The 114,093-nt window shown below is 70.6% G+C and carries 105 protein-coding genes (1 of these 105 only partly in view); 65 read left to right on the top strand and 40 right to left on the bottom strand.

All coding sequences use genetic code 11. The annotated features are described in order from the left end of the window. From IG99_RS21510 to IG99_RS21495, 4 genes are all read left to right on the top strand, one after another. On the top strand, positions 1 to 1,289 hold the 3' portion of the coding sequence (locus IG99_RS21510) for a thiamine pyrophosphate-binding protein (RefSeq protein ID WP_037676392.1). The gene continues 397 nt to the left of window position 1, outside the view; only the last 1,289 of its 1,686 coding nucleotides appear in the window; its start codon lies off the left edge, out of view; the stop codon is at positions 1,287 to 1,289. Positions 1,290 to 1,383: 94 nt separating this feature from the next. Further along, positions 1,384 to 1,860, top strand: a complete 477-nt coding sequence (locus tag IG99_RS21505; protein WP_037676391.1) for an SUKH-3 domain-containing protein — start codon at positions 1,384 to 1,386, stop codon at positions 1,858 to 1,860. Between the two features lie 93 nt (positions 1,861 to 1,953). Further along, on the top strand, positions 1,954 to 2,427 hold the full coding sequence (locus IG99_RS21500; RefSeq protein ID WP_037676390.1) for a hypothetical protein: 474 nt from the start codon (positions 1,954 to 1,956) through the stop codon (positions 2,425 to 2,427). A gap of 19 nt (positions 2,428 to 2,446) precedes the next feature. Then, positions 2,447 to 2,827 (top strand): hypothetical protein, encoded by a 381-nt coding sequence (locus IG99_RS21495; RefSeq protein ID WP_037676389.1) that lies wholly within the window; start codon positions 2,447 to 2,449, stop codon positions 2,825 to 2,827. A gap of 199 nt (positions 2,828 to 3,026) precedes the next feature. Here IG99_RS21495 and IG99_RS21490 read toward each other — a convergent pair whose 3' ends face one another. The 3 genes from IG99_RS21490 to IG99_RS21480 form a co-directional block, all read right to left on the bottom strand. Beyond that, entirely contained in the window at positions 3,027 to 3,830 is an 804-nt protein-coding gene (locus IG99_RS21490) for an endonuclease I family protein (RefSeq protein WP_037676388.1), read from the bottom strand. Positions 3,831 to 4,017: 187 nt separating this feature from the next. Beyond that, entirely contained in the window at positions 4,018 to 6,183 is a 2,166-nt protein-coding gene (locus IG99_RS21485) for a glycosyltransferase family 39 protein (RefSeq protein WP_037676387.1), read from the bottom strand. A gap of 97 nt (positions 6,184 to 6,280) precedes the next feature. Beyond that, positions 6,281 to 6,502 (bottom strand): DUF397 domain-containing protein, encoded by a 222-nt coding sequence (locus IG99_RS21480; protein WP_037676386.1) that lies wholly within the window; start codon positions 6,500 to 6,502, stop codon positions 6,281 to 6,283. Here IG99_RS21480 and coaD point away from each other — a divergent pair. Beyond that, positions 6,501 to 7,016 (top strand): pantetheine-phosphate adenylyltransferase, encoded by a 516-nt coding sequence (coaD, locus tag IG99_RS21475; RefSeq protein WP_234311913.1) that lies wholly within the window; start codon positions 6,501 to 6,503, stop codon positions 7,014 to 7,016. The two genes, IG99_RS21480 and coaD, sit on opposite strands and share 2 nt — an antisense overlap. Here the strand turns inward: coaD and IG99_RS21470 are convergent. Further along, positions 6,980 to 7,237: a hypothetical protein gene (locus tag IG99_RS21470; RefSeq protein ID WP_037676385.1), complete on the bottom strand. Its 258-nt coding sequence runs from the start codon at positions 7,235 to 7,237 to the stop codon at positions 6,980 to 6,982. The genes coaD and IG99_RS21470 overlap by 37 nt on opposite strands. 97 nt (positions 7,238 to 7,334) lie before the next feature. On the opposite strand from IG99_RS21470, the gene IG99_RS21465 reads away from it, so the two are divergent. The 5 genes from IG99_RS21465 to IG99_RS21445 all read left to right on the top strand — a co-directional run bounded on the left by IG99_RS21465 (position 7,335) and on the right by IG99_RS21445 (position 15,393). Then, the gene (locus IG99_RS21465; RefSeq protein WP_037676384.1) at positions 7,335 to 8,261 is read left to right on the top strand and encodes a serine hydrolase; all 927 of its coding nucleotides are present in this window, start codon (positions 7,335 to 7,337) and stop codon (positions 8,259 to 8,261) included. A gap of 53 nt (positions 8,262 to 8,314) precedes the next feature. After that, positions 8,315 to 9,337 carry an esterase-like activity of phytase family protein gene (locus IG99_RS21460; protein WP_037676380.1) on the top strand — a complete coding sequence of 341 codons (1,023 nt, stop codon included), beginning with the start codon at positions 8,315 to 8,317 and terminating at the stop codon, positions 9,335 to 9,337. 140 nt (positions 9,338 to 9,477) lie between these two features. Further along, positions 9,478 to 13,182: an ABC transporter ATP-binding protein gene (locus IG99_RS21455; RefSeq protein WP_037676379.1), complete on the top strand. Its 3,705-nt coding sequence runs from the start codon at positions 9,478 to 9,480 to the stop codon at positions 13,180 to 13,182. Positions 13,183 to 13,508: 326 nt separating this feature from the next. Further along, on the top strand, positions 13,509 to 13,898 hold the full coding sequence (locus IG99_RS21450) for a hypothetical protein (RefSeq protein WP_037676378.1): 390 nt from the start codon (positions 13,509 to 13,511) through the stop codon (positions 13,896 to 13,898). An 82-nt stretch (positions 13,899 to 13,980) separates the two neighbouring features. Beyond that, a complete protein-coding gene (locus tag IG99_RS21445) occupies positions 13,981 to 15,393 on the top strand; it encodes a S28 family serine protease (RefSeq protein WP_037676377.1) in 1,413 nt (470 codons plus the stop codon). 18 nt (positions 15,394 to 15,411) lie between these two features. On the opposite strand, the gene IG99_RS21440 is transcribed toward IG99_RS21445, so the two are convergent. From IG99_RS21440 to IG99_RS21430, 3 genes are all read right to left on the bottom strand, one after another. Continuing rightward, positions 15,412 to 16,038, bottom strand: coding sequence for a hypothetical protein (locus tag IG99_RS21440; protein WP_037676376.1), 627 nt, complete (start codon positions 16,036 to 16,038; stop codon positions 15,412 to 15,414). Between the two features lie 121 nt (positions 16,039 to 16,159). Continuing rightward, positions 16,160 to 17,953 (bottom strand): glycoside hydrolase family 3 protein, encoded by a 1,794-nt coding sequence (locus tag IG99_RS21435; RefSeq protein WP_037676374.1) that lies wholly within the window; start codon positions 17,951 to 17,953, stop codon positions 16,160 to 16,162. A 98-nt stretch (positions 17,954 to 18,051) separates the two neighbouring features. Continuing rightward, positions 18,052 to 18,975 carry a LysR family transcriptional regulator gene (locus tag IG99_RS21430; RefSeq protein WP_037676373.1) on the bottom strand — a complete coding sequence of 308 codons (924 nt, stop codon included), beginning with the start codon at positions 18,973 to 18,975 and terminating at the stop codon, positions 18,052 to 18,054. A gap of 103 nt (positions 18,976 to 19,078) precedes the next feature. Between IG99_RS21430 and IG99_RS21425 the strand changes: the two genes are divergently transcribed. Genes IG99_RS21425 through IG99_RS21415 form a run of 3 tightly spaced genes read left to right on the top strand, consistent with a single transcriptional unit; the run spans position 19,079 to position 21,886 of the window. Next, a complete protein-coding gene (locus IG99_RS21425; protein ID WP_037676370.1) occupies positions 19,079 to 20,011 on the top strand; it encodes an EamA family transporter in 933 nt (310 codons plus the stop codon). Between the two features lie 4 nt (positions 20,012 to 20,015). Beyond that, positions 20,016 to 21,260 carry a 3-phosphoshikimate 1-carboxyvinyltransferase gene (gene aroA / locus IG99_RS21420; protein ID WP_037676367.1) on the top strand — a complete coding sequence of 415 codons (1,245 nt, stop codon included), beginning with the start codon at positions 20,016 to 20,018 and terminating at the stop codon, positions 21,258 to 21,260. Further along, on the top strand, positions 21,257 to 21,886 hold the full coding sequence (locus tag IG99_RS21415) for a GNAT family N-acetyltransferase (RefSeq protein ID WP_037676365.1): 630 nt from the start codon (positions 21,257 to 21,259) through the stop codon (positions 21,884 to 21,886). Before aroA ends, IG99_RS21415 begins: the two co-directional genes overlap by 4 nt. 25 nt (positions 21,887 to 21,911) lie before the next feature. Here the strand turns inward: IG99_RS21415 and IG99_RS21410 are convergent, their stop codons facing one another. Continuing rightward, positions 21,912 to 22,364 (bottom strand): pyridoxamine 5'-phosphate oxidase family protein, encoded by a 453-nt coding sequence (locus tag IG99_RS21410; protein WP_037676362.1) that lies wholly within the window; start codon positions 22,362 to 22,364, stop codon positions 21,912 to 21,914. A 143-nt stretch (positions 22,365 to 22,507) separates the two neighbouring features. Between IG99_RS21410 and IG99_RS21405 the strand changes: the two genes are divergently transcribed. Beyond that, positions 22,508 to 25,318, top strand: a complete 2,811-nt coding sequence (locus IG99_RS21405; protein ID WP_037676361.1) for an ATP-binding protein — start codon at positions 22,508 to 22,510, stop codon at positions 25,316 to 25,318. Positions 25,319 to 25,327: 9 nt separating this feature from the next. On the opposite strand, the gene IG99_RS21400 is transcribed toward IG99_RS21405, so the two are convergent. From IG99_RS21400 to IG99_RS21375, 6 genes are all read right to left on the bottom strand, one after another. Next, positions 25,328 to 25,780 (bottom strand): iron chaperone, encoded by a 453-nt coding sequence (locus IG99_RS21400; protein WP_037676359.1) that lies wholly within the window; start codon positions 25,778 to 25,780, stop codon positions 25,328 to 25,330. A 255-nt stretch (positions 25,781 to 26,035) separates the two neighbouring features. After that, positions 26,036 to 26,836, bottom strand: coding sequence for a sugar phosphate isomerase/epimerase family protein (locus IG99_RS21395; RefSeq protein ID WP_037676358.1), 801 nt, complete (start codon positions 26,834 to 26,836; stop codon positions 26,036 to 26,038). A gap of 11 nt (positions 26,837 to 26,847) precedes the next feature. Next, complete coding sequence (locus IG99_RS21390) at positions 26,848 to 27,789, bottom strand: bifunctional helix-turn-helix transcriptional regulator/GNAT family N-acetyltransferase (protein WP_037676357.1); 942 nt, start codon at positions 27,787 to 27,789, stop codon at positions 26,848 to 26,850. A 79-nt stretch (positions 27,790 to 27,868) separates the two neighbouring features. Next, entirely contained in the window at positions 27,869 to 28,321 is a 453-nt protein-coding gene (locus IG99_RS21385) for a nuclear transport factor 2 family protein (protein WP_037676354.1), read from the bottom strand. Between the two features lie 60 nt (positions 28,322 to 28,381). Next, complete coding sequence (locus IG99_RS21380; protein WP_107055993.1) at positions 28,382 to 29,185, bottom strand: MerR family transcriptional regulator; 804 nt, start codon at positions 29,183 to 29,185, stop codon at positions 28,382 to 28,384. Beyond that, a complete protein-coding gene (locus IG99_RS21375) occupies positions 29,178 to 29,714 on the bottom strand; it encodes a VOC family protein (protein WP_037676352.1) in 537 nt (178 codons plus the stop codon). Before IG99_RS21375 ends, IG99_RS21380 begins: the two co-directional genes overlap by 8 nt. A gap of 299 nt (positions 29,715 to 30,013) precedes the next feature. On the opposite strand from IG99_RS21375, the gene IG99_RS21370 reads away from it, so the two are divergent. Next, complete coding sequence (locus IG99_RS21370) at positions 30,014 to 32,077, top strand: alpha-L-fucosidase (protein ID WP_037676349.1); 2,064 nt, start codon at positions 30,014 to 30,016, stop codon at positions 32,075 to 32,077. Positions 32,078 to 32,180: 103 nt separating this feature from the next. Here IG99_RS21370 and IG99_RS21365 read toward each other — a convergent pair whose 3' ends face one another. Continuing rightward, a complete protein-coding gene (locus IG99_RS21365) occupies positions 32,181 to 33,092 on the bottom strand; it encodes a LysR family transcriptional regulator (RefSeq protein ID WP_078947818.1) in 912 nt (303 codons plus the stop codon). A gap of 89 nt (positions 33,093 to 33,181) precedes the next feature. Here IG99_RS21365 and IG99_RS21360 point away from each other — a divergent pair, with 89 nt between their 5' ends. The 8 genes from IG99_RS21360 to IG99_RS21325 all read left to right on the top strand — a co-directional run bounded on the left by IG99_RS21360 (position 33,182) and on the right by IG99_RS21325 (position 43,113). After that, positions 33,182 to 34,012: an oxidoreductase gene (locus IG99_RS21360; RefSeq protein ID WP_037676344.1), complete on the top strand. Its 831-nt coding sequence runs from the start codon at positions 33,182 to 33,184 to the stop codon at positions 34,010 to 34,012. A 198-nt stretch (positions 34,013 to 34,210) separates the two neighbouring features. Beyond that, positions 34,211 to 36,421, top strand: coding sequence for a DEAD/DEAH box helicase (locus IG99_RS21355; protein WP_037676343.1), 2,211 nt, complete (start codon positions 34,211 to 34,213; stop codon positions 36,419 to 36,421). 223 nt (positions 36,422 to 36,644) lie between these two features. Beyond that, positions 36,645 to 37,826 (top strand): DUF4190 domain-containing protein, encoded by a 1,182-nt coding sequence (locus IG99_RS21350; RefSeq protein WP_037676342.1) that lies wholly within the window; start codon positions 36,645 to 36,647, stop codon positions 37,824 to 37,826. A 146-nt stretch (positions 37,827 to 37,972) separates the two neighbouring features. Next, entirely contained in the window at positions 37,973 to 38,725 is a 753-nt protein-coding gene (locus IG99_RS21345) for a GntR family transcriptional regulator (protein ID WP_037676341.1), read from the top strand. A 318-nt stretch (positions 38,726 to 39,043) separates the two neighbouring features. Beyond that, positions 39,044 to 39,235: an SPOR domain-containing protein gene (locus tag IG99_RS21340; protein WP_037676340.1), complete on the top strand. Its 192-nt coding sequence runs from the start codon at positions 39,044 to 39,046 to the stop codon at positions 39,233 to 39,235. A gap of 31 nt (positions 39,236 to 39,266) precedes the next feature. Further along, positions 39,267 to 39,665: a (deoxy)nucleoside triphosphate pyrophosphohydrolase gene (locus tag IG99_RS21335; RefSeq protein ID WP_037676338.1), complete on the top strand. Its 399-nt coding sequence runs from the start codon at positions 39,267 to 39,269 to the stop codon at positions 39,663 to 39,665. A 96-nt stretch (positions 39,666 to 39,761) separates the two neighbouring features. Further along, positions 39,762 to 40,172, top strand: coding sequence for an ATP-binding protein (locus tag IG99_RS21330; protein ID WP_037676337.1), 411 nt, complete (start codon positions 39,762 to 39,764; stop codon positions 40,170 to 40,172). Positions 40,173 to 40,467: 295 nt separating this feature from the next. Next, on the top strand, positions 40,468 to 43,113 hold the full coding sequence (locus IG99_RS21325) for a SpoIIE family protein phosphatase (protein WP_037676333.1): 2,646 nt from the start codon (positions 40,468 to 40,470) through the stop codon (positions 43,111 to 43,113). A 67-nt stretch (positions 43,114 to 43,180) separates the two neighbouring features. Here the strand turns inward: IG99_RS21325 and IG99_RS21320 are convergent, their stop codons facing one another. After that, a complete protein-coding gene (locus IG99_RS21320; protein ID WP_037676331.1) occupies positions 43,181 to 44,725 on the bottom strand; it encodes a hypothetical protein in 1,545 nt (514 codons plus the stop codon). 95 nt (positions 44,726 to 44,820) lie between these two features. Between IG99_RS21320 and IG99_RS21315 the strand changes: the two genes are divergently transcribed. The 3 genes from IG99_RS21315 to IG99_RS21305 all read left to right on the top strand — a co-directional run bounded on the left by IG99_RS21315 (position 44,821) and on the right by IG99_RS21305 (position 47,415). Next, positions 44,821 to 46,050: a glycoside hydrolase family 18 protein gene (locus IG99_RS21315; RefSeq protein ID WP_037676329.1), complete on the top strand. Its 1,230-nt coding sequence runs from the start codon at positions 44,821 to 44,823 to the stop codon at positions 46,048 to 46,050. Between the two features lie 64 nt (positions 46,051 to 46,114). Further along, complete coding sequence (locus IG99_RS21310; protein WP_199815571.1) at positions 46,115 to 47,104, top strand: phosphotransferase family protein; 990 nt, start codon at positions 46,115 to 46,117, stop codon at positions 47,102 to 47,104. Between the two features lie 5 nt (positions 47,105 to 47,109). Continuing rightward, complete coding sequence (locus IG99_RS21305) at positions 47,110 to 47,415, top strand: hypothetical protein (RefSeq protein WP_158973215.1); 306 nt, start codon at positions 47,110 to 47,112, stop codon at positions 47,413 to 47,415. Here the strand turns inward: IG99_RS21305 and IG99_RS21300 are convergent. From IG99_RS21300 to IG99_RS21285, 4 genes are read right to left on the bottom strand one after another with little or no spacing between them, the layout of a single operon-like run. Further along, a complete protein-coding gene (locus tag IG99_RS21300) occupies positions 47,396 to 48,166 on the bottom strand; it encodes a succinate dehydrogenase/fumarate reductase iron-sulfur subunit (RefSeq protein ID WP_037676325.1) in 771 nt (256 codons plus the stop codon). The genes IG99_RS21305 and IG99_RS21300 overlap by 20 nt on opposite strands. Beyond that, on the bottom strand, positions 48,163 to 50,094 hold the full coding sequence (locus IG99_RS21295) for a fumarate reductase/succinate dehydrogenase flavoprotein subunit (protein ID WP_037676323.1): 1,932 nt from the start codon (positions 50,092 to 50,094) through the stop codon (positions 48,163 to 48,165). The genes IG99_RS21300 and IG99_RS21295 overlap by 4 nt, the downstream gene beginning before the upstream one ends. A 17-nt stretch (positions 50,095 to 50,111) precedes the next feature. Next, on the bottom strand, positions 50,112 to 50,933 hold the full coding sequence (locus tag IG99_RS21290; protein WP_037676321.1) for a hypothetical protein: 822 nt from the start codon (positions 50,931 to 50,933) through the stop codon (positions 50,112 to 50,114). Positions 50,934 to 50,951: 18 nt separating this feature from the next. Further along, positions 50,952 to 51,242: a hypothetical protein gene (locus IG99_RS21285; protein ID WP_037676319.1), complete on the bottom strand. Its 291-nt coding sequence runs from the start codon at positions 51,240 to 51,242 to the stop codon at positions 50,952 to 50,954. Positions 51,243 to 51,587: 345 nt separating this feature from the next. On the opposite strand from IG99_RS21285, the gene IG99_RS21280 reads away from it, so the two are divergent. The 8 genes from IG99_RS21280 to IG99_RS21245 all read left to right on the top strand — a co-directional run bounded on the left by IG99_RS21280 (position 51,588) and on the right by IG99_RS21245 (position 62,494). Further along, positions 51,588 to 53,636 (top strand): ABC transporter family substrate-binding protein, encoded by a 2,049-nt coding sequence (locus IG99_RS21280; protein WP_037676317.1) that lies wholly within the window; start codon positions 51,588 to 51,590, stop codon positions 53,634 to 53,636. 148 nt (positions 53,637 to 53,784) lie between these two features. Further along, on the top strand, positions 53,785 to 55,692 hold the full coding sequence (gene typA, locus IG99_RS21275) for a translational GTPase TypA (protein WP_037676315.1): 1,908 nt from the start codon (positions 53,785 to 53,787) through the stop codon (positions 55,690 to 55,692). 187 nt (positions 55,693 to 55,879) lie between these two features. After that, a complete protein-coding gene (locus tag IG99_RS21270; RefSeq protein ID WP_051865705.1) occupies positions 55,880 to 56,857 on the top strand; it encodes an ABC transporter permease in 978 nt (325 codons plus the stop codon). Between the two features lie 56 nt (positions 56,858 to 56,913). Next, the gene (locus IG99_RS21265; protein ID WP_037676309.1) at positions 56,914 to 58,725 is read left to right on the top strand and encodes an ABC transporter substrate-binding protein; all 1,812 of its coding nucleotides are present in this window, start codon (positions 56,914 to 56,916) and stop codon (positions 58,723 to 58,725) included. Positions 58,726 to 58,802: 77 nt separating this feature from the next. Further along, positions 58,803 to 59,783: an ABC transporter permease gene (locus IG99_RS21260; RefSeq protein WP_037676307.1), complete on the top strand. Its 981-nt coding sequence runs from the start codon at positions 58,803 to 58,805 to the stop codon at positions 59,781 to 59,783. Positions 59,784 to 59,793: 10 nt separating this feature from the next. Then, positions 59,794 to 60,834 (top strand): ABC transporter ATP-binding protein, encoded by a 1,041-nt coding sequence (locus IG99_RS21255; RefSeq protein ID WP_037676305.1) that lies wholly within the window; start codon positions 59,794 to 59,796, stop codon positions 60,832 to 60,834. After that, the gene (locus IG99_RS21250) at positions 60,831 to 61,946 is read left to right on the top strand and encodes an ABC transporter ATP-binding protein (RefSeq protein WP_037676302.1); all 1,116 of its coding nucleotides are present in this window, start codon (positions 60,831 to 60,833) and stop codon (positions 61,944 to 61,946) included. The genes IG99_RS21255 and IG99_RS21250 overlap by 4 nt, the downstream gene beginning before the upstream one ends. Positions 61,947 to 61,987: 41 nt before the next feature. Beyond that, positions 61,988 to 62,494, top strand: a complete 507-nt coding sequence (locus IG99_RS21245; protein WP_037676549.1) for a DinB family protein — start codon at positions 61,988 to 61,990, stop codon at positions 62,492 to 62,494. 74 nt (positions 62,495 to 62,568) lie between these two features. Here the strand turns inward: IG99_RS21245 and IG99_RS21240 are convergent, their stop codons facing one another. The 5 genes from IG99_RS21240 to IG99_RS21220 form a co-directional block, all read right to left on the bottom strand. Further along, positions 62,569 to 63,615 carry an ABC transporter ATP-binding protein gene (locus tag IG99_RS21240; RefSeq protein WP_037676300.1) on the bottom strand — a complete coding sequence of 349 codons (1,047 nt, stop codon included), beginning with the start codon at positions 63,613 to 63,615 and terminating at the stop codon, positions 62,569 to 62,571. A 25-nt stretch (positions 63,616 to 63,640) separates the two neighbouring features. Next, the gene (locus tag IG99_RS21235; protein ID WP_037676298.1) at positions 63,641 to 64,666 is read right to left on the bottom strand and encodes an ABC transporter ATP-binding protein; all 1,026 of its coding nucleotides are present in this window, start codon (positions 64,664 to 64,666) and stop codon (positions 63,641 to 63,643) included. 9 nt (positions 64,667 to 64,675) lie between these two features. Next, positions 64,676 to 65,656, bottom strand: a complete 981-nt coding sequence (locus IG99_RS21230; protein WP_037676296.1) for an ABC transporter permease — start codon at positions 65,654 to 65,656, stop codon at positions 64,676 to 64,678. Positions 65,657 to 65,738: 82 nt separating this feature from the next. Beyond that, entirely contained in the window at positions 65,739 to 67,526 is a 1,788-nt protein-coding gene (locus IG99_RS21225; RefSeq protein ID WP_037676295.1) for an ABC transporter substrate-binding protein, read from the bottom strand. An 82-nt stretch (positions 67,527 to 67,608) separates the two neighbouring features. Further along, on the bottom strand, positions 67,609 to 68,637 hold the full coding sequence (locus IG99_RS21220) for an ABC transporter permease (protein ID WP_051865702.1): 1,029 nt from the start codon (positions 68,635 to 68,637) through the stop codon (positions 67,609 to 67,611). A gap of 485 nt (positions 68,638 to 69,122) precedes the next feature. Between IG99_RS21220 and IG99_RS21215 the strand changes: the two genes are divergently transcribed. From IG99_RS21215 to IG99_RS21195, 5 genes are read left to right on the top strand one after another with little or no spacing between them, the layout of a single operon-like run. Beyond that, entirely contained in the window at positions 69,123 to 70,751 is a 1,629-nt protein-coding gene (locus IG99_RS21215; RefSeq protein ID WP_037676294.1) for a peptide ABC transporter substrate-binding protein, read from the top strand. Positions 70,752 to 70,757: 6 nt separating this feature from the next. Further along, positions 70,758 to 71,681: an ABC transporter permease gene (locus IG99_RS21210; protein ID WP_037676293.1), complete on the top strand. Its 924-nt coding sequence runs from the start codon at positions 70,758 to 70,760 to the stop codon at positions 71,679 to 71,681. Next, the gene (locus IG99_RS21205; protein ID WP_051865698.1) at positions 71,674 to 72,582 is read left to right on the top strand and encodes an ABC transporter permease; all 909 of its coding nucleotides are present in this window, start codon (positions 71,674 to 71,676) and stop codon (positions 72,580 to 72,582) included. Before IG99_RS21210 ends, IG99_RS21205 begins: the two co-directional genes overlap by 8 nt. A gap of 7 nt (positions 72,583 to 72,589) precedes the next feature. After that, entirely contained in the window at positions 72,590 to 73,564 is a 975-nt protein-coding gene (locus tag IG99_RS21200) for an ABC transporter ATP-binding protein (RefSeq protein ID WP_037676292.1), read from the top strand. Continuing rightward, positions 73,557 to 74,558 (top strand): ABC transporter ATP-binding protein, encoded by a 1,002-nt coding sequence (locus tag IG99_RS21195; protein WP_037676291.1) that lies wholly within the window; start codon positions 73,557 to 73,559, stop codon positions 74,556 to 74,558. The genes IG99_RS21200 and IG99_RS21195 overlap by 8 nt, the downstream gene beginning before the upstream one ends. Positions 74,559 to 74,705: 147 nt before the next feature. Here IG99_RS21195 and IG99_RS21190 read toward each other — a convergent pair whose 3' ends face one another. After that, positions 74,706 to 76,823: a S9 family peptidase gene (locus IG99_RS21190; protein WP_037676289.1), complete on the bottom strand. Its 2,118-nt coding sequence runs from the start codon at positions 76,821 to 76,823 to the stop codon at positions 74,706 to 74,708. 156 nt (positions 76,824 to 76,979) lie between these two features. Between IG99_RS21190 and IG99_RS21185 the strand changes: the two genes are divergently transcribed. The 8 genes from IG99_RS21185 (at position 76,980) to IG99_RS21150 (ending at position 84,823) form a co-directional block, all read left to right on the top strand. Continuing rightward, the gene (locus IG99_RS21185; protein WP_030783885.1) at positions 76,980 to 77,174 is read left to right on the top strand and encodes a hypothetical protein; all 195 of its coding nucleotides are present in this window, start codon (positions 76,980 to 76,982) and stop codon (positions 77,172 to 77,174) included. Between the two features lie 36 nt (positions 77,175 to 77,210). Then, positions 77,211 to 78,098 carry an N-acetyl-1-D-myo-inositol-2-amino-2-deoxy-alpha-D-glucopyranoside deacetylase gene (gene mshB / locus IG99_RS21180; RefSeq protein ID WP_037676287.1) on the top strand — a complete coding sequence of 296 codons (888 nt, stop codon included), beginning with the start codon at positions 77,211 to 77,213 and terminating at the stop codon, positions 78,096 to 78,098. Continuing rightward, complete coding sequence (locus tag IG99_RS21175; RefSeq protein WP_037676286.1) at positions 78,095 to 78,511, top strand: DUF6113 family protein; 417 nt, start codon at positions 78,095 to 78,097, stop codon at positions 78,509 to 78,511. Before mshB ends, IG99_RS21175 begins: the two co-directional genes overlap by 4 nt. A gap of 156 nt (positions 78,512 to 78,667) precedes the next feature. Next, positions 78,668 to 81,160, top strand: a complete 2,493-nt coding sequence (locus tag IG99_RS21170) for a hypothetical protein (RefSeq protein WP_037676284.1) — start codon at positions 78,668 to 78,670, stop codon at positions 81,158 to 81,160. 153 nt (positions 81,161 to 81,313) lie between these two features. Next, positions 81,314 to 82,270, top strand: coding sequence for an ABC transporter ATP-binding protein (locus tag IG99_RS21165; protein WP_234311911.1), 957 nt, complete (start codon positions 81,314 to 81,316; stop codon positions 82,268 to 82,270). Beyond that, complete coding sequence (locus tag IG99_RS21160) at positions 82,267 to 83,007, top strand: ABC transporter permease (RefSeq protein ID WP_037676281.1); 741 nt, start codon at positions 82,267 to 82,269, stop codon at positions 83,005 to 83,007. The genes IG99_RS21165 and IG99_RS21160 overlap by 4 nt, the downstream gene beginning before the upstream one ends. Further along, positions 83,004 to 84,212 (top strand): sensor histidine kinase, encoded by a 1,209-nt coding sequence (locus IG99_RS21155; RefSeq protein ID WP_037676279.1) that lies wholly within the window; start codon positions 83,004 to 83,006, stop codon positions 84,210 to 84,212. The genes IG99_RS21160 and IG99_RS21155 overlap by 4 nt, the downstream gene beginning before the upstream one ends. Continuing rightward, entirely contained in the window at positions 84,209 to 84,823 is a 615-nt protein-coding gene (locus IG99_RS21150) for a response regulator transcription factor (RefSeq protein ID WP_037676278.1), read from the top strand. Before IG99_RS21155 ends, IG99_RS21150 begins: the two co-directional genes overlap by 4 nt. A 27-nt stretch (positions 84,824 to 84,850) precedes the next feature. Here the strand turns inward: IG99_RS21150 and IG99_RS21145 are convergent, their stop codons facing one another. Both IG99_RS21145 and IG99_RS21140 read right to left on the bottom strand, forming a co-directional pair. Continuing rightward, positions 84,851 to 85,717: a transglutaminase family protein gene (locus tag IG99_RS21145; protein ID WP_037676276.1), complete on the bottom strand. Its 867-nt coding sequence runs from the start codon at positions 85,715 to 85,717 to the stop codon at positions 84,851 to 84,853. 16 nt (positions 85,718 to 85,733) lie between these two features. Beyond that, on the bottom strand, positions 85,734 to 86,759 hold the full coding sequence (locus IG99_RS21140) for a GNAT family N-acetyltransferase (protein ID WP_078947817.1): 1,026 nt from the start codon (positions 86,757 to 86,759) through the stop codon (positions 85,734 to 85,736). Between the two features lie 140 nt (positions 86,760 to 86,899). On the opposite strand from IG99_RS21140, the gene fdxA reads away from it, so the two are divergent. Together fdxA and IG99_RS21130 are read left to right on the top strand one after the other, a co-directional pair. Continuing rightward, entirely contained in the window at positions 86,900 to 87,220 is a 321-nt protein-coding gene (gene fdxA / locus IG99_RS21135) for a ferredoxin (protein ID WP_030929316.1), read from the top strand. A 134-nt stretch (positions 87,221 to 87,354) separates the two neighbouring features. After that, positions 87,355 to 88,449 (top strand): bifunctional succinyldiaminopimelate transaminase/glutamate-prephenate aminotransferase, encoded by a 1,095-nt coding sequence (locus tag IG99_RS21130; protein ID WP_037676543.1) that lies wholly within the window; start codon positions 87,355 to 87,357, stop codon positions 88,447 to 88,449. Positions 88,450 to 88,569: 120 nt separating this feature from the next. Here the strand turns inward: IG99_RS21130 and IG99_RS21125 are convergent, their stop codons facing one another. Both IG99_RS21125 and IG99_RS21120 read right to left on the bottom strand, forming a co-directional pair. Beyond that, positions 88,570 to 88,965, bottom strand: coding sequence for a hypothetical protein (locus tag IG99_RS21125; protein ID WP_037676274.1), 396 nt, complete (start codon positions 88,963 to 88,965; stop codon positions 88,570 to 88,572). 330 nt (positions 88,966 to 89,295) lie between these two features. Continuing rightward, the gene (locus IG99_RS21120) at positions 89,296 to 90,291 is read right to left on the bottom strand and encodes a heavy metal transporter (RefSeq protein ID WP_199815570.1); all 996 of its coding nucleotides are present in this window, start codon (positions 90,289 to 90,291) and stop codon (positions 89,296 to 89,298) included. 83 nt (positions 90,292 to 90,374) lie between these two features. Here IG99_RS21120 and dapE point away from each other — a divergent pair, with 83 nt between their 5' ends. After that, entirely contained in the window at positions 90,375 to 91,454 is a 1,080-nt protein-coding gene (dapE, locus tag IG99_RS21115) for a succinyl-diaminopimelate desuccinylase (RefSeq protein ID WP_037676273.1), read from the top strand. 91 nt (positions 91,455 to 91,545) lie between these two features. Beyond that, on the top strand, positions 91,546 to 92,304 hold the full coding sequence (locus IG99_RS21110; protein WP_037676271.1) for an LOG family protein: 759 nt from the start codon (positions 91,546 to 91,548) through the stop codon (positions 92,302 to 92,304). Between the two features lie 7 nt (positions 92,305 to 92,311). Here IG99_RS21110 and folP read toward each other — a convergent pair whose 3' ends face one another. Continuing rightward, entirely contained in the window at positions 92,312 to 93,172 is an 861-nt protein-coding gene (gene folP / locus IG99_RS21105) for a dihydropteroate synthase (RefSeq protein WP_037676269.1), read from the bottom strand. Positions 93,173 to 93,316: 144 nt separating this feature from the next. Between folP and IG99_RS51410 the strand changes: the two genes are divergently transcribed. Both IG99_RS51410 and IG99_RS21095 read left to right on the top strand, forming a co-directional pair. After that, on the top strand, positions 93,317 to 93,667 hold the full coding sequence (locus tag IG99_RS51410; protein ID WP_037676268.1) for a DivIVA domain-containing protein: 351 nt from the start codon (positions 93,317 to 93,319) through the stop codon (positions 93,665 to 93,667). After that, positions 93,664 to 94,242, top strand: coding sequence for a DNA-3-methyladenine glycosylase I (locus IG99_RS21095; RefSeq protein ID WP_037676266.1), 579 nt, complete (start codon positions 93,664 to 93,666; stop codon positions 94,240 to 94,242). Before IG99_RS51410 ends, IG99_RS21095 begins: the two co-directional genes overlap by 4 nt. Before the next feature lie 95 nt (positions 94,243 to 94,337). Here the strand turns inward: IG99_RS21095 and chcB are convergent, their stop codons facing one another. Beyond that, positions 94,338 to 95,129: a 2-cyclohexenylcarbonyl CoA isomerase gene (chcB, locus tag IG99_RS21090; protein WP_037676265.1), complete on the bottom strand. Its 792-nt coding sequence runs from the start codon at positions 95,127 to 95,129 to the stop codon at positions 94,338 to 94,340. Between the two features lie 377 nt (positions 95,130 to 95,506). Here chcB and IG99_RS45665 point away from each other — a divergent pair, with 377 nt between their 5' ends. Beyond that, positions 95,507 to 95,674, top strand: coding sequence for a DUF3117 domain-containing protein (locus IG99_RS45665; RefSeq protein WP_003966491.1), 168 nt, complete (start codon positions 95,507 to 95,509; stop codon positions 95,672 to 95,674). Between the two features lie 146 nt (positions 95,675 to 95,820). Here the strand turns inward: IG99_RS45665 and IG99_RS21085 are convergent, their stop codons facing one another. Next, positions 95,821 to 96,519 (bottom strand): O-methyltransferase, encoded by a 699-nt coding sequence (locus IG99_RS21085; protein WP_078947815.1) that lies wholly within the window; start codon positions 96,517 to 96,519, stop codon positions 95,821 to 95,823. Between the two features lie 164 nt (positions 96,520 to 96,683). Between IG99_RS21085 and sigE the strand changes: the two genes are divergently transcribed. The 5 genes from sigE (at position 96,684) to IG99_RS21060 (ending at position 102,051) form a co-directional block, all read left to right on the top strand. Beyond that, entirely contained in the window at positions 96,684 to 97,457 is a 774-nt protein-coding gene (gene sigE / locus IG99_RS21080) for an RNA polymerase sigma factor SigE (RefSeq protein WP_199815574.1), read from the top strand. Further along, the gene (locus IG99_RS21075; protein ID WP_037676259.1) at positions 97,454 to 98,443 is read left to right on the top strand and encodes an anti-sigma factor family protein; all 990 of its coding nucleotides are present in this window, start codon (positions 97,454 to 97,456) and stop codon (positions 98,441 to 98,443) included. The genes sigE and IG99_RS21075 overlap by 4 nt, the downstream gene beginning before the upstream one ends. Before the next feature lie 139 nt (positions 98,444 to 98,582). Beyond that, entirely contained in the window at positions 98,583 to 100,496 is a 1,914-nt protein-coding gene (locus IG99_RS21070; RefSeq protein WP_078947825.1) for a S1C family serine protease, read from the top strand. Between the two features lie 167 nt (positions 100,497 to 100,663). After that, positions 100,664 to 101,119, top strand: a complete 456-nt coding sequence (locus IG99_RS21065) for a sec-independent translocase (protein WP_037676257.1) — start codon at positions 100,664 to 100,666, stop codon at positions 101,117 to 101,119. Positions 101,120 to 101,391: 272 nt separating this feature from the next. After that, the gene (locus tag IG99_RS21060; RefSeq protein WP_037676255.1) at positions 101,392 to 102,051 is read left to right on the top strand and encodes a hypothetical protein; all 660 of its coding nucleotides are present in this window, start codon (positions 101,392 to 101,394) and stop codon (positions 102,049 to 102,051) included. 64 nt (positions 102,052 to 102,115) lie between these two features. Here IG99_RS21060 and IG99_RS21055 read toward each other — a convergent pair whose 3' ends face one another. Genes IG99_RS21055 through IG99_RS21045 form a run of 3 tightly spaced genes read right to left on the bottom strand, consistent with a single transcriptional unit; the run spans position 102,116 to position 105,158 of the window. Then, a complete protein-coding gene (locus IG99_RS21055; protein ID WP_037676253.1) occupies positions 102,116 to 103,249 on the bottom strand; it encodes an Mrp/NBP35 family ATP-binding protein in 1,134 nt (377 codons plus the stop codon). A 42-nt stretch (positions 103,250 to 103,291) separates the two neighbouring features. Then, entirely contained in the window at positions 103,292 to 103,885 is a 594-nt protein-coding gene (locus tag IG99_RS21050; protein ID WP_037676251.1) for a DUF1003 domain-containing protein, read from the bottom strand. Next, positions 103,869 to 105,158 (bottom strand): magnesium transporter MgtE N-terminal domain-containing protein, encoded by a 1,290-nt coding sequence (locus IG99_RS21045; RefSeq protein ID WP_037676250.1) that lies wholly within the window; start codon positions 105,156 to 105,158, stop codon positions 103,869 to 103,871. The genes IG99_RS21050 and IG99_RS21045 overlap by 17 nt, the downstream gene beginning before the upstream one ends. A gap of 202 nt (positions 105,159 to 105,360) precedes the next feature. Here IG99_RS21045 and IG99_RS21040 point away from each other — a divergent pair, with 202 nt between their 5' ends. Further along, positions 105,361 to 106,134 (top strand): hypothetical protein, encoded by a 774-nt coding sequence (locus IG99_RS21040; protein WP_037676249.1) that lies wholly within the window; start codon positions 105,361 to 105,363, stop codon positions 106,132 to 106,134. Positions 106,135 to 106,138: 4 nt separating this feature from the next. Here IG99_RS21040 and IG99_RS21035 read toward each other — a convergent pair whose 3' ends face one another. Both IG99_RS21035 and IG99_RS21030 read right to left on the bottom strand, forming a co-directional pair. Next, entirely contained in the window at positions 106,139 to 106,654 is a 516-nt protein-coding gene (locus IG99_RS21035) for a hypothetical protein (RefSeq protein ID WP_037676246.1), read from the bottom strand. 23 nt (positions 106,655 to 106,677) lie between these two features. Beyond that, entirely contained in the window at positions 106,678 to 107,793 is a 1,116-nt protein-coding gene (locus IG99_RS21030; protein WP_037676245.1) for a magnesium and cobalt transport protein CorA, read from the bottom strand. A gap of 459 nt (positions 107,794 to 108,252) precedes the next feature. Between IG99_RS21030 and IG99_RS21025 the strand changes: the two genes are divergently transcribed. Then, positions 108,253 to 108,849, top strand: a complete 597-nt coding sequence (locus IG99_RS21025) for a suppressor of fused domain protein (RefSeq protein ID WP_037676244.1) — start codon at positions 108,253 to 108,255, stop codon at positions 108,847 to 108,849. 51 nt (positions 108,850 to 108,900) lie between these two features. Here the strand turns inward: IG99_RS21025 and IG99_RS21020 are convergent, their stop codons facing one another. Beyond that, positions 108,901 to 110,172, bottom strand: a complete 1,272-nt coding sequence (locus IG99_RS21020) for an MFS transporter (protein ID WP_037676241.1) — start codon at positions 110,170 to 110,172, stop codon at positions 108,901 to 108,903. 156 nt (positions 110,173 to 110,328) lie between these two features. Here IG99_RS21020 and IG99_RS21015 point away from each other — a divergent pair, with 156 nt between their 5' ends. The 3 genes from IG99_RS21015 (at position 110,329) to IG99_RS21005 (ending at position 112,669) form a co-directional block, all read left to right on the top strand. Next, positions 110,329 to 110,970, top strand: coding sequence for a DUF6758 family protein (locus tag IG99_RS21015; RefSeq protein WP_037676239.1), 642 nt, complete (start codon positions 110,329 to 110,331; stop codon positions 110,968 to 110,970). Positions 110,971 to 111,151: 181 nt separating this feature from the next. After that, complete coding sequence (locus IG99_RS21010; protein ID WP_037676237.1) at positions 111,152 to 112,009, top strand: PHP domain-containing protein; 858 nt, start codon at positions 111,152 to 111,154, stop codon at positions 112,007 to 112,009. Positions 112,010 to 112,063: 54 nt separating this feature from the next. After that, complete coding sequence (locus tag IG99_RS21005; RefSeq protein ID WP_037676234.1) at positions 112,064 to 112,669, top strand: MarC family protein; 606 nt, start codon at positions 112,064 to 112,066, stop codon at positions 112,667 to 112,669. A 67-nt stretch (positions 112,670 to 112,736) separates the two neighbouring features. Here the strand turns inward: IG99_RS21005 and IG99_RS47720 are convergent, their stop codons facing one another. Beyond that, complete coding sequence (locus IG99_RS47720) at positions 112,737 to 112,889, bottom strand: hypothetical protein (RefSeq protein WP_107055985.1); 153 nt, start codon at positions 112,887 to 112,889, stop codon at positions 112,737 to 112,739. 213 nt (positions 112,890 to 113,102) lie between these two features. Between IG99_RS47720 and IG99_RS21000 the strand changes: the two genes are divergently transcribed. Next, positions 113,103 to 113,999, top strand: a complete 897-nt coding sequence (locus tag IG99_RS21000; RefSeq protein ID WP_037676232.1) for an NYN domain-containing protein — start codon at positions 113,103 to 113,105, stop codon at positions 113,997 to 113,999. The last annotated feature ends 94 nt before the right edge of the window (positions 114,000 to 114,093 follow it).

Here is a 114,093-nt window from a genome sequence, read left to right as displayed (position 1 = left end):
GCCACGGCTACCTGCATGAACTCCCCGACCAGGCGGCCTCGTTCCGGGGTGTGGTGAAGTCGGTCCACACGGTCCGTACGCAGTCCCAGATCCCGTCCGCGATCGAGGCGGCCTGGAAGTCGGCGCTGTCGGCCCCGCACGGTCCGGTGTGGGTGGAGATTCCGCAGGACGTCCTGCTCGCCGAGACGATCGTCCCGGTCGTGACCGGCGGCGACGCCTTCCCCGACGAGCTGCCGCCGCGCCCCGAACTGACCGCCGTGGCAGCCGACCTGCTGTCCCGCGCGTCCCGCCCGGCGATCATCGCGGGCGGGGGAGTGGTACGGGCGGACGCGTCGAAGAAGCTGAGGCAGCTCGCCGAACTGCTCCAGGCGCCGGTCGTCACCACGCCCGGCGGCAAGGGCGCGTTCCCCTGGACGCACCCCCTCTCGCTCCAGTCCTGGCTGGAGGACCGCCACACCACCGACTTCCTGGAGGACGCCGACGTCCTGCTGGTGGTCGGCTCGGGCCTCGGTGAACTCTCCTCGAACTACCACACGTTCACGCCACGCGGCCGAGTCGTCCAGATCGAGGCCGACCTCGGCAAGCTGGAGTCCAACCACCCCGCGCTCGGCATCCACGCGGACGCCCGCCTCGCGTTGCAGGCCCTGCTGGAGACGGCCTCCGAGCGGCGGGACCCGACGGCACCCGAGCGCGTACGGGAACTCCTCGCCAAGGTCGCCGACCGCATCGCCGCCCAGGAACTCACCCTGGAACAGCGGGTGCTGGCGTCGGTGCGCAGGGCGCTCCCGGCCAACTCCCCGTCCTTCTGGGACATGACGATCCTCGCCTACTGGGCGTGGTCGGCATTCGACCCGAAGGGCCCCAACCGCATGCACTCCGCCCAGGGAGCGGGCGGCCTCGGCTACGGCTTCCCCGCGGCCCTGGGCGCGGCCGTCGCCGACCCGACCCGCCCGGTGCTCGCGGTGTCCGGCGACGGAGGCGCCCTGTACTCGATCGCCGAGCTCGCGACCGCGAAGCAGTACGAGCTGAACGTCACCTGGCTGATCGTGGACGACGGCGGTTACGGCATCCTGCGCGAGTACATGACCGACGCCTTCGGCCAGACCGCGGGGACCGAGCTGACCCGCCCCGACTTCGTGGCGCTGGCCGAGTCGTTCGGCGTGCCCGGCGTCCGGACGTCCCCGGAGACCCTGGAGGCGGACCTGGCGACGGCGCTGGCCGCCCCCGGCCCCTCGGTGGTCGTCCTCCCGGCCGTCCTGCGGATGTTCGCGCCGACGCACCTGGGCTGAACCGGCGACGGGGGTTGCGGGGCCCCGCCGCGGTGGCCGAAAGCCAGTTGTCCTGGGCGGTGACGGGGGAGAATTCCGGGAGGAGGCGGCGCGAGTGACGGATCGGCCGGGTAGCCCTCGCGAGGCAGGACTGCCGGAAAGGCTGTCGGACATCCTGACGGAGGACGCCCGGTGGGTGGCCTCCGAAGCGGACATTCGGCATGTCAGGGATGTATGGAATGAGCTGGGAATTCACTGCTCGCCGACGGCACTGCGTTTCGTCGAGGAATTCAACGGGACTGGCTTCGGTTACCCGCGCCATCCGCTCGATCCGGGGACGCACAGCTGCGAACTGAACGCCGAGCGTGCGAGTCGCATCGTCAACGGCGAGAAGCTGAGGGGATACGAGCAGCGAACGGGAGAGAAGCTGACGCCCGTGGGCACCGCGGCTTCCGGTCCTCTCGTGCTCCTCGTCGCCGAGGGGGGCCGGACGTACGGCGCCTACGATGCGTTTCTCGCCCTCTATGGCGGGAGCCCGGAGGAAGCATTGGTGCATCTGGTCGACAGAGTTCGTCCTGAGCGGCTGGACTGACGGCGACCATGACTTCTCTCCTCCTGACCTGCCGGACAGCGGCGATCGCCGTACCAGGGGGATCTCGAATACGACGAGGAGGGCGGACTCCGATTGGCCGAGCAGCAGTTCACTCAGTTCCTGCTGTCACTGGACCGGTTCCAGAAGCAGCTCGACGCGTTCATGCTCGGCCGCTACCTGGCATGCGACTTCGGCGGCGACCTCGGGGATGACGGCGATTCGACACTCAGCCCGCAGGTACGGCTCGATGTCGTGGAGGGTGCGCCGCGGGTGACGCTCGACCATGCCATCACCTGGATGGACCTGACCCGGGACCAGGAGCCGAACGAGTACCGCCTCGCCGTGACCCTCGCCTTCACCGAGGCGGGGACCACGGCGGAGGCGCTCGTCCGGCTCGACCTGGAGCGGGACATGGGCGAGTGGCCGGCCGGGGTCCACACACCGTACCGGCGGCACGTCGAAGGACTGGACCTCGACGAGGCCCTGGCCTTCGTCGAGGCCCGGGTCGCCGAACTGTGCGAGCGATACGACGACGCGGCCCGCCTGGGCCTGGCGCGGCGGTCCTGATGCCCGAGCCGAGGCCCACGTGAAGCCCACCCTCGTCCTGCTGGTGCCGGGCTCGGACCGTGAGCGGTTGCTCGCGGATCTCCGGGCACTCGGTCTGACGGACCGACCGGACCCGTTCTTCGACCTGCTCGAACTCGGCGAGCACGCCTACGGTTTCGTGCTCTCCGGGCGCGTGATCGAGGACTTCGAGCCGGAGGAGCTCGAAGAGGTCGCGCGGGTGGCGCCGGATCCGTACGCGGTCCTCGTGGAGTACGAGAACGCCGAGTCGGCGAAGGCCCTGCTCGACTTCCTCATCCGCGACCGGACGGGCGTGGTGGACACGAATTACGGGGAGCTCATCGAGTTCTCCGAGTTCGTGCGGCGCATGGAGAGTGCACCGGACTGGGACTGGCGGTCGTGAACCTGGTCTCGGAGCTCCTGTCGGAACGTAACCTCGGCGTGGCGGCCGAGGCTCGTCTTCGCCTCCGACGTGTTGACCGGGGAGCACCGGTACGCGTTGCCCGAGAATCTCGCGCGTCTCGGGTGACCGGGATATCGGGATGGCGGAGAGGCCCTGTCGGATTCGTCCGGCAGGGCCCCTCCTTTTGTCGTCTCGTGCGCTACCAGATCGCCTCGACCCACTCCGGGTGGTCGATGAACGGGTTGCGGTTGTGCTGGTAGGTGTCGTAGATGACCTGGTTGCGCTTCTCCTCGAAGGCGCTCGGCGGGTCCTCGTCGTTCCACTGCTTGAGAACGGAGAGCTTGCCGATGTACGGGTTGCTGCCGTTGTTGACCTTCTCGTTGGGCTCCAGGTCGGCGAAGCCGTCGCCGCCGTCGTACCGCACGGCCATGTAGAGGATCATGCGGGCCACGTCGCCCTTGTCGGCGTCGCGCGGTTCGAAGGAGTCGGAGTCGACGAGGCTGCCGCCACCGCCCGAGACCGCGCTGCCGCCGTTGTCGAAGTCCAGGTTGCCGCGGATGCTGTTGACCTTGACGTCCGCGGGGCGCAGGTGGTGCAGGTCGGAGCCCGGTCCGGTGACCTCGCCGAAGTCGCCGTGGGACTTGGCCCACACGTGCTCGCGGTTCCAGTCCCCGACGTCGCCGCCGTTGAGGGACTTGCTGCGCGAGACACCGCTGTACAGCAGGATCACGTTGTTGCTGTTGTTCGGGTCCTGGTCGGTGACCTTGAGGGCGTTCCAGACCGCGGAGTACGAGATCTTCGTCTGGCTGCTGATGATGGTGTGCAGGGAGGACTTGAGGCTCGTGCCCGTCTTGCCGACCGCGTTCTTGTAATACGTGGAGTCGTACGCCGTCGTGGTGGCCGCGGCAGGGGTCGCGGTGAGGGCGGGCGCGGAGAGGCCGGCCAGGACGGCGGCGGTGGCAAGGGCCACCGACTTCCATCGGCGTATGCGTGTCGCCAGCATGTGGGGTCCGATCTACGCGGGTTGATTGGAGGCGGCAATCGGGAGAGTGACATGGACATGAGGCTGTGTAAATGGACTGCGCGTGTCCATTGGGTGACCGGAAGCGGCAAATCCCCTCTTGTCCACGCGAGTTGACATGGCAGGAAAGCCCCTGACCGGAAGGCCAGGGGCTGTTGGGGCCGGATCGTCAGCTGACGTCCGACGGGTCCAGGCGGTAGATCGTCGACTGGTCGCTCTGCGAGGAGGTGTCCGAGCCGGAGTCCGTCGCGGTCTTGCCGTAGTCGCTCTCCTTCACCGCCGTACCGTTCTTCCGCACCCACTCCGTGACCTCGGAGCTGACGTCGGACCCGCCCCCCGGGCCACCGCCCATGCCGCCGCCACCGATCTGGATGTAATGCAGCTCGCCCGCCCTCACCAGCTCCTTGAGCCTGGTCGGGGTCATCGCCTTGTCGCTGCCGGACCAGCCCCACATGGAGATCACCGGCTCACCGCTGCTGAGGACGAGCTGCGCCGCGCTCTGCGAACTGGACACCGCGAGCAGCCACTTGGCACCGTCCTGGTGCTTCTTCAGGTAGGCGATCAGCTCACTGCTCGCGCCGCCCATACCGCCGCCGAGGCCACCGCGCATGCCGTCGGCGCCTTCACCGGGCTGGGCGTTGGGCGCCGTACCACCCGCTTCGGCCGTACCGCCGGGCAGCTCACCGTTGCCGCCCCCCGCCTGCCGTCCACCGGGGAACCCGCCCTGCTGGCCGCCAGGCCCTCCGTCGTTCCCACCGTCGGGGAATCCACCCCGGCCGCCGCCGCCGCCTCCTCCTCCGTCGCCGGGGCCGCCCATCCCGCCGCCCGTCGAAGGCCCGGCCGTCGGGTTCGTACCCCCCATGCCGCCGCCGCCCGATCCCGCACCGGACGGCACCGACCAGGCGTACGCGGCCGGTCCCGCGACGGCCGCGACGATGGCCGCGGCCACCGAAGCCGTCAGCAGACGGAGGCGGTTGCCGGAGCGTCCCGAGCGGAAGACGAACAGCCCCACGATCGCCAGCGCCATCACGACCCCGACGGCCGGCCACAGCCAGGTGTTCCAGCCGGAGGCCCGGCGCAGCAGCACGATCGCCCACACGGCGGTGACGCCGAGGGCGAGCGGCAACACCCACGCCCACCGCTTGTCCGCGCGGAAGGCACGCAGCAGCATCAGGCCGCCGCCCCCGCACAGCGCCGCGATGCCGGGGGCGAGCGCGGTCGTGTAGTACGGGTGCATGGTGCCCTCGGCCATCGCGAAGGTCAGGTAGTGCAGGACGGTCCAGCCGCCCCACATCAGCAGCGCGGCGCGTGTGAGGTCGGTACGCGGGGCGCGCACGCACAGCACCAGGCCACCGAGCAGTGCGATCGCAGAGAAGGGGATGAGCCAGGAGATCTGGCCGCCGAGGATCTCGTTGAACATACGGCCGATGCCCCCGGCCCCGGAGAAGCCGCCTCCTCCGCCTCCGCCGCCGCCTCCGCCCCCGCCGTTGCCCTCGCCGCCGAAGATCCGCCCGAGGCCGTTGTAGCCCATGATCAGGTTCCAGGCGGTGCCGTCGGTCGAGCCGCCGATGTACGGCCGCTCCGACGCCGGCACCAGCGACACGGCCGCCGCCCACCAGAAGCTGGAGACGGCCAGGACCACACCGGCGAGGAGGAGGTTGACGATCCGCTTCACCAACGTCGGCCTGGCCGCGTACAGGTAGACCGCGAAGACGGCGGGCAGCGCGATGTAGCCCTGGAGCATCTTCGTGTTGAAGGCGAGGCCGTAGCAGGCGGCGGAGCCCAGCAGCGGCAGCAGCCTGCCGTCGTACGTGGCCCGCAGCGCGAGGGCCGCGCCCGCCACCATCAGGAACACCAGCAGCGTGTCAGGGTTGTTGTCGCGGTTGATGGCGACGGTGATCGGGGTGAGCGCCAGTACCAGCGCGGCGACCGTCGCCGCGCCGTGCCCCCACACCCGCTTCACGGACGCGTGCAGGATCCAGATCGTCGCGACGGCGACCAGGACCATCGGCAGCATCATCTGCCAGGTGCCGAAGCCGAATATCCGGCAGGACAGGCCCATGACCATCAGCGCGAACGGTGGTTTGTCGACCGTCATGAAGTTGCCCGCGTCCAGCGAGCCGAAGAACCAGGCCTTCCAGCTCTCGGTACCGCTCATCACGGCGGCACTGTAAAAGCTGTTGAGGCTGGACCCGGACAGGTTCCAGGAGTACAGCGCCGCCGCCAGGATCAGGATCGCGATCAGCGCGGGCAGGGACCAGCGGGGTGCCTTGTCAGGCGGAGGCGGTTCGGGGGTCACGGTCGGGCGGGGGAGTGTGTCGGTGGCAGATGTCACGCCCCGCATCCTGAACGGCCGGGGTGGGTGAGCGCTGTGCCGTACCTGGCCGGTGCCTGTGAATCGGCACAAGCTCCTCGGTCGGGGTTGCGCAGGTTCAGATGGAGACGCTTCCGACCTTGACGGCTGAGACGAACGATGACCAGCTGGTCGACTCGAAGACCAGCGCGGGCCCGCCCTGGATCTTGGAATCTCGGACGGGGACGCCCGATGGGTGCCCGTCGAGGACTTCGACACAGCTGCCGGCTTCGGGGCCGCTGTAGGACGACTTCCTCCAGCCGCTCATTGCGGACGAGTTCGCCAATGTTCGGTCATTCATGGTGCTCGTAGTCATATTCTTTCCGATCATGCGCGCTCTGTTCCCAGGATCCTTCGACCCGGTCACTCAAGGGCACCAGGACGTTCTCCGCCGCGCCGCCCTCCTGTTCGACGAGGTCGTCGTCTGCGTGATGTTCAATTCGAGCAAGACCGGCCGCTTCTCCATCACCGAACGGCTGGACCGGCTCCGCGCGGCAGCGACTGACCTGAGCAACGTCACGGTCGACTCCCACACCGGCGGCCTGCTGGTCGACTACTGCCGCCGTGTCGGAATCGACGTCGTTGTCCGCGGAGTCCGCGGCGTTCGCGACTTGGACTACGAAATGCCGATGGCCCGCATGAACCGCGAACTGGCCGGAGTCGAAACGTTCTTCATCGCTGCAGACCCCGCCCTGACCCACATCTCCTCCACCCTCGTCACCGAGATGAGTCGACAGGACCGTGTTGCGAATGATGCCGCGGCGGGCGAAACGCTCACTCAGGCGGGACCCGGCACGAAGCGGCTCAGCCGGTAGGTCGTCGGCTGCGTGAGGCGTCCGCAGAGGGTGTCCAGCCGCACCGCCGTCCAGTCGATCCGCTGGTCCGACGCTCGCAGACGGCGTATGTGGGCACGCCATTCCGACTCGTCCTGGGTCTCGAAGAGCACTTCCCAGTGACCCGCTTCAGGGACGAAGCGAGCGGCGGCCCGCTGCCACTCGTCGTGGCGCTGCCGTTTCCTCTCGCGTTGCCCTGGCATCAGCCCAGCATCGCCGGACCGGGCAACCGCAGCAAGACGATTACCTGCATTGCGAACAGCCGTACAACTTTCGGTCACTTGGGCGAGTCAAACCCGCATGACTCGCCGTAGCCCTCACCGCACCCGCCTCATCGGCACCGCGCTCACCGCCGGAGCGTTCATATCCTGCGTGGCGGTCGCCGCGCCCGCCACCGCCGCCCCCACACCCACCGTCGCCTGTACGTCCGCGAAGGCCGGCCTCGCCGCCAAGCTGAAGACGGACATCACCGCGGCGCTCGCGGGCCGCCGGGGCACCGTCGCCGTGGGCCTGTACGACCGTACGACCAACACCACCTGCACCCTGCGCGCCACCACCGCCTACGACTCGGCCAGCACCGTCAAGGTCACCGTCCTGGCCACGCTGTTGTGGGACGCGAAGAAGCACAACCGCTACCTCACCGACCGTGAGACCACCCTCGCCAAGGCCATGATCACCCAGTCGGACAACGACTCGACCTCCACCCTGTGGCGGCAGTTGGGCCTGACGAAGATCAAGGGCTTCCTCACCGCTGCCGGGATGACCCAGACCAAGCCGGGCGCCGACGGCTACTGGGGCCTGACCCAGATCACCGTCAACGACGAGCAGAAGCTGCTCAAGCTCATCACCGCCAAGAACACCGTCCTCAGCGACAATTCCCGCGCTTACATCCTGAAGCTGATGGGCCAGGTCGTCTCGTCCCAGCGCTGGGGCACGCCCGCCGGGGCGCCGTCCACCGTCGCCGTGCACGTCAAGAACGGCTGGCTGCAGCGCGCCACGCACGGCTGGCGGGTGCACAGCCTCGGCACCTTCAACGGCGCCGGCCACGACTACATGATCAGCGTGCTGACTCAGGACAACAGCACCATGGACTACGGCGTCACCACCATCCAGAACGTCGCCAAGGCCATCCACAAGGACCTGGTGCCGACCACGTCCAGCGCTACGCGCTACACCCCGACCAGCACGCCCCGCGAGGCGTTCGTGGCGGTTCCGGAACAGGGCTGACGCTTCACCAGGCGGTCTCCCGCCGGTCACCGGACCGTCCTACGGTGACGCCCATGCGCCTGCGAACCGTACTCGCCACCCTCACCGCCGGCCTGGCGGCGGCCACGTGCCTCTCTGCCGCCGGGCCGGCCGCCGCCGCCCCGGGCGACCACACCTGTTCCCCCTCCGTCTCCATCGACCGCTTCTCCGACGCGCTCGACAAGACGACGTACGACGGCACCTTCGTCGGCAACCTCTCCGCCCTCGCCCTCGACCGGAACGGCTCGCTCGCGGCCCTCTCCGACCGCTCCGCCCTGTTCGACCTGGACGCGAGAACCCTCGCCCCGCGCTCCGCCCTCCCCCTCGCCGACGAGAACGGCACCGCCCTCGATTCCGAGGGCCTGGTCGTCGACCGGGACGGCACCCGGCTGATCACCTCCGAGACGGAGCCCTCGATCCGCCGCTACTCCCGCGACGGCCGGATCCTCGACCGCCTCCCCGTACCGGACGCCCTCCGCGTCGCCCCGGCCGGCCGCGCCCAGTCCAACGGCACCTTCGAGGGTTTGACCCTGCTGCCCGGCGGCCGCACCCTGCTCGCCTCGATGGAGTACGCGCTCAGCGGTGACACCGCCGGCCTCGTCCGCTTCCAGACCTGGCAGCGGACGTACGGCGGCCACTTCCGGCTCGGCCCGCAGTACGCCTACCGCGCCGACGCGGGCCTCGGTGTCCCGGAGGTCCAGGCGACCCGCGACGGCCGCCTGCTCGTCCTGGAGCGGGGCTTCACTGTGGGCGTCGGCAACACGGTCCGCCTCTACCTGGCGGACCCCCGCCATGCCACGGACACGAGCGGCATCGAGAACCTCACCGGCCAGGACGGCGTACGTCTGGTCAGGAAGACCCTGCTGGCCGACATCGCCGACTGCCCGACCCTGGGCGCCACGGCGAAGCAGCCCCAGCCGAATCCCCTCCTCGACAACATCGAGGGGATGGTGATCACAGGCCGCAGCGAGGGCCGCCTGAGGGTGCTGCTGGTCAGCGACGACAACCAGAACGCGACGCAGACGACACGGTTCTGCTTCCTGCGCGTACGTGTCTGAATCAGTGCCTGGACCAGTATCCGAACCAGTACCTGAACCAGTGCTCGAACCGTCTCCGATTGTTGCGGAGGGATGAAATCCGCTCCGGGCCGCGTTGGTGCCTTCCGGAACACCAGGTCGAAAAATCGGAGGGCACCGACGTGGCAGCGCAGCCGGGATGGGCGCGGAGACTGGCCGGGTACGCCTGGCGTTACCCGAAGGACGTCGTCCTGGCCCTCGGCTCATCACTGGGCGGCATGGCCGTCATGGCCGTCGTCCCGCTGATCACCAAGGTCATCATCGACGACGTCATCGGTGACCACACCCGTGACATGGCCCCCTGGGCGGGCGCCCTGATCGGCGCCGCACTCCTCGTCTATGCCCTCACCTACATCCGCCGGTACTACGGCGGCCGCCTCGCCCTCGACGTCCAGCACGATCTGCGCACCGCGATGTTCGCGACGATCACCCGCCTCGACGGCCGGCGCCAGGACGAGCTGTCCACCGGCCAGGTCGTGGGCCGCGCCACCAGCGACCTCCAGCTCATCCAGGGCCTGCTCTTCATGCTCCCGATGACCATCGGGAACTTCGCCCTCTTCCTGATCTCCCTCGTGGTGATGGCCTGGCTGTCCCTGCCCCTCACGCTGGTGGCCGTCGCGGTCGCCCCCGCCCTGTGGTGGATCGCCAAACGCAGCCGCACCAAGCTCCACCCGGCCACCTGGTACGCCCAGGCCCAGGCCGCCGCCGTCGCGGGCGTGGTCGACGGCGCCGTCTCCGGCGTACGGGTGGTGAAGGGCTTCGGGCAGGAGGAGCAGGAGAACGGCAAGCTCAGGGAGGTCGGCCGGCGCCTCTTCGCCGGGCGGCTGCGCACCATCCGGCTGAACTCCAGGTACACCCCCGCCCTCCAGGCCGTGCCCGCCCTCGGCCAGGTCGCGATGCTCGCCCTCGGCGGCTGGCTCGCCGTGCGCGGGCACATCACCCTCGGTACGTTCGTCGCCTTCTCCACCTACCTCGCGCAGCTCGTCGGCCCGGTCCGCATGCTCGCCATGGTCCTCACCGTCGGACAGCAGGCCCGCGCGGGCACCGAGCGCGTCCTGGAGCTGATCGACACCGAGCCGTCGATCGAGGAGGGCACGAAGGAACTGCCCGCCGACGCGCCCGCGACCGTCGAGTTCGACGACGTGTCCTTCGGCTACGACCCCGAGCACCCCGTCCTCGACGGGCTCAGCTTCCAGATCCGCCCCGGCGAGACCCTCGCCGTCGTCGGCTCCTCCGGCTCCGGCAAGTCCACCGTCTCCCTCCTGCTTCCGCGCTTCTACGACGTGACACGCGGCGCCGTCCTGATCGGCGGCCACGACGTCCGCGAGCTCACCCTGGACTCGCTGCGGGCCGCGATCGGGCTGGTCCCCGAGGACTCCTTCCTCTTCTCCGACACCGTCCGCGCCAATATCGCCTATGGCCGCCCCGACGCGACCGACGAGCAGATCGAGGCCGCCGCCCGCGCCGCCCAGGCGGACCGTTTCATCGCGGAGCTGCCCGACGGCTACGCCACCACGGTCGGTGAGCACGGCCTCACCCTCTCCGGCGGCCAGCGCCAGCGCGTCGCCCTCGCCCGCGCCCTGCTCACCGACCCCCGCCTGCTCGTCCTGGACGACGCCACCTCCGCCGTGGACGCCCGCGTGGAGCACGAGATCCACGAGGCTCTCACGCGCGTCATGGAGGGCCGCACGACCCTCCTGATCGCCCACCGCCGCTCCACCCTCAACCTGGCCGACCGCATCGCCGTCCTCGACGCCGGCCGCCTCGCCGACATCGGCACCCACGAAGAGCTCCAGGAACGCTCCGCCCTCTACCGGCGCCTGCTCACCGACCCCGACGAGCTGGGCGGCGTCTCGCCGGGCCACGCCCTGCCCGCCGCGCCCCAGGAGGACACCTCCGTACGGGACGAGCTGGACGCCGAGTTCGACGCGGAGCGCGGGGTGACGCCCCGGCTGTGGACGGGGGACCGCGAGCCCAAGGACCTCGCGCTCGCCGGGACACCGGCCACCCCCGAGCTCCTCGCGAAGGTCGACGCGCTGCCCCCGGCCACGGACACCCCGGACATCGACGAGGCCGGCGCGGTCACCCCGGAGGAGTCCTACGGCCTGCGCAGGCTGCTGCGGGGCTTCGGACTCCCGCTCCTGGTCAGCCTCGCCCTCGTCGCCTCGGACGCCGGCATGGGCCTGCTGCTGCCGATCCTGATCCGGCACGGCATCGACCAGGGCGTCACGCAGGTCGCGCTCGGCGCGGTCTGGGCGGCGTCGCTGCTCGGCCTGGTCACCGTGCTCGTGCAGTGGGCGGCGCAGGTCGGTGAGACCCGGATGACGGGACGCACCGGTGAGCGTGTCCTGTACGCGCTCCGCCTGAAGATCTTCTCCCAGCTCCAGCGGCTGGGCCTCGACTACTACGAGCGGGAGCTGACCGGCCGGATCATGACGAGGATGACGACGGACGTCGACGCCCTCTCCACCTTCCTCCAGACCGGCCTGGTCACCGCGTTCGTCTCGGTCGTCACCTTCTTCGGCATCATGGTCGCCCTGCTGGTGCTCGACGTACAGCTCGCCCTCGTCGTCTTCGCCACTCTGCCCCCGCTGATCATCGCCACGTATTTCTTCCGCCGGGCGAGCGTGAAGGCGTACGAACTGGCCCGCGAGCGGGTGTCCGTCGTCAACGCCGACCTCCAGGAGTCGGTGTCCGGGCTGCGGATCGTGCAGGCGTTCCGGCGTGAGCTCGACGGCGGGCGCAGGTTCGCCGAGCGCAGCGACAGCTACCGGCAGGCGCGTATCCGGGGCCAGTGGCTGATCTCCATCTACTTCCCCTTCGTCCAGCTGCTGTCGTCGGTCGCCGCGGCCGCCGTGCTGATCGCGGGCGCGGGCCGGATCGACGCGGCCACGCTGACGACCGGCGCGCTGGTGGCGTACCTGCTGTACATCGACCTGTTCTTCGCGCCCGTCCAGCAGCTCTCGCAGGTCTTCGACGGCTACCAGCAGGCGACGGTGTCGTTGGGCCGCATCCAGGAACTGCTCCAGGAGCCGACGTCCACGAAGTCGGCCGACGAGCCCCTGGAGGTCCTCTCCCTGCGCGGCGAGATCGCCTTCGAGGACGTGTACTTCGCGTACGGCGACGAGGAGGAGGCCCTCACCGGCATCGACCTGCGCATCCCCGCCGGTCAGACCGTCGCCTTCGTCGGCGAGACCGGCGCCGGCAAGTCCACCCTGGTCAAGCTGGTGGCCCGGTTCTACGACCCCACCTCGGGCCGCGTCACCGCCGACGGCACGGATCTGCGCGCCCTCGACCTCACGTCGTACCGCCACCGCCTGGGTGTCGTCCCGCAGGAGGCGTACCTCTTCCAGGGCACCGTCCGCGACGCCATCGCCTACGGCCGTCCCGACGCCACCGACGCCGAGGTGGAGGCGGCGGCTCGGGCGGTCGGCGCGCACGAGATGATCGCCACGCTGGAGGGCGGCTACCTCCACGAGGTCGCGGAGCGCGGCCGCAACCTCTCCGCCGGCCAGCGCCAGCTCATCGCCCTCGCCCGCGCGGAGCTGGTCGACCCCGATGTCCTCCTCCTCGACGAGGCCACCGCCGCCCTCGATCTCGCCACGGAGGCCCAGGTCAACCAGGCCACCGACCGCCTCGCGGGCCGCCGCACCACCCTCGTCGTGGCCCACCGCCTGACCACCGCCGCCCGCGCGGACCGCGTCGTCGTGATGGATCACGGCAAGGTCGTGGAGGACGGCACGCACGAGGAGTTGCTGGCGTTGGAGGGGCGGTATGCCCTGTTGTGGCGGACGTTCGTGGGGGAGGACGTGTCTGTGGTGGCTTGATGGGACGGTGGTGTCCGGGGGGTGTCGTTGTGCGGCCACGTCTGGTGCCGGACGGAGTCCGGCCGGTCGTCCCGAAGCCGGGAGGCCCGCCAGGGCCGAGCGTCGCGAGGGCGACGTCGGGGGGTTCGGCCCACGGCAAGGTGGTGGAGGACGGCACGCACGAGGAGTTGCTGGCGTTGGAGGGGCGGTATGCCCTGTTGTGGCGGACGTTCGTGGGGGAGGACGTGTCTGTGGGGGCCTGATGGGGCGACCGCGCAACCATCCGACGTGCGTGCTGCGTCCGTACATCTGTACGGCAATGGCGGGGGACGGAAGGGGCGCGGACTGTGGACAGTGGTGCGATACGGCGATGGCTGGCGCTCGGCACGTCCGTCTTCACCGCCTCCGCCATCCTCGCCCTGGCGTCGCCGGCGACCGCCCACGCCGCGCCCACGCAGTGCGAGGGCCGCAAGGTCAGGACGCTCACCTTCTCCACCGGCTCGGTCAAGATCTACAAGCAGGGCGGCTACCTCTGCGCCATCACGGTCCCCAAGGACCCCGGCACCCACCGCCGGATGACGGTCAGTGTGCACGCGCGCGGGCTCCACGCGGTGGAGGACACGGGGCTGTACGCGTACCGGGCGGGACCGGTCACGGTGCACGTGGGACACCAGCCCGTGCTGATCAGCGGCAGGGTCGGCCGGGACTCCAAGAGCACCGGCTGGACCCGTTTCTGACCTCCTGATTCCCAACCTCCCCTGGTGTGAACAGAGTTGAGCCGATAACTTCCGGCGCATATCTGTTTCACAGGGAGGGTGCATGCGCAAGGCGCTCAGATGGCTGCTGGCGCTCACGGTGCTCATAGGCACGTTGAGCACGGCAGGAGCGGCCACCGCCGCCGAGCCGGAGGCCACGGACATCAAGGACCAGCTGCTCGCGATACCGGGCATGAGTCTGATCCAGGAGAAGCCCTACACCGGCTACCGCTACTTCGTCCTGAACTACACACAGCCGGTCGACCACCGGCACCCGTCCAAGGGCACGTTCCAGCAGCGCATCACCGTGCTGCACAAGGACGTCAGCCGCCCCACGGTCTTCTACACCGGCGGCTACAACGTCTCCACGACCCCGAGCCGCCGCGAGCCGACCCAGATCGTGGACGGCAACCAGGTCTCCATGGAGTACCGCTTCTTCAACCCGTCGCGCCCCGACCCGGCCGACTGGTCCAAGCTGGACATCTGGCAGGCGGCCAGCGACCAGCACCGCATCTTCAAGGCACTGAAGAAGATCTACTCCAAGAACTGGATCTCCACGGGCGGCTCCAAGGGCGGCATGACGGCCACCTACTACGAGCGCTTCTACCCCAAGGACATGGACGGCGTCGTCGCGTACGTCGCCCCCAACGACGTGGTGAACAACGAGGACTCGGCCTACGACCGGTTCTTCGCCACCGTCGGCACCAAGGAGTGCCGCGACCGCCTGAACGCGGTGCAGCGCGAGGCACTGGTGCGCCGTGCGCCGCTGGAGAAGAAGTACGAGGCGTACGCGGCCGAGAACGGCTACACGTTCACGACCATCGGCAGCCTGGACCGGGCCTACGAGGCCGTCGTCCTCGACTACGTCTGGGGATTCTGGCAGTACAGCCTGCTCTCCGACTGCGACACCGTCCCGGCGAACGCCAAGACCGCGACCGACGACGAGATCTGGACCTCGGTGGACACGATCTCCGGCTTCTCCGCCTACGCCGACCAGGGCCTGGAGACGTACACCCCGTACTACTACCAGGCGGGCACCCAACTCGGCGCCCCCACCATCCGCTTCCCGCACATCGAGAAGGAGTACATCCGCTACGGCTACCAGCCGCCCCGCAACTTCGTCCCCCGCTCCATCCCGATGAAGTTCCAGCCGTGGGTCATGCGTGACGTCGACACCTGGGTCAAGAACAACGCCCGCCACATGCTCTTCGTCTACGGCCAGAACGACCCGTGGGGAGCGGAGCCCTTCCACCTCGGCAGGGGCGCCAAGGACTCCTACGTCTTCACCGCCCCCGGCCTGAACCACGGCGCCAACGTGGCCGGCCTGGTCCCCGACCAGAAGGCCCTCGCCACGTCCCGCATCCTGGACTGGGCAGGCGTCTCCGCCACCGCGGTGGCGAAGGCGAAGCCGCTGGCGAAGTTCGACGCGAAGCTGGACGTACGCGACGTGGAGCGGGAGCCCGCGCTGCGTCCGTAGCCCGGTAGGCGGGAGAGCTCACAGTCGCCGGGCGCAGCCCACCGGCTTCTCCACGCCGCCGAGTTGCACGTACAGGGCCGTGGACACCGGGCACTTCGCACGGGTGTCCACGGCCTTCGTCACCTCGTACTCCGGGGTGTGCCCGCCCTCGCCGCCGCAGGCGGTCTCCCGCACCCGGCCGTCGCCGAGGCCGTAGACGCAGTCGCCGACGATGGTGCGGGGGCCGCCTCCGCCTCCCGGGTCGCCCGGGTGCGGGGTCGCCAGCTTGCGCATGCAGGCGTAGCCCCGGGGGACCGCTCCGTCGCCGTCCTCGTCGGAGGCGGTGGACTGTTCGCTGATGTGCAGGACGAAGTCGGTGGTCGCGGGGCAGGCCGGGCCGTCGCCCACGGTGCCGTCGTGCCGGGCGACCACACGGGCCGCCGCCCGCTCCCCGGCGCAGGGCACCTCGGTGAAGGCCGTGCCGAAGGAACTGCACTCGTCGACGCCGAGGAAGACGGAACCGTAGCCGGACGGGGTGGCCGTGGCGGCCGCCCGCTCACCGAGTTCGCCCTCCTGCGGCGGCGCGACCTCCTGACAGCCGGTCAGCAGGACGGCGACCAGCGCGGTCAGCGCGCACACCGCACCGACGCTCCGTCTCTCGCGCATCGCCATCCCCCCAGACCCCCGACCAGCGTGGCCCGCGGAGGTGGGCGCACGCCAGCGGTCCGGGGCGCTTTGCGCCCGTTGCGGATCGTACGTCTGTCACGAGGCGTACGTCCGGATACGTCTAATACGACAGCCCGTACCCGAGGGGGTACAGCACCCGTGCCGGGGCGTCCGCCCGCTGCACCGGCACCGGCAGCCGCCCCCGGGGAGCGACCCGCCCGGCGATCACGCGTGCCGCCGCGCGCAGTTCGACGTCGGTCCAGGAGTAGGTCGCCAAGCAGGCCTTGACGGAGGGCAGTTGGGCCACGTCGTACGGATTGCGGACCGCGACCGCCACCACCGGCTTCCCCGTCGCCAGTAACCGCTCCACCAGCGTCCGCTGGGAGCTGCTCGCCGAGACGTTGTACGTCCCCACCACCACCGCGTCCGCGTCGGCGGCCGCCCACACCGCCCGGTCGATGGTCTCCGGGGCGGGGGCCGTGCCCGTGGACAGGGCCGTCGCCGTGAAGCCGAGCTCGGTGAGGGCGGTCGCGAGGACTCCCGTCGGCGGTCCCGTGGTGCCCGAGGGCGAGGCCGGGTCGGCGCCCACGACCAGGATCCTGCGGTGTGCACGGCGCGACAGCGGCAGCAGCGAACCCTCGTTGACCAGCAGGGTCGTCGTCCGCTCGGCGATCCGGTCGGCCGTCGCGAGATGGCCGCGGACCCCGACCGCGCGCTCGACACCGGACTGGCTGACGTACGGCCGCTCGAACAGGCCGAGCCTGGTCTTCAGCCGCAGGATCCGCAGAATCGACACGTCGAGCCGCGCCTCCGTCAGCTCGCCGTCCTGTACGGCCTTCAACACCGCGTTCCACGCCACGTCCAGCTCGGGCGGGTTGAGGAGCTGGTCCACGCCCGCCTTGAGCGCCAGCACCGGCACCCGGTCGTCGCCGTACTTCGTCCGGACGCCCGCCATGTCGAGCGCGTCGGTCACCACCACCCCGTCGTAGCCGAGCCGCTCGCGCAGGATGCCGGTCAGGATCGGGCGGGACAGGGTGGCCGGGTCGCCGGAGTCGTCAAGGGCCGGGACCAGGATGTGCGCGGTCATGATCGAGTCGATGCCCGCCGCGATCGCCGCCCGGAACGGCACCGCGTCCAGCCTCTCCCACACCTCACGGGTGTGCGTGATGACCGGGAAGCCGTAGTGACTGTCCACCGCCGTGTCGCCGTGCCCGGGGAAGTGCTTGGCCGTCGCCGCGACCCCCGACTCCTGATAGCCCCTCACCTCCGCCGCGACCAGGCGGGCCACCGCGTCCGGGTCGGCGCCGAAGGACCGTACCCCGATGACCGGGTTGGCCGGGTTCACGTTCACGTCGGCCACGGGGGAGTAGTCCTGGCGGATGCCGATCGCGCGCAACTCCTCGCCCGCGATCCGTCCGAGAGCCCGTGCGTCGGCCGTCGACCCGCCCGCCCCGACCGCCATCGCCCCCGGGAAGAGCGTGGCCGGCCTGCCCACCCGGCACACGATCCCGTGCTCCTGGTCGGTGGAGACCAGCACGGGCAGCCCGCGCGGCCGCGCCAGGGACGCCCGCTGGATGCCGTTGGACAGGTCCGCGATCTGGTGCGGGTCCCGGGTGTTGTGCGCCCAGATGAAGTAGATGACCCCGCCCACGTGGTACTTCGCGATCAGCTCGGCGGCGCTGCGGACGCCGAGCTCCCTGAGATTGGCGTCGACGTCCGCCTGGTCGGGCGCGGTCGCCGAGTGGCCGTACACACGCGTGACGAAGAGCTGGCCGACCTTCTCCTCGAGCGTCATCCGGGAGATCAGGGCGCGGAGCTTGTCGTCGTCGGGGCGGGCGGCGTACGCGGTGCTGCCGACCGTCAGACCCGCGGTGACACCCGCGGAGGCGGCGAGAACGGTTCGTCTGGAGGGCACGTGTGCTCCTTCCGGAGGGCATCCACTGAAGGAAACTGCCGAGTAGTCAGCAATATCCGGGAAGTTTCTACCGGTCAAGGGAGCGCGCAGGGACAGGCTCAAGGGGTGCGGGGGACGTGTGCCGACACCTTCGGCCAGTGCTCCTGGAGTGCCCGTACCGTCTCCGCGATCGCCGGGCGGCGCGCCGCGCCCGTCCGCCACAGTGCGTACAGGCGTCGTACGGGCATGGGGTCGAGCGGCACCTCCGCCACCCCCTCGGGCAGCGGGCCCCGCCCCAGGCGGGGAATCAGGGCGACCCCCAGTCCCGCCGCGACGAGCGCGACCAGCGTCGGGTTCTCGTCGGCCTGGTGGACGAGGTCCGGCTCGTGCCCGGCCGCGCGCAGGGTGCGCAGCAGCCAGTCGTGACACACCCGCCCCGGCGGCTGGCAGATCCAGCGCTCGCCGCCCAACTCCTCCCGCCGCACCGCCGTACGCCCCGCGAAGGGGTGCCCCGCCGGGACCAGCAGATCGCACAGGTCGTTTCCGATCACCGCCTGCTCCACGCCCGCCGGGGCGGGCAGCGGTGCGATGTCCCAGTCGTGCGCCACGGCCAGGTCGACCGCCCCCTTGGCGACCAGGTCGACGGACAGATGCGGGTCGACCTCGGTGAGCCGGGTGTCCAGGGCGGGATGGCGCCGCGCCAGGTCCGCCAGTACGCCCGGCATCAGCCCCCGCGCCGCCGACGCGAACGCGGCCACGCTCAGCCGCCCGGCGGGCACCCCGCGCCGCTCCTCCAGCTCGGTCTCCGCGCGCTCCACGATCGTCATCAACTGATGTGCGGTGGCGGCCAGTTGATGGGCCTCATCGGTGAGGCGCACGCCGCGACCCTCCCGTTCGAGGAGCACGGTCCTGGTCTCCCGCTCCAGCTTGGCGATCTGCTGCGACACCGCCGACGGCGTATAGCCGAGCGCGGCGGCCGCGGCCCCGACGGTGCCGTGGACGGAGACGGCGTGCAGGGCGCGCAGGCGCTGGAGGTCGAGCATGGGGCTCCTTGGGATCAGCGATGCCGATGAGTAGTGATGCTTCATCCATTCGTGCAGCAATCATCGCTGGTGCTTCACGGTCCGTGGGCGTGATCCTCGACGCATGCGACCCGCGCACCTCACTCTCGCCGTCCTCGTCGCCGCCGTCTGGGGCGCCAACTTCACCGTCATCGAGATCGGCCTCGACCACTTCCCGCCCCTCCTCTTCTCCGCCCTGCGCTTCCTGGTCGCGGCCCTGCCCGCCGTGTTCCTCGTGGGCCGCCCGAAGGTGGCGTGGAAGTGGATCGTGGCGGTGGGCCTGGTCCTGGGCGTGGCGAAGTTCGGGCTGCTGTTCGTGGGGATGGACGCGGGGATGCCGGCGGGCCTGTCGTCGCTGGTGCTGCAGATCCAGGCGGTGTTCACGGCGGTGTTCGCGGCGGCGCTGCTGGGCGAGCGCTTCCAGGGCGTACGTCTGCTGGGGATGCTGCTCGCCCTCACCGGCATAGCCGTCGCCGCCGTAGACGAGGGCACCTCGGGCCCCCTCGGCGCCTTCGCCCTCGTCATCGCCGCGGCCGCCTGCTGGGGCGCTTCGAACGTCCTCATCCGCAAGGCGGCCCCACCGGACGCGCTGAACTTCATGGTGTGGGTGAGCACGGTCCCCGTACTCCCGCTCCTGGCCCTGTCCCTGCTGACCGAGGGCCCGGCGAGGGACCTTCAGGCCCTGCGGAACCTCGACTGGCAGGGCGCGGGCACCGTGGTCTACGTCGCCTGGGTCACGACGGTCTTCGGCTTCGGCGCCTGGGGCCGGCTGCTGCGCCGCCACCCCGCGTCCACGGTCGCCCCCTTCTCCCTCCTCGTCCCGGTCTTCGGGATGTCGTCGGCGGCGCTGTTCCTGGGCGAGTCGGTGAGCCCGCTTCGGTGGTGCGCCGCGGCGCTGCTGGTGGGCGGGGTGGCGCTGACGTCGTGGACGCGGACGGCGCGACCCGAGGGGCTTCGGCCGGCTGTCGCTCATTCCGTGGACTCCGCCGCGCCGGAGGGGGCCGTGGAGCGATCATGAGGGCATGGCCCTCGTCGACATCCCCGGTTCCAAGTCCATCACGGCCCGAGCCCTGTTCCTGGCGGCCGCGGCCGACGGCGTCACCACCCTCGTACGGCCACTGCGCTCCGACGACACCGAGGGCTTCGCCGAGGGCCTCGTACGGCTGGGCCACCGGGTCGGCCGTACCCCGGACGCCTGGCAGGTGGACGGCCGCCCGCAGGGGCCCGCGGTGCCGGAGGCCGACGTGTACTGCCGCGACGGCGCCACCACGGCCCGCTTCCTCCCCACCCTGGCCGCCGCCGGTCACGGCACCTACCGCTTCGACGCCTCAGCCCAGATGCGCCGCCGCCCCCTGCTTCCCCTCACCCGCGCCCTGCGCGACCTGGGCGTGGACCTGCGGCACGAGGAGGCGGAGGGCCACCATCCGCTGACGGTCCGGGCCGCCGGGGTCGAAGGCGGGAAGGTGACGCTCGACGCGGGCCAGTCCTCGCAGTACCTCACGGCCCTGCTCCTGCTCGGCCCGCTGACCCGCGAAGGCCTGCGGATCGAGGTCACGGACCTGGTCTCGGCGCCGTACGTCGAGATCACGATCGCGATGATGCGGGCGTTCGGGGCGGAGGTGACCCGCGAGGGCAACACCTTCGTCGTCCCGCCGACCGGCTACCGCGCCACGACCTACCCCATCGAACCGGACGCCTCCACCGCGAGCTACTTCTTCGCCGCGGCGGCCGTCACGGGCGGCGAGGTGACGGTCCCCGGGCTGGGCGAGGGCGCCCTGCAGGGCGACCTGGGCTTCGTGGACGTCCTGCGGCGGATGGGCGCGCGGGTGTCGGTGCGGCCGGACGGCACGACGGTGGCGGGCACGGGCGAGTTGCGTGGCCTCACGGTCAACATGCGGGACATCTCCGACACGATGCCCACGCTGGCGGCGATCGCCCCCTTCGCCTCCGGCCCGGTGCGGATCGAGGACGTGGCGAACACCCGCGTGAAGGAGTGCGACCGCCTGGAGGCCTGCGCGGAGAACCTGCGGCGCCTGGGAGTGGAGGTGGCGACGGGGCCGGACTGGATCGAGATCAGGCCGGGAGCGGGGGCTCCCGTCGCGGGGGCGGAGATCAAGTCCTACGGCGACCACCGCATCGTGATGTCCTTCGCGGTCACGGGACTTCGGGTGCCGGGAATCTCGTTCGACGACCCGGGGTGCGTACGGAAGACTTTCCCGGACTTCCACCAGGTGTTCGAAGGACTGCGGCAGGTGTTGGGGACATGAGCTACAAGCTGGAGGGCCCGCTTCTCGAGGGCGCGCTGGTGCGTCTGGAGCCGCTCGAACACCGGCACACGGCCGATCTGGCGGTGGCGGCGGAGGAGAACCGGGGGACCTACGCGTACACGTGGGTGCCCAGGGCCCACGAGCTCGGCGCCTACGTCGACGCCCAGCTCGCCCGCGCGGCGACCGGCCGGCTCGCGCCGTACGCCCAGGTGTCCGTCGCCACGGGGAAGGCGGTGGGCGCGACGTCGTACTGGGAGCCGCGCTCCTGGCTGGACGAGGACCGACTGGACGCCGTCGAGGTCGGGTTCACCTGGCTCGGCGCGTCGGCCCAGGGCACCGGCGTGAACGCCGAGGCCAAGCTGCTGCTCTTCCGGCACGCCTTCGAGGAACTGAACGTGTTCCGGGTGGACCTCAAGACGGACGCCCGCAACGCCCGCTCCCGCGCCGCCATCCAGAGCGTGGGCGCCCGCTTCGAGGGCGTCCTGCGCAACTGGTCCCGCTCGTGGGCACCGGGCGAGGAGGGCCGCCTGCGTGACTCCGCGATCTTCTCGATCACGGCGGACGACTGGCCGGAGTGCCGGGGGCGGTTGGAGGAGCGGGTGGCCCGGTTCCGGTCGCGGGGGTGAGGCGAGGCGAGCGCCGGCCGGATCGTCAGACCAGCCAGCGGCCGTCACGCATCAACTCGCGGTCGGACAACTCGTTCGCCTCGCGCCAGGCCTGGATGCGCCGCGGGGTGATACGGAACCAGCTGTACGGCGCCGCCGACGCACGCGGGTCGAAGCCGGTGCGCTCGGCGAACCGGTCGCCCCGCTCCTGCTCCGCGGCGCCGATCGCGAGAACCTCGACATCACCTTCGATCATGGACACGTCCCGGGTGTGGCCCAGCCCCAGACGGACGACCCCGGTGGTGGCCAGGTTCGTGCCGGTGGGGCTGTCCGTCGGGGTGGCCGCCCACAGGGCCTCGCCGTCCCAGTCGAAGGACAGCGGCACCAGATACGGCACGCCGTCCGCCGAGGCACTGGCCACCCAGAGATCCACGTCGTGGGTGAGCCGGTGCTCGGTGTCGTGACGACGCTGAGCACGGGAGCGGGGTTCGGCATTCATCGGTTCTGCTTCGCCTCCTGTTGGCGTGGGGGCGCGATCGGTCCGCGCCCTGCCGGACCCGACCGCCGTGGGCACAGCCTCTCCCGGCCGGGGAGCGGGTCGCCTCCGTGCCGACCACGGAAACCGCCACGGATAATGACCCGGTGTCCACACCTGTGATCTCCGCCCGGGAGAACGACGTGCTCGCGCTGCTCGGGGAGCACCTCAGCAACGCGGAGATCGCCGCGCGGCTGGTCATCTCCGTACGGACCGTCGAATCGCACGTCTCCTCGCTGCTGCGCAAGCTGCAACTGCCGGACCGCCGGGCGCTCGCCCGGCACGCGGCCGCGTGCGCCCGCGCCGAGCGGTCGCGCTCGGCACCCGCGCTGCCGGCGCCGTTGACGGCGTTCATAGGCCGGGCGCGGGAGCGCGCGGAGCTGGCCGAGGCGGTGCAGGCGCACCGGCTGGTGACTTTGGTCGGCCCGGGTGGGGTGGGCAAGACGCGCCTCGCGCTGGCGGTGGCGGCAGACGCGGTGGACACAGTGGACGCGGCCGGTGACTTCGCCGACGGCGTGTGGTTCGTCGACCTGGTCCCGGTCACCGAGCCGGGCCGGGTGGGCGCGGCCGTCGCGGCGGCCGTGGGAGTGGGCGAGCAACCCGGCCACGGCATCGACGACGTGGTGGTGGCCGCGCTGGCGGATCGCGATGCGCTGCTGGTGCTGGACAACTGCGAGCAGGTGCGCGACGGGATGGCGCCGTTCCTGGAACGGCTGCTCGCGGCCTGTCCGCGGTTGCGGGTGCTGGTGACGAGCCGGGCCCGGCTGATGGTGCCGTTCGAGCGGGTCTTCCTCCTCCCGCCGCTGTCGCGGGAGGGTGGCGACGAGTCGGAGGCGGTGGCCCTGTTCACGGAACGGGCGGCGGCCGTCGGCCTGCCGCCGGGCCCGGCGGCGAGCGAAGGGGTCGTGGCCATCTGCGAACGGCTCGGCGGCATGGCGCTGGCGATCGAGCTGGCAGCGGCGCGGTGGTCCACGCTCGGACTTGACGGCCTCGAAGCCGGTCTCTCCGATCAGCTGCGGATCCTCACCGGCGGATCCCGCGCCGACGACAGGCACCGGTCGGTGCGGGCGGTACTGGACTGGAGCCACGACCTGCTGGAGCGGCAGGACCAGGCACTGCTGCGCCGGGTGTCGGTGTTCGTCGCGCCGTTCACGGCCGAGGCGGCCGCCGACGTCGCCGGGTTCGACGCGCCGGACCGGATCACGGTGGTCGACGGTCTCGCCAGGCTCGCCGAACAGTCCCTGCTCGCCGTGACACCGTCCGAGACCGGCACCCGGTACCACGCGTTGGAGACGATCCGGCAGTACGGGACGGAACGGCTCACCGAGGCCGGCGAGCTGATCGATGTCCGATCACGTCACCTGGACTGGTGTCTGACCGGCGCGAACCTCCTCGGGGAAGCCTCCGGCTCCGACTGGCGCGCCCGGTTCGACGCCGTGGCGGACGACCTGCGGGCCGGCCTCACCTGGGCCGCCGGCCGGCCGGAGCGGCGCGCGGACGCCCACCGTCTCGCCGTGTCCCTGGCCGAACTGGCCTTCTCCCGCACCCTGCTGGGCGAGTCCCAGCAGCGCTACGAGCAGGCGGCCGGACTCGCCGATGACGCCGCCGCTGCCGCGGCGCTGCGGCAGGCCGCCGCGGTGGCCGGGTGCCGCAGACTCGGCGACGACATGTTCCGGCTGCACCGCGCCGCCGGGGACACCGCGCGCCGGGCCGGGGACCGGGTCGGCGCCGGCCTCGACCTGGCCGCGGCCGCCACCGTCGCGTACCGCTTCTCCACCTCGTTCACGCGGATTCCCCCCGTGGACGAGGTGACGGCCGTGCTCGGGCAGGCGCGCGAGCTGTCCGGCGACGCCCCGGCCGCCGAGGCGGCTCTGGCGCTGGCCGAGGCGGCGGTGATCACGGACGCCTACGGCGCGCTTCAGGGAGACGCGGACAACACGGTGCGGGAGACGGTCGAGCGCGCCGAGCGGGCCGTCGGGCTCGCCCGACGCGCGGGCGATCCGGTGGCGGAGTCCGCCGCCCTCGACGCGCTGTCCGGCGCCCGGAGCTGGGCCGGTGACGCCTTCGCCGCCGCGTCCGCCGCACGGCGCCGGATTGACACCTTGGCGTCCGTGTCTCCCACTCCCGCCAGTACGCACGAGGTGATGGACGCCCTCGCCATGGCCGCCGCGACCGCCCTCGGCGTGGGTGAGCTGCCACGAGCCCGACGGTGGGGCGGGCAGCTCGCCGACCACCCGCTGCTGGCCGAGGCGGGCCACCACGCCACGTCCTGGATCCTGGTCGCGGACGCGTTCGCCGGTCATCCCGACGAGGTGATCGCCCGCAGCGTGCGGTTCCTCGATGCGTGGGAGCAGAGCGGACGCCAGCGGTCGGTCTCCCTCGGCGCCGGGGCGGCGTCGGTCGCCATGGTCCACGGTCTGCGCGGCGACCACGACGCCCGGGCGGCCTGGCTCGCGATCGTCGACCAGGCGGACACGGCGCACCAGCACCGGCATGGCTACGGTGCGGTCTTCGACGCCACGGTCCTGCTCCATCACGGAGACGTGGAGGGGGCGCTGCGGCGAGTCGTGCCGGAGCCGGATCAGGTGTGGAAGTGGGTGTGCTGGATCTGGCTGCACTGGTACGTGGCGCTCCGGGCGGAGACCGCGGTGCTCGCCGGACACCCGGACGCCCGGGCCCGGATCGACGCCGCCCGGACCGTGGTCGCCGGCAACCCGGTCGCCACCGCGCAGGTGGACCGCGCGGCGGCGCTGCTCGACGGCGACCTGCCCCGCCAGCTCGCCGCCGCCGCGGCGTTCGAAGCGGCCGGCTGCCCCTACCAGTCGGCCCGTACGCTGCTGCTCGCCGGGGGCGAGCACGCCACCACCGGAGCGGCCGCGCTCGCCGACCTCGGCCTCGCGCCCACAGCCGTCCGGTAGCCGCCGCAGCTACCCCACCGCTTGCTTCACCAGGGCGGCGATCCGGGCCTCCACCTCGGCCGTCACCTCGGTCAGCGCGAAAGCGGTCGCCCACATCGCACCGTCGTCCAGGTTCGCCGGGTCGTTGAACCCGAGCGTCGCGTAGCGCGCCTTGAACTTCGCCGCGCTCTGGAAGAAGCAGACGACCTTGCCGTCCAGGGCGTAGGCGGGCATCCCGTACCAGAGCTTCGGCGCGAGGACCGGCGCGTGGGTCTTGATGACGGCATGCACACGCTCGGCCATGACGCGGTCGGAGTCCTGCATCTCGGCGATCTTCGCGAGTACGTCCCGCTCCGCCTCCGCCGCCTTGTCCGCACGCGAGCCGCGGCGCGCCGCCTTCTTCTGCTCCTGGGCGTGCTCCTTCATCGCCGCCCGCTCCTCGGCCGTGAACCCCTCGTACGTGCTGTTCTCAGTGCTGGTCATGATCACTCCTGTGGTCGCGGGCTGTGGTGACAGCCTCTCCCGCCCGGGAGCGGCCCGCCTCCGTGCTGACCACGGAAACCACCACGGAGCGCGGCCACGGGCCGGGTGTCACAGCCGACGGCCGTGGGACCGTCAGTCCCACGGAGCCGGTCCCCACGGTCCGCCCACGCGGGGTCCAGGGTCCGGGAGAGGACCATGAGGGCAGGGCGGGCGGGAATGGGCAGGACAGGGCAGGGCGGGACGGCCGACCCGCCCCTACGCCGACTCGTTCAGCAAGCGCGCCAAGTGCTCCCGCCCCGCCCCCAGCAGATCCTGCAGCGGCGCCGCGTCCTCGTACCACCGCTTCTCGTACTCCCAGCACAGCCAGCCGTCCCAGCCGTGCCGGGAGAGGACCTCGACGGACTCGGCGAGCGGGAGGACGCCGGCGCCCAGGGCGAGCGGGGTGGTGTCGGCGGCCGACGCGATGTCCTTGACCTGGACGTAGCCGAGGTGCGGGGAGAGCGCCGCGTACGTCTCTGAGGGCTGCTCGCCGCCCAGCCAGGTGTGCATGACGTCCCACAGCGCGCCCACGTTCCGGTGGCCGACCAGGCCCAGGACGCGCATCGCGGCGGCGCCCGTGCGGTGTGAGTCGTGGGTCTCCAGCAGGATGCGTACGCCGAGGTCGGCGGCGTACTCGGCGGCCGTGCCGAGGCGCCGGGCGGCGACCGCGTCGGCCTCCTCCGGGGACTGGCCGGAGTCGGCGCCGGGGAAGACGCGGATGTAGGGCGCGCCGAGGTCGCGGGCGAGGTCGAGGAGGCGGCGCACCTCCTCGATCACGGGGTTGTCATCACCCGGCGCGGCCACGCGCGCGTACCCCGCGATGCCGAGCACGTCCACCCCCGCCGCCTTGAACTCGGCGGCCACGTCGGTCCGTTGGGCGAGGTCGAGGCCGGGATGGACCGGCTCCTCCGGATGCGCGCGCAGCTCCACGCCGTGATAGCCGTGGGTGGTCGCGAGCCGCAGGACGTCGGGGAGGGGAAGGCCGGGTACGCCGAGGGTGGAGAACGCCAATTTCATGGTTCCTACTGTCACTCGGTTGTGCCGTACAGGTCCAGCCGCCAGTCCTGGCCGTTCAGGTCCTGTCCGAAGGAACGGTGCGTTTTCTCGGTGACGAGGACGAAGCCGTGGCGCTGGTAGATGCGGCGCGCGGCGCCGAGGATGTCGTTGGTCCACAGCAGGACGTCGCGGTAGCCGACCTCGCGCGCGAAGTCGACGAGCGCCCCGACGAGCCGGTCCCCGATGCCGAGGCCGCGCGCGTCCGGCTCGACGAGCAGCAGCCTCAGCCGCGCGCTGCCGGGGGCGTCGTCCCGTACGCACATCACGCACCCGACCGGCCGGCCGTCCAGCTCGGCGATCCAGGCCCGCTCCAGGTGCGGGTCGTGGTCCTCGGCGAAGTCGGCGACGATCCGGGCGACCAGGCCCTCGTAGTCGGCGTTGAAGCCGAACTCGGAGGCGTAGAGCGCCGCGTTCCGCTCGATGATCCAGCCGAGGTCTCCGGGCGCCGGCTCGCGCAGCACGACGTCCTCGGGGGTCGCCGGCGGGCGCTTGTCGCCGAGGATCGTACGGATCGTGCGCATCGCCTCCGTGAGCCGCTGCCGGTCGTCGGCGGGCACGTTGCCGAGCAGCTCGCCGACGCTCTCCCGGGCCCGCTCGTCGAGCAGCCCGGCGGCCTCGCGGCCCCGCTGGGTGAGGACGATCCGGCGGCGTCTCGGGTCCCGCGCCGACGGGGCGCGATCGACGAGGCCGTCCTCCTCGAACTTGTTGAGGATGCGGGTGAGGTACCCCGAGTCGAGGGAGAGCGCGGTGCGCAGGTCGGCCGCGTCCGTGCCGTCGTCGGGGGCGTGCGCGAGTTCGTACAGGACGCGGGACTCGGTGAGGGTGTAGGGCGCGTACAGGTGGCGGCCGTAGTCGAGGGCGCCGATGACGTTCGTGTAGAAGCGGTTGAAGGCGCGGATGTCCTGGACGGTCATGCTCAACCCCGATCCCCGATTGCTGACTCAGTCAGAGATGTTGCCGAGGTCGAGCCTAGAGGCCCGGACACGTCCACGGCTACTGTTCCCGGCGACCGGGTTCCGGTGCCGGCAGTACGGGCGGCTCCCCCTGGGTCCACACCGGGTGGACCGCCATCCGGGTGAAGCGCCAGCCGGCGTCGGTGCTGCGGAGGTCGGCCGAGAAGTGACCGCCGACGGTGAACAGGGTGTTGTCGGGGTGGATGTGGGTCATCAGGGCGTTCCAGGAAGCGGTCGCGCGGCCGGTGTCGGTGGCGTCGATGTCGGTGAGGATGCCGGTGGCGATGTGCTGGGTTTTGGAGAAGCGCAGAAGTGCCTCCTCCGTCGACCGCACGGCCGCAGCGCCCTCGGCCGTTCCCACCGGGGCCTCCATGCGGGCGTCGGGGGTCAGGAAGCCGTCCGTCCAGCCCGGAGAGAAGTCACGCAGGTCAAGGGCTCGGAAGAAGCGGTGGACAAGGGTGTGGACGGCGAGGTCATCGGTGTGAGTCGTCATGAACTGAAGCGTCGTATCTCAAGTTGACTTGAGGTCAAGGGTGTTGAGGGTCCGGTCGCGCTACTGCCAGGTCGCGGTGTCGGGGTCGATGTCGTGGGCGCGCGCCTCGGCGTCGACGATGCGACGGAACCACGTGGCAAGGCCGGGTCGGATGCCGTCGTAGTGGGCGGCGAATCCCGGATCGGCCTCGTACATGCGGCCGAGACAGACCTGCATCTGCCTGGTGAGGGGGAAGTACGACGCGAAGACTTCGCGGTGCCGCTCGACGAGTTGGTTCGCTTCCGGGCTGCCAGGTGCGACGCCGGCGTCCATCGCCTCCCCGAGGGCGCGATCGAGGCCGGCGACCGCGTCGGCGACGGCCTGCCATTCCTCCGGACCGCGAGAGGCGGAGCGCACGGCGTACTGCCGCCATTGCGTCGTGTCGCCGTAGCGCTCACGGGCTTCGACGGGCCAGTCCGGGTTCCACTCGGGGCCGAAGATCGCGGCCTGCTGCTCGACGGTCAGCAGCAGGCCGCGCTCGTGGGCGTCGATCATCCGGTCCAGTCCGGCGCTGAGCTGCTGGAGCCGGTCGATCCGTTCAGCGACCTGTTTGCGCTGCGCGCGCAACGCATCGGGCACGTCTGCGGTCGAGTCGTCGAGGATGGCTCGGATCCTGTCCAGGCCGAGCCCGATCTCGCGGTAGACGACGACGCGGTGCAGGCGTTCCAGATCACCAGCGGTGTAGAGCCGGTACCCGGCGGCCGTGCGCAGGGACGGTCGCGCCAGGCCCATCTCGTCCCAGTGGTGCAGCGCGCGGACCGTGACGCCCAGACGCGTCGAGACCTGACCGACGGTCAGGCCATCGGTCTCAGCGGCATCAGGCATGTTCGGCATTGTCGCCGCGAACGACGCCCGGTGGGGTGATCCCGATGGCCTCAAGGTTCCGCACCTCCTCACTGTCCGGATCGAAGGGCTTCGCCGCGGTGAAGACGATGCGTGCGTTCTCGGGGGTGACCACCGTCACGTCGCGGGTGTTCCAGGGAGTGTCCCGGGGACCCTCGACCGAGTCCGGGCGCAGCGCACGACAGGCCTCGACCAGGGAATCCACCTGGCTGAGCACGCCCGCGAAAGTGAAGCTCATCGCCGGCGCCTGCTCCGGAACGCCCGCCGCCGTGACGAGGAGTACGTCCTGGAACGCCCACCGGCGCAGATGCACCAGCCTGCCGGGGATGCCGAACAGCTCGAAGAACCCGAGCCCTCGAGTCCAGAAGTCCACCGACGCCGCCAGATCGCTCGTGGGGATCGTCACGAACGCGGGCATCCCGTAGATGCCGCGGAACGGCTCCGGCGGAACCGCGTCCGGGCCGGGAGCGGGCACGGGACTCACCTCGAACGCGTTGTAGTAGTCGCTCATGCACGCCACCCTCCAGCCTCACGCGGCGTGAGGGTCAAGCCGGTTCGGTGGCGCCGGAGGCCGACTCGTATGGCCCGAGAGCAAAGGTCCGAGCTCTTTCGCAAGATCGAGTCCTGGTCGCGATACGGCGGCCGGAATCGACCTCGCTCATTTCCCGCAATGAGCAGGGTGATTGACGAATAGCTGCTTCACCCCTGGACGTCACACTGGGCAGCGTCTATAAATTCACCCGATGTAGCCGGCCGGCACTGAGCTCGGAAACGCCCCAGCACACCTCCCCCCGATCCAGGAGCCGCACCATGTCCACCGCACCCCTGAGCAGACGTTCCTTGATCAAGGCCGCCGCGCTCGCCGGCGGCGTCGTGGCCTTCGGGCTGCCGCAGGCGCTGTTGCCTGCCACCGCCGAGGCCTACACCGTCCCCTCCAAGATGGACTGGTGGTACCAGGCCCGGTTCGGGATGTTCATCCACTTCGGGTCCTACTCCTACCTCGGCCACGGTGAATGGGCGTTCTCCAGCGAGAACTGGTCCAAGGCCAACTACCAGACCCAGGTGTCCGCGAAGTTCAACCCCACCGCGTTCGACGCGGCGACCATCGCCCAACTGGCGGCGGACGCCGGCATGAAGTACCTGGTGATCACTTCCAAGCACCATGAGGGCTTCGCCATGTGGGACTCCAACGTCCCCGGCTTCACCGACACCACCGGCACCAAGCAGTACAACATGCACGACTACGCCGGGGTCCAGGGTGATCTGCTGGCGGCGCTCAAGACCGAGTGCGAGGCGCGAGGCGTCAAGTTCGGGCTCTACTACTCGATCCTGGACTGGAACCACCCCTCCCAGACCATCCGAGGCGGCGGTCTCACCACGATGGCCTCGACGGCCGCCCGCACGGGTTACATCGCGGACATGAAGGCCCAACTGCAGGAGCTGCTGGACCGCTACGACCCGGCGCTCCTGTGGTTCGACGGCGACTGGTTCGGCGAACCCTCCAGCCCCACGCTCCAGGACTGGTGGCTCAAGTCGGACGGTGTCGACCTCTACAACTGGCTGATCGCCCGCAAGCCCCAACTCGTCGTCAACGAACGGGTCAAGCGGGACCTCGGTCTGGGCGACTACGCGGTCGCGGAGTTCGGTGTCCCCAGCGCGCCGCTGGACCGCCAGTGGGAGAGATGCGACACCATGAACGGCGCCTGGGGTTACAACGCGAGCAAGGAGAACTCCTACCGGCCCGTCAAGGACTTCGTCCAGGAGCTCGTCACCTGCGTCTCGCGGGACGGCAACTTCCTGCTGAACATCGGCCCCAAGGGCGACGGCTCGGTCACCGCCGGATCCGTGAACATCCTGCAGGGCCTGGGCTCCTGGATGGCGACGTACGGCGACAGCGTGCACGGAGCCACGGCGAGCCCCTTCGCCACCGACCCCACCTGGGGAAGGGCCACCAAGAAGGACGGCAAGCTGTACGCCCACGTCTTCACCTGGCCCACGGGCGGCGTGCTGCAGATCCCGGCGATCACCAACACGATCAGCCGCGTCTACCTGATGAACAACCCCTCGGCCTCGCTCACCTACACCGTCAGCGGCGGCCAGATCAACGTCACCGTGCCGGCCACCGCCCCGGACGCCAATGACTCCGTGGTCTGCGTCGAGGTCAGTGGCGTTCCCACGGCCGCCGGCGGAGCCCGGGTGACGGCGTTCCAGGACGTGGGTTACTCCGCGGCGAGCGCCGTCCTGAAGCTGGGCACCTACACCTCCTCCCAGCTGTCGGCCGCGGGAGTGGGACCCGCTGCCATCTCCTCGCTGAGGGTGCCCCAGGGCTACCAGGTGACGGGCTACTCCGGCGACAACTTCACCGGCACGGCCTGGACATTCACCGCGGACAATCCCGACCTGCGGGTGACCGGCAACAACGACGCCATCGTCTCGCTGAAGGTGACGTTCAATCCGGCCACGTACTTCCGCCTGATCAACGTCACCGACGGTCTGGCCCTGGACAGCGGCGGCAACGTCGCCAGCGGCTCGAACCTCAAGCAGTGGACACCGGTCGACAGCCCCAACCTCCAGTGGCAGGCCGTCGACCTCGGCAACGGCTACTACAGGCTGGTCAACCGCACCAACGGCATGGTCGCCGACGGCTGGGGCTCGACCGCCGACGGCTCTCCCGCCAGGCAAGCGGCCTGGAACAGCGGCAACAACCAGCAGTGGCAGATCACCGACCGCGGCAACGGCCAGTACTCGATCGCCAACCGCACCACCGGACTCGTCCTCGACGGCGGCGGACAGGTCCCCTCCGGGTCCGTGACCAAGCAGTGGACCTGGGGGACCAGCACCAACCTGCTGTGGACGTTCCAGCCCACCTCCTGATCACCGATCCTGCGGACTGAGCGTGAGCACGAGTCCCGTTGCCGGGACTCGTGCTCAGCCGGATGCCCGGTGAGCGGGGGCGGCCCGCGGCCCGCACGACGCATCACGTCCGTCCCGTAGCCCTCCGGCACGCCTCCGCGTACGCCCGTACGAGGGGCCGGTGCTCGTCCTCACGGCGCCAGGCAAGGACGTAGCGGCTGGGGGTGACGCCGTGGACCGGGCGGGTGACGACGCCGCCCAGGGTGAGAAGGGGGACGTTGCCCGTCGCCACCAGGCAGACGCCGAGACCGGCGACCAGTGCCTCGTACGTCTCCTCGGTGCCCGCGATCTCCGCGCCGATCCGGGCCGTGCGGCCGCCGCGGGCGTCCAGGGCGAGCCAGTGGTCGCGCAGCGGGCCCGAGCTCTCCGGCAGGGCGAGGAACGGCTCGTCGAGCAGGTCCGTGAAGTCGATCTCGGTGCGGTCGGCCAGCGGATGCGTCTCGGGAAGCGCGACCTGCAGGGGCTCCTCGGCGACCACCGTCCACGCGTACCGGTCCTGGTCCGGCAGCGGCAGCCAGACGAAGGCCACGTCCGCTTCGCCGCCGGCGAGGCCCGCCGTCGCGTCGTCCCAGCTCACCTGGCGCAGCCGGACGACGGCCTGCGGGTGCGCGGCCGTGAAGCGGGAGCGGATCGCGGGCAGCAGACCACCGCGGCCCGGACTGGTGCTCATCCCGACGACCAGCGTGCTGCGCTGCGCCGACCATGCCTGCGTCACCGCGGCCGCGCCCTCCGCCCAGGCGTCCAGCACCCGGCGGGCATGCGGCAGCAACGCCGTGCCCGCCGCGGTGAGCGCCACGCCATGCCGGTCGCGCCGGAACAGTTCCACCCCCAACTGCCGCTCCAGGGCCCGGATCTGTTTGCTCAGCGCGGGCTGCGACACGTACAGCCGCTCCGCCGCGCGCGTGAAGTGCAGTTCCTCGGCGACCGCGGTGAAGTAGCGCAGGTCCCGTACATGGACGTCCGTCGTCATAGCCATCGGTTGTCACCGTAGGTCTTGGACGGGCAACCGGCCTCGCCCGCAGGCTTGTTCACAGAAGGATTACTGCTGATGGACGAGGAGCGGTCATGAACAAGGTGTGGCTGGTGACGGGCGCGACCAGCGGTTTCGGGCGGGCGATCGCCGAGGCGGCGCTCGCCGACGGCGACGTGGTGGTGGGCGCGGCGCGGCGCACCGACGCGCTGGCCGGCCTGGTGGCGGCCCACCCCGACCAGGTGGAGGCACTGTCCCTGGACGTCACCGACACCGCCGCGGCGCAGGCGGCCGTACGGGACGTCGTGGAGCGGTACGGGCGGATCGACGTGCTGGTGAACAACGCGGGGCGGACGCATGTCGGCGCCTTCGAGGAGACCACCGAGGACGAGCTGCGGGAACTGTTCGACCTGCATGTCTTCGGACCGGCCGCCCTCACGCGCGCGGTGCTGCCGCACATGCGCGAGCGGCGCTCGGGGGCGATCGTGCAGATGAGCAGCATGGGCGGGCAGATGTCCTTCGCGGGCTTCTCGGCGTACAGCGGGACGAAGTTCGCCCTGGAGGGACTGTCCGAGGGGCTTGCCGACGAGGTGCGGGAGTTCGGGATCAAGGTGCTGATCGTGGAGCCGGGCGCCTTCCGCACCTCGCTGTTCGAGACCGGCCGGGCCGGGATCAGCCCCGACAGCGGCATCTACGCCAAGGTGAGTGAGACCCGCGGGTTCGTCACCGGCGGCGACGGCAGCCAGCCCGGCGACCCGGCCAAGGCGGCGGACCTGATCCTGGCCGCCCTGAAGGCCGAGCACACCCCGCTCCGCCTCCCTCTCGGCGACGACGGCGTCACCGCGGTCCTGGGCCACCTCGACCAGGTCCGAGAGGACGTCGAGACGTGGGAGAAGCGGACGCGGGCGACGGGGTTCGACGACTGATCGCGGCCGATCCGCTGATCCGCTGATCCGCTGATCCGCGTTCACGCCTTCACGCTCCGAGCCGCCGTGCCGCATACCCGTCCCGTTGATGCTCCTATTGCCTGTCAGTGCCGCGTGCCACGATGGACACGCTTCGGGACGGCCGGAAGACGGGTGCGGGACGGCCGAGAGACGACTGAGGGTCGGCGGGGTGGGGGGATGGAGGCGGACGAACCGCGGGCCGGGCGGCCGGTCCGGGAGTGCTGCGTACAGGGTGAGCGGCTGTACGACGCCTCCCGCACCCTGCTGACCGATCACGCCCGCGCCCTCGACGCCGTGCGCTCCGCCCTCGCCCCGCTCAGGGACGAACTCGTGGCGAAGGAGCTGGAGTCCATCCCGGTCTCCCGGCTGAAGGACGTCACCGAGGGGCGGCTGCGGCTGGCCGCGATCGAGACGGCCGGCCTCGGCTCGGTGCGCGCGGTGTACGAGGCGAACCGGTACGAGCTGCGGCAGATCCCCGGCGTCGGCGCCCAGACCGCCGACCAGGCGCTCGCCGCGGCCCGGCAGATCGCGCGGGCGGTGGAGGAGACCGTCTCCGTACGGATCGACGTCGACCGGCCCGAGCCCCGGACCGCCGCTCTGGTCCGCGCGCTGTACCGGCTGGTCGAGGCCGGCCCCGAGCTGCGGCGCGCCGTGGACACCGCCCAGCGGTACGACGGCAGGCTCGCCGAGCTGTTGCCCGCGGCCCGCCCCGCCACCGGCCGGCTGCGGCTCGCGCTGACCGGCCGGCGCCGCCGGGAGGCCGCCCTCGCGGCGGCCGCGGAGCTGCGCGCGCTCACGGCCGAGGCGGCCGAGGCGGACGTGGGGCTGCGGCTCGCCCAGGCCTCGGCCGACCTGCTGCGCGAACCGGCCTCCGAGATCGAGGCCTGGGTCGATTTCGAGGTGCGCTCCGCCGAGTACTACAGCCAGCTCGCCGAGGTCGGCGCCCAGCGCACGGACGCGGCGGCCGCCGAGGGCTTCGTGCCGTCGGAGGTGGCCGAGCGGGTGCACGCCCAGCCGCTGGACGACACCCACCGCCGGGTCTCCCTGCGCGGCTACCAGTCCTTCGGCGCCCGCTTCGCACTCGCCCAGCGCAGAGTCGTCCTGGGCGACGAGATGGGGCTCGGCAAGACGGTCCAGGCGATCGCCGCGCTGGCCCACCTCGCGGCGGAGGGGCACAGTCACTTCCTGGTGGTGTGCCCGGCCAGCGTGCTGATCAACTGGACGCGGGAGATCCGCGCCCGCAGCACGCTCAGAGCGGTGCCGGTGCACGGCCCCGACCGGCGGGACGCGTACGCGCGGTGGCGTGAGCGCGGCGGTGTCGCCCTCACCACGTTCGATGTCCTGCACACCCTGCCCGTGCCGGACGCCACCTCGTCCGACGGGGCCGCCCCCGCCCTGCTCGTCGTCGACGAGGCCCACTACGTGAAGAACCGCGACACCCGTCGCGCCGGATCGGTGGCGGCCTGGACCGAGCGCTGCGAGCGTGTGCTGTTCCTGACCGGTACGCCCATGGAGAACCGCGTCGAGGAGTTCCGCAGCCTGGTCCGCTACCTCCAGCCGGACCTCGTCCCGGTGATACGCGAGAGCGACGCGGTCGCGGGACCGCACTCTTTCCGCAAGGCGGTCGCGCCCGCCTACCTCCGCCGCAACCAGCGGGACGTCCTCACCGAACTGCCCGCGCTGCTCCAGGTCGACGAGTGGGAGGAGTTCAGCGCCGCCGACCAGGACGCCTACCGGACGGCGGTCCTGGCGGGGAACTTCATGGCGATGCGCCGGGCCGCCTACGCCGACCCCGAGAACTCGGCCAAGCTGCAGCGCCTGCGCGAACTGGTCGCGGAGGCCGCGGAGAACGGCCGCAAGGTGGTGGTGTTCTCCTACTTCCGCAGTGTGCTGCAAACGGTGGAAGGCGCCCTCGGCGGTGCCCCCGAAAACCCCTCCCGAGAAGCGGTGTTCGGCCCGATATCGGGGAGCGTCTCCGCCGCCCGGCGACAGCGCCTGGTCGACGACTTCACCGCGGCCGAAGGGCACGCCGTGCTGCTCTGCCAGATCGAGGCCGGTGGCGTCGGGCTCAACCTCCAGGCCGCGTCCGTCGTCGTGCTGTGCGAGCCGCAGGTCAAGCCGACCCTGGAGCACCAGGCCGTGGCCCGCGCCCACCGCATGGGCCAGGTCCGCCCGGTCCAGGTGCACCGACTGCTCGCCGCGGACAGTGTGGACGACCGCCTGCTGCGCATCCTGGAGAACAAGAACCGCCTCTTCGACGCCTACGCCCGCCGCAGCGACACCGCGGAGGCCACCCCGGACGCGGTCGACGTCTCCGACGACGGCCTCGCCCGCCGCATCGTGGAGGAGGAACAGCGCAGGCTGGCGGGAGAGCGGACCGAGGACTGACCTCGGTCGGCGACAGCACCCCCGCCGATCAAGTGCGGTGGCCGGACCCGGAGCCGATTGGCCGCCCGGATCGTCGCATTCGTCACCCGCATTCCGCCCCCGTTCCCCTCACGCTTACGATGCGCCCAGTCGTACGTGAGTTCCTCCGCTCGCGCATCCGTGATTCGCGGCCCTCCAGCAACCCTCACCTCGCCACAGCCAGCACCCCAGGAGCACGGAAACCGTGTCCATACCCCCGCCCCCCGGGCCCCAGCAGCCCTCCAACGCCCAGGGCCCGCACCAGGTTCCCTACCCGCAGGGCCCGTACGGGGGGCTGCCGTACCCGACATGGGGGCAGGGCTACAGCCCCTACAACCGGCCCACCCCGGTCAACGGGGTGGCCATCGCCGCGTTCGTCACGGGCGTCCTGTGCTTCCTGCCGGCCGTGGGGCTCGTCCTGGGGCTGATCGCGCTGGGGCAGATCAGGAGGCGGGGCGAGCGCGGCAAGGGGTTCGCCGTCGCGGGGGCGATCCTGTCCTCGGTCGGTCTCGCCCTGTGGGTCGTCACCCTGGCCACCGGCGCCCTGTCCGCCGCCTGGGACGACATCAAGGAGGGCTCGGGCAACACCTCCAGCTTCTCGCTGACCAAGGGCGACTGCTTCGACGACCCCTCCGGCTCCCTGGAAGGCGTCACCTACGACGTCGACAAGGTGCCCTGCGACGGGACGCACGACGGCGAGGTCTTCGCCTCCTTCAAGATGGCCGGATCCTCCTACCCGGGCGACGACAAGGTCACCGACACCGCCGACGACAAGTGCTATGCGCTCCAGGACAGTTACGCGATGGACGCCTGGGCGCTGCCCGACGACGTCGACGTGTACTACTTCACGCCCACCAGGCAGAGCTGGCGCATCGGCGACCGCGAGGTCACCTGCGTCTTCGGCAACACCGACGAGAACGGCACCCTCACCGGGTCGCTGCGCAACGACGCCACGACACTCGACGCCGACCAGCTCGCGTACCTGAAGGCGGCGCACGTCCTCAACGCGGCGATGGACACGGCGCCCGAGGAGGAGTACGTGGAGGACGACCTGCCCGGTCACAAGGCGTGGGCGGGCCGCGTGTCCACCGCGCTCACCGAGCAGGCCGAGGCGCTGGAGGGACACAGCTGGCCCTCCGACGCCGAGCGACCGGTGGCGGCCCTGGTCAAGGACCTGAAGGCCGCCCGGCAGGAGTGGGCGAAGGCCGCCGCGTCCTCCGATGCCGACACCTTCTACGAGCACTACGACAAAGGCTGGGCGCTGACCGACCCCCGCAAGACGGTCACGGCTCGCAAGGCTCTGGGCCTGGCCGCGACACCGCCGTCGTACGACGAGGACGGCGGCGGTGCGAACGGCGGGGAGGGAGCGGGCGGCGCCGAGGTGTGATCGTGGGTATATCGGGGGGAAAGTGCCTGCGTAAGCCGATCCCCGGTCCATGTCATCACTTCGAGTGATTCTCTGGCCTCCGCTTGCATGGCGCAACCGACCGTTGCCAGGCTGTTGCTGTCCGTACAACCTGATGGGAGCGGCCAGTGACATTCGGTGAGCAGCCGGCGTACCTGCGTGTCGCGGGTGATCTGCGCAAGAAGATCGCCGACGGCTCGCTGCCTCCGCACACCCGGCTGCCCTCCCAGGCCAGAATCCGCGAGGAGTACGGCGTCTCGGACACGGTCGCCCTGGAGGCCCGAAAGGTGCTGATGGCGGAGGGGCTGGTCGAGGGCCGCTCCGGCTCCGGGACCTACGTGCGGGAACGGCCCGTGCCGCGCCGTATCGCCCGCTCCGGATTCCGGCCCGTCGGCGGCGCCACGCCCTTCCGCCAGGAGCAGGCCGACGCCGACGCGCGCGGCACCTGGGAGTCCAGCAGCGCGCAGACCGAGGCGAGCGGCACGGTCGCCGAGCGGCTCGGCATCAAGCCCGGCGACCGCGTGATGTGCACGCGGTACGTGTTCCGGGAGGCCGGCGAGGCGATCATGCTCTCCACCTCCTGGGAGCCCCTCGCCGTCACCGGCCGTACGCCGGTGATGCTGCCCGAGGAGGGCCCCCTCGGCGGCATGGGCGTCGTCGAGCGCATGCGCGCCATCGACGTCATCGTCGACAACGTCACCGAGGAGGTCGGCGCCCGCCCCGGCCTCGCCGAGGAACTCCTCGCGCTGGGCGGGGTCCCCGGCCATGTCGTCGTGGTCGTCCAGCGCACGTACTACGCCTCGGGGCGCCCGGTCGAGACGGCCGATGTGGTGATCCCGGCCGACCGCTACCGGGTCGCGTACCACCTCCCGGTGAAATAGCGCACACGTTTGCGGCAGTTGCCCCCGGCACACCCCCAATGAGAGGTGGCGCGGGGGCGGTTGCGCTGCCGTCGTTTTCCGGTCGTTCTCGCAGGTCGCCCCGGATGTGGACGGTGCGCCGCCGACCCGGTGCGGGGGAGTGCGGGGGCGGCGCGTTCGCCGTCGTACGCCCCCTCCGTTCTGGCTTGTTGCGTATCTCTTTGTGAAAAGCCGGATTCGCTGCGTGAAGGTTAGGCGTAGGCTCGGGCATATGCGGATTGCGGTTTCCTTGGCGGGCGGGACGTGGCCCGGGCCGCGGACGGGAAGTGGAGGGGCGCGATGACCGACGGCACCATCTCTCTTCCCTGGCAGGTCATTCGGCAGGACGACAACGGCAATCGCTACCGCGTGGGCAGGTATGCGACCCGCGCCGAGGCGCAGAAGATCGCGGACAGCCTCGACGGACGCGGACACAAACAGCTGTACTGGGTCGAGCGCATCGGCCAGAGCAGCGACAGCAGCCGCAACTGACCCGCGCGCCCGCTCCCGTAGGCTCCGGCCCATGACGGAACGGATCGTGGTGGTCGGTGCCGCCCTGCTCGACGGTGACCGCCTGCTCGCCGCGCGCCGGAGTGCGCCCCCCGAGCTGGCCGGACGCTGGGAACTGCCCGGAGGCAAGGTCGAACCGGGCGAGACGCCCGAGGCCGCGCTCGTGCGTGAGCTGCGCGAGGAACTCGGCGTCATGGCGGAGCCGCTCGAGCGCGTACCGGGGGAGTGGCCCCTGAGGCCCCCCTACGTCCTCCAGGTGTGGACCGCCCGACTGCACACCGGCTCTGACGACCCCAAAGCCCTCCAGGACCATGACGACCTGCGCTGGCTGACCCGCGAGGAGGTCTGGAGCGTGCCCTGGCTGGATCAGGACGTCCCGGCGGTACGAGAGGTGCTGTCCCTCCTTGATTGAGTCACGCCGTCACGGGCGGTAGTGCCTCCGCGATATCGGGTATGGGCCCATTAACCCCACGAAAACGGACAGGGGTGTACTCGCTGGGCCTGGGAAGTGATCGGCGTGATCGACACCGAAGGCGACTGTGCCGAGTGGACGTTTCCCGCGGATCCCGGCGCTGTACGCACCGCGCGCGCCGTCGTTCGGGCCAAGCTGCGCGGCTGGGGCCTGGAGGACAGTCTGGGTGATCTCGCGGCACTGCTGGTCAGCGAGCTGGTGACGAACGCCCTGCGGCACGCCACGGGCCCCATCGGAGTCCGCCTGGTCCGCCCCGACGGTCTGCCCGGTGTCCTGGTGGTGGAGGTCTCCGACCCGCTGCCCGACCTCCCGCGCGAGCGGGTCCCCGAGCCGGAGGACGAAAGTGGCCGAGGACTGCAACTGGTCGCTTCGTCCTCGCGCCGCTGGGGCACCCGCCCCGGGGACGAGGGCAAGACGGTGTGGTTCGAACTCGCCGTCCCGGGCTGAAACGCGACGGCCCGGGGCGAGGAAAACCGGACGTGGACGGGCGGTTCGCGGTGTACGTCCGCACCCGTCCTGTCGACCTGCGCGTTCCGGCCAGTGGCGATTGCCGGAACGCGTGATTCGATGACGTGTCCCCTGGTTAGAAGACTGAGAGTGTTCTCATGGCACGGGCCGAAAAACGCCTGGACCGTGCTGTGATCGTGAACACCGTGTTGTGCGGCGCCGTAGTGCTGGATACTGCGGGCAGCCGCCGCCGGTGACTGGTGCCGGACGCGGTGAGCTGGAGGGGACGGTTCGCGTGAGCGAGATACCAGCGAAGGCCACGGAGTCCGAGGACCCGTCGGGCGGCGCTAGGCGGGAGGACGTCGCGGGGCGGGAGGAGACCGCGAGGCAGCACGCGGACGCGCTTGCCTCCGTGGAGGCGCCGCCCGGTGACGCCATGTGGCAGAGCAGTCCGCCCGGCTCGATCTACGACTACATCAAGGTCGCGTCCTTCTCGATCGGCGCCGACGGTCTCGTCGAGCAGTGGAGCCTGCGCGCCGAACAGCTCTTCGGCATCCGCGCCGAGCGCGCCGTCGGCATGGACCCCATAGAGGCCTTCATCGACCCCGACCACCGTGAGCGCGGCCAGCGCAAGATGGCCGAGATCCTCGACGGGCGCGAGTGGACCGGTGTGGTCCCCTTCCGGATGCCCGACACGGGGGACGGCGAGCGCGGCGAGGAGGGGCTCGCCGAGGTCTACGTCATGCCGACGCGCACTCAGGACGGTGAGAAGGGCGCCGTCTGCATCGTCGTCGACGTTCGCACGCTGCGCGGAATCGAGACCGACCTCGCCGCCTCGCAGGCCATTTTCGGCCAATGCCCCTTCGGTTTCCTGCTGATCGACACCGACCTCAGGGTGCGCCGCGCCAACCACAGGTTCGCCTCCCTGTTCGGCGGCACCCCCGACGAGCACCGCGGCCGCGGAGTCCACGACTACCTGCCCCGCCCCGAGGCCGAGCGGGTCTCCGCGACCCTGCGCCGGGTCCTGGAGAGCGGCGACTCGATCACGGACATGCACATCACGGGCTTCCTGCCGGGCTCCGACGAGCGCCGGCACTGGTCCGTCAACCTCTACCGTGTGCACAGCGGCAGCGGCCGCCCCATCGGCATCGCCTGGCTCGGCATCGACATCACCGCCCGCCGCGCCGCCGCCCGCGAGGCCGCCGCCGCCCGGCGCAACCTCGCCCTCCTCAATGACGCCGGCGCCCGTATAGGCAACTCCCTCGACCTTGAGACCACCGCCCGCGAACTCCTCGACGTCGTCGTCCCCGGCTTCTGCGACCTCGCCACCGTCGACCTCTACCAGGGGCTCCTGGCCGGCGACGAGACCCCGCCGGGGCTCGCCGACGGCAGCGCCGAACTGCGCCGGGTCGCCTTCGCCAGCGCCGTCTCCGACGCGCCCTTCGTCGGCGGCGGAACACCCGTCGAGCTCGGTGCCGTCCACCACTACCCGTTCACCTCGCCCTGCGCGGACGCCCTGCGCACCGCGCGCACCCAGGTCGTGCCCGCCGAGGAGGGCGGCATCGTCCAGTCCACGCTGGCCGTTCCGATGGTCGCCCACGACACCGTCGTAGGACTCGCGCAGTTCGCGCGGACGAAGGGCAGTGAGCCGTTCGGGGACCGTGACCGCGACCTGGCTGTGGAGTTGGCGGCGCGGGCCGCCGTCTGCATCGACAACGCCCGCCTGTACCGCCGTGAGCACGAGCGCGCGTTGATACTGCAACGGTCCCTGCTCCCACCCGGTGACCCGGTCGCCTCCGGCCTGGACATCGCCTGCCGCTACCTGCCCGGCAACGTCTCCACCGGCCGCCCCAGCGAGGTCGGCGGCGACTGGTTCGACGTCATCGAACTCCCGGGACACCGCACGGCGTTGGTCGTCGGCGACGTGATGGGCCGCGGCCTGCGCGCCGCGGTCGCCATGGGCGAACTCCGCACGGCGGTCAGGACCCTGGCCCTGCTGGACCTCGAACCGGCGGAAGTCCTCTCGGCGTTGGACGAGATCGCCCGTGGCCTCGGCACACCCGGCGGCGTCCAGCAGGCCACCCGCGCCGCCCGCCGGCCCCGCGAGGCGGACCTGTCGGAGGTGTACCTCGCGACCTGCGTCTACGCGGTCTACGACTCGGTGACACGCCGCTGCACCTTCGCCAACGCCGGCCATCTGCCGCCCGTCCTGGTCGAGCCCGGTGAGCCGGCCCTCATGCTCGACGTGCCGCCGGGCATGCCGCTCGGCGTAGGCGGCGAGCCCTTCGAGGAGGTCGAGGTCGACCTTCCCGAAGGCGCGCTGTTGGCGCTCTACACGGATGGACTGGTCGAATCGCGCGACCATCCGCTGGACGAGGGTCTCCAGGCGTTCGTCGGAGCGCTGACGGACCCGAGCAGCCCGCTGGAGGACGTCTGCGACCACGTCCTCGCCACCCTCGACACCCATCACGGCGAGGACGACATCGCCCTGTTGATGGCACGTGTACAGGGCCTGCCCACGGAGTCCGTCGGTGACTGGACGCTGCCGCGTGAGCCGCGCAGTGTGGGCCGGGCCCGTGAGTACGCCCGCGGCCAGCTGCTCAGCTGGGGCCTGGAGCCCTTGGTCGACACGGCGGAACTGCTGGTCAGCGAGCTGGTGACCAACGCCCTGCGGTACGGCGAGGGCGAGATCAGGCTGCGTCTGTTGCTCGACAGCACCCTGGTCTGCGAGGTCTGGGACTCCGGCCTGGTCCAGCCGCGCCGCCGCCGGGCCCGCGACACGGACGAGGGCGGCCGCGGCCTCCAGCTCGTCGGCCTGCTCAGCGCGGCCTGGGGCTCCCGGCGCACCCCGCGCGGCAAGACGGTGTGGTTCGAACTCCCGCTGCCGGACGGCGAGACGGGACTCGCGGACCCGGCGGAGGCACTGCTGAGCCTGTTCTGACCGCTTAGGGCTGCTGGGGCTGCCGGGGCTGCCGGGGCTGCCGGGGCTGCCACGGCTGCCACGGCTGCTACGGAGAGGACCGCCGGGCGCGGGTGACGGGCCCGCCGAAGCTCGCCGGCGGCCCGCCGTCCCCGGCACCGCCGTCCAGCAGCACCCCGCCGAGGACGGCCCCGGCGACACCGTGCGCGTACCGGGCCGCCGTGCCGGCGTACGGATTGCCATGCATCCGTACGTCCTGCTCGGCGAGGCCGAGGGCCGCGCGGGCCAGTGTGTCCGCCCGCAGCAGCTCCACCGGATCCCCGTCCTCCACCGCCAGGAGTCGCTCCGCCTCCGTGAGCCGGGTGCGGGCCGTGCCGCCCACCGCGCCCCGGTGCGTCGCGACGAAGCCTGCCGCGGCGGCGGTGGTGGCGCGGGCGGTGAGCAGCGCGGCGGCCGGCAGGACACCGGCCCGCCCGGTCACCAGCGGCGCGGTCGCCCGTACGACCCGGCGCAGCACGTCGAGCGGGTCGTACGGGTGCCCGGAGGTCAGCTCGTGCCGTACGGCGGCCAGGGCGGCGTCGGCGTGCAGCACCCGGCCGCGCAGTTCGCCGACCGTCACGTCCAGCCCGAGGGTGTCGGCTCCCGCGATCTCCGCCTCCGCCCCCGTGAGCGCGGCCGGAACCAGCCGCGTGGCCTCGTCCAGTTCGGCGGCGAGCCGGTGCACACCGGCGACCAGGACACCGGCCTGGGCGACGGCGCCCTCGGCGGCCCGCAGCTGAGCGGCGGCGCGCGGGGCGTCCTCCCGGTCGGCGGCCTGCCGGGCTGAGTTCAGACGCGTGGTCGCGAACACGAGCCGGTCCTTGGCCTGCTCCACGCTGCCGGTCACCACGTCCGACGCGGAGGACGCGTACCGGGTGCGCAGGTCCGCGAGGGCCGCCTCGGCCGCGCCGGTGCGCCCGGCCAGCTCCCGGAAACGTTCCTCCGCGAGGGCCAGCGCCTCGCTCGGGTCCTCCTCCAGCCCCCGCAGCCGGTCGAACGCGGCGGCCTCGGCATCCAGCAGCCGCCCCGCCTCCTCGCACCGACCGACGATCCCGGCGAGCGTGTGCAGCCGGGCGGTCCCGTCGGCCGGCTCGCCCTCGTCGTACCGCTGCCGCATCCGGAACGCCGTGGCCAGCTCGGCGGCCGCCGCCCGCACGACGCGGCCGGAGGACTCGATACCGCGGGCCCCGGACCGGGCCTCGGCGAAACCGAGTTCCTCCCGGCAGGTGCGCACCCAGTCGTCGGCCTCGGCGAGCAACGCGAGCGCCCGTGAGTCGAGTGCGTCGGGCGCCGCAGCCACGGCCCCGGGCGCCGTTTCCCCGCGCCCCCCACCCGGCGTGGTCCGCTCCCGCGCCCTCCGTGTGCGCCGCACGTACCCGTATCCGGCGAGCACGGCGGCCGCCACGACGGCCACGAGCGGCAGCACGAGGTCAGCGACCGAGGCCCCTTCCACGGCCCCGCTCGCGACGGGCCCCTCGCCCGTGATCGCAACCGGGGGATCGGTCCGGATCGTCCTCCCCACCAACACCAGCCACACGAAGCCCACCAGTGCATACGCCCACCGCACCCGGCCCCGATCCAAGGATGGCGTCACATTTCGGAGCGTATGGCCGAGACCGCGTCCACGCGACCTCTGCGCACCCACCCCGGCACACGTGAGGCAGACCGACCATCGAGGGGGAGACGAGCATGAGCACCACAGGAAATCCGGAGGAGACCGCGGCGGCACCGGAGGAGACCGCGGCGGCACCGGAAAAGTCGCTCAGCGGCGCGATCGGCACGGCGCAAGACGCGTCCGCCGACGGCGGGGACGCCCCACCGGGGCCACCCGCACCCGACGATGAAAGCAGCACGGGTGGTGCGGGCGGGAACGAAGACCGGGACGAAGGCGAAGCCGAGGCCCGAAAACCACCGCGCCGCGGCCGCTGGCTCAGACGCACCGCCCTGGCCCTCACCCTCGCCCTGCTCCTCCCCCTCCTCGCCTCCCAGATCGCCCTCCGCCTCAACTACACCGGCACCCCGGCGAACGGCACCCACACCCGCGACCGGGACGCCATCTGGCTGGGCCACGCCTGGGTCGACGGCCGCAAGAAGGACGCCGACATCACGGCCCTCGCACACCGCCTGAAAGGCACCGGCATCCGCGACCTCTACGTCCACGCCGGCCCCCTGGAACACAACGGCACGCTCCCCGAATCCGCCTATCCCAACGCCCGTTGGCTGATGGACGCCGTACACCGTGAGATACCCGGCGTCCGCGTCCAGGCCTGGCTCGGCGACGTCCTCGCCACGGAGACCCCCGACGGGATGCGTCTGGAGCGCGCGAAGACCAGGGACGCCGTCGTGCAGTCGACGCGCGAGATCCTGACCGCCGGCTTCGACGGCGTCCACTTCGACCTGGAGCCCCTCCACTCCGACGACGGGAACTACCTCACCCTCCTCGACTCCCTGCGCAAGGTCACCCGCGCCCGGGACGCACAGCTGTCGATCGCCGCCCACCAGATCGACCCGCTGCCGGGCTTCCACTCCTTCTGGGGCACGGTCGCCGGACACCCGAAATGGTGGTCGCAGAAGTTCTTCGGGCAGGTCGCGCGTCGCGTCGACCAGATCGCGGTGATGTCGTACGACACCATGCAGCCGTTGCAGAGCACCTACGGCGGCTATGTCGCCCAGCAGACCTCGCTGGCCCTGGAGGTGACTCCGAAGTCCACCGACCTGCTGATGGGCCTGCCCTTCTACCACGAGAACCGCTTCGGACACTGGAACCACGCCGAGACCGTCCCCGCCGCCGTCCGAGGCGTCCGCCTGGGCCTCTCCCGCACGGACGCGGACCGCGCCAACTTCGGGGTCGCCCTGTACGTGGACTTCGCGGCCGAGGAGAAGGACTGGAGGGCGTACCGGGACGACTGGGTGCGCTGAGAAGGGCCTGAAACCACCTGAAAAGAACCTGCGGTCACCCGGACGGAGTGCGAGGATCCGCCGGGTGACCACCACCCGCAAGCACCTGACCCGCGAAGACCTCGCCCCCCTCACCCGCGCCGCCCTCGGCCCCGCCCGCACCCTCACCGCCGTCACCCGACTCCGCGGCGGCACCAAGAAGGGCGTCTACCGCCTCACTCTGGACGACGACTCCACAGCGATCGCCTACGTCTGGTCGCAGGACGAGGACTACTGGGACGCCGGCCCGAGCGACCTCCGCGACCCCTTCTCCCACGGCACCGGCCTCGACCTGTTCACCGCGGCGAACGCCCGCCTGACCGGCGCGGGCGTCCGCACACCGCGCCTCCGGCACGCCGACGCCACGCACAGGCACCTTCCCGCCGACGCGGCGATCGTCGAGGACCTCACCGGTGGCAGCCTGGAGGAAGCGCTGCGCCGCGACCCGGACACGGGAGCCACCGCGCTGGCCCGATTCGCCGACACCCTCACCGCACTGCACGCCCATGAGGGCCCCACCTTCGGCAAGGTCGCCCTCGTCGACAGCGGTGGGGTGTCCTCCGCCGACTCCTGCGAGCAGCGCGTCACCGACGGCGCCCTGCGCGACATCGCGGCGACCGCCGTGCGGGACGCACGGATCGCCGCCGTACGGGACGACCTGGAGGCCCGGCTGCGGGAACTGGCCGCCGGGGTCCGCCCCCGCTCCCGCCACACCCTCATCCACGGCGAACTCGGCCCCGACCACGTACTGCTGGACGCCGACGGCCACCCGGCCCTCATCGACATCGAGGGCCTGATGTACTTCGACGTGGAGTGGGAGCACGTCTTCCTGCGGATCCGCTTCGGGCGGCACTACGACGCCCTCGGCGCCCCCGCCCTGGACGAGGACCGGATGAACCTCTACCGCCTCGCCATGCACCTGTCCCTGGTCTCCGGGCCCCTCCGCCTCCTCGACGGCGACTTTCCAAACCCTGGTCCGATGCAGGCCATAGCCGAGTCAAATCTCTTGCGGGTGCTGGAACTGCTGGAAGGATGACCGGCATGCACGAGGCGTTGGTGGCAGCGGGGCTAGTGGTGTTGACGGCCGGAGCCGTGTGCGGCGCAGCCGCGATCATCACCGGCTGGATCCTGCCCGGACCGGGACGCGCCAAGGTGCTCCGGCCCAAGGTGTGGGGGTACGGAACGCTGATCGGTATGGCCGGGTTCGGCACGTTCCTCTTCCTCGGCCCGCTCCGGGGACCGGACATCCGCAACGCCCCCTTCGCGCTGACGGGCATGGCCGTGGCCTTCTTCGGCCTGTACGTACAGCGGCAGGCCATGAAGCCGGCTACGAAGACCTCCTCCTGATCTTCGACCCCAGCCACACCAGCGGGTCGTACTTGCGGTCCACCGCCCGTTCCTTCAGGGGAATCAGCGCGTTGTCCGTGATCTTGATGCCCTCCGGACAGACCTCCGTGCAGCACTTGGTGATGTTGCAGTAGCCGAGGCCGTGTTCGTCCTGGGCGGTCTTCTTGCGGTCGAGGCCGGTCTCGGCGGCGGCGTCCAGCGGGTGCATGTCCAGCTCCGCCACCCGCATCAGGAAGCGCGGTCCCGCGAACGCCGTCTTGTTCTCCTCGTGGTCGCGGACCACATGGCAGGTGTCCTGGCACAGGAAGCACTCGATGCACTTGCGGAACTCCTGCGGACGGTCCACGTCCTCCTGGAACATCCGGTACTCACCGGGCCCGACCCCGGCGGGCGGCACGAACGACGGGACCTCGCGCGCCTTCCGGTAGTTGAAGCCGACGTCCGTCACCAGGTCCCGGACCACGGGGAAGGCGCGCAACGGTGTCACCGTGATCGTCTCGTCCCGGTCGTAGACCGACATCCGGGTCATGCACATCAGCCGCGGCCGCCCGTTGATCTCCGCCGAGCACGAACCGCACTTGCCCGCCTTGCAGTTCCAGCGGACCGCCAGGTCGGGCACCTGTGTCGCTTGGAGACGGTGGATGATGTCGAGGACCACCTCGCCGTCGTTCACCTCGACCTTGAAGTCCTCCAGGCCGCCGCCCTGCCCGTCCCCGCGCCACACCTTGAAGTGGGCCGTGTAGCCGCTCATTCGTACAGCTCCTCTTCGGCGAGGTACTTGACCAGCTCCTCCTTGTCGAAGAGGGCGAGCAGGTCCCGGCGGATGGGTTCGGTGGTCTCCCGGGCGAGGGTGATCTGGCCGCGCACCGGGTCGGTGGCCGCGAGGCCGCCCGTCGGGTCGGTCAGCCGGCACAGCAGGTTGATCCGGCGCCACTCGCGGTCCATCGACGGATGGTCCTCGCGGGTGTGTCCGCCGCGCGACTCCGTGCGCTCCAGCGCGGCCCGCGCCACGCACTCGCTGACCAGCAGCATGTTCCGCAGGTCCAGGGCGAGGTGCCAGCCCGGGTTGAACTGGCGGTGCCCCTCCACACCGGCCCGGCGGGCCCGTACCCGCAGATCGGCGAGCCGCTCCAGCGCCTCGGCCATCTCGGCCTCGCGGCGGATGATGCCGACCAGGTCGTTCATGGTCTGCTGGAGTTCCTGGTGCAGGGTGTACGGGTTCTCCGGCGGGCCCGCGGACGGTTCCTCGCCCTCCGCGGAGAACGGCCGCAGGGCCTCAGCGGCTGCGCTGTCGATCTGGACGTCGTCCACCGGGGGGCGCGTGCCCAGGGTCTGTGCGTACGCGGCGGCGTGCCGGCCCGCCCGGCGCCCGAAGACCAGCAGGTCGGAGAGCGAGTTGCCGCCGAGCCGGTTGGAGCCGTGCATCCCGCCGGCCACCTCACCGGCCGCGAACAGCCCCGGCACCCCGCGCGCGGCGGCGGACTCGGAGTCGACCGCGATGCCGCCCATCACGTAGTGGCAGGTCGGGCCGACCTCCATCGCCTCGGCGGTGATGTCGACGTCCGCCAGCTCCTTGAACTGGTGGTACATCGACGGCAGCCGGCGCCGGATCACCTCGGCGGGCATCCGCGTCGACACGTCGAGGAAGACGCCCCCGTGCGGGGAGCCGCGGCCCGCCTTCACCTCGGCGTTGATCGCCCGGGCGACCTCGTCGCGCGGCAGCAGCTCGGGCGGGCGCCGGTTGTGGTCGGGGTCGTCGTACCAGCGGTCGGCCTCGTCCTCGGACTGGGCGTACTTCTCCTTGAAGACGTCCGGGACGTAGTCGAACATGAACCGCTTGCCGTCGGAGTTCCTGAGCACCCCGCCGTCGCCGCGCACCGACTCGGTGACGAGGATGCCCTTCACCGACGGCGGCCAGACCATGCCCGTCGGGTGGAACTGCACGAACTCCATGTTGAGCAGGGGCGCGCCCGCGAGCAGGGCCAGCGCGTGACCGTCGCCGGTGTACTCCCACGAGTTCGACGTGACCTTGAAGGACTTGCCGATGCCGCCGGTCGCGATCACCACGGAGGGGGCTTCGAGGACGAAGAATCGGCCGGTCTCGCGTTCGTAGGCGAAGACGCCGCTGACGCGTGAGCCGTCCTTGAGGATCCGGGTGACCGTGCACTCCTGGAAGACCTTCAGACGGGACTCGTAGTCGCCGGTCTCCCTGAAGTCCTCCTGCTGGAGGGAGACGATCTGCTGCTGGAGGGTGCGGATCAGCTCCAGGCCCGTACGGTCGCCGACGTGCGCCAGGCGCGGGTACTCGTGGCCGCCGAAGTTGCGCTGGGAGATCCGCCCGTCCTTGGTGCGGTCGAAGAGCGCGCCCCAGGTCTCCAGCTCCCACACCCGGTCGGGGGCCTCCTGGGCGTGCAGCTCGGCCATCCGCCACTGGTTGAGGAACTTGCCGCCGCGCAGGGTGTCGCGGAAGTGGACCTGCCAGTTGTCGTGCTCGTTGGCGTTGGCCATCGCCGCCGCGATGCCGCCCTCGGCCATCACCGTGTGGGCCTTGCCGAACAGGGATTTGCAGATCACGGCCGTACGGGCGCCGCGCTCGCGGGCCTCGATGGCGGCGCGCAGGCCCGCGCCGCCGGCACCGACCACGACGACGTCCCACTCCTGACGGTCGACCACGGACATCACAGGGCCCCACTCATCTAGAAGAAGCGCGGATCGTCGAAGACACCGGACGCGACGAGATAGACGTAGAAGTCGGCGAGCGCCACGCTCACCAGGGACGCCCAGGCCAGCAGCATGTGGCGGGCGTTGAGCTTCCCGACGAACTGCCACATGCGGTAGCGCACGGGGTGCCGGGAGAAGTGCTTGAGCTTGCCGCCGACGATGTGCCGACAGGAGTGGCAGGAGATCGTGTACGCCCAGATCAGCACGATGTTGGCCAGGAAGACGAGGGTGCCCAGGCCCATGTGGCCCCACGCGTAGTGCTCGTCGCGGAAGGACAGCACGGTGTCGTAGCTGAGGATGCCGGCGACCAGGATCGCCGCGTAGAAGAAGTACCGGTGGATGTTCTGCAGCACCAGCGGGAAGCGGGTCTCGCCGGTGTATTTCTTGTGCGGCTCGGCGACCGCGCAGGCCGGGGGCGAGGCCCAGAAGCCCCGGTAGTACGCCTTGCGGTAGTAGTAGCAGGTCAGGCGGAAGCCGAGCGGGAAGATCAGGATGAGGATCGCCGGGGAGATACCCCACCAGCTCCCGAAGATCTCCCAGTTCGGGCCGCCTCGCATCGTCTCGCAGTTCTCCGCCAGGCAGGGCGAGTAGAACGGCGAGACGTACGGCGCCGCGTAGTAGTCCGCGTTGGCGAAGGCCCGCCAGGTCGAGTACACGACGAAGGCGAGCAGACCGGCCGCGGTGGCGGCGGGTGCCAGCCACCAGCGGTCGGTCCGCAGATGCGGTGCGTCGATCGCGGCGCGGGTACGGGACCGCACGCCGCCGTTGTTCACTTGGGGTTCCGTACCAGTGGCCAACTCAGGACTCCGGTCGGGTCAGGGGGCGCGTCGGTCCCGGGCTCCGAGTCCCTCGTCGTCCGTGTCGATCCACAAGGAGTCGTCGTACGGGGTGTCGGGGATCGTGACGAGCTCGGGTTTGCGGGGCTGATTCGGGTGGGCGGCCGCCTCACGCAGCAGGGCGACACTCTCGCGCAGGTGGTCGGCGTCGGCTCGGACGCGGCGCATCTCCAGGCCGCCGCTGCCGAGCTGCTTCTCCAGGCGGCCGACGGACCGGGAAAGGTCGTCGAGGCAGCGCTGGACGGCTGTCAGGTCGTCGTGCACGGACATGACGTGACCTCACTTCCTCGGGCCGTACGGCCCTGGACGGCAACGTTCATGCGCCTGCGAGTGTTGCGCGTCACACCGGTTGATGTGAAGCCATGTGCAGCGATTGGCGGATTGCGTGCCTTCGGTGCACGCCCGCATGCGCTCTGTGTGCGCCGGGGGCCACGTTGCTCCGCACGGGTGGGCTTCCGTGCCTCCGCCGCCGTGTCGCCCCCGGCTGGCGAACCCTTTCCTCTTCAGTGGGGCCGTAGATCTGGGCCGTAGATCTGATCAACTCCAAAATACCGCCAAATGTGATCAGAACGCACCTGTGTCACCGGCGGGAGCCGCTCCCCGGAGGTACCAGAGATGTCCTACGACGGTGTCGGACCGCGAGCGGTGATGCGCTCGGTGGCCTTCCTCACCACGGGCGCGCTGGCGATGCTCACGCTCGCGGGCTGCGGCTCCGAGGACGAGGCCGGCAAGCCGCTCGCCAAGCAGGACGTCGCCCGCGCGGCACGCGCGAGCATCGCCGAGGGCGGCACCCTGCGCTGGGCCGTGGACGCCGTCCCGGACACCCTGAACACCTTCCAGGCCGACGCGGACGCCACCACCGCCCGTGTCGCCCAGGCCGTGCTGCCGTCCATGTACCGGACGAACGCCAGCGGGCGGCCGGAGCGCAACGCCGACTACCTGGAGAGCGCCAAGGTCGTCGAGACCGAGCCCAAGCAGGTCGTGCTGTACAAGCTCAACCAGCAGGCCGTCTGGAGCGACGGCCGCGAGATCGGCGCCGCCGACTTCGCCGCCCAGTGGCGCGCCCTGTCCGGCAAGGACTCCGCGTACTGGACGGCCCGCAACGCCGGCTACGACCGCATCGAGGGCATCGAGCGCGGCGCCAGTGACCTGGAGGTCAAGGTCACCTTCGCCAAGCCGTACGCCGACTGGCGGTCGCTGTTCTCGCCGCTGTACCCGAAGGACGTCATGGGCACCCCGGACTCCTTCAACGACGGCGCGCGCCGCAAGCTGAAGGTCACCGCCGGGCCGTTCACCGTGAAGAAGGTGGACACCAAGAAGGACAGGGTCAGCCTCACCACCAACCCGCGCTGGTGGGGCAGGCCCGCCAAGCTGTCCGAGATCCAGCTGCGGGCCGTTCCGCGCGCCGAGCGGGCCGCCGCGCTGGCGGCCGGTGAGCTCGACCTGGCCGAGATCGACCCCGCCACCGCCCAGCGCGTCCGCAGGGGGACCGACGGGCTGCGCGGCTTCCAGGTCCGCAAGTCGCTGGAGCCCGCCTACACCCAGCTCGCCCTCAACGGCTCCGCCGGCCCGCTCGCCGACGAGCGGGTGCGCCGGGCGGTGGCCCGCGCCCTGGACCGCAAGGAGCTCGCCGAGGTGGTGCTGAAGCCGCTCGGCCTGCCCGCCGTCCCCGTCGGCAGCCACCTAGCCCTCGCCGGACAGGCCGCCTACGCCGACAACAGCGGCGCGCTCGGCGGCCAGGACACCGATGAGGCGAGGGCGCTGCTCGCGGACGCCGGCTGGGTGCCGGGCGGCCCGGTCAAGAAGCAGAAGAAGGACGAGGAGGCGGCCGGCCCCAAGGGCAGGAAGGCCCAGAGCGAGAAGTCCGGCCGGGACAAGAAAGGCGAGGAGCAGTCCGACGGCGGCGACGACGGCACGTACATCGTCGGCGAGGACGACAAGGCGCGCCGTGCGGCGGCCCGCGGCCACGAGGACGAGCACGGTGAGGGCCGGCAGCTCGCGCAGGACGGCTCCCATCCGCAGGCCCAGCAGGGCGGTGCCCCCGGCGCCTACGCCCCGAAGGGGACCGCCGCCCCCGCGGGCCACGCGGTCAAGACGCTGGCCAAGAACGGCAAGGCGCTCACGCTCCGATTCGTGCTGCCCTCAGGGGCGGGGTCGGAGCCCCTGCGGGCCGTCGCCGACCGCGTCACCAGCATGCTGAAGCGGGTCGGCATCGGCACGGAGATCAGCAAGGTCTCGGACGAGAGCTACTTCAAGGACCACATCGCCTCCGGCCAGTACGACCTCGCCCTGTACTCCTGGCCCTCCTCCGCCTTCCCGGCCACCGACGCCCGCCCCATCTACGCCAAGCCCGTCCCGGCCGCCGACGGCTCGCTGAGCGTCGAGCAGAACTTCACCCGCGTCGGCACCGACCAGGTGGACCAGCTGTTCGACCAGGCGCTCGGGACCCTGGACGAGGACGAGGCACGCTCCCTCATCCGCAAGGCGGACTCCCGCATCTGGGCGGCGGCCGGGTCGATCCCGCTCTACCAGCGGCCCCAGCTCACCGCCGCGTGGAAGACCGTCGCCAACGCCGGCGCGTTCGGCTTCCGCACGCCGGTCTACGAGGACATGGGCTTCCTCAAGAAGGGGGCGAAGGCGGCGCCGAACCCGTCGAAGTCCTGAGCCCGACGGGGCTCCGGACGGGGCTGTGGGGGCCGCTCCTTCCGGGGCCACGTACCATGGGGTGAGGCCGTGGCGTGTTCAGCCCGGCAGGGTCCGCGTAACACAGACGTACGCGTCGGCCTTCCTCACACTCCAGGAGTACGCCTTCATGGCCACGCGCCACGACATCCGCAACGTAGCCATCGTCGCCCACGTCGACCACGGCAAGACGACCATCGTCGACGGCATGCTGAAGCAGGCCGGTGCCTTCGCCGCCCATCAGCTCGAAGGCGTCGACGACCGCATGATGGACTCGAACGACCTGGAGCGTGAGAAGGGCATCACGATCCTCGCCAAGAACACGGCGGTGAAGTACCACCCCAAGGACGGGGGGGACGTCATCACCATCAACATCATCGACACCCCCGGTCACGCCGACTTCGGCGGCGAGGTCGAGCGCGGTCTGTCGATGGTGGACGGTGTCGTCCTCCTCGTCGACGCCTCCGAGGGCCCGCTCCCGCAGACCCGCTTCGTGCTGCGCAAGGCGCTCCAGCAGCGGCTGCCCGTCATCCTGTGCATCAACAAGACGGACCGCCCGGACTCCCGGATCGACGAGGTCGTCAACGAGACCTACGACCTCTTCCTCGACCTGGACGCGGACGAGGAGCAGATCGAGTTCCCGATCGTCTACGCCTGCGGCCGTGACGGCATCGCCTCGCTGACCAAGCCGGAGAACGGCACGGTCCCGGCGGACTCCACCAGCCTGGAGCCGTTCTTCTCCACCATCCTGCAGCACATCCCGGCCCCGACGTACGACGAGGAGGCCCCGCTCCAGGCGCACGTCACCAACCTGGACGCCGACAACTTCCTCGGCCGTATCGCGCTGCTCCGTGTCGAGCAGGGCGAGCTGCGCAAGGGCCAGACGGTCGCGTGGATCAAGCGGGACGGGACCGTCGGCAACGTCCGCATCACCGAGCTGATGATGACGGAGGCGCTCACCCGCAAGCCCGCCGAGAAGGCCGGCCCGGGTGACATCTGCGCGGTCGCCGGTATCCCGGACATCATGATCGGCGAGACCCTCGCGGACCCCGAGAACCCGATCCCGCTCCCGCTGATCACGGTCGACGAGCCCGCGATCTCCATGACCATCGGCACCAACACCTCGCCGCTGGTCGGCCGTGGCGGTACCGGCAAGGGCGCCGACAACAAGGCGGCCGTCAAGGATCGCAAGGTGACCGCCCGTCAGGTCAAGGACCGCCTCGACCGCGAGCTGATCGGTAACGTCTCGCTGCGTGTCATCGAGACCGAGCGTCCCGACGCCTGGGAGGTCCAGGGCCGTGGTGAGCTCGCGCTCGCCATCCTGGTCGAGCAGATGCGCCGCGAGGGCTTCGAGCTGACCATCGGCAAGCCGCAGGTCGTCACCAAGGACGTCGACGGCAAGGTCTACGAGCCGGTCGAGCGCATGACGATCGACGTGCCCGAGGAGCACATGGGCGCGGTCACGCAGCTCATGGGTGTCCGCAAGGGCCGTATGGACAACATGTCGAACCACGGCTCCGGCTGGGTGCGCATGGAGTTCGTGGTGCCGTCCCGCGGTCTCATCGGCTTCCGGACCGAGTTCCTGACGCAGACCCGCGGCACCGGCATCGGCCACTCCATCCACGAGGGCTTCGAGCCCTGGTTCGGCACGCTGCAGACCCGCAACAACGGCTCCCTGGTCGCCGACCGCGCCGGCGCCGTCACCGCCTTCGCGATGACGAACCTCCAGGAGCGCGGTGTGCTGTTCACGGACCCCGGCACCGAGGTCTACGAGGGCATGATCGTCGGTGAGAACTCGCGCTCCGACGACATGGACGTGAACATCACCAAGGAGAAGAAGCTCACGAACATGCGGTCCTCCTCGGCCGACTCGTTCGAGGCGATCGTCCCGCCGCGCAAGCTCTCCCTGGAGCAGTCGCTGGAGTTCTGCCGCGACGACGAGTGCGTCGAGGTCACCCCGGAGGCCGTTCGCATCCGCAAGGTGAACCTGGACGCCCGCGAGCGCGCCCGCGCCGCGAGCCGCGCCAAGCACGGCTGATCACCGGTCTGTTGAGCCCGGGCGTCCCCCGTCATGGGGGGCGCCCGGGCTTTTCCGCATCCCTTTCGGCTGTGACGGAATTGAGATGCGAAAGACGGTGGTCGGCAGGTTGCCCGATGGCTGATAGTAGCGGCGTAGTCACGCACCTGTCCCACGTCCACATCCACACCTGTGAAATGGGCGCAATGTGACAAGTCCTACGGAGTTACAGACCGGGCAGCCGATCGGCCGGTCACCAGGCCGGCTGATGTGGATCCGCTTCAAGCGGGACCGCACCGGAGTGATCTCGGCCTGTGTGGTCGTCTTCTTCTTCCTGATCGGACTGCTCGCTCCGCTGGTCTCCAAGCTGTACGGCAAGGACCCGTACACGGTGTACGCCGACGAGCGCCCCGAACTCTTCGACAGCGCGGGCGTGCCGGTGCAGCCCAACGGCGGCATCAGCGGCGAGTTCTGGTTCGGCCTCGAACCCGGCAACGGCTACGACGTCTTCACCAAGCTCCTCTACGGCATCCGGACGTCACTGATGATCTCGGTCGCCGTCACCCTCGCGACCGTGCTCACCGGCATCCTCCTCGGCGTCACGGCCGGCTATCTCGGCGGCAGGGCCGACTACTTCATCAGCCGGGTCATCGACTTCCTGCTGGCCTTCCCGGCCCAGCTGTTCTTCATCGCCAGCATGCCGGTCGTGGTCTCACTGTTCGTCAGCCCGAGGGACGAGACACCGGTCTACGTCCGGGTGGTCGCCCTCATCGCCGTGCAGTGGTTCCTGGGCTGGATGAGCCTCGGACGCATCCTTCGCGGGACCACCCTCGCCCTGCGGGAACGGGAGTTCATCGAGGCGGCCAAGGTCAGCGGCGCCCCGCCCTGGCGGATCATCCGCAGGGAGATCCTGCCGAACGTGGTCACGCCGATCCTGGTGCAGGGCACCTATATGCTCCCCAACTTCGTGACCGCAGAGGCCGGACTGTCCTTCCTGGGCGTCGGCATCGTCGAACCGACGCCGGACTGGGGGCAGATGTTCTCCAAGGCGTCCACCGAACTCGTGATGCAGAACGACATCACCTACATGTTCTTCCCCGGCGTCTCGATGATCATCTTCATCGTGGCCTTCAACCTGCTCGGGGACTCGGTCAGGGACGCGTTCGACCCCAAGACGGCGCGCTGACCTGCATGTTCCGGGTTCCTTCGCACTGATGACAACAGATGGGTGGAAACCGAGTGATGAGTAGGAGCGGACGACGTCACTTACACGCCGCGGCCTCGGTGCTCGCGGCCGCGGCACTGGTGCTGACCGGGTGCAGCTCCGGCGGCAGCAAGACCGGTGGTGACGACAAGGAGCAGCGGCAGAACGCCGAACGCCAGAAGGCGTTGATCAAGTTCGGTGACGCCGCGGCCTCCAAGGGCCCCGCCGCCGAGGTCCCGGGCGCCAAGCCCGGCGGCACCGTCTCGGTGCCCGCTCGCGACAGTTACGCCCACCTCGACCCGGCCCAGATCTACGTCTTCAACGAGATGCAGGTCGCGCTGCTGCTGCACAGAGGGCTCACCGGCTACAAGGCGACCAGCGACGACGGCAGCAAGCACGAGATCGTCGGCGACCTCGCCACCGACTCGGGCACCACCTCGGACGGCGGAAAGACCTGGAAGTTCACGCTCAAGGACGGCATCACGTTCCAGGACGGCTCCGCGATCACGTCCAAGGACATCCGGCACTCCGTCGAGCGGCTCTTCGCACCCTTCATCAACCAGGGCCCGCCGTACCTCCAGCAATGGCTGGCCGACACCCCGGGCACCGACTACCGCAAGCTGCTGCCGGACGGCCCGTTCAAGGGCAAGCACCTGCCGGACACCATCCTGCAGACGCCGGACGAGAAAACCGTCGTCTTCAAGTTCAAGAAGCCGCACCCCGACCTGCCGTACGCGCTGGCCATGCCGGGCTACGCCGTCGTCTCCCAGAAGGGCGACACCAAGGAGAAGTACGACAAGGCCCCGGTGACGACGGGTCCGTACAAGATCCAGTCCTTCCGGTCCGGCAAGTCGATGGTGCTGGTGAAGAACACCAACTGGGACCCGGCCACGGACCCCATCCGCCACCGGTACGTCGACCGGTTCAACATCACCTTCAACCAGCAGTACGAGGACTCCACCAAGGCCCTCATCGCCGACACCGGCGCCGACCGGACCGCTGTGAGCTGGCAGAACTCGGTCGACGCGGGCAACCTCTCGAAGGTCCTGAACGACCCGGGGATGAAGTCCCGCACGGTCATCGGCTACCAGCCGTACGTGGGCCAGATGAACATCAACCTCAGTCACAAGGCGATGCAGGACAAGAAGGTCCGCGAGGCCATCGCCTACGCCCTGCCGACCTCGGCGTTCCAGCGGGCCTACGGAGGCAGCGCCGCGATGGAGACCCCGGGCGGCATCATCAGCCCGACCGTCAGCGGCTACGACCCCTCCTTCGACCCCTGGGGCAAGAAGAAGAACCCCGGCGGCGACCCGGCCAAGGCCAAGAAGCTCCTCCAGGAGGCCGGCAAGGTCGGCATGAAGCTGACGTTCGGCTACATCAACTCCCAGGAGGGCCAGGCCTACTCCACCGCCATGGCGGCGGGCCTGAAGAAGGCCGGGTTCGACGTGCAGCGCCAGGAGGTCCCGGCCGAGACCTACTACGACCAGGTCAGCAAGCTCGACAACAACTTCGACATCTTCAACACCAACTGGGGCGCCGACTGGCCGTCCGCCTCGACCGTCATCCCGCCGTGCTTCGACGGCCGGGCGATCGCCGACGGCGCGCAGAACTACTCGCAGGTCAACGACCCCAAGGTCAACAGCGAGATCGACCGGATCAACAGGGTCACCGACCCGGCCGAGGCCGCGGCCGAGTGGGGGAAGCTCGGCGAGTACCTCGTGAAGGACGTCATCAACGTCGTCCCGACCGGCTACTTCAAGCAGACCCAGATCGCCGGATCCAGGATCGGCGGCCTCGTCTACGACGACGTCATCGGCGGCGTCGACCCGCGCCGGCTGTACGTCAAGTAACCCGCCCACCGGGTATCCGGCGCGCCCCTGACGGTGTGCGCCGGGTGCCCTCCGGCCCGCTGAGAGCTGCCTCTGCCATGCTGCGCTTCCTTCTGCGCCGGTCGCTCGGCGCCGTCGTCATCCTCTTCCTGCTGAGCATCGTCGCGTTCCTGCTGTTCTTCGGAATGCCCCGTGACCCGGCGCTGCTGATGTGCGGCAAGACCTGCACCCCGGCCAACCTCGAGAACCTCCACCACGTCCTCGGCCTCGACAAGTCGATCCCCGAGCAGTACGGGATCTTCCTGCACAACCTGGTCCTGGGCAGCGACGGGTTCGCCCAGGGACCCTGCCCCGCACCGTGCTTCGGGTACTCGTACCACACCAACGAGCAGGTCTGGGGCACCCTGATGGACCGGCTGCCCATCACCGTCTCGCTCACCCTGGGCGGGGCCGTCTGTTTCCTCGTCATCGGTCTCGGCACCGGACTGATCGCCGCCTGGAAGCGCGGCACGCTGGTCGACAAGACGTTCACCGCCGGCGCGATGGTGATCAGCTCGATGCAGATCTACTTCCTCGGCCCGCTCGCCCTGGCGGTCCTCGTCTACCAGACCCACCTCTTCGAGAAACCCGCTTACCACGAGTTCACCGCCGACCCGGCCACCTGGTTCACCGGGCTGATCATCCCGTGGGTGGTGCTCTCCACGATCTTCGCCTCGCAGTACACGCGTATGGCGCGCTCGTCGATGATCGAACAGCTCCAGGAGGAGCATGTGCGCACCGCCCGCGCGAAGGGCATGTCACGCCGGTACGTCTTCTTCCGCTACGCCTGGCGCGGCTCCCTGATCCCCATCGTCACCATCTTCGGCATCGACCTCGGCTCGCTGCTCGGCGGAGCGATCATCACCGAGTACACCTTCGGCCTGCCGGGACTCGGCCGGCTCGCGGTGGAGTCGGTCTTCTTCAGCGACCTGCCACTCCTGCTGGGCGTGATGCTGTTCTCCGCCACCATGATCCTGCTGTGCAACATCGTCGTCGACGCCGCGTACGCCTACATCGACCCGCGCGTGCGGCTGGCCTAGGAGCACTGACGTGACCCCTGCGTTCCTCTCGGTGCGGGACCTGCACGTGAGTTTTCGGACCGAGGACGGTGTCGTCCGGGCCGTCGACGGGCTGTCGTTCGACCTCGACCAGGGCAAGACCCTCGGCATCGTCGGCGAGTCGGGCTCGGGCAAGTCCGTCACCAACCTGACGATCCTCGGCCTGCACAACCCGCTGTTCACCACCGTCGAGGGCGAGATCGTCCTCGACGGCCAGGAGCTCACCACCGCCCACGAGTCCGAGCTGGAGAAGCTGCGCGGCAACAAGGTCGCGATGATCTTCCAGGACCCGCTGAGCGCGCTGTCCCCGTACTACACCGTGGGCCGGCAGATCGCCGAGCCGTACATGAAGCACACCGGCGCCTCCAGGAAGGCCGCCTGGAAGCGGGCCGTGGAGATGCTCGGCAAGGTGGGCATCCCCCACCCGGCCGAGCGCGCCAAGGACTACCCGCACCAGTTCTCCGGCGGTATGCGCCAGCGCGCGATGATCGCGATGGCGCTGATCTGCGACCCCGACCTGCTGATCGCCGACGAGCCGACCACCGCCCTCGACGTGACCGTGCAGGCCCAGATCCTCGACCTGCTCAAGGACCTCCAGCGGGAGTTCGGCACGGCCATCATCTTCATCACGCACGACCTGGGTGTCATCGCCGACATGGCCGACGACATCATGGTGATGTACGCGGGCGGCGCGATCGAACGCGGCACGGTGCGCGAGGTGCTGCGCTCACCGCGACACCCGTACACCTGGGGCCTGCTCAACTCGATGCCCCGCCTGGACTCCGACCTGAGCACCCCGCTGAGCCCCGTCCCGGGCGCCCCGCCCTCGCTGCTCACCCCGCCCCCGGGCTGCCGCTTCCACCCCCGCTGCGCCTTCCAGGACCGCGTCGGCGGCAACCGCTGCGTCACCGAACGGCCGCTGCTCGCCCCCGACCGGGCCTCCGCGTGCCACTTGACGGCGCAGCAGAAGCACACCATCTTCATCGACGAGATCAAGCCCCGTCTCCGCCACGGCCAGGAGGACACGGCATGACAGAGGACCCCGTCCTCCCCGCACCGCGCGAAGCCACCGACGAGGCGGCCCGGGAGCCGCTGCTGGTGGTGGAGGGCCTCACCAAGCACTTCCCGGTCAAGGGCGGCTTCCCGGTCCGCCGCACGGTCGGTCAGGTCCAGGCCGTCGACGGCATCGACCTGACCGTGCACGTCGGCGAGAGCTTCGGCCTGGTGGGGGAGTCGGGCTGCGGGAAATCGACGACCGGACGCCTGATCACCCGTCTCATCGAACCGACGGCGGGGACGATCACGTACCGCGGGCGGGACATCGGCCATGCCTCGCGCAAGCAGCTGGCGCCGATCCGCTCCGAGATCCAGATGATCTTCCAGGATCCCTACTCCTCGCTGAACCCGCGGCAGACGGTCGGCAAGATCGTCTCGGGTCCGATGGAGATCAACGGCATCGAGCCGGACGGTGGCCGCGAGAAACGGGTGCGCGAGCTGCTGGAGATCGTGGGTCTCAACCCCGAGCACTACAACCGCTTCCCGCACGAGTTCTCCGGGGGCCAGCGCCAACGTATCGGCGTGGCGAGGGCGTTGGCGCTCGAACCCAAGCTGATCGTGGCCGACGAGCCGGTCTCCGCGCTGGACGTGTCCATCCAGGCGCAAGTGGTCAACCTGCTCCAGAAGGTGCAGCGGGAACTGGGCATCGCGTTCCTGTTCATCGCCCACGACCTCGCCGTCGTACGGCACTTCTCGCAGCGCGTGGCGGTGATGTACCTCGGCAAGGTGATCGAGGTCGGCGACCGCGACTCCATCTACACCCGCCCCCGCCACCCCTACACCCACGCCCTGCTGTCCGCCGTACCTGAGGTGAACGTCACCGACGAGGACACCGGCGGGCGGGAGCGGATCAGGCTCGCCGGTGACGTGCCGTCGCCCATCAATCCGCCCTCCGGCTGCCGCTTCCGCACCCGCTGCTGGAAGGCGCGGGACAGGTGCGCGGCCGAGGAGCCCCCGCTGGTCCAGCTGTCCGGCAACCACGACGGCCACCTGACGGCCTGCCACTTCCCGGAGGACCCGACGACCGCGCGCGAGGAGGACATCGTCCTGGACCCGGCACTCGCGGCGCTGGAGGGAGAGTCCAAGTAATCGCTGTACAGCGGGTGTTGTGATCAGCAATGCTCATGGGGATGACCAGAATCGACGACATCCCGACCGCGTGGGACGAGCGCACCCAGCTCACCACGTTCCTCGACTACGCCCGTGACACCGTCCGCGCCAAGTGCGAGGGCGTCTCCGCGGAGAACGCGCGCAGGTCACTCCTGCCCACCTCGCCGCTGATGACCCTGAGCGGGCTGGTCAACCACCTCCGCTGGGTCGAGTACTACTGGTTCCAGGTGGTCTTCCTCGGCGAGGAGGACGAGGGCCCCTGGACCGAAGAGGACCCCGACCGCGAGATGCGCATCGCCGTCGACTTCCCGATCGAGCAGCTGCTCGACGAGTACGCCGAGCAAAGCGCCCGCTACCGGGAACTGGTCGCCGGGAACGACCTCGACACCAAGGCCAAGCGCGCCAGAGGCGGCGGCAACCTCGTGGACCTGCGCTGGATCCTCCTCCACCTCACCGAGGAGACGGCCCGCCACAACGGCCACATCGACATCCTGCGCGAACTGGCGGACGGCACGACGGGCGACTAGCGCGCCCCCTGAAGACGGCTCAAGGCCCGCGCCGTGTCGGCGCGGGCCTCGTACCGGTGTCGGGGAGAGTGCGGTCAGGCCGCCGGCTCGGAGTCCTTGGCGAGGCGGGGGGCCGGCACGGTCTCGGCCGTCTCGGGGTAGTGGCAGGCGGTCAGGTGACCCGCCTTGTTGCCCTCGACCTGCACCAGCGGGGGAGCCTCGCTCGCGCACTTCTCCGTCGCCTTCCAGCAGCGGGTGCGGAAGCGGCAGCCGGAAGGCGGGTTGATCGGGGACGGCACGTCGCCCTGGAGCCGGATGCGCTCGCGGGCCGGGGTCTCTTCCACGGTCGCTTCGGGCACGGCCGACAGCAGCGCCCGGGTGTAGGGGTGGCGCGGGTTGCCGTACAGGTCGTCGCGGTCGGCGATCTCCACGATCTTGCCGAGGTACATGACCGCGACGCGCTGCGAGAAGTGCCGTACGACGGCGAGGTCGTGCGCGATGAACACGAAGGCGATGCCCAGGTCCCGCTGGACCTTCTGGAGCAGGTTGACGACCTGCGCCTGGATGGACACGTCGAGCGCGGAGACCGGCTCGTCGGCCACGATCAGCTTGGGCTGCAGAGCCAGGGCGCGGGCGACACCGATGCGCTGGCGCTGGCCGCCGGAGAACTCGTGCGGGAAGCGGTTGTAGTGCTCGGGGTTGAGGCCGACGATCTCCAGGAGTTCGCGAACGCGCTTCTCACGGCCGCCCGCCGGGTTGATCTCGTTGATCTCCATCGGGCCCGCGATGATCTTGCCGACCGTCTGCCGGGGGTTCAGTGAGGCGTACGGGTCCTGGAAGATCATCTGGATCTCGGATCGGACGGGCGCCAGCTGCTTGCGTGTCGCGTGGGTGATGTCCTGACCCCGGTAGGAGATCTTTCCGTCGGTCGGTTCCATCAGGCGCGTGATCAGGCGTCCGGTCGTCGACTTGCCGCAGCCGGACTCGCCGACCAGGCCGAGGCTCTCGCCCTCGGCCACCTGGAAGTCGAGGCCGTCGACAGCCTGCACCGCGCCGATCGTGCGGCGGATCGGGAAGCCGCCCTTGACCGGGAAGTGTTTGGTCAGACCGCTGACGTCCAGGAGGGGGGTGTTGCTGCTCATGTGGTGAAGTCCCGTCTCTTGTACGTCAGTTGGTGCGGGCCGCGGCGAAGTCGGCGAACCACTCGCGCTTCTGCTCGTCGGTCAGGTGGCATGCCGAGCCCCGCCCGTCGACGACTTCCAACGCCGGCCGCTCAGTCGAGCAGAGCCCGCCCGAGACCTTGTCCGCGAACGCGCACCGAGGGTGGAACCGGCAACCGGGCGGCGGGTTGAGCAGGGACGGAGGCGATCCGGGGATGGGGGAGAGCGGCACGTCGACCGGGCCGTCCAGGCTCGGCATGGAGCTCAACAGGCCCAGGGTGTACGGATGCCGCGGGGCGCGCAGGACTTCCTTCTTGCTGCCCCGCTCCACGCACCGACCGCCGTACATCACCAGTACATCGTCCGCGACGTCGGCGATGACGCCGAGGTCGTGCGTGATGAAGATGATGGCTGTGCCGAACTCCTGCTGGAGGTCCTTGAGCAGGTCCATGATCTGGGCCTGCACCGTCACGTCGAGCGCTGTGGTCGGCTCGTCCGCGATCAGCAACTCGGGGTCGCAGACCAGCGCCATCGCGATCATCGCGCGCTGGCGCATACCGCCGGAGAACTGGTGCGGATAGTCGTCCACCCGGACGTCCGGCTGCGGGATGCCCACCCGGCGCAGCATCTCCACCGCCCGCGCCCGCGCCTCCTTCTTGGAGACGCCGGTGTGCTTGCGGTACGTCTCGCCGATCTGGGCGCCGATGGTGTGGTACGGCGACAGCGACGCCAGCGCGTCCTGGAAGATCATGGACATCTTGTTGCCGCGCAGCTGCTCCATCTCCCGCTCGGTGGCGGTGATCAGCTCCTTGTCCTCGAGCACGATGGCGCCGTCGATCGTGGTGTTACGGGGGTCGTGCAGACCCAGGATGGCCATGTTCGTCACGGACTTGCCGGATCCGGACTCACCCACGATGCCGAGGGTCCTGCCCTTTTCCAGGTCGAAGGACAGCCCGTCGACGGCCTTGACGACGCCGTCCTCGGTGGAGAAGTGGACGCGTAGGTCGCGGACGGAGAGGAAGGGAGTGCTCATGGTCTCTCCTTAAGCGAGGCGCACGCGCGGGTCGATGAGGGCGTACACGGAATCGACGATGATGTTGAAGAGGACGATCGCGCCCGCGGCGACCAGGATGACCCCGAGCAGGATCGGCAGGTCGTTGGTGCTGACCGCCTTGACGGAGAGCATGCCGAGCCCCTGCAGGCTGAAGGTGGACTCGGTGATGATCGCGCCACCGAGCAGCGTGCCGAGGTCGAGGCCGAAGATGGTGACGATCGGGCCCATGGCGCCGCGCCAGGCGAAGCGGAAGAAGACCGTCCGACGGGACAGGCCCTTGGCGCGCGCCGTGCGGACGTAGTCCTCGCTGAGTGACTCCACCATCTGGGAGCGCGTCATGCGGGTGTAGTTGGCGGTCCAGATCAGGGAGAGGACCAGCCAGGGGACCAGCAGCCCCTGCGCCCACTGGGCCGGGTTGTCCGTGAACGGTGTGTAGCTGGCGCGGTCCAGTACCTGCCACTGGTCGACCAGGAGGTAGGTGGCGAAGACGCCGACGACGTAGATCTGCATCGAGGACGCGATGAGCGAGGCCGAACTGGCGACTTTGTCCAGGGCCTTGCCCTGCTTGACGGCGGCGAGCATGCCGGTGCCGATGCCGAAGACCAGGAAGACGACCGAGCTGCCGATGGCCAGCGAGATCGTGGTCGGGAAGCGGTCCAGGATGGTGGACAGCACCGGCTCGCGGTTCTGGAACGAGTAGCCGAGGCACGGCGCGTGGCAGTACCCGTACGAACTGTAGTCACGCCCCACGAACAGGCCCTTGAGCCATTCCCAGTACTGCAGGGGCAGCGAGTGGTCGATCCCCAGGTTCTTCCGCACCAGAGCCAGGGTCTCCGGAGTGCAGACCTTGCCGCACGCGATGCGGGCGGGGTCACGCGGAGCGGCGTAGAACAGGACGAACACGATGGCGCTGATGATCAGCAGGATCACAGCAGCGCCGAGAGTCCGGCGAACAAGGAAGCGGAACATGGCAGTTGGGTTTTCCTGACGGATGCCGTAGGGGGTGAGAAGGCGGGGCGGCACCGGTGCCGCCCCGCCAGGGGGCCTTGCGTCAGGCCTTCACGAAGGTCTTGTACAGCAGGGTGGCGGAGAAGTTCGGGTCGAACTGGGCGCCGCCGACCTTGTTGCCGAAGACGTAGTAGCGACGCTGGTACATCTCGGGGATCATCGGCGCGACCTCCTCCATAATCCGCTTGTCGAGCGCGGACCAGGCCTTGCCCGCCTTGTCCTGGTCGGCGATGACCGCGTTCTTCTTGATGTCCTCGTTGATGAAGTCGACGTTGGCCTGCGAGACGTTGTTCGAGCCGTTGCCGATGGTGTCACCGTCGAGCAGCGGCTGGATCATCGTGTAGGCGGTCGGCCAGTCCGGGGACCAGCCACCCCACATCACGTCGAAGCTGTTGTCGACCTGCTGGACCTGGTCGTAGTACGACGTGGAGTCGATCGGCTTGATGACGGGGGTGAAGCCGGCCGCCTTCAGGGCGTTCTCGATGACGACCTTGGTCTTGTCGTAGGTCGGGTCCTGGGGGAAGGCGTAGACGACCTTCATGCCCTCCTTGCCGGCCTCCTTCAGCAGCTTCTTCGAGGCTTCCGGGTCGCCCTGCGGCTTCTTCAGCTTGCCGTACACATCGAACTTCTCGTAACCGATGATGTCGGGGCTGAGGACCGAGGTGGCGAAGTCACCCGAGGACGGGCCGCCGTAGACCTGCCGGATCTGCTGCAGCGGCCAGGCGTGGATCAGCGCCTGACGCACCTTCAGGTCGGTGACCCGCTTCATGTTGATCCAGTAGAAGTAGGTGCCGGTGAGCAGACCGTTGAAGCTGCGCTTCTTCAGATCGGGGTCGGTCAGCACCTTCTGGATCCGCTCGGCGGGCACGCCCTTGTAGATCGAGACGCCGAACGCGTCCTTGCCCTGGGAGGCTATGAGGCGGTCCACGGAGTCGAGGGTCTCGATGCCGAAGTCGAACTCGAAGCCGTCCGGGTAGGCGTTGCGGATCGAGTCGGTCTTCGGGTCCCAGTGCTTGTTCCGCGTCAGCACCATCGACTTGTCGGTGGTGTGCGCCTTGATCTTGTACGGACCGCAGGCAACCGGCTTCTTGTCGTACTTCTCCTTGGTGTCCATCTTCACCGGCACGGCGGCGTAGGAGTGCATCGCCAGGGTGAAGTTGAAGTCCGGCTTGGCCTCCTTCAGCTTGAAGGTGATGGTCTTCTTCGCCTTGTCGGTGACGATCGAGTCGAGGTGCTTGCCGCCGTACGGGCCCTCGTAGCCGTCACGCCACTTGCCGCCCTTGCCGGTGAGCGCAGCCTGGGCGTAGCTGGCGCCCTCGGTGATGAACGGGGCCCAGGCACGCTCGAAGCCGTGGCGCACGTCCTCGACGGTCAGCTCGCTGCCGTCCTCCCACTTCAGACCGTCCTTCAGGGTGAAGGTCCAGGTCTTGTTGCCGTCGGAGGCGGTCCCCGTGTCGGTGGCCAGGTCGCCCACGAGCTTCTGCTTGCCGGAGGAGTCGATCTTGTAGCCGGTCAGGCAGCGGTGCAGGAGCAGCGCGACGGTCGAGTTGTACGCGTAGTAGATGCGCTGCGGGTCGAGGTGGGAGAAGTCGTCCGGGGCGAGGCCGTAGATCGTGCCGCCCTTCTTCGCGCCGTCGATCTCCGGGGCGGGGCCGGTCGAGTCCTCCTTGGTGCCGACGGTCACCTTGGCACCGGTGTACTCGGTGGCACCACCGCTCGGGGTGCCGCTGCCGCTGCCCCCCGCGTCACCGCTGCTGCACGCGGACAGCAGCGTCGAGCCTGCGGCCGCGACAGTTGTTGCGATGACGAAGTTCCTGCGGGATAGAGACATGGCTGACCCGATTTCTTGTGGAGTGGCAGGTACGTGGTGCGCTCCGCCCGAGCCCCGTCGCCCGGGCGGAGTGAGGGAGAGTTCAGCGCTTGGTCTTGGGGTCCAGCGCGTCGCGGACGGAGTCGCCGAGCAGGTTGAAGGCGACAACGAAGATCACCATGGAGAGACCAGGGAAGAGCATGAAGGTGATGTCGTCCTGGTAGACCTTGGCGCCGTTCTGGATCATCACGCCCCAGTCAGGAGTGGGGTTGGTGAGACCGACGCCGAGGAACGCGAGCCCTGCCTCGGCCGTGACGTAGGCCGGCAGCAGGAGCGTCGACTGGATCAGGATCGGCGTCCACAGGTTCGGAAGGATCTCCTTGAAGATGATCCGAGCCGGGGAGGCCCCGGTGACCTTGGCCGCCTCTACGAACTCCCGCTCGCGCAGGGCGAGGACCTCGCCGCGCAGCAGTCGGGCGATGGAGGCCCAGCCGAAGGCCGTCATCACGAGGATGAGGCTGGTGACGGTCAGCCAGACCGGAGTGTTGTCCTCCGGCGACACGAAGATCGCCAGGACCACGGGCCAGAAAGCGATGAAGAACAGGGTCTGCGGGAAGGCCAGCAGGATGTCGATCAAGCGACCGACGAGGTAGTCGGTCTTGCCGCCCAGGTAGCCGGCGGTGACGCCGACGACGACTCCGATCAGGGTCGTCAGCAGGGCGGCGGCGGCAGCGATCATCAGTGAGTTGCGGATTCCGTACAGCAGGAACGTGAAGACGTCCCGGCCGAGCTGCGGCTCGAGGCCGAACCAGAACTCCGAGTCGATGCCGCCGTTGGGCTTCACCGGGAAGTTGAACTCGTTCAGCAACCCTGGGATGTTCATGCCGTAGGTGGTGTACGGGTCCTTGCCGTACAGCTTCGCGATCACCGGCGCAAGGATGCCGATGGCGAAGAAGAAGATCACCACGCAGGCGGATATGACGCCCGTGCGGTCCCGTTTGAACCGGCGCCACGCGAGCTGCCCGGGGGACTTGCTCTCGTTGGCCTTCGGGGCGGGAGAAGTGATCGACTTCTCGACGTCCTCGTCGGTCGCCTCGAGCGGGGCAGCCGCGGATGGAGTAGGGGGGGTCATGGTGCTCCTGGCCCAGGGAGGGTCTGAATGACTCCGCAGGGCACTCCCCTACGGGCTACGCGGGACTTTTTCAACGCAATTCGTTCAAGGTCAATAAAAACTGGCCTCCCTTGGTTTTCTCTTTACTTCCTTTGCCTTCCCTTTGTCATCCTGTAGCTACGCGTGTAGCGCGTTGTAATCGTTCCGTGTCCCGAATCGGGCCAACTGGGCGAATCGGACAACGAGTTCGTTATCCGGATACCTCAGTGTCGAAATCCGTACATGGAGGGGTAGCGATCCAACGGTTCGGCATCGGAAGGTGATGATCCATTGCGCCCCCCGACGGAGATCCATTGTGCGGCACGCGGGAGATCGTTGGTATCCCTCCAACAGCCCCGCGACGCGCGGGGTCCATGTGCGGTATGCACCTCTTGAGTCGATATTTGCCGGTAGCGGGTCTGCCGGTGACGGATCTGCCGGTGATGGATTCTCAGGAGGAGGCACCCATGCGGGGAGTCACGCGCGCCAGATGGGCCGTATGCGCGGCGGCGACCGCCCTCGTGGCAGCGGGCTGCGGGAACGAGGTCAGCGGCGGTGGCGCCGGCGGCGCGGTGCTGACCTCCTCCTGGGGTGATCCGCAGAACCCGCTGGAGCCCGCCAACACCAACGAGGTGCAGGGCGGCAAGGTCCTCGACATGATCTTCCGGAACCTCAAGCGCTACGACCCGCGCACCGGCGAGGCGAAGAACATGCTCGCCGAGCGCATCGAGACCTCCGACTCGCAGCACTTCACCGTCACCCTCAAGGACGGCTGGACCTTCAGCAACGGCGAGAAGGTCACCGCCAGGTCCTTCGTCGACGCCTGGAACTACGGCGCGAACCTGACGAACAACCAGAAGAACGCGTACTTCTTCAGCTACATCGACGGCTACGACCGGGTCCACCCCGACGGCGGGGGCAAGCAGAGCGCCGACACGCTCACGGGGCTGAGAATCGTCGACGACCGCACCTTCACCGTCCGGCTGAGCCAGAAGTTCTCGGCGTTCCCCGACACCCTCGGCTATCCCGCCTTCGCGCCGCTGCCCCGGGCGTTCTTCGACGACCACGACGCCTGGCTGAAGAAGCCGGTCGGCAACGGGCCGTACGGCATCGAGTCGTACACCAAGGGCGCGGAGATGGTGCTGCGGGCGTGGGACGGCTACCCCGGCAAGGACAAGGCGCGCAACGACGGAGTGACCCTCAAGGTCTACACCGACACCAACACCGCCTACACCGACCTGCTGGCCGGCAACCTCGACCTCGCCGACGACATCCCGGCCGCGCAGCTCGCGAATGTCCGCGGCGACCTCGGCGACCGCTACCTCAACACCCCCGCCGGCATCATCCAGACCCTCGCCTTCCCCTTCTACGACAAGGACTGGAACAAGAAGGACTCGGTCAAGGTCCGTCAGGGGCTGTCCCGCGCGATCGACCGCGAACGCATCACCGAGACCATCTTCCAGAAGACCCGCACCCCCGCCACCGACTGGACGTCCCCTGTCCTCGGTGAAGAGGGCGGCTACAAGAAGGGGCTGTGCGGTGAGTGGTGCGAGTACGACGCCGCCGCGGCCCGGAAACTGATCGCGGAAGGCGGCGGACTGCCCGGCGGCCAGGTCAGGATCACCTACAACGCGGACACCGGCTCCCACCGGCTCTGGGTCGACGCCGTCTGCAACTCCGTCAACAAGGCCCTCGGCAACGACCGGGCCTGCGTCGGCAACCCGGTCGGCACGTTCGCCGACTTCCGCAACCAGACGACCAGGCAGAAGGTCCAGGGCCCGTTCCGGACCGGCTGGCAGATGGACTACCCACTCAGCCAGAACTTCCTCCAGCCGCTCTACTACACCAACGCCTCCTCCAACGACGGCAAGTGGTCCAACAAGGACTTCGACCGGCTCGTCGACCGGGCCAACGCCGAGACCGACACCGCCAAGGCCGTCGGCCTCTTCCAGCAGGCCGAGGAGATCGTCCGCGACCAGATGGCCGCCATCCCGCTCTGGTACCAGAACGGCAGCGCCGGCTGGTCCGAGCGGTTGTCCGACGTGACGCTCAACCCCTTCAGCGTCCCCGTCTACGACGAGATCAAGGTCGGCTGAGCCGCCATGGGACGCCATGTCGTCCGGCGCCTGTTCCAGATGGTCCCGGTGTTCGTCGGCGCCACCCTGCTGATCTTCCTGATGGTGAACGTGATGGGCGACCCCGTCGCGGGCCTGTGCGGGGAGCGGCAGTGCGACGCGGCGACCACCGCCCGGCTCCGCGAGGAGTTCGGCCTCGACCAGCCCGTGTGGCGGCAGTACCTGACCTACCTGGGCAACGTCCTCACCGGTGATTTCGGTACGGCGTTCGACGGCCGTCCGGTCACCGAGCTGATGGCGACCGCCTTCCCCGTCACCGTCCGCCTGACCGTCGTCGCGATCCTCTTCGAGGTCGTCGTCGGGATCACCCTGGGCGTCGTCACCGGCCTGCGCCGCGGCCGGCCCGTCGACACCGGCGTGCTGGTGCTCACCCTGGTCGTCGTCTCCGTGCCCACCTTCGTCACCGGGCTGCTGCTCCAACTGCTCCTCGGCGTCGAGTGGGGCTGGATCAGACCCTCCGTCTCCTCCGAGGCCGGCTTCGGCGAGCTGATCGTGCCGGGCCTGGTGCTGGCCTCCGTCTCCCTCGCCTACGTCACCCGCCTGACCCGGACGTCCCTGGCGGAGAACCGGAGCTCCGACCACGTCCGCACGGCCCTCGCCAAGGGGCTGCCCCGGCGCCGGATCGTCACCCGGCACCTGCTGCGCAACTCCCTCATCCCCGTGGTCACCTTCATCGGCACCGACATCGGCGCCCTGATGGGCGGGGCGATCGTCACCGAGCGCATCTTCAACATCCACGGCGTCGGCTACCAGCTCTACCAGGGCATCCTCCGCCAGAACACCCAGACCGTCGTCGGTTTCGTGACCGTCCTGGTCCTGGTGTTCCTGGCGGCCAACCTGCTGGTCGACCTCCTGTACGCCGTGCTCGACCCGAGGATCCGCCATGTCTGAGCTCATCGATCCGGTCGCCGGCATCGGCGCGGAAACGGCGTCGGCCCGCCTCGACAGGCCCCGCAGCCTGTGGTCCGACGCCCGGCGGGACCTGTGCCGCAACCCCGTCTTCGTGGTCTCGGCGCTGGTCATCCTCTTCCTGGTCTTCGTCTCCCTGTGGCCCGCGGCGATCGCCTCCGGCAGCCCCCTCGCCTGCGACCTCGCCAAGTCCCGGCAGGGCCCCGGACCCGGCCACCCCTTCGGCTACGACGGCCAGGGCTGCGACGTCTACACCCGCACCGTGTACGGCGCCCGTACGTCCGTCACGGTCGGCGTCTGCGCCACCCTCGGGGTCGCGCTGCTCGGCTCGGTCCTCGGCGGGCTCGCCGGGTTCTTCGGAGGGGCGGGGGACGCGGTGCTGTCCCGGATCACCGACGTCTTCTTCGCCATCCCGGTCGTCCTCGGCGGCCTCGTCCTCCTCTCCGTGGTGACCAGCGACACCGTCTGGCCGGTCATCGGATTCATGGTGCTGCTGGGCTGGCCGCAGATCTCCCGGATCGCCCGCGGCTCGGTCGTCACCGTCCAGCAGAACGACTACGTCCAGGCCGCCCGCGCCCTCGGCGCCTCCCACTCCCGGATCCTGCTGCGGCACATCGCGCCCAACGCGGTCGCCCCGGTGATCGTCGTGGCGACCATCGCGCTCGGCACCTACATCGCCCTGGAGGCGACCCTGTCCTACCTCGGAGTGGGGCTGAAACCGCCGAGCGTGTCCTGGGGGATCGACATCTCCGCCGCCTCCCCCTACGTCCGCACCGCCCCGCACGCCCTGCTGTGGCCGTCCGGCGCCCTGGCGGTCACGGTGCTCGCCTTCATCATGCTGGGCGACGCGGTGCGCGACGCCCTCGACCCGAAGCTGAGGTGACGGCGTCATGCTCCTCGAAGTGCGCGACCTGCACGTGGAGTTCCGGGCCAGGGACGGGGTCGCCCGGGCCGTCAACGGCGTCAGCTACGGCGTGGCCGCGGGCGAGACGCTCGCCGTGCTGGGCGAGTCCGGCTCCGGCAAGTCGGTCACGGCCCAGGCGGTCATGGGCATCCTCGACACCCCACCGGGGCGGATCACCGGCGGCGAGATCCTCTTCCAGGGCCGGGACCTGCTGAAACTGACGCGGGAGGAGCGACGCCGGATCAGGGGCGCCGAGATGGCGATGATCTTCCAGGACGCGCTGTCCTCGCTCAACCCCGTCCTCACCGTGGGAGACCAGCTCGGCGAGATGTTCGTCGTCCACCGGGGGATGTCGAAGAGGGACGCGCGCGTGAAGGCCGTCGAGCTGATGGACCGGGTCCGCATCCCGGCCGCGAAGGAGCGGATCAGGCAGTACCCCCACCAGTTCTCTGGCGGTATGCGCCAGCGCATCATGATCGCGATGGCGCTGGCCCTGGAACCGGCCCTCGTCATCGCCGACGAACCCACCACCGCCCTCGACGTCACCGTCCAGGCCCAGATCATGGAACTCCTCGCCGAGCTGCGGCGCGAGACCGGCATGGCGCTCGTCCTGATCACCCACGACCTCGGCGTGGTCGCCGACGTCGCCGACCGGATCGCCGTGATGTACGCGGGCCGGATCGTGGAGTCGGCCCCGGTGCACGACCTCTACCGGGCACCCGCGCATCCCTACACCCAGGGCCTCCTCGACTCCATCCCACGCCTGGACCACAAGGGCCGGGAGCTGCACGCCATCAGGGGCCTGCCCCCCAACCTCCTGACCGTCCCGTCCGGTTGCGCCTTCCACCCGCGCTGTCCCAGGGCCCGGGACGAGTGCCGCACCGACGTACCGCCGCTGCACACGGTGGACGCGCGTCGGGGCAGTGCCTGCCACCTCTGGAGGGAGTGTCTGCATGGCTGAGCCGATTCTGGAGGTCCGCGGGCTGGTCAAGCACTATCCGCTCACCCGGGGCGTCCGCTTCGGGAGACGGGCCGGCGCGGTCAGGGCCGTCGACGGTGTCGACCTCACCCTCGGCCGGGGCGAGACCCTCGGTGTCGTCGGCGAGTCCGGCTGCGGCAAGTCGACCCTCGCCCGGCTGCTGGTCCACCTGGAGAGGCCCACGGCCGGTGCGATCCACTACAAGGGCGAGGACATCACCAGGCTGTCCGGCCGCGCCCTGCGGGCCGTGCGCCGCAACATCCAGATGGTGTTCCAGGATCCGTACACCTCGCTCAACCCCCGTATGACGGTGGGCGACATCATCGGGGAGCCGTACGAGATCCACCCGGAGGCGGCCCCGAAGGGCGAGCGGCGCGGGCGGGTCCAGGAGCTGCTGGAGGTCGTCGGCCTCAGCCCCGAGCACATCAACCGCTACCCGCACCAGTTCTCCGGCGGACAGCGCCAACGCATCGGCATCGCAAGGGGGTTGGCGCTGCGCCCCGAGGTGGTCGTGGCCGACGAACCGGTGTCGGCCCTCGACGTCTCGGTGCAGGCGCAGGTCGTCAACCTCCTGGCCCGGCTGCAGCGGGAGTTCGAGCTGAGTTACGTCTTCATCGCCCACGACCTGTCCGTCGTGCGGCACATCTCGGACCGGGTCGCGGTGATGTACCTCGGGCGGATCGTGGAGACCGGCACGGACACCGGGATCTACGACCGGCCCGCGCACCCCTACACCCAGGCGCTGCTGTCCGCGGTGCCGGTGCCCGATCCCGAGGGCCGGGAGAAGCGGGAGCGGATCATCCTGACGGGGGACGTGCCGTCCCCGGCGGACGTACCCTCGGGCTGCCGCTTCCGTACCCGCTGCCGCATGGCACAGGAGCGCTGCGCGCTGGAGATGCCGGAGCTCGCGGCCCCGACCGGGGGCGGCCCGACGGGGTCCGTCGCCGTGCACGAAGTGGCCTGCCACTTCGCATAGCCCCGCAAATCGGCCGCAACCTCGTTAACACGCAGGCAACTTGGCCGACCCGATTCCGATATACGGACGCGTCAGGCTGAACAGCGTACGGCCGTGCGGGTGCCGTGAACGGGCCGGGGGCACCATGTCCCCCGGCCCGTTGCCCGCCTAGGACAGGCCCAGCGAACGCTTCAGGAAATCCACCTGAAGCAGCAGCAGGTTCTCCGCGACCTGCTCCTGCGGGGTCATGTGGGTCACGCCGGACAGGGGCAGCACCTCGTGCGGGCGGCCCGCGGCCAGCAGGGCGGAGGACAGCCGCAGGGCGTGCGCGACCACCACGTTGTCGTCGGCCAGCCCGTGCACGATCATCAGCGGGCGGTGCGGCTCCGCGGGGGACGACAGCCCCTCGTCGGTCACGAGCGAGCTGCGGGCGTACGCCTCCGGAAAGGCGGCCGGGTCGCCCAGATACCGCTCCGTGTAGTGGGTGTCGTACAGCCGCCAGTCCGTCACCGGGGCGCCCGCGATGCCCGCGTGGAAGACGTCCGGCCGGCGAAGCACCGCCAGGCCCGCCAGCCAGCCGCCGTAGGACCAGCCTCGGATCGCCACCTTGGACAGGTCCAGCGGGTGCCGCTCGGCGAGGTCCTGGAGCGCGTCGACCTGGTCCTCCAGCGAGACCGTGAAGTCGTGGTGGACCGCCTTCTCCCAGGCGGGGGAGCGGCCCGGGGTGCCGCGCCCGTCGGCGACGACCACCGCGAAACCCTGGTCGGCGAACCACTGCGAGGTGAGGTGCGCGTTGTGCGCGGCCATCACCCGCGGGCCGTGCGGGCCACCATAGGGGTCCAGGAGGACGGGGAGGGGAGTGTCACCGCGGTAGTCCGTTGGCATAAGCACGGCGCACGGGATGCGGCGTGCGCCCCCCTCGGTGAGCGTCACGCGCGGGGACAGACCGGGATCCTCGGCATACGACGTCACGGTAGCCACCGGCTTCCCGTCGCGCAGCACCCGCACCTTGGCCCCCGGCCGTTCCAGCACGGCCGACACCAGCACGGTCACGCCCCCGGCGCGCACCGCCGCGTGAACGCCGGGCTCCTGCGAGACGCGCTCGACCCCCAGCTCGTTGACGCGATACACATGCACCTCGCCGGTCTCCGGCACCGCCGCGCGCTCCCCGGCCGAGGCCGAGACCAGTACATCCTCGTCGGAGACGTCCAGCACCGCCCGGACGTGCAACTGCGCCCCGGTCAGGGGCCGTTCGCCGACCGTGAGGACCCGCGCGCCGCCCTCGTCGGCGATCCGCACGAGCCGTCCCGAGGGGGTCCAGCACGGCACTCCAGGGAAAAGATCAAGCCAAATCGGATCTTCGTCCGCGTGCACCATCCGGGTCTGTCCGGAGTCCGGATCCACCGCCAGGTACAGCTGGCTGCGCTGGTCGCGGGCCTGCACGAGCAACAGCGGCGCACCCGCCGCTGACCAGTGCACTCGCGCCAGATACGGATAGCGCGCACGGTCCCAGACGACCTCGGTGCGGGCCCCGTCCAGGTCGGTCACGAACAGCCGGACCTCCGCGTTCGCGGTGCCCGCCGCCGGATATGCCACGTGTTGTGGGTCACGTTTCGGCTGCGCGGGATCGGAGATCCACCACCGCCCCACCGGCGTGTCGTCCACCCGCGCCACCAGCAGGCGATCACCCTCGGGCGACCACCAGAAGCCGCGTGACCTCGCCATCTCCTCGGCCGCGATGAACTCGGCCGTGCCGTACGACACCCCCTTCGACTCCGGTTCGGCGAGCGCCCGGTCGCCCTCGCCCTCGGCGCCCACCACGCGCAGGGCGCCGCCGGCGACGTAGGCGATCCGCCGTCCGTCGGGGGACGGGCGCGGGTCGATCACCGGTCCGGACACGGGCAGCTCGCGTGCCGTTCCGGCCCGCAGCTCCGCCGTGAAGAGCCGCCCTGACAAGGCGAAAGAGGCCAGCTCGACGGCCGCGTCGGTGGCGTAGCCGACGATGCCGGCACCCCCCTCGCGGCTGCGTTCGCGCCGGGCCCGCTCCTCGGCCGACAGGTTCTCCGAGGCGCCGCCCAGCAGGGCGTACGGGTCGGCCGCCACCCGCTCCCGGCCGTCCGCCGGATCGAGGACCCACAGCGCGCCCGCCCGGTCCGTACCGGAGGCGGAGCGCAGGAACACGACACGGGAACCGTCGGGAGCCACGGTGAACGAACGCGGCGCGCCGAGCGAGAACCGCTGGGTACGGGCGTGCCGTCGGGGGAAGGAGTCAGGCTCGGTCGTCATGCCATGACCATATTGGCCGTGCGCCCCCTTGTGCGGCTGTGCGCCGACCGATGCGCGCGTACTCATAGTTATGATCACTAGCGCTGTGTGGGTATGAACCTGCTGCCCGTCGTATGGATTTACAAATGGCCGCGCTCTGTTTGGAGGTGAGCCGCCGTGGCACTCTCGATTTCGGCGGTGGTGCTGCTGGCGATCATCGTCTTCTTGTTGATCAAGAAGTCGGGACTGAAGGGCGGTCATGCGGTCGTCTGCATCCTGCTCGGCTTCTATCTCGCCTCGTCGACGATGGCGGGGACGATCAACGACCTGACGACGAGCGTGGCGAGCATGATCGGCAGCATCAAGTTCTAGTGCCTGTGGTTTCTCCTACCCCCGTACGCTGGGGGCATGACGGAACTGCCCGGCCGTCGTCTGCTGCTGGTGCACGCGCATCCTGACGACGAGTCGATCAACAACGGCGCGACGATGGCCCGGTACGCGGCCGAGGGTGCCCATGTGACGCTGGTCACCTGCACCCTCGGTGAGCGGGGCGAGGTCATCCCGCCGGAGCTGCGACATCTGACGGGCGACGCCCTGGGCCGTGAGCGGCTGCGGGAGCTCGGCGCGGCCATGGACCACCTCGGCGTGCGCGACCACCGCCTCCTCGGCGGGCCCTCCCGCTACCAGGACTCCGGGATGATGGGCCTGCCCGACAACGACGAGGCGAGCAGCTTCTGGCAGGCCGACGTCGACGAGGCCGCCGGACACCTCGCCGAGGTGATCCTGGAGGTCCGTCCGCAGGTCCTCGTCACCTACGACGACAACGGCGGCTATGGCCACCCCGACCACATCCAGGCCCACCGCGTCGCCATGCGCGCCGCCGAACTCGCGGCCGGGCGGGGCTGGGAGATCGCCAAGGTCTACTGGAACCGCGTCCCGCGCCCCGTCGCCGAGGACGCCTTCGTCCGCCTCCGCGACGAGCTGCCCGGCCTGCCCTTCACCAAGGCCGCCGCCGTGGACGACGTACCCGGCGTCGTCGCCGAGGACCGGATCACCACCGAGATCGACGGCTCCGCGTACGCCGCGGCCAAGGCCGCCGCGATGCGCGCGCACGCCACCCAGATCGAGGTCGCCGAGCCGTACTTCGCGCTCTCCAACGAACTCGCCCAGCCCCTCTTCACCACCGAGTACTACGAGTTGGTGCGCGGGAGGCGGCCGCGGGGGCGGGAGACCGATCTGTTCGCCGGGATCGATTCCGCGGGGATCGACTTCGCCGGCACCGAGGAGGCGTCATGAAGAACAACGGCGGGGGCTCCATGCTCGCCCAGCCGCTGCAGCGGCCCAGCGCGGGACGGGCCGCCGCGCTACTGGGGCTCCTCGTGCTCGGCGCGGTGGTCGCCCTGGCCGGGTCGCTGATCCAGTCCGGCATGTTCCCGGGCGGACTGCTGCTCGCGCTCGCGGGCGCTGTCGGACTCTTCCTGGGCGGGGCCCGTGCGACGAGCAGCCGGGGTGGTGCCGTCGCGCCCGCCGTCGGCTGGACGGTCACGGTCATCCTGCTCACCGCCAGCCGCCCGGAGGGCGACTTCCTCTTCGGCGCCGGCGGGGGCTCGTACCTCTTCCTGCTGGGCGGAATGGCCCTGGCTGTGATCTGTGCCACCCTTGGCGGAGGGTGGCAACCAGGGGGCGACGGCGTCCGACTTGGCAAGTGACGTACCACTTCGCCGGACGGTGCGCGTGCGAGTCCCGTGTGGGTTTCCCCGGCGGTCATGGGATAAGCGCCAGTAGTGGCCAGTATGGTGGTGCGCGCCGCCGAGGTGCCCGCGTGAGGTCGTGACGGGCGGCGGAGCCAACCGGGAGAACCAGCCTTGAGTCGTGAAACTGACACTCCGTCCACCGGGCCCAACGGGCGCGGTGGAGCCGCATACCCCTCGGGCACGCCGCCGTACGGGATCCCCATGGCTTCCGACGCCGGTACGGACGCGGGCCGTTCGGCCGCGCAACCGGAGGAACGCAAGACCGAGACCACGCTGACCACCAGGATCCGGATCAACATCCCCGGTTCCAGGCCCATTCCACCGGTCGTCGTGCGCAAGCCCGTCGGAGACTCCGACGCGAGTGGCGAGGACACGGGCGAGACGCAGGTGCCGAGTGCCGCCGCGCCGCCCACCGGTGCGGTCGAGCCGTCGGCCGGCGAGTCCGCGGCCTCGGCCTCGGCCGCGACCGAGGAGAAGGCCAGCGACTGGTTCGCGCCCCGCAAATCCGGCGCCCCGAAGGGCGGTCAGGGCAGCGGCTCCACCAACGGGGCAGGTCTGCCGGGTGCTTCGGGCACGGCGGCTGCTTCCGGCGGCTCGGGTGCGGGCGCGGCAGGAGGTGCTGGTGCCGCCGGTGGCGCGCGGCCCGGTGCCGGTCGTCCCGGCGGTGTCGTCGGCTCCATGGGCGTTCCGGGTGCCAAGGGCGGCCGTACGAACGGCGCGGGGCTGCCCGGTGCCACCGGCGGCCCCGTGGCGCCCGGGCACGGTGGCGGCACCGGCTCCTTCGACGTGACCGAGGCGCTGGCCGCGGGCCCGCGGGGCGGCTCGCGTCCCGGCGCCGGTGAACCGCGCCGCGACGAGCTGCCGTACTTCTCGGAGAGCGACGGCGGACAGAACACCGGTTCCGGTGAGAAGAGCTTCGGCGAGAACTTCGCCGATCCCGGCTTCGGCGGTACGAACGGACGCGGCGGTCCGGGTGGCCAGGGCGGCCCGGGCGGTCCCGGCGGCCAGGGTGGCTACGCCGGGCCGAACGGGCCCGGCGGACAGGGCGGGCCGCAGGGCCCCGCGGGCCCGACCGGTGGTCCGGTCACCGGAGACGGCCCGATGGTGCCGCCGGTGGGCGGCGCGGCCGGTCCGGGTGCCCCGGGCGCTGCGGCGGGTCGTCCGGGCAGCCCCGGTGCCAACGGCCGGCCGGGCGGTCCCGCGGGCCCGCGTGTCCCCGGTGGGCCGGGTGGTCCGGGCGCCAACGGCTTCCCCGGCGGTCCCGGGCGGCCCGGCGGTCCCGGTGGGCCTGGCGGTCCCGGTGGGCCTGGCGGTCCCGGCGGCGCCGGTGTGTCCGGTGGTCCTGGCGGCGCCGGCGCCCCCGGCATGGCGCCGGGTGCCGGTCCGCGGGCCGGGCGTGCCCAGGCCGCGGGCCTCAGCGACGACACCGCCATCCTCACGCCCCAGGTCCAGGTCCCCGAGCCCGCCGCGGGCGGCTACGGCAGGCCCGCCGAGAACGTCTCCGGGCACACCCTGACCAGCGGCATCCCCGTCGTGCCCGGGGCCGGCCAGCAGGGCCCGTTCGGGCCCGGCGCGCACACCGACGGCCCGCTGCCGCACACGCCCGCGAAGCCCGAGCCGGCCACGCAGAGCAAGCCCGCGGCCCAGGCCAAGAAGAAAAAGAAGGGCCGCAGCAAGCTGGTCCTGCTCGGCGGTCTCGTGGTCGTCGCCGGGGCCGGTGCCTACGGCGCCGGGCTGCTGATGAACCATTCCGACGTGCCCAAGGGCACCACCGTGCTCGGCGTCGACATCGGCGGCGGCACCCGTGACGACGCCGTCAAGAAGCTCGGCAACGCCTTCGAGGGCCGGAGCAAGCAGACGCTGAAGCTGTCCGTCGACGGCAGCACCGTCGCGCTCAAGCCCGATCAGGCGGGCCTGCAGTTCGACATGCAGGCCACGGTCGACGCGGCCGCCAAGAGCGACTACAACCCGGTCTCCGTGGTCGGCTCGCTCTTCGGGCAGCACCGGGTCGTCGACCCCGTCATGCCGGTCGACGAGGAGAAGCTGCGGGCGGCCCTGCAGAGCGCGGCGGGCGGCTCCGGCTCGGTCACCGAGGGAACGATCAAGTTCGAGTCCGGCAAGGCCGTCGCCGTCTACGGCAAGCCCGGCAAGGGCATCGCCGTCGGCCAGGCCGAGACGTCGGTCGAGCAGGCGTACCGCACCCTGGTGGAGACCGGCTCGCCCACGCCGGTGAAGGTCCCGACGACCACCCAGCAGCCGACGATCTCCAACGCCGAGGTCGACCGGATGATGAAGAAGTTCGCCGAGCCTGCGATGTCCGCCAGGGTGACGGTCCAGACCGACGCCAACCACACGGTCCTGCTCAGCCCGGAGAACTCGCTCTGGAAGTTCCTCGGCGTGAAGGCCGTCGACGGCAAACTCGTCGAGAGCTACAACGAGGCCGCGCTGAAGGAGCTGTACGGCGGCGCCTTCAACGGCGTGCTGATCACCCGCGGCACCGGACAGAAGACGCCCGTCACGGTCCAGGACGTGATCCAGGCCCTGCGCCCGGCCCTGACGAGCAGGACCAACCGCGTCGGGATCATCGACACCGACCCGAACTGACGGCTCGTACGACGAGAGGGGGCACCCGGCCGACGCCGGGTGCCCCCTCCGTCGTGTGCACCCGGCTGCGCACCCCCGCATGACATCTGTCATGCGGCACTCGGGACCGCCGACACTGCCGGGCCAAAGGCACCCGCGGCCACGATGGCTGTCATGACGACGACATCGGCGCAAGCGTCGACGACAGGGAAGACGGCCGCCACCCCGGCGGTCCGATTCGACCAGGTGAGCAAGGCGTACGGCGAGGTACGCGCGGTGGACGGGCTGACGCTCGCCCTGCACCCGGGCGAGACCGTGGCCCTGCTCGGCCCGAACGGGGCGGGCAAGTCGACCACCCTCGACCTCCTGCTCGGGCTCAAGCAGGCCGACAGCGGCACGGTCAGCGTGTTCGGCACCAGCCCCCGCGAGGCGATCGTCGCCGGGCGCGTGGGCGCCATGCTGCAGAGCGGCGGCCTGATGGACGAGGTCACGGTCGCCGAGCTGGTGCGCCTCGCCTGCGCCCTGCACCCGCGGCCGTACCGCGCCGCCGACGTGCTGGCCCGCGCGGGCCTCGCGCAGATCGCCGACCGCAAGGTCAACAAGCTCTCCGGCGGCCAGGTCCAGCGGGTCCGCTTCGCCCTGGCGACCGCCGGCGACAGCGACCTGATCGTCCTGGACGAGCCCACCACGGGCATGGACGTCTCCGCCCGCCAGTCCTTCTGGGCGACCATGCGCGAGCAGGCCGACGCGGGCCGTACGGTCCTGTTCGCCACGCACTACCTGGAGGAGGCCGACGCCGTCGCCGACCGGGTGCTCGTCCTGCACCGGGGCCGGCTGCTGGCCGACGGCACGGCCGCCGAGATCAAGGCGAAGGCGGGCGCTCGGAGGATCTCCTTCGACCTGGCCGACGAGATCGCCGGAACCGACGAGGCCGCACTGCGCGACCTGCCGTTCCTGACGTCCCTCGACGTATCGGGCCACACCGTCCGCATCCAGTCCTCCGACGCCGACGCCACCGTCCACGCCCTGTACGGCCTCGGCCTCTACCCCCGCAACCTCGAAGTCGCCGGGCTCGGTCTGGAGCAGGCCTTCGTCGCCATCACCGCCGCCGAGGAGGCGAAGCAGAAGTGAAGAGCCTGATCAAGCTGGAACTGGCCCGCGCCCTGCGCAACCGGAAGTTCCTGTTCTTCTCGGTGATGTATCCGTCACTGCTGTTCCTGATCATCGCGGGCAACGCGGACAGCACGACCAAGGTGGACGGGACGGGTCTGACCCTGCCGACCTACATGATGGTCTCCATGGCGTCCTTCGGCGCCCTGACCGCCGTCCTGATGGGCAACAGCGAGCGCATCGCCAAGGAGCGCGAGAGCGGCTGGGTACGGCAGCTGCGGCTGACCTCGCTGCCGGGGCGCGGCTACGTCCTCGCCAAGACGGCGAGTGCCGCCGTGGTGAGCCTGCCGTCCATCGTGATCGTCTTCGTCGTCGCCGCGGCCGTGAAGGACGTACGCCTGGACGCCTGGCAGTGGCTCGCCCTCACCGGCGCGATCTGGGCCGGCAGCCTGGTGTTCGCCGCGCTCGGAGTCGCCCTCGGCTACCTCGCCAGCGGGGACGCCGTCCGTCCGATCACGATGATCGTCTACTTCGGGATGTCCATGCTCGGCGGGCTGTGGATGCCGTCGACCACGTTCCCCGACTGGTTGCAGAACATCGCCAAGTGGCTGCCCACGCACGCGTACGCTGACCTGGGGCGGGCCATCGAACAGAGTTCCGCCCCGCAGGCCCAGGATCTTGCCGTGCTCGTCGCCTCCTTCGTCCTGTTCGCGGGCGGCGCGGCCTGGCTGTACCGGAAGGACACGCTGAAGGCGTGAACGTGACGACGGACGACCTGCTGTCGCAGGATCCCAGCTGGGAACCGGTGATCCCGCTGGGCAAGACCGCCCGTACCCGCCGCGAGCTGTGGCGGCGCAAGGCCCTGTGGATCGGGGTCTGGCTGGTCTTCCTCAGCTCACCGGTCCACGACCTGCTGTCCGGCCGCCACACCACCGGGGGCACGGTCGCCGGCTGGCTGGGCCTGGCGGTGTTCGTCGCCGTCTATCTCTCGCTCCTCTTCCGCGACATGGGCGCCGCGCCCTACTCCCCGCGGCTCATCGGCGCCCTCATCGGCTCCATGGCGGTGCTCGCCGTGGTCCTCTCCCTCACCTTCGGCTCCCCCTGGCTCGGCCTGTTCTGCTACGTCTCCGTGGCGTGCGGGATGGTGCTTCCGCTGCGGCTGGCGTTCTGGGCGATCCCCGGGGCGGCCGCCACCATGCTGCTCGTCGGTATTTACGCCGGCCTCAAAGAGGCTGTCGGCCTGCTGGTCCTCGTCCTGCTGATCGGCTTCGCGATGACGGGCGTCAGCCAACTGGTCCGTACGACAGTGGAGTTGCGCAAGGCCCGGGCCACCGTCGCCCAGCTCGCCGCCAACGAGGAGCGCCTGCGGCTCGCCCGTGACCTGCACGACCTGCTCGGCCACTCGCTCTCCCTGATCACGCTGAAGAGCGAGCTGGCCGGCCGTATGCTCCCCGACCACCCCGACAAGGCGGCGCAGCAGGTCGCCGACATCGAACAGGTCAGCCGCCAGGCCCTCGTCGACGTCCGGGAGGCCGTCACCGGCTACCGGCGCCCCCGGCTGGCCGCCGAACTGGCCGGCACCCAGGTCGCCCTGGCGGCGGCCGGAGTGACTGCCCGACTCCCGGCGGAGCCCGACCTCACCGGCGTCTCCGAGGACAGCGAGTCCGCCCTCGCCTGGGCCCTGCGGGAGGCCGTCACCAACGTCGTACGGCACAGCGGAGCCCGGCGCTGCACGGTGGAGCTGGTGCGCCGCCAGACCCTCGACGGCCCGACCCTCGAACTCTGCGTCGAGGACGACGGATCGGGCGGCTCCGGCAAGGCTCCCGGCAACGGGCTCACCGGCCTGACGGAGCGTCTGGAGAAGGCGGGCGGCGCGCTGGAGGCGGGCCGCACGAAGCAGGGTTTCCGGCTGCTGGCCCGTGTGCCCGCGCCCGTCTCCGCGGACGTAGGATCCGCGTCATGAGCCGCATGATCAAGGTCCTCCTCGCCGAGGACCAGTCGATGGTCCGCGAGGCGCTGGCCGCCCTGCTCGGTCTCGAGGACGACATCGAGGTGGTCGCCCAGGTGGCCCGCGGCGACGAAGTCCTCACGGCCGCGCGGGAACACGACGTGGACGTGGCTCTCCTCGACATCGAGATGCCGGGCGCGACCGGCATCGAGGCGGCGGCCGAGCTCCAGCGGGAACTCCCCGAGCTGAAGGTCGTCGTCCTCACCACCTTCGGCCGCCCCGGCTACCTGCGCAGCGCCATGGAGGCCGGCGCCCACGCCTTCCTGGTCAAGGACGCTCCCGCGGCCCAACTCGCCGCGGCCGTCCGCAAGGTGCTCGCCGGCGAACGGGTCATCGACCCCACCCTCGCGGCAGCGGCCCTCGCCGGAGGGGCGAATCCCCTGACGGACCGCGAACGCGAGGTCCTGAAAGCGGCGGCGGACGGTTCCACCAACGCGGAACTGGCCGCCGCCCTGCACCTGTCCCAGGGCACGGTGCGCAACTACCTCTCCACGGCGATCCAGAAACTGGCGGCACGCAACAGGACGGAGGCGGCGTCCATCGCGAGGGAGAAGGGCTGGCTGTAGGCGCCCCGGATTCAGCGCCCCCAGGCGTCAGTTGAGCCGGGCCCGAGCTGCCATGGCCTGCCCCCGTACCTTCTCCGCCGCCGTCTCGTCGACCACCTCGACCAGCTCCGCGTACGACTCGAGCTCCGCCGCACCCCCGACGAAGTCCCCCCTCTGCACCAGCAACTGCGCCCGCTCGTACCGCAGGCGAGCCGGATGCGAGGGCACCTCCAGCGACAGCTCCACCGCCCACAGCGCCACATCCGACCGCTCGGGCCGCGTGGTGGCCCAGGCCCGGATGTTGTTCAGGATGCGCACCAGTACCTCGACCGGATCCGCGGGCTCCAGCATCGACGGCTCCAACGGCGCCCCCGTGGCCCCCGCCACCAGCGTCTCCGCGTCCGCCCCCGTCAACACCCGCCCGCCGTCGAACGGATCGACGAGCACCTGCGCGTCCTGTGGTCCGAGCCCGACGACGAAGTGCCCCGGCAGCGCGACCCCGTACACCGGCGCCCCCGCCCGCCGCGCGACCTCCACCCACACCACCGACAGCAGGATCGGCAGCCCGCGCCGACGCCGCAGCACGTCGTGCAGCAGCGAGGACTCCAGCCGCTGGTAGTCGGCCGGGCCACCGCGGAACCCCAGCCGGTCGCCCAGCAGGTCCCGCAGCGCCACGGCCCAGGAGCGCGGCCCGCCGGGCCGGAACGGCAACCGGCCCGCGAGCTCGTCCAGCTCCGCCTGGGCCGCGTCCATGCCCGTCTCGTCGAGTGTTCCGTCGGCCGCCGCCCCCACCAGCAGACACAGCGTCGACAGGTCGGGCCGCTCGGACCGCACCTCCTCGGCGAACCGGCGCCGCACCTCGGCGGCGCGCTCGGGCGGCGGGGGACCGGGGGAGGGCACAGGAGGCTCGTACATGGCGGTTCGTCTCCCCTCAGCCGAGGCCGGAGCCGGACTCGGAAGCCGGCGGCTGCCGATAGTGGTGGTAGGCGTGGTGCGCCGCGAAGCCCATCCCCGAGTACAGCCCGCGCGCCGCCGCGTTGTCCTCCTCGACCTGGAGCCAGGCGGCCGACGCCCCCTCCTCCAGCGCTCGCCGGGCCAGCGCGACCATCACCGCGGTGGCCAGCCCGCGCCGCCGCTGCGCCGGATCGACCTCGACCGCGGCGAACCCGGCCCACCGCCCGTCCACGACGCAGCGCCCGATCGCGGCGGGGGGCGCGCCGGCCGTCGCGCCGGGCACGGACGCGAACCACACCGACGGCCCTCCGCCCAGCACCTTCAGGGCCACTTCACCGACACCCTTGCGCTGGTACCGGGCCAGCCACGCCGCATCGACGTTCCGCGTCGGCACGATCTCGACGGACGCGTCCTGGTCGGCGACGGGCGCGAGCCCTCCGATCCACAGCTCGGCGGTCACCTCACGCACCCACCCGCGCCGCTCCAGCTCCGCGCACAGCATCTCCTGCGTGCCCTCGGCGCCCGTCGCGGTCTGCACGTACGCCGGCAGACCGCGTTCGCCGTACCAGCGCGTGACGGCGGTGAGGGCCTCGTCGAGCGGCATCCCGGGGTCGCCGAGCGGCAGCACCGAGTTGGCCCGCCGGGTAAACCCCTCGGCGGCCCGCAGCTCCCACTCCCCGAGCCGCTCGCTCTCCACCGGCCGCCAGGCCCGTGCGGCGACCCGGGCGAGCTCCTCGTACGACGCGGCGGGCCCCCGGCGCCGCGCCGGTGCCGCCGGTACGACCTTGCCCGCGACCAGCGAGCTTTCCGGAATCCGGACGCTCGACCCGCTCTTTCGTGTGATCACCAGCACACCGCTGTCCCATGATGTGAGAACACCCACCGTGTCGGTGAACTTCTCCGTTGACGTACCAGGTTCCCTCAAGCAGCGTACGGAGACTCGTTTACCCACGTCAGCAGTGGTGATACGGACCTCCAGTCGTCCGGCGGCAGAGATTTCCACAGGTCGGTTCACCCCTCCTGTTCGGATCATGGCCAAGAACGGAGATACTAGGTGCGGGCATCGACGACGCCGCGCTCCCGCGCGCCAGGCGGCGGAGCCTGAGGAGGCCCGCCAGCGCCCTATCGAGGAGGAACGACAGCGTGACCTACGTCATCGCGCAGCCTTGTGTCGACGTCAAGGACAAGGCGTGCATCGAGGAGTGCCCGGTCGACTGCATCTACGAGGGCCAGCGGTCCTTGTACATCCACCCGGACGAATGCGTCGACTGTGGTGCCTGTGAGCCGGTCTGCCCGGTCGAGGCGATCTTCTACGAGGACGACACTCCCGAGGAGTGGAAGGACTACTACAAGGCGAACGTCGAGTTCTTCGACGAGCTGGGCTCGCCGGGCGGCGCCAGCAAGCTGGGGCTGATCGAGCGGGACCACCCCTTCATCGCCGCGCTGCCGCCGCAGGCCGAGTAGGCCGGACAGCGGTCCCGCATGCGCCGCCTCGGTCCCGTACGGCCTGATCGCTCGTGATCACGGCCGTACGGGACCGAGGCGTTTGCCGTACGTACAGAAAGTGAGCCACTCACGTGTCCGCAGTCTCCGACCGCGTGTCCGCAGTCTCCGACCGTCTTCCCACGTTCCCCTGGGACAAGCTGGCCCCCTACAAGGCGACGGCGGCCGCCCACCCGGACGGCATCGTCGACCTCTCCGTCGGTACGCCGGTCGACCCGGTGCCCGAGCTGATCCAGAAGGCGCTGATCGCGGCGGCCGACTCCCCGGGCTACCCGACGGTCTGGGGCACGCCCGAGCTGCGTGACGCGATCACCGCCTGGGTGGAGCGCCGGCTCGGCGCCCGTGACGTCACCCACCGCCACGTCCTGCCGATCGTCGGCTCCAAGGAACTCGTCGCCTGGCTCCCCACCCAGCTGGGTCTGGGACCCGGCGACAAGGTGGCCTACCCGCGCCTGGCCTACCCCACGTACGAGGTCGGTGCCCGCCTGGCCCGGGCCGAGTACGAGGTCTACGACGATCCCACGGACCTGGACCCCACCAACCTCAGGCTCCTCTGGCTGAACTCCCCGTCCAACCCCACGGGCAAGGTCCTCTCCAAGGAGGAACTGACCGGGATCGTCGCCTGGGCCCGGGAACACGGCGTGCTCGTCTTCTCCGACGAGTGCTACCTCGAACTGGGCTGGGAGGCCGACCCCGTCTCCGTCCTGCACCCGGACGTCAACGGCGGCTCCTACGACGGCATCGTCTCCGTCCACTCCCTCTCCAAGCGCTCCAACCTCGCCGGCTACCGGGCGGCCTTCCTCGCCGGTGACCCGGAGGTCCTCGCGCCCCTGCTGGAGATCCGCAAGCACGGCGGCATGATGACGTCCGCGCCGACCCAGGCGGCGGTGGTCGCGGCCCTCGGCGACGACGACCACGTCCGCGCCCAGCGCGACCGCTACGCCGCCCGCCGGACCCTGTTGCGCGAGGCCCTGCTCTCCCACGGCTTCCGCATCGAACACAGCGAGGCCAGCCTCTACCTGTGGGCCACCAGGAACGAGTCCTGCTGGGCCACCGTGGCCCACCTGGCCGACTTGGGCATCCTGGTCGCGCCGGGCGACTTCTACGGCGAGGCGGGCGCGACCTTCGTACGCGTGGCCCTGACGGCGACGGACGAGCGCGTGAGGGCAGCGGTGGAGCGCCTCAAGTGACCCGCGTGGGCGGAGCCGGCAGTGCCGGGCGCGGCTGAAACCCGCCCCGGCCCCCGCATGCACCAAAAGGCGGCGGGGCCCAGGAAGGCATCCTGAGCCCCGCCGCCGTCACGCGATGGTTCAGCCACCGATCGGCAGCCCACCCGGCAGGCCACGCTTCGCGCCCTTCGCGAGGGAGTCCGTCGGCAGCCCACCCTTCGTCGCGGTCGACGTGGTGTCCCCGAGGACGTCCCCGGCGGACCCGGCGGCCTCACCGGCGGCCTTCTGCGCAGTCGGCGCGGCCTTCTTCACGGCCTTGCCGCCGGTCTTGTCCGCGAGCCCGGTGACGTGCTTGGTCGCACCGTCGACGGGGGTGCCGGTGGTCGCCCCGTCCAGGGCGGTGACTCCGCCGAGGTTGGGGGTGGCGGGCAGTTCGGCGGCCGCGCTGGCGGAGCCGGCCGCACCGGCCCCGGCGGCCGCTCCCGCTGCGACGATCAGCGCGACACGGGCGATCCGACGGGTCAGGGGGAGGGTCATGATGCTCCTTTGACGGGAGAGGACGTTGACGTGTCCGACCTCGGACGCAGTGACTACCGCTCGAACTCCGCGAAGGTTGCGGCGCCCCAACGTAAAGAGTTGGCAATGCGTCGCATAATCAGCTACGGACAAAAGCGGGCAAATTGCACCCCGAGCAACAGCCCGCTGAATCCTTCCGGCCCTTTGTTCTCAAGGGTTCCGGGCCTATGCGGGGCCGGGCGCGCGAGACCCCGTGCGCCCTGTCGCCCAGGTAACACCCGAGGGGGACGCCCCGCACGTCTGCCCGATCATGGTCCACGGAGCGAGCACGATGCACGGCGAGATCGAGATCTACCGCGCTGTCACGATCCGCACCGAACCCGCGCCCGCGCCCGCCGACTGGCCCGCCCCGGCCGCGTCCTCGGTACGGGTCGTTCGCCACCGGCTGTCCGTGTTCCCGGCGGTCCACTCCCGACCGGCGTACGACACCCGCTCGATGTGCAGCGCGGAGGCGTTGGCCACGGCCCAGTGGGCGAACTGCCACCCCCGCTCCCGCGCGTCGCGCCCGGACGCGTCCTTCGCCTCCTCGGGCACCGGCACGGTCACGGTCCGACCGTCGGTTCGCGCGGTCGGCGTGGCGCTCGCCGACGGCGAGGGCGACTTCCGGGCCCCCACTTCGGCCGCGGCCTCCTGCACGGCGCCCCGCCCGAAGTCCCTCATGAGCGCCGCACGCACCGCGTCCGGCCCCCCGGTCGGGGTGGCTCCGGGACGCCCTTCGCAGGTCAGCGTGGCCGCCGCCTGCCCGGTGAGCGCGGCGGCGAGCAGCGTGGCGTCCGGCTCGTGCTTGGCGTACGCCTCCGGGTAGCCGCTGCGCTGCACGCGCTGCGCGGCGACGGTCAGGGGCAGGCCGGTGTAGTCGCGGACCTTGGCGAGGTGCTTGTAGAAGATGTCCGCCGAGTAGATCGGGTCCATGATCTCGTCCGGGGTTCCCCAGCCCTGCGAGGGCCGCTGCTGGAACAGGCCCAGTGAGTCGCGGTCACCATGGTCGATGTTGCGCAGGCCCGATTCCTGGAGCGCGGTCGCGAGCGCGATGGTCACGGCCCGCTCGGGCATGCCGCGATTGGTGCCGACCGCCGCTATCGTCGCCGCGTTCACCGCCTGCTCGGGCGAGAACTCATAGCTCCCCCGGCCCGTGCCGGAGACGACCTTGCACCCCGGATTGCCGGCGCCTCCGGTGACGTACTGCACCGCGAGATAGCCGGTCACCGACGACAGGGCGACGAAGGCCGCTCCGTAACGCAGGAGACGGCCGCGGCGTTTGGGGGAGGAGGGGGACTGCTCTGGCACGCGTACAAGGTACTGGAGAGTACGGTCGCAGCCGAGCCGGGTTCGGACCGTGTTCCTCAGCTTGGCGGGTTAGGGTCGTCGCCATGGCCGACACCTCGCTTGACCTCACGCTGGACGTCGCCGCGCTCACCGCGCGTCTCGTCGACTTCCCCTCGGAGAGCGGCACCGAGAAGCCGCTCGCGGACGCCGTCGAGGCCGCCCTGCGCACGCTGCCGCACCTGACGGTGGAGCGCTACGGCAACAACGTGATCGCCCGGACGAACCTGGGGCGCTCCGAGCGTGTGATCCTCGCCGGCCACATCGACACCGTCCCGATCGCCGACAACGTCCCCTCCCGGCTCGACGCGGACGGCGTCCTGTGGGGCTGCGGCACCTGCGACATGAAGTCGGGCGTGGCGGTCCAGCTGCGCATCGCGGCGACCGTCCCGGCCTCCAACCGCGACCTGACCTTCGTCTTCTACGACAACGAAGAGGTCGCCGCCGATCTCAACGGCCTCAAGCACGTCGCCGAGGCCCACCCCGAATGGCTGGAGGGCGACTTCGCGATCCTGCTGGAGCCGTCGGACGGCCAGGTGGAGGGCGGCTGCCAGGGCACCCTGCGGGTGCTGCTGAGGACGAAGGGCGAGCGCGCGCACTCGGCCCGCGGCTGGATGGGCTCCAACGCGATCCACGCGGCGGCCCCCGTTCTGGCCCGCCTGGCCTCGTACGAGCCGCGCTACCCGGTGATCGACGGCCTGGAGTACCGGGAGGGCCTCAACGCCGTGGGCGTCAGCGGTGGCGTCGCCGGGAACGTGATCCCCGACGAGTGCGTGGTCACGGTCAATTTCCGCTACGCGCCCGACCGCACGCCCCAGGAGGCCATAGCCCACGTCGAGGAGGTCTTCGCCGACTGTGGCGTGGCCGAGTTCGTGGTGGACGACCACAGCCCCGGCGCCCTGCCCGGCCTCTCCCACCCGGCCGCGGCGGCGTTCATCGAGGCCGTGGGCGGCACCCCGCAGCCGAAGTACGGCTGGACGGACGTCTCCCGCTTCTCGTCGCTCGGGGTCCCGGCCGTCAACTACGGACCCGGCAACCCCCACTTGGCGCACAAGCGGGACGAGCGGGTGGATACCGCGAAGATCATCGCCGGTGAGGAGCGGCTGCGCGCCTGGCTGACGGCGTGACGACGCTGTACGGCAGACGTGCGGACGTCCCCCGTACGTAACCCGCGTAGATCTACGCTGAGGTGGAAACAGGCAAGCGGAGGGAGCGCACATGGCTACCGGTAACCCCGAGGGGAAGAAGCAGCCGCCGGAGGAACAGCGCCTGGGACCGGTCCTCCGGAGACGCGGTCAGGTCACGGCGAGCACGACGGACCAGCGCCTCCTGGACGCGGGCGGCCCGTCGGACTGGGTGCACACCGACCCCTGGCGCGTGCTGCGCATCCAGTCGGAGTTCATCGAGGGGTTCGGCACGCTCGCCGAACTCCCACCCGCGATCAGCGTGTTCGGCTCGGCCAGGACCTCTGCGGAGTCGCCGGAGTACGAGGCCGGAGTCCGGCTGGGCAGCGGTCTGGTCGAGGCGGGCTTCGCCGTGATCACGGGCGGCGGCCCCGGCGCCATGGAGGCCGCCAACAAGGGCGCGAGCGAGGCGGGCGGCATCTCGGTCGGCCTCGGCATCGAGCTCCCCTTCGAGCAGGGCCTCAACCCCTACGTCGACATCGGCCTCAACTTCCGTTACTTCTTCGTGCGGAAGATGATGTTCGTCAAGTACGCGCAGGGCTTCGTGGTCCTCCCCGGCGGACTCGGCACCCTCGACGAACTCTTCGAGGCCCTCACCCTCGTCCAGACCCAGAAAGTGACCCGCTTCCCCATCGTCCTGTTCGGCACCGACTACTGGGGCGGCCTCATCGACTGGCTGAAGAACACCCTGATCGCCCAGGGCAAGGCCGCACCGGACGACCTCCTGCTGTTCCATGTGACGGACGACGTGGACGAGGCGGTGGCGCTGGTCTCGAAGGAGGCGGGCCGGTAGGCCTCCCTCACGCCAGCCCGCGCCGGGCCACCGCCGGTGGGCGGTGGCCCGCGATCGACGCGACCATGTCCAGCACCTGACGGGTCTCCGCCACCTCGTGCACCCGGTACACCTGGGCCCCCAGCCAGGCCGACACCGCGGTCGTCGCGAGCGTGCCCACCACCCGTTCCTTCACGGGGCGGTCCAGCGTCTCCCCGACGAAGTCCTTGTTCGACAGCGACACCAGCACGGGCCACCCCGTGGCGACCATCTCGTCCAGCCGCCGGGTGGCCTCCAGGCTGTGCCGGGTGTTCTTGCCGAAGTCGTGACCGGGGTCGATCAGCACCGACTCCCTCGGCACGCCCAGCGACACCGCCCGCTCGGCCAGACCGACGGTCACCCGCAGGATGTCCGCCATGACGTCGTCGTACGTCACCCGGTGCGGCCGGGTCCGAGGCTCCGCGCCGCCCGCGTGGGTGCACACCAGGCCCACCCCGTAGCGTGCCGCGACCTCCGCGAGCCGGGGGTCCACCCCGCCCCACGCGTCGTTCAGCAGGTCGGCGCCGGCCTCGCAGACCGCTTCCCCGACCTCGGCCCGCCAGGTGTCCACGCTGATGACGACGTCGGGGAAGCGCCGCCGTACCTCCGTCACGAAGCCGACCGTCCGCCGCGCCTCCTCCTCGGCGGTCACCTCCTCGCCGGGGCCCGCCTTGACCCCGCCGATGTCGATGATCGCGGCCCCCTCGGCCACCGCCTGCTCCACGCGCGCGAGGGCCGGCTCGTCGCGGAACGTGGCCCCCTGGTCGTAGAAGGAGTCCGGGGTCCGGTTCACGATCGCCATGACCACCGGCTCGCGCGGTTCGAATTCCCGCCTGCCCAGCCTGAGCATCCCGTGTGCACACTCCTAGTACGACCTGTGGTTCGTCCTGCTCTTCGCCCGCCTGCGACCCTAACTGTCGGACGCGCATGGCACGATCGGACCCTGACACATTCGACTTCGAGCACACAGAGCGTGGGGCCTCAAGCCATGGTTATGTTCCTGTTCCTGGTCATCGCGCTCGCCGTCGTGGTCGCCGCGGTGACACTCGCGGTGGTCGGCGGCGGCGAGGGCACCGGCCCGCTCCCCGAGGCAGCGCCCCAGCGGCTCCACGACCCGCTCCCGGTGGACCGCCCGATCCACCGCGCCGACGTCGACCACCTCCGCTTCCCCCTCGCCGCCCGCGGCTACCGCATGGCCGACGTCGACGACGCGCTCAATCGCGTGGCCGCCGAGCTCGCGGAGCGAGACGCCCGCATCGCCGACCTGGAGTCCGCGCTGGCCGGCGCCCAGGCCGCCGCGGCCCACATCTCCATGGAGAAGTCCCGGCCGGAGGACCACCAGTGAGCGACGGCACCGCCCTCGCGGGCTCCGACGGCGCGCTGCGCTGCCCCTGGGCGCTGTCCACGCCGGACTACGTCACGTACCACGACGAGGAGTGGGGCCGCCCGGTCCACGGCGACGACGCGCTCTTCGAACGCCTCAGCCTGGAGGCCTTCCAGTCCGGCCTGTCCTGGATCACCATCCTGCGCCGCCGCCCAGGCTTCCGTACCGCCTTCGCCGACTTCAAGATCGCCTCGGTCGCCGCCTTCACCGACGAGGACCGCGAGCGCCTCCTCGCCGACCCCGGCATCATCCGCAACCGAGCCAAGATCGACGCGACCCTGGCCAACGCCCGCGCCCTGGCCGACTGGGCCCCCGGCGACCTTGACGAACTCATCTGGTCCCACGCCCCGGACCCAGCCGTCCACGTCGTCCCGAAGACCCTGGCCGACGTCCCCGCGATCACTTCGGAGTCGACGGCCCTGTCCAAGGCCCTGAAGAAGAGGGGCCTGCGCTTCGTGGGCCCGACGACGGCGTACGCGCTGATGCAGGCGTGCGGGTTGGTCAACGATCACTTGGAAACGTGCGTGAGCCGGTAAGGGGCCGTGGGGCTGTATCGAACTGCGGCTCGGCCGCGTGGGTGCGAACAACCACAACGAACCCAGCAGTCCGCAACGGCGCCGCGGCCCCCTGCCTACCGCCCCGAGTACTTCGGCTTCTCCTTGTTCACGAACGCCCGCACCGCGATCGCGTGATCTTCCGCCGCCCCCGCCCGCGTCTGAAGCTCGTCCTCCTTCTCCAGCGTCTCGGCCAGGGAGTGGGTCATCCCGTACCCCACCGCCTCCTTGATCGCCCCGAACGCCACGGTCGGCCCCTGCGCAAGCTCCCGCGCGACCTTCTCGGCCTCCGCACGCAGCTCCGCCGAGGGCACGACCCGGTTGGCGATACCCAGCTCGTACGCCTCCTGCGCCTTGACGCTCCGTGGGAACAGCAGCAGGTCAGTGGCGCGCCCGGGACCGACCACCCGCGGCAGGGTCCACGAGACGCCGGAGTCCGCGGTCAGCGCCACCCCCGCGAACGACGTGTTGAAGGCGGCCGTGTCCGCGACCACCCGGTAGTCCGCGGCGAGGGCGAAACCGAAGCCGGCGCCCGCCGCCACCCCGTTCACGCCGGCGACCACCGGCTTCGCCATCTCCGTCAGCGCCCGCACGATCGGGTTGTAGTGCTCCTTGACCGTGCTCATGACCTGCCCCGAGCCCTCCATCAGGAGCCCGATGTGCTCCTTGAGGTCCTGGCCCACACAGAACGCCCGGTCCCCGGCGGCCGTCAGCAGCACCGCCCGTACGGCGTCGTCGTCCGCCGCCGTGCGGACCGCCTCCCGGAGGGCGACCTTGGTCGCGACGTTCAGCGCGTTCATCGCCTCGGGGCGGTTCAGCGTGATCGTCGCGAGCCCGTCGTTCACCTCGTAGAGCACGGTGTCGGCCATGGGGTATCCCCTCCGATGTCACGGCTTCGACGTACCCGTCAGTACGTCGTCTGTACGAAGGAACAGCATGGCGGAGTTCGCCGCCCACGGCCCGTACCGGACGTGTGACCTGCGTCAAAGAGTTCACGGAGGTTTTCGGTCCGCCGAACTCCGTGCGGCCGCGCAGTATCGCAGTCACATCGCCGAATTGAGTGGTTTTGCTCGCGCGCGTTGCCCAAGTGATGCCGACTGATGTTGGTCATCGGGTCCTGAGATGCGGGATAATGGCCTGGAAGCAATGTGTTCGATGCCGGTGTCGCGGGTCCCTCTCTGGATCGCGCGTGCCCTCGCGGGCCGTCGGCCTTGACGATGAGCTGGTTTCAGGAAGGGGAACGAGCATGGCGGCCATGAAGCCGCGGACGGGCGATGGTCCGCTCGAGGTGACCAAGGAGGGGCGGGGCATCGTCATGCGCGTTCCGCTCGAAGGCGGCGGACGGCTCGTCGTCGAGCTGACCCCCGACGAGGCGGACGCCCTCGGCGACGCCCTCAAGAAGGTTGTCGGCTGACGCGCAAGCGACCATACCCTTTCACTGCCCCGGCATCGCATTCCGATGCCGGGGCGGCTGATTTTCCGGGCCGCCACACTATTTTTCCGGTTCCCCCGGCGGTTTTCCGGGGGACTTCTCACCACTCTCAAGAGGCAGCGCGGTCCTTATCGTTTGACCGCGCACAGCAGGCCGTCACCCACAGGGAGCAGTGACGGCACCAGTTCCTGACTCTCGCGCACCGCGCGCAGCAGTTCCCGGATCCTTATGACCTCAGTGGGCTGCGGGCCCGAGTCCACGGTGCGGCCATTGGCGAAGACGCCCTCGAAGACGACCAGCCCGCCGGGCCGCAGCAGCCGCAACGATTCAGCGAGGTAGTCGAGGAACTCCAGGCGGTCGCCGTCGCAGAAGACCAGGTCATAGCCCGCGTCCGCGAGCCGGGGCAGCACGTCCAGCGCGCGGCCGGGGATGAAGCGGGCCCGGTTGCTGGCGAAGCCGCAGGCGCGGAACGCCTGCCGCGCGAACTGCTGGTGCTCCGGCTCCGGGTCCACGGTCGTCAGGACGCCGTCCGGCCGCATGCCGTGCAGCAGGTGGATGCCGGAGACACCGGTCCCGGTACCGATCTCCGCGACCGCCTTCGCGTCCACGGAGGCGGCGAGCAACCGCAGCGCGGCGCCCGTGCCGGGCGTCACCGAGCGCAGCCCTGCCTCGCGGGCCCGGTCCCGGGCCCAGTGCAGTGCTTCGTCCTCGGCGACATAGGCGTCGGCGAACGCCCAGCTCGTCTGCCGGTTGCCGGTAATGACCCTCTCCTGTCCCCGTGGTTGCCTCGGCGTGACTGTATCCGTTGGCGTCGGGAACCCGCAGATGGGACCGGGCGTTTAGAAGGGTGGGAGAGACGACCGGGGAGACACAGTTGGATCACGACGACGGGCGGGACGCCGAGCAAGTCCTGACGCAGCCGTATGAGCCGTGTCAGCCCAGATCAAATTCTCGTAAAACCGCTTATCCGGAGCTAACGGGCGAGGTGGCTATGGTAGGGGCTCCACTGGACACCACCAGAGCCGACAGGGGAGGTGCGGCTGCGCCTGTGGATCGGAGAGGAGCGCTGCGGCGCTTCCTCGGATCGGCGGGTAGGCCGAAATCCGTGAACAACACCGCTGCTGACCACAGCCACGCCGCTGACCAGGCCCAGACCGCGACCTTCTCCACCGACGCGGACGGGCAGGCGTGGACTCCGCCCACCTGGGAGGAGATCGTCAGCACGCACAGCGGACGGGTCTACCGGCTGGCGTACCGCCTCACCGGCAACCAGCACGACGCCGAGGACCTCACCCAGGAGGTCTTCGTCCGCGTCTTCCGCTCCCTGTCGACCTACACGCCGGGGACCTTCGAGGGCTGGCTGCACCGCATCACCACCAACCTGTTCCTGGACATGGTCCGCCGCAAGCAGCGCATCCGCTTCGACGCCCTCGGCGAGGACGCGGCCGAGCGACTGCCCAGCCGGGATCCCTCCCCCCAGCAGGTCTTCAACGACGCGCACTTCGACGCGGACATCCAGCAGGCCCTCGACACCCTCGCGCCCGAGTTCCGCGCCGCGGTCGTCCTGTGCGACATCGAGGGACTGTCCTACGAGGAGATCGCCGCGACCCTCGGCGTCAAGCTGGGCACGGTCCGCTCCCGTATCCACCGTGGCCGCTCCCAGCTGCGCAAGGCCCTGGCGCACCGTTCGCCGGAGGCCCGTGCCGAGCGCCGGTCCTTCGTGCCCCGTATCCCCGCGCTGGGGGGAGGGGGCGCGACCGCGTGAACGGATCACGGCCGAAACCGGGCGAGGGGCACCTCGCGGAGCAGCATCTGGGAGACCGACTCTCCGCCTTGGTGGACGGAGAGCTCGGTCATGACACGCGTGAGCGCGTCCTGGCCCATGTGGCCACCTGCCCGAAGTGCAAGGCGGAGGTCGACGCGCAGCGCCGGCTGAAGACCGTCTTCGCGGAGGTCGCCCCTCCCACCCCCTCCGAGAGCTTCCTGGCACGTCTCCAGGGGCTGCCCGGGGGAGGTGACCCGGACGGCGGTGGCTCGCCGCTCGACGGGGGAGGCTTCGACGGATTCTCCGGACAGCCCGGGGCCGGCGGGATCTTCGGAGTGAGACGCAGAGATACCTTCGAGTTCGGCTACGTCCCCGCCCGCGGGCACGGCTCCGTCCTCGCGCCCTCCTCCCCGGACCGCGGCTTCCCCATCCACGCCGCGGGGCGGGGCGACGCCGAGCGGTCGCGCGGGCTGCGGTTCGCCTTCGTCGCCGCCGGGGCGGTGTCGCTGGCCGCGATCGCGCTGGGCGGCATGACCGGCGGAGTGCCCACGGACCCCGAGGCGCGTGGCGGCTCCGGCGGGAGCAATGTGACCCCCGCGCGGACCCAGGGCACGGGTGCGGCGGCGGTGCCCGAGACGCTGCGCCGCCGCGCGGTCGGCCCCCTGGTCGCCCAGGGCGGCGCACAGAGCGCGCTCGGCGACACCCCGGTGGCCCCGACGGAGGTCTCCGCGCCCCTGCTGCCCGGTGTGCCCTTCCCGGGAGCCGGTCGGCACCACCCGGAAACCCTGCACGCGCTCACCGCACCCGTGGTGGCCGGCGCGGCCGCGATGTCCCCTCTGATACGTCCGCTCACCGCGCCCCCGCCGATCGCCCTGACCGCGTGGACTCCGACCCCGGCTCCCGAGGCCGAGATCCCCGGCCTGCTCGCCGCACCCGTCCCCGGCACCGCTCCGACGCCCTCGCCGTCCTCCGACCGGGCCCGCTGACCCGGCCAGTCCCACGCCGCCCGGGAACCTGGTTGAATCCAGGGTGAGCTGCGTCCATGACCCTGCGTCGGGCGCGCCGGGCAGATCATCTGTGGCCAACGCCGACGTGTGCCGTGCCACGGCCGGCTGTGGGGAGAGCATGAACGAGGACACCTCCGGCGAGGTGACGCCACGAAAGCCCTTCGGGGAGCGGGCCGGGAGCGCGGGCCAGGGCGATTACGAGCTGACCGAGCCTTCGGCGCGTCCTGGCTCCGACGCCGGGGAGGCCACCGGGGCGGGGGAGGGTGACGAGGGTGACTACGTCCTGAGCGAGCCTTCGGTGAGCAGCGGTGCCGGTGATGTGGCCGAGGCTGCTTCCTCGGCCGCGTCGACCGCTGACGTGATGCCTGCGCCGGCGGCGGTTGCCGAGCGGCCCAAGCCGTTGCACGACCCCGACCCCTACAGCACCCCGCCCTATGGCGAGCCCGGGCCCTGGGCGCCGGCGCCGCCGGTGCAGCATCCGGCGACCGCTTCGGTGCAGGCCGCTGCCGCGGAGGTCCCGCCCGCGCATCCGGCCGCTCCCGTGGATCTCGGCCGGCCACCCGGTGCCGGGGCGCCGGCGCCCGCTGTCGTCGATGTGTCCGCCCCGCCCCCCACGCCCGCTGTCGTCGACCCGGCCGCCCCGCAGGGTTCCGCTCCCACGGTTCCGGAACCCCCGGCAGTCCCGGGCGACCCTGCCGTCACCGCACCGTCCCCCGTTGTCACCGCACCGTCCCCCGTTGTCGCCGCGCCGGGCGACGTGCCCGGTCCGGTGCCGTCCGGGGAGGCACCGGGGGCGTCGGACAGCTCCGCCGATCCCTGGCGGCGTTACGACCCCTGGTCCGCCACGCCCCTCGCCGGGGCCGCCCTGCCCGGGGCCGCGCTCCAGCAGACCGGTGCGGCCGTGCCCCGTCAGGAGCAACGGCGTAGGCGGGGGAGGAGGATCCTCGTCGGTGGGGCCGTTGTGCTGGCGCTCGTTGCCGGTGGGCTCGGGGGCGTCGTGGGGGCGTACCTGGAGCGGAACGGCGGGGTCGGCAGCGTGGAGTTGCCGCAGGCCGCGGCCGAGCCGGCCGGCCGGGCCCCGGACAGTGTGGCCGGGATCGCGGCGCGGGCGCTGCCCAGCGTCGTGACCCTGCACGTCCGCGGCAGCGAGGAGCAGGGCACCGGAACCGGCTTCGTGCTGGACACCCGGGGTCACATCCTCACCAACAACCACGTCGTCGAGCCCGCCGGGGACAACGGCGAGATCACCGTCGTCTTCAACGGGGGCGAGACCGCGAGGGCCGAGGTCACCGGGCGGGACAGCGGGTACGACCTCGCCGTCGTGAGGGTGACCGGCGTGACGGGCCTCAAGCCCCTCCCGCTGGGCAACTCCGACAACGTCCAGGTCGGCGACCCGGTCGTCGCCATCGGCGCCCCCTTCGACCTGGAGGGCACCGTCACCTCCGGCATCATCAGCGCCAAGGAGCGGCCCATCACCGCGGGCGGCGAGACCGGTGACACCAGCGACGTGTCGTACGTCGACGCCCTGCAGACCGACGCCCCGATCAACCCCGGCAACTCCGGCGGCCCGCTGCTCGACTCGCGGGCCCGTGTCATCGGCATCAACTCCGCCATCCGCTCCGCCGACGACGGCTCGGACACGGCCGGCGGCCAGGCCGGCTCCATAGGACTCGGCTTCGCGATACCCGTCAACCAGGGCAAACGCGTCGCCGAGGAACTGATCAACACCGGCAGGGCGACCCACCCGGTCATCGGCGTCACCCTCGACATGGACTACACGGGCGACGGCGCCCGGATCAACACCAAGGGCCATGACGGTGGCCCGGCGGTCAACGCGGGCGGCCCCGGCGACCGGGCCGGCCTCAAGGCGCGCGACCTCATCACCGAGGTCGACGGCCAGCGCGTCCACTCCGGCGAGGAGCTCATCGTCAAGACCCGCGCCCACCGTCCCGGCGACCGCCTGGAGCTGACCATCGAACGCGACGGCAAGGAGAGGACGGTCTCGCTGGTGCTCGGCTCCGCCGGCAGCTGACCCGCGATTGACAGAAACGTCACAGGATGTGGCCGAAACAGGGCCCGACAAGGCAAACAACGCGAAAAACCGGTCGGCCGCCTTCACGTGGACAGCTCAGAACGGTACCGGTCGGACAGGTGCGACAGGTACCGTGGACCCGGCCCGGACATCGCAAGGAGCTTCAGGTGTTCAATGACATAGGACCGCTCGAGCTGATTACGCTCGTTGTCCTTGCCGTGCTCGTCTTCGGTCCGGACAAGCTCCCGAAGGTCATCCAGGACGTCACACGGACGATCCGCAAGATCCGCGAGTTCTCGGAGAGCGCGAAGCAGGACATCCGGAGCGAGCTCGGCCCGGAGTTCAAGGACTTCGAGTTCGAGGACCTCAACCCCAAGACGTTCATCCGCAAGCAGCTGGACAACGACGACCTGGGGCTCAAGGAGATCCGTAACGGGTTCGACCTGAAGAAGGAGATGGCCGAGGTCACGGACGCCGTCCACGGCCGCGAGTCGGAGTCCTCCTCGGGCTCCGCAGCCTCCTCATCCTCCTCGGGGTCCTCGAACGGCCGCGTCGACATGTCCAAGAAGCCGGAGGAGCCCGGCAAGGACGACCGCCCGCCCTTCGACGCGGACGCCACCTGACCGGCGTACCGGAGCCCCCGCTCGCACCGCACTTCATACCGCTGAGCCGCACGTCAGAGACGTGCGGCTCTTCGCGTACGTGACGCGTTTCATACGGCGTCCCGGCCGCGCGCGGCGGGAACGCGCTGCCGGAGCGACCCACGCGCCGGGCGGTTTCCCCGCAGCTCGGAGCGGGGTGGCTATGCTGCCGAGTTGTTGTGCGGACCGAAGGAGTACGCCCGAAGGGGGGCGGGCCGCTCTGGTCCGACGAGAGCGAGGAGGCGTCCGGGCAGATGGAGACGACAAGTCGGGCAGTCGCGCAGGCGCCGGCCGCGGAGGGCGGACAGCAGGTCCCCTCCGCCCGGCGCACGGTCGACGGCTACCTGCTGGCGCCCTTCCCGTGGTACGGCCTCGACGAGGCGTTCACCGGGCCGCGCTGGCTGATGCAGGTCGGGACGGCGGCCGACGGGGCCGTGGAACACGGTTCCATCGGACACGGTGACGAGCCCTCCGTACGCAACGAGTCGACGGCCGAGGACCGGGAGAGGTTCGCGGTCGTGGTGACCGTCGCGGCGAATCCGGTGCGGCGCAGTGCGGACGGTACGGGCCTGCTGGAGGCCACGTCGGTGTCCTCGGCGGCGTGGCTCGCGGGGGTGGGGCTGCTGTCCTTCACCTGGCCCGGGCAGATGGACCACAGCCTGCGGGACGACTGGCTGGAACAGCAGACGGAGACGGCGTGGGCGCTGGCGGACGATCTGTCCGGGGCGGAGTGGTCGACGCTGTCCCTGCCGGTGGACGGGACGCCGACGCCGTTTCACTACCGTGAGTCGGAGTTCGGGTGGGTGCTGGCGGGATCCACCGAGCAGGGGGTGCATGTGGGGGCGTACGGGAGAGGGATGAGCGCGTACGGGCTCGGCTTCGCCACGATCAAGGACATCGCCGGGTACGCATGAGGAAAGGGGCGCCGTTGGTTTCCGGCGCCCCTCGCCATCGGACTTCAGACAGATGTTGAGAAGCTCAGAACTTGTTCTTGGGTGTGATTCCCAAGGACAGTCCCGAAAGGCCCCGCTGGCGTCCCCCGAGCTTCCCCGCGATCGCGCGCAGGGCCGCGCCCGCCGGGCTGTCCGGGTCGGTGAGGACGACCGGCTTGCCCTCGTCGCCGCCCTCGCGGAGGCGGACGTCGATGGGGATGTTGCCGAGGACGGGGACGGTGGCGCCGGTGGTGCGGGTGAGGCCGTCGGCGACGACCTGGCCGCCGCCCGTGCCGAAGACGTCGACCATCTCGCCGCAGTGCGGGCAGGGCAGGCCGGACATGTTCTCGACGACGCCGACGATCTTCTGGTGGGTCTGCACGGCGATGGAGCCCGCCCGCTCGGCGACCTCGGCCGCCGCCTGCTGAGGCGTGGTGACGACCAGGATCTCGGCGTTCGGGACCAGCTGGGCCACGGAGATGGCGATGTCGCCGGTGCCGGGCGGGAGGTCGAGGAGGAGGACGTCCAGGTCGCCCCAGTACACGTCCGCCAGGAACTGCTGGAGGGCGCGGTGGAGCATCGGGCCGCGCCAGACGACCGGGGCGTTGCCCGGGGTGAACATGCCGATCGAGATGACCTTCACGCCGTTCGCGGACGGCGGCATGATCATGTTCTCGACCTGGGTGGGGCGGCCGTCCGCGCCCAGCATGCGGGGCACGGAGTGACCGTAGATGTCGGCGTCGACCACACCGACCTTCAGACCGTCCGCCGCCATCGCCGCCGCCAGGTTCACCGTCACCGACGACTTGCCGACGCCGCCCTTGCCGGAGGCGACCGCGTACACGCGGGTGAGGGAGCCGGGCTTGGCGAAGGGGACCTCGCGCTCGGTCTGGCCGCCGCGCAGGGCGGTCGCCAGCTCCTTGCGCTGCTCGTCGCTCATGACGTCGAGCGTGACGTCGACGCGGGTGACGCCCTCGACCCGCGACACCGCCTCCGTCACGCGCTGCGTGATGGTGTCGCGCATCGGGCAGCCGGAGACCGTCAGGTACACGGTGACCGCGACCGCTCCGTCCGCCCCGATGTCCACCGACTTGACCATCCCGAGCTCGGTGATGGGTCGGTTGATCTCGGGGTCGTTCACCGTCGCCAGTGCCTCGCGCACCGCGTCTTCCGTAGCCATAGGTCGATGGTACGGCGCCGTACCGGGGCGTAGGAAAGGCTGTCAGCGGTCGTCTGCGTCACGTCCGTGTGACCGTTCCGGCCGTTCCGCCGGGAATACGACATGGCCGTCCCGGCGCCCCTCCAGTTCCTTGACGAGGTCCTGCAACTCCGAGCGGATCCAGTCGCGCGTCGCGACCTCCCCGAGACCGATGCGCAGCGCGGCGATCTCCCGGGTCAGGTACTCGGTGTCCGCGATGGACCGCTCGTTCTGCTTGCGGTCCTGTTCGAGGTTGACGCGGTCGCGGTCGTCCTGCCGGTTCTGCGCGAGCAGGATCAGCGGGGCCGCGTAGGAGGCCTGGAGCGACAGCATCAGGGTCAGGAAGATGAACGGGTACTCGTCGAAGCGCAGGCCGTGCGGCGCGAAGATGTTCCACACCACCCACATGATGATGACGACCGTCATCCAGACGATGAACCGTCCGGTGCCCAGGAAGCGCGCGATGCGCTCCGACAGCCGGCCGAAGGCCTCCGGGTCGTACTCGGGCAGGATCCGGCGGCGCGGGGGGCGCGGCTGGTCCAGACGGGGGCGCGTCCGGGTGGTCGCCGTGGCGCCCGCCGGGGTCCGCTCGCGGGTGCTCTCACGCTCCGGTGTCATCGGTCACACCCCCCTCGTCCAGGTGGAACTCCGTTTCCCGCCAGTCCTCCGGCAGCATGTGGTCCAGCACATCGTCGACGGTCACCGCCCCCAGCAGTGACCCGGTCTCGTCGACCACGGGCGCCGCGACCATGTCGTACGTCGCGAAGAACCCGGCGACCACGGGCAGCGCCGCGTCCGGCGCCAGGGGTTGCAGGTCGTCGTCGAGGATCGAGCTGACCAGGGTGTACGGCGGGTCGCGCAGCAGGCGCTGGAAGTGGACCGTGCCGAGGTACTTGCCGGTGGGGGTGTCGTCGGGCGGCCGGCAGACGTAGACCTGGGCGGCGAGAGCGGGGGACAGGTCGGAGTTGCGCACCCGGGCGAGGGCGTCGGCGACGGTCGAGTCGGGCCGCAGCACGATCGGCTCGGTGGTCATCAGGCCGCCCGCCGTGTGCTCCTCGTACGACAGCAGGCGCCGCATGTCGGCCGCGTCGCTGGGCTGCATCAGGTTCAGCAGCCGCTCCTGCTCCTCCGTCGGCAGCTCGGAGAGCAGGTCGGCCGCGTCGTCCGGGTCCATGGCCTCCAGGACGTCGGCGGCGCGCTCCTCCTTCAACTTGCCGAGAATCTCGATCTGGTCGTCCTCCGGGAGCTCCTCCAGGACGTCGGCGAGGCGGTCGTCGTCGAGGGCGGCGGCGACCTCGGCCCGGCGCTTGGGTGAGAGGTGGTGCAGCATGTTGGCGAGGTCGGCGGGGCGCAGCTGCTCGAAGGTGGCGAGCAGGCTTTCGGCGCCCTGCCCGTGCTCCTCCAGGGAGAAGCCGGTGACGGCGGACCACTCGACGGTCAGCGTCTCGCCCCTGCTGCGCCGGAACGCGCCGCCCTTGCGGCCCTTGCGCACGAAGACCCGGTCGATCTCCCACTCCCGCCGCGCCGGCAGCTGCTGCACCGACAGGTCGAGGACGGTGACCTCCACACCGGCCTCGACGAGCGTGACCCGGCGGTCGAGGAGGTCGCCGAAGACGAGCCGTTCGGTGGGCCGCTGTTCGAAGCGGCGCACGTTGAGCACCCCGGTGGTGATGACCTGTCCGGACTCGATGCTCGTCACCCGGGTCATGGGCAGGAAAATGCGGCGCCGCGTGGCGAGTTCGACGACCAGGCCGAGCATCCTCGGCGGTCGCCTCCCGACGCGCAGCACGACGACCAGATCGCGTACGCGCCCCACCTGGTCGCCGTTCGGATCGAAGACGGCGACACCGGAGAGGTGCGAGACGAAGATCCGGGGGGCGCCGGCTGCCATGGCTGAGCTTCCTTTTCGTACCGCGTGGAAGTGGTTGGGTCCCTTTTCCGTATTGCCTGCTCGAATGGGCTTCAGGCTAGCCCGTCCCGATCCGGAACGCCCTGGTGGGCGGTCCGGACGGTCTGGCTCCGTCGAGGGCGACCGACCCCGGTACGCTGCCGTACGCCGTTCAGGACACCTCCGCAGAAAGGCAGCCCCACCTGTGACTGCGATTCCCCCGGGCCGTACCCGCAGGGCCGCCCTGGTGAGCGCGATGTGCGCACTGGTCGTGACGGGAACGGGCCTGACGGGGTGCAGCGAGGATCCGGACGCCGGGACCAACGGGGTGGGCAAGCTGCCCGCCGCGCAGATCCAGTCGAAGACCCGGGCCGCCGCGGACGCCGCTCCGGCGGTGCGCCTGTCCGGAAGCGTCGTCACCAGCGGGCGCACGTACACGCTCGACATGCGCCTGAAGGCCGACGGCGGCAGCGGCTCGGTCACCTCGCAGGGCGCCGAGTTCCATCTGTTGCGCATCGGCGAGGAGCTGTACCTCAAGGCGAGCGCGGAGTTCTGGAAGCACGAGGACGGCGCGAAGGACGGCGGCGGGGACGGCAAGGGCGGCGGCTCGGACACGGCGGCCGCCGACAAGCTGGGCGGCAAGTACGTGAAGGTGCCGCAGGGCGACCCCTCGTACAAGAGGTTCAGCGGTTTCACGGACAAGGACGTCCTCCTCGACAGTCTGCTGACGCTGCACGGCACGCTCGGGACGGAGGGCCACCGGGAGGAGGCGGGCGTCCGCACCATCCGCATCACCGGGGACGAGGGCTCCGGCGGCACGCTGGACGTCTCCCTGGAGGGCACGCCGTATCCCCTGCGCCTGGTGCGGGCCGGGGGCGCGGGCACCCTGACCTTCTCGGCCTGGGGCAAGGACTTCGCCCTGACCGAGCCGGGGAAGGACGAGACGGTCGACTACGGCAAGCAACTGCCCACGTCGTGAGGTTCTATCCCCGCTTGCGCCGCTTCATCAGCAGACGCGGCAGCCCCGCGGGGACCTCCCGGCGCGTCGTCGCGGGCGTGGGCACCGGGACCGCGGCGAGCGAACCGTCGGGCAACGGCACTGTCCCGCCCGTGGGTTCCAGACGCAGCACCCGGCACTCGCGTGCCCAACGCTGCGTCATGGCCTCGCCGTCGGGCGCGTTGAGGCGCTTGCCCTTGAGTTCGCCGACGGCGGCCTCCCAGGCCTCCGAGCCCGGTGCGAGCTGCACGACCCGCGCCGTCCAGGACACCAGCCGGCCGCCCTTGTCCTTGCTGCGGACCGTCACCTCGGCCTCGGCCCCGTCGGCAAGGCCCGGCAACGGCTGCTCCCCGGGCCCGTCGCCGACCAGGCAGGCGGCGCCCTCGTGCCACACGTGCCACAGCGCACGCGCGGCCGGGGCCCCGGCACCCTTGACCCAGACGAGACCGGACTTCTTGGTGGCTTCCTCGACGAGGGCCTGGTCGAGCAGCTCAGGTGTCATGGGCCCAGCCTAACCAGGCGTGCTCACAGCCAGCCGTTGCGCTTCAGGGTGCGGTGGATGCCCAGGCAGATGACGCCGGTGATCATCATGATCACCGGGTAGCTGTACCGCCAGTGCGTCTCCGGCATGTAGTCGAAGTTCATGCCGTACACCCCGCACACCATCGTCGGTACGGCGATGATGGCGGCCCAGGACGTGATCTTGCGCATGTCCTCGTTCTGCGCCACGGACGCCTGCGCGAGGTTGGCCTGGAGGATGGAGTTGAGGAGCTCGTCGAAGCCGACGACCTGCTCCTGGACGCGCGCGAGGTGGTCGGCGACGTCCCGGAAGTACTTCTGGATGTCCGGGTCGATCAGCCGCATCGGACGCTCGCTCAGCAGCTGCATGGGCCGCAGCAGCGGCGACACCGCCCGCTTGAACTCCAGGACCTCGCGCTTGAGTTGGTAGATCCGCCCGGCGTCCGTGCCGCGCGGGGTGCCCTTGCGGCCCGGCGAGAACACCTCCGTCTCCACCTCGTCGATGTCGTCCTGCACCGCGTCGGCCACCGCGATGTACCCGTCGACGACGTGGTCGGCGATGGCGTGCAGCACGGCCGAGGGGCCCTTGGCGAGCAGCTCGGGGTCGTCCTGCAGCCGGTGGCGCAGCGCGCGCAGCGAGCCCTGGCCGCCGTGCCGGACGGTGATGAAGAAGTCCCGGCCGGTGAAGCACATGACCTCGCCGGTCTCGACGACCTCGCTGTTCGCGTCGAGCTGGTCGTGCTCGACGTAGTGGATGGTCTTGAACACCGTGAACAGCGAGTCGTCGTAGCGCTCCAGCTTGGGGCGCTGGTGCGCCTGCACGGCGTCCTCCACGGCCAGCGGGTGCAGTCCGAACTCACCGGCGATCCCGGCGAATTCGGCCTCGGTCGGCTCGTGCAGCCCGATCCACACGAAGCCGCCGTCGCGGCGCACCTGACGCATCGCCTCGTGCGGGGTGAGCGGCGGGTCGGTGTAGACGCGGGCGCCGTCGCGGTAGACGGCGCAGTCGACGACCGCCGACGGCGTTCCGGGCGCGCGTGTGGCGTCGTAGACGCCGGTGTCCTTGCGCAGGGAGATACGGGACGGACGGACCACGGCGCGCAGGTCGCGGATCATCGACATCGCTGGCTCCTTCGTACGGGCAACGAAAGGCCGCCGGGGAACGGGTGGAACTGCCCGGAATGGGGACGTCCTGGAACGCGGATGTTTGGCACGTCCACAAAGCGGGGAGCACCGCACCGTCGCGGTGGCGAGCTTCGTCACTGCTGCAGATCAGACAGATCAGATAGATCAGGCAAAGCGAAACGAAGTGCTCTTCCGCGCGAAGACACGAGCGTGAAAGGCGGCGGTCAGCCGGAGCAGCTGCATCAGTGGCCGGAAGAGCGGGTGGTACTGCCAGGTCGACTTCGATCCATGACAACCCCACCTCCTCCGGCCGGTCCCTCGTAAGGGAGTCTCAGCGGCGTCGGGACTGATGGCGACGCTTCTGCGTGCTGCCCCGAACCACCGGGCAAGAGTATCAGCCGACAGAAGTGTCAAGGTGTTGCTTTGCCCGCTACTGGCAAGTTCTATGCTCGCGGCATGGCTGATGTTCTTCCTCTGGTCGAAGCCCGTTTGCGCACCGCGCTGGGCGAACCGGACGCGCGCGCCGCGGTCACCTTCCTCGGCACCGATCGCATCGAGGTGCTGCGCTTCCAGGAGGACTCCAGGGAAGGCGCGGTCGTCCGCTACGCCACGCTCGGCATGTCCGCGCACCCCATGTCGGACCCCACCGCGATGCTCGCCGACCCGGTCAAGGGCCCCCGCGCCGAGCTGGTCCTCTCCGTCCGCGCGGGCCTCGCCGACACCGGCAAGGTGCTCCGCCCGCTCGCGGTCCTCGCCGCGTCCCCGCAGGTCGAGGGTGTGATCGTGGCCCCGGGCGCCTCCCTCGACGTGGGGGAGCCGCTGTGGCCCGGCGCCCCGTTCACCTCGGTGCTGGTCGCCGAGCCCGGCGGCCTGGTGGAGGACCTGGAGCTCGACGAGCCCCTCGACCCCGTACGGTTCCTGCCGCTGCTGCCGATGACCCCGAACGAGGCCGCCTGGAAGCGGGTGCACGGTGCCCAGGCCCTCCAGGAACGCTGGCTGACGAACGGGACGGACCTGAGGGATCCCTCCCGCAGGTCCGTCCCGCTCGACTGACGCCGCACCGACGCCGGGTGAGCAAGGTCACCAAGCGGTGGCCGTAAAGCGTCAGTTGGCGAAGACCGCCACCCCGTCCTCGGTCGCGTGCCGCTCCTGGAGCTCCTCGGCCATGGGGGTCCCCCCGCTCGAGCCAAGCCGAGAGTGGGGGAGGGTGAGGGCCTTGCGCCGTACGACGACCACGAGCGCGCCCACGACGGCGGTGACCGCCGCGACCACGAACGGGATGTGGATGTCGGTCCACTCCTCGATCTTCGGGGCGAAGTAGGGGGCGGCCGCCGCGGCGAACCAGCGCACGAAGTTGTAGCCGGCGCTCGCCACGGGCCGCGGCGCGTCGGAGACCCCGAGGGCCAGCTCGGTGTAGACGGTGTTGTTCACGCCGATGAAGGCGCCGGACAGGATCGTGCAGACGACGGCCGTCGTGTGGTCGCCGTATCCGAGGACGAGCACGTCCGCGGCGAGCAGGACCAGTGAGCCGCCGAGGACCTTCAGCGAGCCGAACCGCCGCTGCAGGCGCGGCGCGACGACCACCGAGAAGACGGCGAGCAGCACTCCCCAGGCGAAGAACACCGCACCGGACTTGTACGGGGTCATGTTCAGTACGAACGGCGTGAAGGCCAGCACGGTGAAGAACGTGTAGTTGTAGAAGAACGCCGAGACCGCCGCGGACGCGAGGCCGCCGTGGCCGAGTGCCCTGACCGGGTCGAGCAGCGAGGTCTTGCGGGCCGGCTTCGGCTGCTCCTTCAGGAACGCCGTGATGCACAGGAAGCCGACCGCCATCAGGAACGCGGTGCCGAAGAACGGGTAGCGCCAACTGGCGTCCCCGAGCAGGGCGCCCACCAGGGGGCCGCAGGCCATGCCGAGTCCGAGGGCGGACTCGTAGAGCAGGATCGCCGTCGCGCTTCCGCCGGCCGCCGCGCCGACGATCACCGCGAGGGCGGTGGAGACGAAGAGGGCGTTGCCGAGTCCCCAGCCGGCCCGGAAACCGACGAGTTCGGCGACGGAGCCCGACGTGCCGGCGAGACCGGCGAAGACCACGACGAGGGCGAGGCCGAGCAGCAGGGTCCCGCGGCCGCCGATGCGGCTGGAGACGAAGCCGGTGACCAGCATCGCGATCGCGGTGATCAGGAAGTACGAGGTGAAGAGCAGGGAGACCTGGCTGGCCGTGGCGTTCAGGCCCTGGGCGATGGACGGCAGGATCGGGTCGACGAGTCCGATGCCCATGAAGGCGACGACGGACGCGCCGGCCGTCGCCCAGACGGCCTTGGGCTGCCGCAGGAGACTGCCGGTCCGGGCGTCGGTTCCTTGGTCTAGGGGGTCCATTGCTTCTCCCGTCCCGAAGTAGTTGGTATCTACACACAATAAGTTAGTCCGGCTAAATAATGCAAGCTACAGCTAGTTTTCGCTGGTGAAACCAGTTCCCTCCGGACGGGTGATCGTCCTTGACGTGAGCGTGCCGGGGTAGGACCGTGGGGCCCTATGAGGGGCGAACCCAGTTGCCCGAAGTGTGGTGGCCGGGTCAGGGCTCCCGGACTCTTCGCCGATTCCTGGCAGTGCGATGTGCACGGGACGGTGCATCCGCTGCAGCCCGTGATCCCGCCCAGCGTCGAGGCCCTCAGTGTGGTGGTGCATCGCACGCAGGTGCCCATCTGGATGCCGTGGCCGCTCCCGGTCGGCTGGCTGTTCACCGGGGTCGCCTACGCCGGCGACGACCGCAGCGGCGGCCGCGCCAGCGCCGTGGCCTGCTCGGGGCCCGGACCGCTCGGCGGAATGGGCGAGTTGATCCTGGTCGCCGAGGAACTCGGCGTCGGCCTCGGCGCGCGCTACGCGGGCATAGAGGGGCCGGACCCGGGGCCGTACATGAACGTCGAGAAGCCGCCCCAGGCCAAGGTGCTGGCCGCGGGGCGCCCCACGCCGCTGTGGCATGTCGCCGGTTCACCGGACGACCGCGCGGTGTTCGCGGGGGAGGCGCGCGGGCTGTGGCTGTGGGCGGTCGTGTGGCCGGAGCAGTCCGGGTTGCTGATGTACGACGAGCTGGTGCTGACGGATCTGCGGGACGCGGGGGCAGAGTTGGAGCTGGTGCCGTGCGGGGCGTTGTCGCCGCGCTTGCTCAAGCCGTGAAGCGCCGGGTGAGTGGAGGGGGTTTGTCGTCCGCGGGCCGTGGGGGGTGAGCGCGCGGTTCCCCTCACCCCTGGGTGGGTTGTGTAGGGGGTGCTCGGTGGGTGCGGCTGTGACGGGGAGCCCGTAAGTCCGGTTATCCTTGAGCGTCCCCCGCGTCCCGTCGTCGTCTGGAGTCTGTGTCGTGCGTATTGATCTGCACTGTCACTCCACGGCTTCCGACGGTACGGACACCCCCGCTGAGCTGGTGCGGAACGCTGCCGCGGCCGGGCTGGACGTTGTCGCGCTGACCGACCACGACACGACCCGGGGATACGCGGAGGCGATCGCCGCGCTGCCGGCGGGGCTGACGCTGGTCACGGGGGCCGAGCTGTCGTGCCGGTTCGACGGCATCAGCATGCACATGCTGGCGTACCTCTTCGACCCCGAGGAGCCCGCCCTGCTCGCCGAGCGTGAGCTGGTCCGGGACGACCGGGTGCCGCGGGCGCGGGGCATGGTGGCCAAGCTGCGGGAATTGGGCGTACCGGTCACCTGGGAGCAGGTGGCGCGGATCGCCGGGGACGGTTCGGTCGGGCGCCCGCATGTCGCGACCGCGCTCGTCGAGCTCGGGGTCGTATCGAGCGTGAGCGACGCCTTCACCCCTGACTGGCTGGCCGACGGCGGCCGGGCCTACGTCGCGAAACACGAGACCGACCCCTTCGAGGCGATCCGGCTGGTCAAGGGCGCCGGCGGAGTCACGGTGTTCGCGCACCCGGCAGCGGCGAAGCGGGGGCTCACGGTGCCGGACTCGGCGATCGCCGAGATGGCGGCCGCCGGTCTCGACGGCATCGAGGTCGACCACATGGACCACGACGCGGACGCGCGGGCGCGGCTGCGGGGGCTGGCCAAGGAGCTGGGGCTGCTGACGACCGGGTCCAGCGACTACCACGGCAGCCGCAAGACGTGCGTGCTCGGCGAGTACACGACGGACCCCGAGGTGTACGGGGAGATCACGCGGCGGGCGTTCGGGGCGTTCCCCGTGCCGGGGGCCGGCGGAGTCTGAGGATCACCTCCGCGCGTCCACCTCTCACCCCTTTCCCACAAGGTCTTTGCACTGATGTTCGACGTTGCCGTTTTCGGCTCCCTCTTCCTCACCCTCTTCGTCATCATGGATCCCCCCGGGATCACTCCGATCTTCCTCGCGCTGACCGCCGGACGCCCCGGCAAGGTGCAGAAGCGGATGGCCTTCCAGGCCGTCTGTGTCGCGGGCGGCGTGATCACCGTCTTCGGGTTGCTCGGTCACCAGATCCTCGACTACCTGCACGTCTCCGTGCCCGCGCTGATGATCGCGGGCGGACTGCTGCTCCTGCTGATCGCGCTCGACCTGCTCACCGGCAAGACGGACGAGCCGAAGCAGACCAAGGACGTCAACGTGGCGCTCGTACCGCTGGGCATGCCGCTGCTGGCGGGGCCCGGTGCGATCGTGTCGGTCATCCTCGCCGTGCAGAAGGCCGACAGTGCCGCCATGCAGGTGTCGGTATGGGTGGCGATCCTCGCGATCCATGTCGTGCTGTGGCTGGTGATGCGGTACTCGCTGCTGATCATCCGGGTCATCAAGGACGGCGGCGTGGTCCTGGTGACACGGCTCGCGGGCATGATGCTCTCCGCGATCGCCGTGCAGCAGATCATCAACGGGGTCACCCAGGTGGTCCGGGGCGCATGAGCGGAGCCCCCGTACGGCGTCGGTGCCGTACGGGGGCTCTGAACGTCTGTCGTGAGGGATGCGCGCGTTATGAGGCCGAGGTCTCGGCCGGGCGGATCCAGAGGCGCTGCCCAATGGCGGCGGCCTGCTGCACGATCCGGTTGACGGAGGCGGCGTCCACGACGGTGCTGTCCACGGGCGTACCGTCGACGTCGTCGAGTCGCATGATTTCGAAGCGCATGGGCTTCTCCCTTCGTCTGGTGATCCTCCTGCGGAGAACTGCTGAGGAACGGCTTGCTGCTGTGTCCTGTAGTAGTCAACGGGTTGCGTGTTACAAACATTCCCTACGCTAAGGAAATTTTTCGAACGTCTAATTACCGACCGGTAAGTGATGATGAGGAGACTGACCGGGACCGGTTGTGTTCGCAGCGTGACCGCCGGGACAATAGAGGTGATGAACGACGACCTGGCGGCCCTCACCGCCCGCATCGACCGCACGAACGAGCTGCTCCAGCGCATGCTCGCCGAGGTGGCCAAGACGCCCTCGACCCACGCGATCTTCGTCGACGCGGGATACCTCTACGCGGCCGCGGGCCGACTCGTCGCCGGGACCGAGGACCGCCGCGCCTTCGACCTGGACGCCGAGGGCCTGATCGAGGCCCTGATCGACCGGGCACGCAGCATCTTCGCGGACAGCCGACTGCTGCGGGTCTACTGGTACGACGGGGCGAGACGCCGCATCCACACGGCGGAACAGCAGACCATCGCCGAACTCCCCGACGTCAAGGTCCGGCTCGGCAACCTCAACGCCAACAACCAGCAGAAGGGCGTCGACTCCCTGATCCGCACGGACCTGGAGTCCCTCGCCCGGCACCGAGCCATCAGCGACGCGGCCCTCCTCGGCGGCGACGAGGACCTGGTCTCGGCGGTGGAGGCGGCGCAGGGCTACGGCGCCCGGGTCCACCTCTGGGGCATCGAGGCACCCGAGGGCCGCAACCAGGCGGAGCCCCTGCTCTGGGAGGTCGACAGCCAGCGCACCCTCGACCTCGACTTCTTCAAGCCGTACGTGTCACGGCGCACCGCCCCCGCCTACGAGGCGTCCGGGGCGACCCGGCCCACCCGCGAGGACGTGCGCTTCGTGGGCGCGCAGATCGCCGCGAAGTGGCTGTCGGCACGCGGCAGGCAGTCGCTGGTGGAACTGCTGCCCGGCCACCCCTACCTCCCTGGCTCCGTGGACCAGGACCTGCTCGTCGAGGCGGAGGGCATCCTCCAGTACTCGCTGCGCGGCCAGGCGGACCTGCGGCGCGCGCTGCGGGACGGGTTCTGGGAGCACCTGCGGACGCAGTACTAGTAGGGCTTGGTCAGGTTCGTATGGGGGTGGGTATGTCGCGGTGGCAGGTGGGGCAGGCACCGGTCCAGAGGGCGAGGAGTGTCTGTAGCTCGCG

The organism is Streptomyces griseus subsp. griseus (assembly GCF_000720255.1).
GTDB lineage: Bacteria > Actinomycetota > Actinomycetes > Streptomycetales > Streptomycetaceae > Streptomyces > Streptomyces griseus_I.
This window is presented reverse-complemented; position numbering and strand designations above follow the sequence as displayed.

Excerpts from the sequence above, each read along its gene's own strand:
- IG99_RS21445 (WP_037676377.1), top strand. The coding sequence starts at position 13,981 with ATGCGCAAGGCGCTCAGATGGCTGCTGGCGCTCACGGTGCTCATAGGC.
- IG99_RS21015 (WP_037676239.1), top strand. The coding sequence starts at position 110,329 with ATGAGGGGCGAACCCAGTTGCCCGAAGTGTGGTGGCCGGGTCAGGGCT.
- IG99_RS21305 (WP_158973215.1), top strand. The coding sequence starts at position 47,110 with ATGCACGAGGCGTTGGTGGCAGCGGGGCTAGTGGTGTTGACGGCCGGA.
- IG99_RS21425 (WP_037676370.1), top strand. The coding sequence starts at position 19,079 with ATGCGACCCGCGCACCTCACTCTCGCCGTCCTCGTCGCCGCCGTCTGG.
- IG99_RS21430 (WP_037676373.1), bottom strand. The coding sequence starts at position 18,975 with ATGCTCGACCTCCAGCGCCTGCGCGCCCTGCACGCCGTCTCCGTCCAC.
- IG99_RS21295 (WP_037676323.1), bottom strand. The coding sequence starts at position 50,094 with ATGTCCGTGGTCGACCGTCAGGAGTGGGACGTCGTCGTGGTCGGTGCC.
- IG99_RS21415 (WP_037676365.1), top strand. The coding sequence starts at position 21,257 with ATGAGCTACAAGCTGGAGGGCCCGCTTCTCGAGGGCGCGCTGGTGCGT.
- typA (WP_037676315.1), top strand. The coding sequence starts at position 53,785 with ATGGCCACGCGCCACGACATCCGCAACGTAGCCATCGTCGCCCACGTC.
- dapE (WP_037676273.1), top strand. The coding sequence starts at position 90,375 with ATGGCCGACACCTCGCTTGACCTCACGCTGGACGTCGCCGCGCTCACC.
- IG99_RS21045 (WP_037676250.1), bottom strand. The coding sequence starts at position 105,158 with ATGGCAGCCGGCGCCCCCCGGATCTTCGTCTCGCACCTCTCCGGTGTC.
- IG99_RS21375 (WP_037676352.1), bottom strand. The coding sequence starts at position 29,714 with ATGAGCGACTACTACAACGCGTTCGAGGTGAGTCCCGTGCCCGCTCCC.
- IG99_RS21235 (WP_037676298.1), bottom strand. The coding sequence starts at position 64,666 with ATGAGCACTCCCTTCCTCTCCGTCCGCGACCTACGCGTCCACTTCTCC.
- IG99_RS47720 (WP_107055985.1), bottom strand. The coding sequence starts at position 112,889 with ATGCGCTTCGAAATCATGCGACTCGACGACGTCGACGGTACGCCCGTG.
- IG99_RS21260 (WP_037676307.1), top strand. The coding sequence starts at position 58,803 with ATGCTGCGCTTCCTTCTGCGCCGGTCGCTCGGCGCCGTCGTCATCCTC.
- IG99_RS21250 (WP_037676302.1), top strand. The coding sequence starts at position 60,831 with ATGACAGAGGACCCCGTCCTCCCCGCACCGCGCGAAGCCACCGACGAG.
- IG99_RS21355 (WP_037676343.1), top strand. The coding sequence starts at position 34,211 with ATGGAGGCGGACGAACCGCGGGCCGGGCGGCCGGTCCGGGAGTGCTGC.
- IG99_RS21220 (WP_051865702.1), bottom strand. The coding sequence starts at position 68,637 with ATGACCCCCCCTACTCCATCCGCGGCTGCCCCGCTCGAGGCGACCGAC.
- chcB (WP_037676265.1), bottom strand. The coding sequence starts at position 95,129 with ATGGCCGACACCGTGCTCTACGAGGTGAACGACGGGCTCGCGACGATC.
- IG99_RS21200 (WP_037676292.1), top strand. The coding sequence starts at position 72,590 with ATGCTCCTCGAAGTGCGCGACCTGCACGTGGAGTTCCGGGCCAGGGAC.
- IG99_RS21175 (WP_037676286.1), top strand. The coding sequence starts at position 78,095 with ATGAAGAACAACGGCGGGGGCTCCATGCTCGCCCAGCCGCTGCAGCGG.
- IG99_RS21190 (WP_037676289.1), bottom strand. The coding sequence starts at position 76,823 with ATGACGACCGAGCCTGACTCCTTCCCCCGACGGCACGCCCGTACCCAG.
- IG99_RS21025 (WP_037676244.1), top strand. The coding sequence starts at position 108,253 with ATGGCTGATGTTCTTCCTCTGGTCGAAGCCCGTTTGCGCACCGCGCTG.
- coaD (WP_234311913.1), top strand. The coding sequence starts at position 6,501 with ATGGTGCTCGTAGTCATATTCTTTCCGATCATGCGCGCTCTGTTCCCA.
- IG99_RS21240 (WP_037676300.1), bottom strand. The coding sequence starts at position 63,615 with ATGAGCAGCAACACCCCCCTCCTGGACGTCAGCGGTCTGACCAAACAC.
- IG99_RS21055 (WP_037676253.1), bottom strand. The coding sequence starts at position 103,249 with ATGGCTACGGAAGACGCGGTGCGCGAGGCACTGGCGACGGTGAACGAC.
- IG99_RS21385 (WP_037676354.1), bottom strand. The coding sequence starts at position 28,321 with ATGACGACTCACACCGATGACCTCGCCGTCCACACCCTTGTCCACCGC.
- IG99_RS21370 (WP_037676349.1), top strand. The coding sequence starts at position 30,014 with ATGTCCACCGCACCCCTGAGCAGACGTTCCTTGATCAAGGCCGCCGCG.
- IG99_RS21050 (WP_037676251.1), bottom strand. The coding sequence starts at position 103,885 with ATGACACCGGAGCGTGAGAGCACCCGCGAGCGGACCCCGGCGGGCGCC.
- folP (WP_037676269.1), bottom strand. The coding sequence starts at position 93,172 with ATGCTCAGGCTGGGCAGGCGGGAATTCGAACCGCGCGAGCCGGTGGTC.
- IG99_RS21035 (WP_037676246.1), bottom strand. The coding sequence starts at position 106,654 with ATGACACCTGAGCTGCTCGACCAGGCCCTCGTCGAGGAAGCCACCAAG.
- IG99_RS21280 (WP_037676317.1), top strand. The coding sequence starts at position 51,588 with ATGTCCTACGACGGTGTCGGACCGCGAGCGGTGATGCGCTCGGTGGCC.
- IG99_RS21210 (WP_037676293.1), top strand. The coding sequence starts at position 70,758 with ATGGGACGCCATGTCGTCCGGCGCCTGTTCCAGATGGTCCCGGTGTTC.
- IG99_RS21365 (WP_078947818.1), bottom strand. The coding sequence starts at position 33,092 with ATGGCTATGACGACGGACGTCCATGTACGGGACCTGCGCTACTTCACC.
- IG99_RS21070 (WP_078947825.1), top strand. The coding sequence starts at position 98,583 with ATGAACGAGGACACCTCCGGCGAGGTGACGCCACGAAAGCCCTTCGGG.
- IG99_RS21340 (WP_037676340.1), top strand. The coding sequence starts at position 39,044 with ATGACCGACGGCACCATCTCTCTTCCCTGGCAGGTCATTCGGCAGGAC.
- IG99_RS21110 (WP_037676271.1), top strand. The coding sequence starts at position 91,546 with ATGGCTACCGGTAACCCCGAGGGGAAGAAGCAGCCGCCGGAGGAACAG.
- aroA (WP_037676367.1), top strand. The coding sequence starts at position 20,016 with ATGGCCCTCGTCGACATCCCCGGTTCCAAGTCCATCACGGCCCGAGCC.
- IG99_RS45665 (WP_003966491.1), top strand. The coding sequence starts at position 95,507 with ATGGCGGCCATGAAGCCGCGGACGGGCGATGGTCCGCTCGAGGTGACC.
- IG99_RS21225 (WP_037676295.1), bottom strand. The coding sequence starts at position 67,526 with ATGTCTCTATCCCGCAGGAACTTCGTCATCGCAACAACTGTCGCGGCC.
- IG99_RS21150 (WP_037676278.1), top strand. The coding sequence starts at position 84,209 with ATGAGCCGCATGATCAAGGTCCTCCTCGCCGAGGACCAGTCGATGGTC.
- IG99_RS21390 (WP_037676357.1), bottom strand. The coding sequence starts at position 27,789 with ATGACCGTCCAGGACATCCGCGCCTTCAACCGCTTCTACACGAACGTC.
- IG99_RS21005 (WP_037676234.1), top strand. The coding sequence starts at position 112,064 with ATGTTCGACGTTGCCGTTTTCGGCTCCCTCTTCCTCACCCTCTTCGTC.
- IG99_RS21265 (WP_037676309.1), top strand. The coding sequence starts at position 56,914 with ATGAGTAGGAGCGGACGACGTCACTTACACGCCGCGGCCTCGGTGCTC.
- IG99_RS21335 (WP_037676338.1), top strand. The coding sequence starts at position 39,267 with ATGACGGAACGGATCGTGGTGGTCGGTGCCGCCCTGCTCGACGGTGAC.
- IG99_RS21490 (WP_037676388.1), bottom strand. The coding sequence starts at position 3,830 with ATGCTGGCGACACGCATACGCCGATGGAAGTCGGTGGCCCTTGCCACC.
- IG99_RS21215 (WP_037676294.1), top strand. The coding sequence starts at position 69,123 with ATGCGGGGAGTCACGCGCGCCAGATGGGCCGTATGCGCGGCGGCGACC.
- IG99_RS21400 (WP_037676359.1), bottom strand. The coding sequence starts at position 25,780 with ATGACCAGCACTGAGAACAGCACGTACGAGGGGTTCACGGCCGAGGAG.
- IG99_RS21205 (WP_051865698.1), top strand. The coding sequence starts at position 71,674 with ATGTCTGAGCTCATCGATCCGGTCGCCGGCATCGGCGCGGAAACGGCG.
- IG99_RS21380 (WP_107055993.1), bottom strand. The coding sequence starts at position 29,185 with ATGCCTGATGCCGCTGAGACCGATGGCCTGACCGTCGGTCAGGTCTCG.
- IG99_RS21465 (WP_037676384.1), top strand. The coding sequence starts at position 7,335 with ATGACTCGCCGTAGCCCTCACCGCACCCGCCTCATCGGCACCGCGCTC.
- IG99_RS21360 (WP_037676344.1), top strand. The coding sequence starts at position 33,182 with ATGAACAAGGTGTGGCTGGTGACGGGCGCGACCAGCGGTTTCGGGCGG.
- IG99_RS21395 (WP_037676358.1), bottom strand. The coding sequence starts at position 26,836 with ATGAAATTGGCGTTCTCCACCCTCGGCGTACCCGGCCTTCCCCTCCCC.
- sigE (WP_199815574.1), top strand. The coding sequence starts at position 96,684 with ATGGTAGGGGCTCCACTGGACACCACCAGAGCCGACAGGGGAGGTGCG.
- IG99_RS21245 (WP_037676549.1), top strand. The coding sequence starts at position 61,988 with ATGACCAGAATCGACGACATCCCGACCGCGTGGGACGAGCGCACCCAG.
- IG99_RS21230 (WP_037676296.1), bottom strand. The coding sequence starts at position 65,656 with ATGTTCCGCTTCCTTGTTCGCCGGACTCTCGGCGCTGCTGTGATCCTG.
- IG99_RS21165 (WP_234311911.1), top strand. The coding sequence starts at position 81,314 with ATGACGACGACATCGGCGCAAGCGTCGACGACAGGGAAGACGGCCGCC.
- IG99_RS21470 (WP_037676385.1), bottom strand. The coding sequence starts at position 7,237 with ATGCCAGGGCAACGCGAGAGGAAACGGCAGCGCCACGACGAGTGGCAG.
- IG99_RS21000 (WP_037676232.1), top strand. The coding sequence starts at position 113,103 with ATGAACGACGACCTGGCGGCCCTCACCGCCCGCATCGACCGCACGAAC.
- IG99_RS51410 (WP_037676268.1), top strand. The coding sequence starts at position 93,317 with ATGTTCCTGTTCCTGGTCATCGCGCTCGCCGTCGTGGTCGCCGCGGTG.
- IG99_RS21315 (WP_037676329.1), top strand. The coding sequence starts at position 44,821 with ATGAGCACCACAGGAAATCCGGAGGAGACCGCGGCGGCACCGGAGGAG.
- IG99_RS21125 (WP_037676274.1), bottom strand. The coding sequence starts at position 88,965 with ATGACCCTCCCCCTGACCCGTCGGATCGCCCGTGTCGCGCTGATCGTC.
- IG99_RS21285 (WP_037676319.1), bottom strand. The coding sequence starts at position 51,242 with ATGTCCGTGCACGACGACCTGACAGCCGTCCAGCGCTGCCTCGACGAC.
- IG99_RS21460 (WP_037676380.1), top strand. The coding sequence starts at position 8,315 with ATGCGCCTGCGAACCGTACTCGCCACCCTCACCGCCGGCCTGGCGGCG.
- IG99_RS21145 (WP_037676276.1), bottom strand. The coding sequence starts at position 85,717 with ATGTACGAGCCTCCTGTGCCCTCCCCCGGTCCCCCGCCGCCCGAGCGC.
- IG99_RS21195 (WP_037676291.1), top strand. The coding sequence starts at position 73,557 with ATGGCTGAGCCGATTCTGGAGGTCCGCGGGCTGGTCAAGCACTATCCG.
- IG99_RS21410 (WP_037676362.1), bottom strand. The coding sequence starts at position 22,364 with ATGAATGCCGAACCCCGCTCCCGTGCTCAGCGTCGTCACGACACCGAG.
- IG99_RS21300 (WP_037676325.1), bottom strand. The coding sequence starts at position 48,166 with ATGAGCGGCTACACGGCCCACTTCAAGGTGTGGCGCGGGGACGGGCAG.
- IG99_RS21030 (WP_037676245.1), bottom strand. The coding sequence starts at position 107,793 with ATGTCGATGATCCGCGACCTGCGCGCCGTGGTCCGTCCGTCCCGTATC.
- mshB (WP_037676287.1), top strand. The coding sequence starts at position 77,211 with ATGACGGAACTGCCCGGCCGTCGTCTGCTGCTGGTGCACGCGCATCCT.
- IG99_RS21060 (WP_037676255.1), top strand. The coding sequence starts at position 101,392 with ATGGAGACGACAAGTCGGGCAGTCGCGCAGGCGCCGGCCGCGGAGGGC.
- IG99_RS21440 (WP_037676376.1), bottom strand. The coding sequence starts at position 16,038 with ATGCGCGAGAGACGGAGCGTCGGTGCGGTGTGCGCGCTGACCGCGCTG.
- IG99_RS21480 (WP_037676386.1), bottom strand. The coding sequence starts at position 6,502 with ATGAATGACCGAACATTGGCGAACTCGTCCGCAATGAGCGGCTGGAGG.
- IG99_RS21020 (WP_037676241.1), bottom strand. The coding sequence starts at position 110,172 with ATGGACCCCCTAGACCAAGGAACCGACGCCCGGACCGGCAGTCTCCTG.